The sequence below is a fragment of the Halopseudomonas salina genome (assembly GCF_008641105.1).
On the sequence record NZ_VTTI01000009.1, the window covers coordinates 86831 to 182085 of the forward strand.

80 protein-coding genes are annotated in these 95255 nt (G+C 56.8%); 56 read left to right on the forward strand and 24 right to left on the reverse strand.

Annotated features, from left to right (window positions below):
- Window positions 1–86 precede the first annotated feature (86 nt).
- The 4 genes from FZF01_RS14460 to FZF01_RS14475 all read left to right on the forward strand — a co-directional run bounded on the left by FZF01_RS14460 (window position 87) and on the right by FZF01_RS14475 (window position 4184).
- Window positions 87–1109 (forward strand): patatin-like phospholipase family protein, encoded by a 1023-nt coding sequence (locus FZF01_RS14460; RefSeq protein ID WP_150278924.1) that lies wholly within the window; start codon window positions 87–89, stop codon window positions 1107–1109.
- 52 nt (window positions 1110–1161) lie between these two features.
- Window positions 1162–2199, forward strand: a complete 1038-nt coding sequence (gene selD / locus FZF01_RS14465; RefSeq protein ID WP_150278925.1) for a selenide, water dikinase SelD — start codon at window positions 1162–1164, stop codon at window positions 2197–2199.
- A complete protein-coding gene (mnmH, locus tag FZF01_RS14470) occupies window positions 2199–3311 on the forward strand; it encodes a tRNA 2-selenouridine(34) synthase MnmH (protein WP_150278926.1) in 1113 nt (370 codons plus the stop codon). Before selD ends, mnmH begins: the two co-directional genes overlap by 1 nt.
- 111 nt (window positions 3312–3422) lie before the next feature.
- Window positions 3423–4184 (forward strand): SDR family oxidoreductase, encoded by a 762-nt coding sequence (locus FZF01_RS14475; protein WP_150278927.1) that lies wholly within the window; start codon window positions 3423–3425, stop codon window positions 4182–4184.
- 19 nt (window positions 4185–4203) lie between these two features.
- Here FZF01_RS14475 and FZF01_RS14480 read toward each other — a convergent pair whose 3' ends face one another.
- Window positions 4204–4776: a Smr/MutS family protein gene (locus tag FZF01_RS14480; RefSeq protein ID WP_150278928.1), complete on the reverse strand. Its 573-nt coding sequence runs from the start codon at window positions 4774–4776 to the stop codon at window positions 4204–4206.
- A 98-nt stretch (window positions 4777–4874) separates the two neighbouring features.
- On the opposite strand from FZF01_RS14480, the gene prmB reads away from it, so the two are divergent.
- Window positions 4875–5813: a 50S ribosomal protein L3 N(5)-glutamine methyltransferase gene (prmB, locus tag FZF01_RS14485; RefSeq protein ID WP_150278929.1), complete on the forward strand. Its 939-nt coding sequence runs from the start codon at window positions 4875–4877 to the stop codon at window positions 5811–5813.
- Here prmB and FZF01_RS14490 read toward each other — a convergent pair.
- Both FZF01_RS14490 and FZF01_RS14495 read right to left on the reverse strand, forming a co-directional pair.
- Window positions 5793–6584, reverse strand: coding sequence for a hypothetical protein (locus FZF01_RS14490; RefSeq protein ID WP_150278930.1), 792 nt, complete (start codon window positions 6582–6584; stop codon window positions 5793–5795). The genes prmB and FZF01_RS14490 overlap by 21 nt on opposite strands.
- A gap of 79 nt (window positions 6585–6663) precedes the next feature.
- The gene (locus FZF01_RS14495) at window positions 6664–7431 is read right to left on the reverse strand and encodes a sulfite exporter TauE/SafE family protein (RefSeq protein WP_150278931.1); all 768 of its coding nucleotides are present in this window, start codon (window positions 7429–7431) and stop codon (window positions 6664–6666) included.
- A gap of 114 nt (window positions 7432–7545) precedes the next feature.
- Here FZF01_RS14495 and aroC point away from each other — a divergent pair, with 114 nt between their 5' ends.
- The 5 genes from aroC to FZF01_RS14520 all read left to right on the forward strand — a co-directional run bounded on the left by aroC (window position 7546) and on the right by FZF01_RS14520 (window position 11466).
- A complete protein-coding gene (aroC, locus tag FZF01_RS14500; RefSeq protein ID WP_150278932.1) occupies window positions 7546–8637 on the forward strand; it encodes a chorismate synthase in 1092 nt (363 codons plus the stop codon).
- Window positions 8638–8665: 28 nt separating this feature from the next.
- The gene (locus tag FZF01_RS14505) at window positions 8666–9814 is read left to right on the forward strand and encodes an MFS transporter (RefSeq protein ID WP_150278933.1); all 1149 of its coding nucleotides are present in this window, start codon (window positions 8666–8668) and stop codon (window positions 9812–9814) included.
- A 92-nt stretch (window positions 9815–9906) separates the two neighbouring features.
- On the forward strand, window positions 9907–10452 hold the full coding sequence (locus tag FZF01_RS14510; RefSeq protein WP_150278934.1) for a cupin domain-containing protein: 546 nt from the start codon (window positions 9907–9909) through the stop codon (window positions 10450–10452).
- 48 nt (window positions 10453–10500) lie between these two features.
- Window positions 10501–10692 (forward strand): PLDc N-terminal domain-containing protein, encoded by a 192-nt coding sequence (locus FZF01_RS14515; protein ID WP_150278935.1) that lies wholly within the window; start codon window positions 10501–10503, stop codon window positions 10690–10692.
- Entirely contained in the window at window positions 10693–11466 is a 774-nt protein-coding gene (locus FZF01_RS14520) for an SDR family oxidoreductase (RefSeq protein WP_150278936.1), read from the forward strand.
- 8 nt (window positions 11467–11474) lie between these two features.
- On the opposite strand, the gene FZF01_RS14525 is transcribed toward FZF01_RS14520, so the two are convergent.
- Window positions 11475–12248: a ferredoxin--NADP reductase gene (locus FZF01_RS14525; RefSeq protein ID WP_150278937.1), complete on the reverse strand. Its 774-nt coding sequence runs from the start codon at window positions 12246–12248 to the stop codon at window positions 11475–11477.
- A 98-nt stretch (window positions 12249–12346) separates the two neighbouring features.
- Here FZF01_RS14525 and FZF01_RS14530 point away from each other — a divergent pair, with 98 nt between their 5' ends.
- Entirely contained in the window at window positions 12347–13258 is a 912-nt protein-coding gene (locus FZF01_RS14530; RefSeq protein ID WP_150278938.1) for a LysR substrate-binding domain-containing protein, read from the forward strand.
- A 29-nt stretch (window positions 13259–13287) separates the two neighbouring features.
- Here the strand turns inward: FZF01_RS14530 and FZF01_RS14535 are convergent, their stop codons facing one another.
- From FZF01_RS14535 to FZF01_RS14545, 3 genes are all read right to left on the reverse strand, one after another.
- Entirely contained in the window at window positions 13288–13824 is a 537-nt protein-coding gene (locus FZF01_RS14535; protein ID WP_150278939.1) for a glycine zipper 2TM domain-containing protein, read from the reverse strand.
- Window positions 13825–13928: 104 nt separating this feature from the next.
- Entirely contained in the window at window positions 13929–16856 is a 2928-nt protein-coding gene (locus FZF01_RS14540; RefSeq protein ID WP_188434472.1) for a bifunctional diguanylate cyclase/phosphodiesterase, read from the reverse strand.
- A 55-nt stretch (window positions 16857–16911) separates the two neighbouring features.
- The gene (locus FZF01_RS14545; RefSeq protein WP_150278941.1) at window positions 16912–17823 is read right to left on the reverse strand and encodes a LysR family transcriptional regulator; all 912 of its coding nucleotides are present in this window, start codon (window positions 17821–17823) and stop codon (window positions 16912–16914) included.
- Between the two features lie 152 nt (window positions 17824–17975).
- Between FZF01_RS14545 and leuC the strand changes: the two genes are divergently transcribed.
- The 17 genes from leuC (at window position 17976) to FZF01_RS14630 (ending at window position 36687) form a co-directional block, all read left to right on the forward strand.
- Window positions 17976–19409 carry a 3-isopropylmalate dehydratase large subunit gene (leuC, locus tag FZF01_RS14550; RefSeq protein WP_150278942.1) on the forward strand — a complete coding sequence of 478 codons (1434 nt, stop codon included), beginning with the start codon at window positions 17976–17978 and terminating at the stop codon, window positions 19407–19409.
- Entirely contained in the window at window positions 19406–20053 is a 648-nt protein-coding gene (leuD, locus tag FZF01_RS14555) for a 3-isopropylmalate dehydratase small subunit (protein ID WP_150278943.1), read from the forward strand. Before leuC ends, leuD begins: the two co-directional genes overlap by 4 nt.
- Window positions 20054–20078: 25 nt before the next feature.
- On the forward strand, window positions 20079–21161 hold the full coding sequence (leuB, locus tag FZF01_RS14560; RefSeq protein ID WP_150278944.1) for a 3-isopropylmalate dehydrogenase: 1083 nt from the start codon (window positions 20079–20081) through the stop codon (window positions 21159–21161).
- 77 nt (window positions 21162–21238) lie between these two features.
- The gene (gene asd / locus FZF01_RS14565) at window positions 21239–22351 is read left to right on the forward strand and encodes an aspartate-semialdehyde dehydrogenase (RefSeq protein WP_150278945.1); all 1113 of its coding nucleotides are present in this window, start codon (window positions 21239–21241) and stop codon (window positions 22349–22351) included.
- A gap of 75 nt (window positions 22352–22426) precedes the next feature.
- The gene (locus FZF01_RS14570) at window positions 22427–23449 is read left to right on the forward strand and encodes an aspartate-semialdehyde dehydrogenase (protein ID WP_150278946.1); all 1023 of its coding nucleotides are present in this window, start codon (window positions 22427–22429) and stop codon (window positions 23447–23449) included.
- Window positions 23450–23625: 176 nt separating this feature from the next.
- Window positions 23626–26466, forward strand: coding sequence for a FimV/HubP family polar landmark protein (locus tag FZF01_RS14575; RefSeq protein WP_150278947.1), 2841 nt, complete (start codon window positions 23626–23628; stop codon window positions 26464–26466).
- A 3-nt stretch (window positions 26467–26469) separates the two neighbouring features.
- Complete coding sequence (truA, locus tag FZF01_RS14580) at window positions 26470–27324, forward strand: tRNA pseudouridine(38-40) synthase TruA (protein ID WP_150278948.1); 855 nt, start codon at window positions 26470–26472, stop codon at window positions 27322–27324.
- 58 nt (window positions 27325–27382) lie between these two features.
- The gene (locus FZF01_RS14585; RefSeq protein ID WP_150278949.1) at window positions 27383–27994 is read left to right on the forward strand and encodes a phosphoribosylanthranilate isomerase; all 612 of its coding nucleotides are present in this window, start codon (window positions 27383–27385) and stop codon (window positions 27992–27994) included.
- Entirely contained in the window at window positions 27991–29208 is a 1218-nt protein-coding gene (gene trpB / locus FZF01_RS14590; RefSeq protein WP_150278950.1) for a tryptophan synthase subunit beta, read from the forward strand. Before FZF01_RS14585 ends, trpB begins: the two co-directional genes overlap by 4 nt.
- Before the next feature lie 54 nt (window positions 29209–29262).
- Window positions 29263–30066 carry a tryptophan synthase subunit alpha gene (gene trpA / locus FZF01_RS14595; protein WP_150278951.1) on the forward strand — a complete coding sequence of 268 codons (804 nt, stop codon included), beginning with the start codon at window positions 29263–29265 and terminating at the stop codon, window positions 30064–30066.
- 44 nt (window positions 30067–30110) lie between these two features.
- Window positions 30111–31016 (forward strand): acetyl-CoA carboxylase, carboxyltransferase subunit beta, encoded by a 906-nt coding sequence (gene accD, locus FZF01_RS14600; RefSeq protein ID WP_150278952.1) that lies wholly within the window; start codon window positions 30111–30113, stop codon window positions 31014–31016.
- Entirely contained in the window at window positions 31016–32305 is a 1290-nt protein-coding gene (gene folC / locus FZF01_RS14605; RefSeq protein WP_150278953.1) for a bifunctional tetrahydrofolate synthase/dihydrofolate synthase, read from the forward strand. The genes accD and folC overlap by 1 nt, the downstream gene beginning before the upstream one ends.
- Window positions 32298–32873: an SPOR domain-containing protein gene (locus FZF01_RS14610; protein WP_150278954.1), complete on the forward strand. Its 576-nt coding sequence runs from the start codon at window positions 32298–32300 to the stop codon at window positions 32871–32873. Before folC ends, FZF01_RS14610 begins: the two co-directional genes overlap by 8 nt.
- A 63-nt stretch (window positions 32874–32936) precedes the next feature.
- The gene (locus FZF01_RS14615; RefSeq protein WP_150278955.1) at window positions 32937–33419 is read left to right on the forward strand and encodes a CvpA family protein; all 483 of its coding nucleotides are present in this window, start codon (window positions 32937–32939) and stop codon (window positions 33417–33419) included.
- Between the two features lie 50 nt (window positions 33420–33469).
- Window positions 33470–34975, forward strand: a complete 1506-nt coding sequence (purF, locus tag FZF01_RS14620) for an amidophosphoribosyltransferase (protein WP_150278956.1) — start codon at window positions 33470–33472, stop codon at window positions 34973–34975.
- 52 nt (window positions 34976–35027) lie between these two features.
- Complete coding sequence (locus tag FZF01_RS14625; RefSeq protein WP_150278957.1) at window positions 35028–36245, forward strand: O-succinylhomoserine sulfhydrylase; 1218 nt, start codon at window positions 35028–35030, stop codon at window positions 36243–36245.
- Between the two features lie 157 nt (window positions 36246–36402).
- The gene (locus tag FZF01_RS14630) at window positions 36403–36687 is read left to right on the forward strand and encodes a ComEA family DNA-binding protein (protein ID WP_150278958.1); all 285 of its coding nucleotides are present in this window, start codon (window positions 36403–36405) and stop codon (window positions 36685–36687) included.
- A gap of 36 nt (window positions 36688–36723) precedes the next feature.
- Here the strand turns inward: FZF01_RS14630 and FZF01_RS14635 are convergent, their stop codons facing one another.
- Window positions 36724–38169, reverse strand: coding sequence for a methyl-accepting chemotaxis protein (locus tag FZF01_RS14635; RefSeq protein WP_150278959.1), 1446 nt, complete (start codon window positions 38167–38169; stop codon window positions 36724–36726).
- A gap of 165 nt (window positions 38170–38334) precedes the next feature.
- On the opposite strand from FZF01_RS14635, the gene rnd reads away from it, so the two are divergent.
- Window positions 38335–39477 carry a ribonuclease D gene (rnd, locus tag FZF01_RS14640; RefSeq protein ID WP_223825538.1) on the forward strand — a complete coding sequence of 381 codons (1143 nt, stop codon included), beginning with the start codon at window positions 38335–38337 and terminating at the stop codon, window positions 39475–39477.
- Entirely contained in the window at window positions 39474–39767 is a 294-nt protein-coding gene (locus FZF01_RS14645; RefSeq protein WP_150278960.1) for a YcgL domain-containing protein, read from the forward strand. The genes rnd and FZF01_RS14645 overlap by 4 nt, the downstream gene beginning before the upstream one ends.
- Before the next feature lie 32 nt (window positions 39768–39799).
- Here the strand turns inward: FZF01_RS14645 and FZF01_RS14650 are convergent, their stop codons facing one another.
- Window positions 39800–40024 carry a DUF3820 family protein gene (locus FZF01_RS14650; protein ID WP_150278961.1) on the reverse strand — a complete coding sequence of 75 codons (225 nt, stop codon included), beginning with the start codon at window positions 40022–40024 and terminating at the stop codon, window positions 39800–39802.
- A 122-nt stretch (window positions 40025–40146) separates the two neighbouring features.
- Here FZF01_RS14650 and FZF01_RS14655 point away from each other — a divergent pair, with 122 nt between their 5' ends.
- Window positions 40147–40518 (forward strand): glutaredoxin family protein, encoded by a 372-nt coding sequence (locus FZF01_RS14655; RefSeq protein WP_150278962.1) that lies wholly within the window; start codon window positions 40147–40149, stop codon window positions 40516–40518.
- Here the strand turns inward: FZF01_RS14655 and queD are convergent, their stop codons facing one another.
- Window positions 40519–40884 carry a 6-carboxytetrahydropterin synthase QueD gene (gene queD, locus FZF01_RS14660; RefSeq protein WP_150278963.1) on the reverse strand — a complete coding sequence of 122 codons (366 nt, stop codon included), beginning with the start codon at window positions 40882–40884 and terminating at the stop codon, window positions 40519–40521.
- Between the two features lie 78 nt (window positions 40885–40962).
- Window positions 40963–41364, reverse strand: a complete 402-nt coding sequence (locus FZF01_RS14665; RefSeq protein WP_150278964.1) for an NINE protein — start codon at window positions 41362–41364, stop codon at window positions 40963–40965.
- An 81-nt stretch (window positions 41365–41445) separates the two neighbouring features.
- Between FZF01_RS14665 and FZF01_RS14670 the strand changes: the two genes are divergently transcribed.
- The 5 genes from FZF01_RS14670 to FZF01_RS14690 all read left to right on the forward strand — a co-directional run bounded on the left by FZF01_RS14670 (window position 41446) and on the right by FZF01_RS14690 (window position 48622).
- Window positions 41446–42804: a YcjX family protein gene (locus tag FZF01_RS14670; protein ID WP_150278965.1), complete on the forward strand. Its 1359-nt coding sequence runs from the start codon at window positions 41446–41448 to the stop codon at window positions 42802–42804.
- Entirely contained in the window at window positions 42801–43838 is a 1038-nt protein-coding gene (locus tag FZF01_RS14675) for a DUF697 domain-containing protein (protein ID WP_150278966.1), read from the forward strand. Before FZF01_RS14670 ends, FZF01_RS14675 begins: the two co-directional genes overlap by 4 nt.
- Window positions 43825–44520 carry a hypothetical protein gene (locus FZF01_RS14680; protein WP_150278967.1) on the forward strand — a complete coding sequence of 232 codons (696 nt, stop codon included), beginning with the start codon at window positions 43825–43827 and terminating at the stop codon, window positions 44518–44520. Before FZF01_RS14675 ends, FZF01_RS14680 begins: the two co-directional genes overlap by 14 nt.
- Window positions 44521–44641: 121 nt before the next feature.
- The gene (locus FZF01_RS14685; protein ID WP_150278968.1) at window positions 44642–45436 is read left to right on the forward strand and encodes an acyl-CoA thioesterase; all 795 of its coding nucleotides are present in this window, start codon (window positions 44642–44644) and stop codon (window positions 45434–45436) included.
- 66 nt (window positions 45437–45502) lie between these two features.
- Window positions 45503–48622: a bifunctional diguanylate cyclase/phosphodiesterase gene (locus FZF01_RS14690; protein ID WP_188434471.1), complete on the forward strand. Its 3120-nt coding sequence runs from the start codon at window positions 45503–45505 to the stop codon at window positions 48620–48622.
- A gap of 13 nt (window positions 48623–48635) precedes the next feature.
- Here the strand turns inward: FZF01_RS14690 and cmoB are convergent, their stop codons facing one another.
- Together cmoB and cmoA are read right to left on the reverse strand one after the other, a co-directional pair.
- Window positions 48636–49604: a tRNA 5-methoxyuridine(34)/uridine 5-oxyacetic acid(34) synthase CmoB gene (gene cmoB / locus FZF01_RS14695; protein WP_150278970.1), complete on the reverse strand. Its 969-nt coding sequence runs from the start codon at window positions 49602–49604 to the stop codon at window positions 48636–48638.
- The gene (cmoA, locus tag FZF01_RS14700) at window positions 49601–50341 is read right to left on the reverse strand and encodes a carboxy-S-adenosyl-L-methionine synthase CmoA (RefSeq protein ID WP_150278971.1); all 741 of its coding nucleotides are present in this window, start codon (window positions 50339–50341) and stop codon (window positions 49601–49603) included. Before cmoA ends, cmoB begins: the two co-directional genes overlap by 4 nt.
- A 348-nt stretch (window positions 50342–50689) precedes the next feature.
- Between cmoA and FZF01_RS14705 the strand changes: the two genes are divergently transcribed.
- Window positions 50690–52918 (forward strand): type IV pilus assembly protein FimV, encoded by a 2229-nt coding sequence (locus FZF01_RS14705; RefSeq protein ID WP_150278972.1) that lies wholly within the window; start codon window positions 50690–50692, stop codon window positions 52916–52918.
- 64 nt (window positions 52919–52982) lie between these two features.
- Here FZF01_RS14705 and lon read toward each other — a convergent pair whose 3' ends face one another.
- Entirely contained in the window at window positions 52983–55391 is a 2409-nt protein-coding gene (gene lon, locus FZF01_RS14710) for an endopeptidase La (RefSeq protein ID WP_150278973.1), read from the reverse strand.
- A gap of 147 nt (window positions 55392–55538) precedes the next feature.
- On the opposite strand from lon, the gene FZF01_RS14715 reads away from it, so the two are divergent.
- The 6 genes from FZF01_RS14715 to FZF01_RS14740 all read left to right on the forward strand — a co-directional run bounded on the left by FZF01_RS14715 (window position 55539) and on the right by FZF01_RS14740 (window position 66436).
- Window positions 55539–56309: an AraC family transcriptional regulator gene (locus tag FZF01_RS14715; RefSeq protein ID WP_150278974.1), complete on the forward strand. Its 771-nt coding sequence runs from the start codon at window positions 55539–55541 to the stop codon at window positions 56307–56309.
- A gap of 252 nt (window positions 56310–56561) precedes the next feature.
- The gene (putA, locus tag FZF01_RS14720) at window positions 56562–59717 is read left to right on the forward strand and encodes a bifunctional proline dehydrogenase/L-glutamate gamma-semialdehyde dehydrogenase PutA (RefSeq protein ID WP_150278975.1); all 3156 of its coding nucleotides are present in this window, start codon (window positions 56562–56564) and stop codon (window positions 59715–59717) included.
- Window positions 59718–59829: 112 nt separating this feature from the next.
- Window positions 59830–61305: a sodium/proline symporter PutP gene (putP, locus tag FZF01_RS14725; protein ID WP_150278976.1), complete on the forward strand. Its 1476-nt coding sequence runs from the start codon at window positions 59830–59832 to the stop codon at window positions 61303–61305.
- 165 nt (window positions 61306–61470) lie between these two features.
- Window positions 61471–62106 (forward strand): TetR/AcrR family transcriptional regulator, encoded by a 636-nt coding sequence (locus FZF01_RS14730; RefSeq protein WP_150278977.1) that lies wholly within the window; start codon window positions 61471–61473, stop codon window positions 62104–62106.
- Between the two features lie 44 nt (window positions 62107–62150).
- A complete protein-coding gene (locus FZF01_RS14735) occupies window positions 62151–63329 on the forward strand; it encodes an efflux RND transporter periplasmic adaptor subunit (RefSeq protein WP_150278978.1) in 1179 nt (392 codons plus the stop codon).
- A 5-nt stretch (window positions 63330–63334) separates the two neighbouring features.
- Window positions 63335–66436, forward strand: a complete 3102-nt coding sequence (locus FZF01_RS14740) for an efflux RND transporter permease subunit (RefSeq protein ID WP_150278979.1) — start codon at window positions 63335–63337, stop codon at window positions 66434–66436.
- On the opposite strand, the gene FZF01_RS14745 is transcribed toward FZF01_RS14740, so the two are convergent.
- Window positions 66420–68429, reverse strand: coding sequence for a S9 family peptidase (locus tag FZF01_RS14745; RefSeq protein WP_150278980.1), 2010 nt, complete (start codon window positions 68427–68429; stop codon window positions 66420–66422). The two genes, FZF01_RS14740 and FZF01_RS14745, sit on opposite strands and share 17 nt — an antisense overlap.
- Before the next feature lie 70 nt (window positions 68430–68499).
- On the opposite strand from FZF01_RS14745, the gene FZF01_RS14750 reads away from it, so the two are divergent.
- Window positions 68500–68874 (forward strand): MFS transporter, encoded by a 375-nt coding sequence (locus FZF01_RS14750; protein ID WP_150278981.1) that lies wholly within the window; start codon window positions 68500–68502, stop codon window positions 68872–68874.
- A 68-nt stretch (window positions 68875–68942) separates the two neighbouring features.
- Here the strand turns inward: FZF01_RS14750 and FZF01_RS14755 are convergent, their stop codons facing one another.
- The 3 genes from FZF01_RS14755 to aceK form a co-directional block, all read right to left on the reverse strand.
- On the reverse strand, window positions 68943–69524 hold the full coding sequence (locus FZF01_RS14755; RefSeq protein ID WP_150278982.1) for a TetR/AcrR family transcriptional regulator: 582 nt from the start codon (window positions 69522–69524) through the stop codon (window positions 68943–68945).
- Between the two features lie 222 nt (window positions 69525–69746).
- Window positions 69747–69953 (reverse strand): cold-shock protein, encoded by a 207-nt coding sequence (locus FZF01_RS14760; RefSeq protein ID WP_028615072.1) that lies wholly within the window; start codon window positions 69951–69953, stop codon window positions 69747–69749.
- Between the two features lie 307 nt (window positions 69954–70260).
- Window positions 70261–71964, reverse strand: coding sequence for a bifunctional isocitrate dehydrogenase kinase/phosphatase (gene aceK, locus FZF01_RS14765; protein WP_150278983.1), 1704 nt, complete (start codon window positions 71962–71964; stop codon window positions 70261–70263).
- A gap of 116 nt (window positions 71965–72080) precedes the next feature.
- Here aceK and FZF01_RS14770 point away from each other — a divergent pair, with 116 nt between their 5' ends.
- The 3 genes from FZF01_RS14770 (at window position 72081) to FZF01_RS14780 (ending at window position 75365) form a co-directional block, all read left to right on the forward strand.
- Window positions 72081–73154, forward strand: a complete 1074-nt coding sequence (locus FZF01_RS14770; protein ID WP_150278984.1) for a DUF748 domain-containing protein — start codon at window positions 72081–72083, stop codon at window positions 73152–73154.
- Between the two features lie 155 nt (window positions 73155–73309).
- Complete coding sequence (locus FZF01_RS14775) at window positions 73310–74155, forward strand: AAA family ATPase (RefSeq protein ID WP_150278985.1); 846 nt, start codon at window positions 73310–73312, stop codon at window positions 74153–74155.
- Window positions 74156–74186: 31 nt separating this feature from the next.
- Complete coding sequence (locus FZF01_RS14780) at window positions 74187–75365, forward strand: vWA domain-containing protein (protein ID WP_150278986.1); 1179 nt, start codon at window positions 74187–74189, stop codon at window positions 75363–75365.
- 135 nt (window positions 75366–75500) lie between these two features.
- Here FZF01_RS14780 and FZF01_RS14785 read toward each other — a convergent pair whose 3' ends face one another.
- Together FZF01_RS14785 and FZF01_RS14790 are read right to left on the reverse strand one after the other, a co-directional pair.
- Window positions 75501–75971: a MaoC/PaaZ C-terminal domain-containing protein gene (locus FZF01_RS14785; RefSeq protein WP_150278987.1), complete on the reverse strand. Its 471-nt coding sequence runs from the start codon at window positions 75969–75971 to the stop codon at window positions 75501–75503.
- Window positions 75958–76920 carry an alpha/beta hydrolase gene (locus tag FZF01_RS14790; RefSeq protein ID WP_150278988.1) on the reverse strand — a complete coding sequence of 321 codons (963 nt, stop codon included), beginning with the start codon at window positions 76918–76920 and terminating at the stop codon, window positions 75958–75960. Before FZF01_RS14790 ends, FZF01_RS14785 begins: the two co-directional genes overlap by 14 nt.
- 207 nt (window positions 76921–77127) lie before the next feature.
- Here FZF01_RS14790 and FZF01_RS14795 point away from each other — a divergent pair, with 207 nt between their 5' ends.
- The 7 genes from FZF01_RS14795 to FZF01_RS14825 all read left to right on the forward strand — a co-directional run bounded on the left by FZF01_RS14795 (window position 77128) and on the right by FZF01_RS14825 (window position 89533).
- Window positions 77128–78813: a long-chain-fatty-acid--CoA ligase gene (locus FZF01_RS14795; protein ID WP_150278989.1), complete on the forward strand. Its 1686-nt coding sequence runs from the start codon at window positions 77128–77130 to the stop codon at window positions 78811–78813.
- 268 nt (window positions 78814–79081) lie between these two features.
- Window positions 79082–80770, forward strand: a complete 1689-nt coding sequence (gene fadD1, locus FZF01_RS14800; protein WP_150278990.1) for a long-chain-fatty-acid--CoA ligase FadD1 — start codon at window positions 79082–79084, stop codon at window positions 80768–80770.
- Between the two features lie 97 nt (window positions 80771–80867).
- The gene (gene hrpA / locus FZF01_RS14805) at window positions 80868–84761 is read left to right on the forward strand and encodes an ATP-dependent RNA helicase HrpA (RefSeq protein WP_150278991.1); all 3894 of its coding nucleotides are present in this window, start codon (window positions 80868–80870) and stop codon (window positions 84759–84761) included.
- A gap of 162 nt (window positions 84762–84923) precedes the next feature.
- The gene (locus tag FZF01_RS14810; protein ID WP_150278992.1) at window positions 84924–86045 is read left to right on the forward strand and encodes a beta-ketoacyl-ACP synthase III; all 1122 of its coding nucleotides are present in this window, start codon (window positions 84924–84926) and stop codon (window positions 86043–86045) included.
- Window positions 86046–86382: 337 nt separating this feature from the next.
- Window positions 86383–87450: a porin gene (locus FZF01_RS14815; RefSeq protein WP_150278993.1), complete on the forward strand. Its 1068-nt coding sequence runs from the start codon at window positions 86383–86385 to the stop codon at window positions 87448–87450.
- A gap of 149 nt (window positions 87451–87599) precedes the next feature.
- Entirely contained in the window at window positions 87600–88304 is a 705-nt protein-coding gene (locus FZF01_RS14820; RefSeq protein ID WP_150278994.1) for a DUF2057 family protein, read from the forward strand.
- A gap of 104 nt (window positions 88305–88408) precedes the next feature.
- Window positions 88409–89533, forward strand: coding sequence for a GNAT family N-acetyltransferase (locus FZF01_RS14825; protein WP_150278995.1), 1125 nt, complete (start codon window positions 88409–88411; stop codon window positions 89531–89533).
- 215 nt (window positions 89534–89748) lie between these two features.
- Here the strand turns inward: FZF01_RS14825 and FZF01_RS14830 are convergent, their stop codons facing one another.
- Window positions 89749–90315: a peptidylprolyl isomerase gene (locus FZF01_RS14830; protein WP_150278996.1), complete on the reverse strand. Its 567-nt coding sequence runs from the start codon at window positions 90313–90315 to the stop codon at window positions 89749–89751.
- A gap of 33 nt (window positions 90316–90348) precedes the next feature.
- The gene (locus tag FZF01_RS14835; protein WP_150278997.1) at window positions 90349–91161 is read right to left on the reverse strand and encodes an alpha/beta fold hydrolase; all 813 of its coding nucleotides are present in this window, start codon (window positions 91159–91161) and stop codon (window positions 90349–90351) included.
- Window positions 91162–91351: 190 nt separating this feature from the next.
- On the opposite strand from FZF01_RS14835, the gene FZF01_RS14840 reads away from it, so the two are divergent.
- A complete protein-coding gene (locus FZF01_RS14840; RefSeq protein WP_150278998.1) occupies window positions 91352–91681 on the forward strand; it encodes a hypothetical protein in 330 nt (109 codons plus the stop codon).
- A gap of 10 nt (window positions 91682–91691) precedes the next feature.
- Here the strand turns inward: FZF01_RS14840 and FZF01_RS14845 are convergent, their stop codons facing one another.
- Window positions 91692–92579, reverse strand: a complete 888-nt coding sequence (locus FZF01_RS14845) for a LysR family transcriptional regulator (RefSeq protein ID WP_150278999.1) — start codon at window positions 92577–92579, stop codon at window positions 91692–91694.
- Window positions 92580–92644: 65 nt separating this feature from the next.
- Complete coding sequence (locus FZF01_RS14850; RefSeq protein WP_150279000.1) at window positions 92645–93634, reverse strand: AraC family transcriptional regulator; 990 nt, start codon at window positions 93632–93634, stop codon at window positions 92645–92647.
- A 165-nt stretch (window positions 93635–93799) separates the two neighbouring features.
- Here FZF01_RS14850 and FZF01_RS14855 point away from each other — a divergent pair, with 165 nt between their 5' ends.
- Window positions 93800–94939: an acyl-CoA dehydrogenase family protein gene (locus tag FZF01_RS14855; RefSeq protein ID WP_150279001.1), complete on the forward strand. Its 1140-nt coding sequence runs from the start codon at window positions 93800–93802 to the stop codon at window positions 94937–94939.
- The last annotated feature ends 316 nt before the right edge of the window (window positions 94940–95255 follow it).

Consider the following 95255-nt stretch of genomic DNA (forward strand, 5'->3'; position numbering starts at 1 on the left):
GCCGGAGGACATCCGGGCATCATGCGCAGACCGGCTTTCGTCGTCAATCTACATCGACAATCAAGTAAACAGGGGCAATACAACCCATGACGCAAAGAGTGGCATTGGTATTGGGCAGTGGCGGTGCCCGCGGCTACGCGCATATCGGCGTGATCGAAGAAATCGAGCGCCGCGGTTACGTGATCGAGTGCATCGCCGGCTGCTCAATGGGCGCGGTTGTTGGGGGCATGCATGCGGCCGGCAAGTTGCAGGAGTACCGCGAATGGGTGTCGGGTCTTGATTATCTGGACGTGTTGAGACTGCTGGATATCGGATTTGGCAACATGGGAGCGATACGCGGCGAGCGGGTATTCGGCAAGATCCGGGAAATAGTTGGCGAGCAGCGCATCGAAGATCTGGCCATAGATTTCACTGCCGTTGCTACCGATCTTACCAACCAGCAGGAGGTATGGTTTCAGCAGGGTTGCCTGCATCAGGCCATGCGCGCTTCTGCAGCGATTCCCAGTCTGTTCTCCCCAGTGCGCCAGGGCGACCGGGTACTGGTCGATGGCGGGCTCCTCAACCCTTTACCGATTGTTCCTGTGGTGTCGTCCCATTGTGATTTGATAATCGCGGTGAATCTCAATGGCATGCGTACCAACGGCTACAGCCTTCCCGTGATCGAACGCCCGGCGCCGATGCGCCAGCAATGGGATCAATGGATGGAAACGCTGAGCATGCGCAACTGGCGTATGCGACGCGACGCTATCGGGGGCAAGGGTTTTATTGATGAAGTGGATTTTGTCGACGGGCCGGAGGAGGAGGTAGTGGTGGATGAGCCCGAGCAGGGTGGCCCTGGGTCAGCCCGTGGTAATTCTGCCACGGCTCACCCGACACCTGAGGTGCCTGCTGGGCCGGCCAGTCTCCTGGAGTTGATAAACCTGTCCTTCGAAGCAATGCAGGCGTCCCTGACCCAGTACAAGATTGCCGGGTACCCACCGGATGTCGTCATAGATGTGCCCAAGCGACTGTGTCGCTTCTTCGAGTTCCAGCGGGCGCCGGAGCTGATCGAGTTAGGTCGGATAGTGGCCAGCGACACCCTGGACCGCTACGAGAGTGGCAAACCCTGAGGCTCGCTGACGTGTTAAAGTTCGGCCTTTGTGCCCAATGCTGGAGAGCAGGATGAATGAGACAGTGCGCTTGACCGAATACAGTCATGGTGCCGGATGTGGCTGCAAGATTTCACCAAAAGTACTGGATGAGATTCTGTCGGTCGGTGACGCCGGCCCTGATTTTCCGCAGCTATGGGTGGGTAACCACAGTCGCGATGATGCCGCGGTTTTCGGCATCGACAGCGAGCAGGGCATTGTCAGCACTACCGATTTCTTCATGCCGATAGTTGATGACCCCTTTGACTTCGGCCGCATAGCTGCAACCAACGCAATCAGCGACATTTATGCGATGGGCGGCTCGCCGCTGATGGCCATTGCCATACTGGGTTGGCCGGTAAATGTTCTGCCGGCACATATCGCCGGGCAGGTGATCGCAGGAGCCCGCTCGGTATGCACCGAGGCAGGGATGCCACTGGCCGGAGGGCACTCCATCGATGCGCCCGAGCCTATTTTCGGCCTGGCGGTGACGGGACAGGTTATGCGTAGCCAGCTCAAGCGCAATGACCAGGCTCGCCCGGGGGCGCTGCTTTACCTGACCAAGCCGCTGGGTATCGGCATTTTGACCACCGCTGAGAAGCAGAAGAAGTTGCGCGCTGAAGATGCCGGTGTTGCGCGGGATCTGATGTGTCAGCTCAACACTGCGGGAGCCCGCTTTGCAAAGCTCCCCGGCGTGCAGGCAATGACCGACGTTACCGGCTTTGGGCTGCTTGGTCATCTGGCGGAAATGGCCGAGGGCTCCGGCGTCAAGGCGCAGATAGAAGAGAGCCGTGTGCCGCGCCTGTCCAGCGTTGCCTATTATCTCGCGCAGGGGTGTGTGCCCGGAGGATCGGGGCGCAATTTTGACAGTTACGGACACAAGATCGGGCCCATGCCCGAGGCCTGGCGTGATCTGCTGTGTGATCCTCAGACCAGTGGCGGACTGTTGGTGGCCGTGGATCCGGCGGCAGAGGAGGCGTTTCAGGCTGAGGCCCGGGCAGCAGGATTTGATCTGCAACCCATCGGTAAATGTGTCGAGGCCGATGGCGGGGCCTGGGTCGAGGTAACCTGATGCGCGAAAACACCGAGGATTTTCGACGGATTTTTTTGCAGTCCACGCCCATGATGGATTTGCGCGCGCCGATTGAGTTCAACAAGGGTGCGTTTCCTGGCGTCGTCAATCTGCCACTCATGACGGATGACGAACGCCAGCAGGTAGGCACCTGTTACAAGCACTCCGGTCAGGAGGCAGCCATTGCTCTGGGCCATAAACTGGTGAACGGCTCGACCAAAGAACAGCGGGTCGAAGCCTGGGCTGGCTTTGCCGCGGCCAACCCCGAGGGGTATCTCTATTGTTTTCGCGGTGGGCTGCGTTCTCAGTTGGTGCAGCAGTGGCTGGCCGAGGCGGGTATTACCTATCCGCGCATTATTGGCGGCTATAAAGCCATGCGTCGATTCCTTATTGATAGCCTCGAACACAGTGTTCAGACCCTGCCGTTGAATATTGTTGCCGGTCTTACCGGTACCGGTAAGACCGAAGTGATAAAGGCAGTGAAGAGCAGTCTGGACCTGGAGGGCCATGCCCATCATCGCGGCTCCAGCTTCGGGCGTCATGCGACCCCTCAGCCGAATCAGATCGATTTTGAAAATGCACTCGCCATAGAGGCGTTGCACGTAACAGAACAGGGCGCAGGGCAACTGGTACTGGAAGATGAAGGCCGTATGGTGGGCAGTTGCACTGTGCCACTTGAGCTCTTTCGGTTGATGCAGCAGGCACCGCTTATCTGGCTTGAAGACACCTTTGAAAACCGTGTGACGCGTATCCTTGGCGACTATGTGGTCGATATGCATGGTGAGTTTGCCGCTCTGCATCCCGATGACCCCCAGCAGGCCTTTGACCAGTTCGCCGAGCATCTCACTGGTGGTCTGTTACGAATACGCAAGCGTTTGGGCGGCGAAAAACAGCAGGCGTTGCTGGGAATAATGGAAAGCGCCCTGGCTGAACAGAAACGTACGGGCAGCGTTGATGCGCACCGGGATTGGATAGCAGGTCTTCTTACGGATTATTACGACCCCATGTATGCCTACCAGCGTAGTGGCAAGGATGAGCGTGTGGTGTTCAGCGGCGATCAGTCCTCGGTGGTTGAATACCTGAGGGACCGGACCCTTGTGTCAGTCTCTTGAGCTTGCATAGGCAAAGCGTATGAAGTGTGAACATCAAGGCTGATCTGGTCTGAATATGACGCTTGGACTGGTATCATTACTTCTGGTTGAAACTGTCAGGAGTTGGTACGCATGAGCAAGACATTCAGCGGCAAAGTCGCACTGGTTACCGGCGGCGCTGCGGGCATTGGTCAGGCGACCGCCGAAGCTTTCGCTGCTCAGGGAGCCCGGGTGGTTGTATCGGACATCGATGAAGAACGCGGCCAGTCCGTCGTCGAGGGAATCAGAGCGGCGGGCGGGGAGGCCGTTTTTGTGCAATGCAATGTGGTCAGTGCTGATGAGGTCAAGGCATTGATGGCGTCAGTGATCAGTCACTATGGCCAACTCGACTGCGCTTTCAATAATGCCGGCATCGAGATCGAGCAGGACAAGCTGGCTGATGGAAGCGAAGCGGTGTTCGACAGCATCATGGATGTCAACGTCAAGGGTGTCTGGCAGTGCATGAAATACGAAATTCCGTTGATGCTGGCCAATGGCGGTGGCGCAATCGTGAACACGGCTTCGGTAGCCGGATTGGGCGCTGCGCCGAAAATGAGCATCTACAGCGCCAGCAAGCATGCGGTTCTGGGCCTGACCCGCTCGGCCGCGGTTGAATATGGCAAGAAGGGTGTCAGGGTAAACGCGGTATGTCCTGCCGTTATCGACACCGAAATGTTTCGTCGGGCAGCTGCATTGGAGCCCCGCAAGGCCGAGTTTGCCGCAGCGATGCATCCGGTAGGCAGAATCGGCAAGGCGGAGGAGATTGCGGCTGCGGTACTCTATCTGTGTTCGGAAGGCGCCGCCTTTACTACCGGTATCGCGCTTCCAGTCGACGGCGGCTCTACCTGTATCTGAGTGGCTGGTGCTCGAGGGTCTATTCGTCCCGACCCTCGAGCATGGTGCGTTTCAACAGCACATAAACCGATCCGGTGCCGCCGTGGCGCGGAGTGCAGGAAGTAAATCCGAGTACTTTGCTGTGCTGCCTGAGCCAGGTGTTCACGTGGCTCTTGAGTATCGGGTTACGTCCGTCCTTGCGTTGTGCCTTGCCATGGGTCACACGGACGCAGCGAATTTCCATTCGGTTGGCTTCTGCCAGAAACTCCCAGAGTAACTCCCGCGCCTTTTCCACCGTCATGCCGTGTAGGTCGATCGATCCCTCGAAGGGTATCAGTCCGCCCTTGAGTTTGCGCAATTGGCTCTCCTGCACGCCATTGGCAGCCCAGGCAAGCTCCTCCTCGGGCAACACATCAATAACGAATTGATCCGAGAGTCCGTCGACTTTCAAGCGGTTGGTTGGCTGCACTGCCAGTTGCCTGGCGGCCTTGATACGCGCTCTGTCGGTTTTAGGCTTGCCGGTATCGGCCTGATCGACCTTGATCGGTCTGGCGCCTTTAATCGCCTGACGGAAGAGGTCCAGGTCATCCAGGTCTGTATGGTCTTTGCTCATCGGGAATCGATCATTTGGCAAAAATTGAAGTGTATCAGTAGTCTCCGGGCGCATGGAGGGTAGAATGCGGATCTGACAGACCATCAGGAACCAAAGCCATGCATGAACTCACTGCGCTAACCACCATCCGTGACTATGTCAGACTCGGTGTAAGCCGCTTTCACGAACAGGGGCTGTTTTTTGGCCATGGGTCGGATAATGCCTGGGACGAGGCGCGGCTACTGGTGCTGCACGCTCTGTATCTACCCTGGGAAACCCCTGAAAGCTACCTTGATTGTCACGTCAGCGAAGCTGAGCGTAACGTTATCCTCGCGTTGCTCAATCGGCGTATGGATCAACGCATACCTGCGTCCTATCTGACCGGCCACGCCCGGTTTGCCGGCTATGATTTTTTCGTCGACGAACGCGTACTGGTACCACGCTCACCCATTGCCGAGCTGATTACCAACCGATTCGAGCCCTGGCTGGAGCGCGACCCGCTTCGTATCCTGGATCTGTGTACTGGTAGCGGCTGCATCGGGATAGCCTGCGCGCACACATTCGAGCATGCCGAAGTGGTTCTGGCCGACCTCTCTGCCGACGCCCTTGCGGTTGCAGAAACCAATATAGAAGCTCACGGGCTGCAGGAGCGAGTGGAGACGCGGTGGTCGGATGGTTTCGAGGGGATGCCGGGCGAGCGATTTGACCTGATTGTCAGCAACCCGCCCTATGTGGATGCCGAGGATATGGCAGACCTGCCGGATGAGTACTTGCATGAACCCGAGATGGGCCTGAGTGCCGGCGCAGATGGCCTGGACCTGGTGCGGCGGATGCTGGCCGAGGCGGCAGACCATCTGACCGAGGATGGCGTCCTAGTGGTTGAGGTAGGCAACAGCATGGTGCATGTGGTGGCGCAATGGCCGGAGGTGAACTTTGAATGGGTGAATTTCACGCATGGCGGTCATGGCGTATTCGTGCTCAGTGCAGCCCAGTGTCGACAGTACCAATCGTTGTTTGTTGCCGGTCTTGGCGGAGCATCAGCTGAGAACCACCCATAACAACATCAGAGCCTGAAAGACGGCGAAGACTATGAGGCAGCCGATAGCGAAACGCTGCCCGGTGTCATTGCTCTGATAATGATCAATGGTGCGCTGTAGCTGAGCTGTTTGTGCTGACTGTTTGAGATTGAGGGCCTCCTGATCGCGCAGCTGCCCCAGCAGCTCTGCGACATGCAGGACCCCAATGCGCTCGCTGTTCCACTGGCTGATCAGTTCGTTGACCTTTGCAGCCCGGGCCTGTCCGACGGCGGTAGGGTCGTCAGGCTCCGAAACTTCGAAGCCGGCCCTTGTGAGTAATTTGCCGCGGACCTGGCTGGCTTCCTCGCCTGCTGTATTGGCGTCCTGCAGTTGAATCGGGGCGACTGTATAGTCACCATAGCGACGCTGGCACCACTCGATCAATTGGGCCAGCAGGAATCCGCCCATGCCGCGTTGGGCCGGTTGCATGCGCAAACCGCTTACGGGCGCAAACCGCACGCGCTGATTCTTGTGATCAACCAGCACCTCCATATGATTTGCGCCCTCCACTAAAGACTCGTTCTCCAGCTGGATCTGCAGCCGGAAAACCTCCAGGTGTGCCGCCTGATCCTGGAATACCGTTACCCGGGCAAGGCGTTCCGGCTGGGTTATTTTCCTGTTCTTGTAGATGGGCTTGAGTTGTATCCAGTAGAGATCGGCGACGCGCATCCGCGCAAAGGGATCACGTGCGGGCTTGGCCGGCAGTTCGGTCTTGGCCTGTTTATCCTTTGCATCGGAGTGGGTATCGCTCATGGTCTCTGGTTGCCTGGGCTGATGTCTTGTTCAGGATGTTATCGGCTGCCCGAGCCGATTCTGCAAGTCTCTTTTGCGATCACAGGAGATCGGCCAGTGCCTGCCAGGCCAGACGCGCCGCCAGTAGCGTCAATACCAGGTTGAATACCAGGGCAAACCGCTGATCGGATCGTCTCTTCAACAGGTGCAGACCAACCCAGGTGCCCAAGGCACCCGAGGCGATCATTGCAGCGATCAGTCCCAGCCATTCACTGAAAACAAACCCGGCCGCGCCATATACGACAGCTTTTGGAGCATGTTGCAGTGCCATTGCCGCAGCAAATGTGGCGACCGTGGGCAAACGTTGTTCCTGTTGCTGTTTGATAAATGCGGCCACCAGTGGGCCGGTAGCACCTACGAACAGGCTGACAAAACTGGTCAGCGTGGCTGCGATAAGGGTTCCTGCCGCCCCGGTTGCCACTCTCGGGATGGCGGGTCCCCAGCACAACAGCAGAATGAAGCCGGCGATGCACAGTTGAATCAGGGGCAGGGGCAGGTCAACCAGAAACAGACTGCCCAGCCAGGCACCGAGAATCACTCCCGGGGCAAACCAGCCGATAGTCACCAGGTTGATATGGCGCAGCGTCATCATGGCGCGACCGGCGTTGGAACCCAGCTGCACCACGCCATGCACCGGAATGATTGCTGTGGGTGGCAGCACTACGGCCATCAGCCCGAGCAGCAGGACCCCGCCGCCAATGCCCACCGCGGCGGTAACAGCCGAGGTAACTGCGGCGGCAATGACCAGCACAATAACCGCGACGGCGGACAGGTCCGCAGGGAGGAGGGCTTCTATCAGGACCTGCATTAATACCTGCAATCGTAAGAAAAACATAGCCTAGCGGGCCCCAGTCGGACTGTCACCTGTGCTGGCCCGGCGTTATACTGCTGAGCTTCAATTATCAGACCTCAGGTTGCGCGCATGTCCGGGAATACCATTGGCACCTTGTTTACTGTCACTACGGCTGGCGAAAGTCATGGCCCGGCACTGGTTGCCATCGTTGACGGTTGCCCGCCCGGACTCGAGTTGAGCGCTGCCGACTTGCAGCACGATCTTGACCGCCGCAAGCCGGGCACCAGCCGGCATACCACCCAGCGTCAGGAGCCCGATGAAGTCGAGATCCTGACCGGTGTATTTGAAGGTCGCACCACCGGTTGTCCGATAGGACTGCTGATCCGCAATACCGATCAGAAGTCCAAGGATTACTCGGCGATCAAGGATACGTTTCGTCCAGCCCATGCCGATTACACCTACCACCACAAGTACGGCGTGCGCGACTACCGTGGCGGTGGTCGTTCGTCTGCGCGTGAGACCGCGATGCGCGTCGCGGCTGGCGCGATTGCGCGTAAGTACCTGGCAAGCCAGGGTATTACCGTGCGCGGCTATATGAGTCAGTTGGGGCCGATCGAGATACCCTTCAAAAACTGGGAAGCGGTCCATGAGAATGCTTTCTTTAGCGCCGATCCCGGCAAGGTTCCCGAGTTGGAGGCCTACATGGATCAGTTGCGGCGCGATCAGAATTCGGTTGGTGCGCGAATTACGGTCGTGGCCGAAGGTGTGCCTCCCGGGCTTGGTGAGCCAGTATTTGACCGACTGGATGCCGAGTTGGCCTATGCGTTGATGAGCATCAATGCGGTCAAGGGTGTCGAGATTGGTGCCGGTTTTGCGTCGGTCGCCCAGCTGGGTACCGAGCACCGTGACGAACTGACACCCGAGGGCTTCACCAGCAATAACGCCGGGGGTGTGCTTGGCGGTATTTCTTCCGGTCAGCCGATCGTCGCCCACCTTGCCCTCAAGCCCACGTCCAGCATCACCACACCGGGCCGCTCGATAGATGTTGACGGCAACGCGGTCGAGGTGATCACCAAAGGTCGTCATGATCCCTGTGTGGGCATCCGTGCCACGCCCATTGCCGAGGCGATGATGGCTATTGTTCTGCTTGACCACCTGTTACGTCATCGCGGCCAGAATGCCGATGTAAAGGTCGGCACGCCGGTACTCGGTCAATTGTAGATATGCCACCTGGATCGAATTCCTTACCGTGAGTTCGGTATTGCCCTACTGGCGCCTCTCCGGCTTCTATTTCGCCTATTTCGCGTTGCTCGGCGGGGTGGCGCCATTTCTGGCGTTATATTTCGATCATCTGGGGTTCAGCGCCGCGCGCATCGGTGAGCTGATCGCGATACCCATGCTGATGCGCTGCGTGGCTCCCAATCTATGGGGTTGGTTGGGAGACGTGAGTGGCCGCCGACTGACAATCGTGCGTCTTGGCGCGCTCTTTACCGCCATTGCGTTCACCGGCATATTCTATCGCCAGGATTATCTCTGGCTCGCGCTTATCATGGCCGCGCACAGTTTCTTCTGGCATGCAGTGCTGCCGCAATTTGAGGCAATCACGCTCAGCCATCTGGGCCCCCAGTCGGCACGCTATAGCATGGTCAGACTATGGGGCTCGGTGGGGTTTATCGCCACTGTGGTGGGTTTGGGGCTGCTTCTGGAGGTCTTTACCCTCGATATCTATCCCGCTGTTATGCTCGGGATCATGTTGGCCATATTCCTCTGCAGCCTGGCCGTTCCGCCGACGCCCACACCCCCAGCCAGGCACCGGGATGTGCCGGTCGAGCGATTCGTCACAATGTTGCGAAAGCCCGGTGTGCTGGTGTTTTTCATCAGTGTGGGCCTCATGCAGCTGTCCCACGGGCCTTACTACACCTTTCTTACCCTGCACCTGGAATCGATTGGCTATAGCCGCGGCCTGATCGGTCTGCTCTGGGCCCTGGGTGTGCTGGCTGAAATCGTTCTTTTCCTGTTCATGACCCGCATACTGGCGCGGTTCAGTCTCAAGCAGTTGCTCGTTGCCAGTCTGTTGCTGGCCTCACTGCGTTGGTTCCTGCTCGGCAGCATGGCAGACAATCTGGTTACATTGCTGCTGATCCAGCTCTTGCACGCAGCCACATTTGGCAGCTTTCATGTGGCAGCCATCCACTTTATCCAGAACAGTTTCAGCGAACGCTCACAAGGGCAGGGGCAGGCCCTCTATGCCTCGCTTTCAGGCGTCGGCGGGGCCCTTGGCGCGTTGTACTCCGGCTACAGCTGGGCATCGCTGGGTGCGCAATGGACATTCGGTATTGCCGGTATTGCTGCTCTGGTGGCCGGCGTCATGCTTTATAGGGCGTTGCCTTCCAGGTAGTGTCGGTTGTTCTGTCTGGGGTAATCGGGCTGTATGCTCGCCAGACGCCACCCTATACTGGTCACGAAGCCAATTACTCTGGGAAATGTGCAATGTCGATTCTTGCGGTCTATTCCGACAGCCAGCTTCAGGTACCTGTAAAGGTGTTGACCCATCTCGAGGACATAGTGCCGATTCTGGCCGGTGCCGGCGTGTCCTTGAAAACAGTCGCGCAGAACCTGCTGAACAAGCGCATGATGACTGAGATGCAGGCCATTGAAATATCTGGCGAACTGCTGGCGATAATAGGTGTCGAAAACACTATGGCGTTTGCCCAAGTGCTTGAGTTGCAGGGGCCTCCCGGGTATGCGGACGCCCCTGCAGATCAGGGCGAAAGCGAACAAGTACTGGCTGGTGACAGCTTGTGGTTGTTTCTTGATGGTGCAGCCACACTGTGTATTCATCACGACGGCAAGCTTCTGGTGCTCAGTTGCAGGCGTGGTGATTTACTGGCATTGCCCGCAGGCAGGGCTCACTGGGCAGTGCCAGTGACGGGTAGGCAATGTCTTGTCGTGCGTCGTGGTCGCAATGCGGGCGCCCTGTTGGCCAGGCTGACAGGTGACGACATTGCCAGTCGTTACCCAGTACTTGAACTTTGACCCGTCAGCGGGTGAGCGGTAAGAAATCTATCCAACAAGGAGTTGTATATGGACGTTAATTTTGGCGGTGGCATTCTCGGCCTGGTCATTCTGATACTGGATATCTGGGCGATTATCAATATCGTGCAAAGCAGCTCGAGCAATGGTGCGAAGGTACTTTGGGTACTTCTGGTACTTCTGTTGCCGGTAGTCGGTCTGATTATCTGGTTCTTCGCAGGTCCACGGGGCAGGGCGGCCTGAGTGGTTGAAGACGATACCCCGGTAGCACTGGTAACCGGTGCTGCAAGGGGCATTGGCAAGGGAGTCGCCACCAGTCTGCTGAAAGCGGGCTGGTCGGTGGCGCTGACTGATATTGATGAAGTTGCCGGTCAGGCTGCTGCGGAGGAGTTGGCGCGGCTGTGCGGTGCATCCGGCCGGGTGGAATTCATCCTGATGGATGTGTCCGACGAATCCAGCGTGGTTGCCTGTTTGGAACAGCTGGAGGAAGATTTTGGCCGTCTTGACGGTCTGGTCAACAATGCAGGCATTGCCGATCCTGACAATGGGCCGGTTGAGCAATTGACTCTTGAAGCCTGGAACCGATTACTGGCTACCAATCTGACCGGTCCTTTTCTGGTCTCCAAGCACGCTATCGGATTACTTCGCGAATCAGGTGGAGCCATTGTCAATATAGCCTCCACCCGTGCATTGCAATCAGAAGCCAATACCGAAGCCTATGCTTCGGCCAAGGGTGGTCTGGTGGCATTGACTCATGCCCTGGCTGTGAGCCTGGGTTCTGCAGTACGGGTAAACGCCGTGAGCCCCGGCTGGATTGATACCCGAGACTCGCAGCAACAGCGTATTGACCCTCTGCGGTCGATTGACCACCAGCAACATGCGGTAGGACGTGTCGGGCAACCTGGCGATATCGGATCGCTGGTGGCCTTTCTGCTCAGCCCTGCGGCGGGTTTTATCACCGGGCAGAATCTTGTTGCCGATGGCGGCATGACTCGCCAGATGATCTACGTGGAGTAGGTCAGCGGCTACTTCTCCACAAAGGCCCGTTCAATTACATAATGCCCCAGGTCGCCGTGGCGAGCTTCCTTGAAACCGCGGCTGTCCAGAACCTGGCAAAAATCCTTGAGCATGCTGGGACTGCCACAGAGCATGAAGCGATCCTGTTCCAGATCGAATGCCGGCAGGCCGATGTCTTCGAACAGCTTGCCACTTTCCATCAGGTCCGTCAGTCGGCCTTGCGTATGGAAGGGCTCACGGGTCACGGTGGGGTAGTAGATAAGTTTCTCGCGCACGTCTTCACCCAGATACTCATGATTGGGCAGTTCCCTGGTAATCATGTCCTGATAGGCCAGTTCACGCACATGACGGCAACCGTGCGTCAGGATGACCTTGTCGTACTGCTCGTAGGTTTCCGGGTCCTGGATGATGCTGATAAAGGGGGCAAGACCGGTTCCGGTACTCAGCAGATACAGGTTGCGTCCGGGCAACAGGTGGTCGAGCACCAGGGTTCCAGTCGGCTTGCGGCTGATGATGATCTGATCCCCCTCGTTGATATTCTGCAGGCGGGAAGTCAATGGGCCGTCAGGCACCTTGATGCTGAAGAACTCCAGAGTGTCCTCATGGTTGGGACTGGCAATACTGTAGGCACGCATCAATGGTCGCCCTTCCACCTCCAGCCCGATCATGATGAAATGGCCATTCTTGAAGCGAAATCCCGGATCGCGGGTGGTGCGGAAGCTGAACAGATTGTCGGTCCAGTGATGGACACTCAGTACGCGCTCGGTATTGAAGCCTGCCATTGCCATTCCTCGGTGGTCGGATTTGCGAGCAGTGTAACGGCAAGCTAATCTATCGGTTAAACGGTTTATATAATTATATGTAATCGGAAAAATCGATAATGAAATACAGTCTCAGGCAGTTGGAAGTCTTTCTCGCTACAGCGTTCCACGAAAATCTGACCCGCGCCGCAGAAAGCCTGGCCATGTCTCAGTCCGCGGCCAGCAGTGCTCTGCGAGATCTGGAAAACCAGTTTGGCATTCAGTTGTTCGACCGGGTCGGCAAACGACTGCAGTTGAATGAACTTGGCCAGTCAATAAGGCCACGGGCACAGGCGCTGATGGAGCAGGCGGAGGGTCTGGAGTTGGCCCTGGGGCGACAGCATGCCAGCGGCAATCTCAAGGTGGGTGCAACCCTGAGTATCGGCAACTATCTGGCGGTGGAGATTATGGCCCGGTATATGCGCGAGCAGAATGGGGCCCGAGTGAAACTTGAGGTGGCCAATACTTCCAGTATCGTGCAGCGAGTGCTGAATTTCGAGCTGGATATCGGGCTGATCGAGGGAGAAGCCCACCACCCTGAGTTGGATATGCTCCCCTGGAGAGAAGATAACCTGGTGGTATTCTGCGCGCCTGATCATCCCTGGGCTGGTCGTCCCTGGTTGACTGATACAGATTTGCTCGAAGCGCAGTGGATTATCCGCGAGCCTGGTTCGGGGACCCGCCAGCATTTTGAATGGGCCATGCACGGCCTGTTTCCCCAGCTACAGATAATGCTCGAATTGCAACATACCGAAGCGATCAAGAGAGCAGTTGAAGCGGGGTTGGGAATTGGATGTCTCTCGGCTATCACGCTGGTTGAGGCTTTCGAGCGGGGAAGTCTGGTTCCCCTTCCGGTGCCCCATAGGGACTTCAGGCGTCGTTTCTATTTCGCCCTGCAACGCAATAAATTCCGCAGCACGGGAATAGAGCACTGGTTACGCCTGTGTCGTGAACAGGGCCAGAAATCCGGAGGCGGGCACCCGCGCAACTGAGCTGCGACGCAGTGCCCGTGACATCGCTATTACTGTTGGGACAATTTCAGCTCGCCGTTTTCCAGCGGTATCTTGCTGCCAGGATCAGAGCTCATACGCACTCGACCGGTTTCTTCGCCAATCCTGTAGTCGACGTTATATCCCACGATCTTGTCACTACTGTCGTATACCGTCTCGCAACGGGTTTCAGTGGTGGTGTAGGTATCATTGTTCTGCATGCGCTCCTGCGTCTTGTTGCCGGCGTACCCACCTGCCGCAGCGCCTGCCACAGTGGCGATTTTTTTACCGCTGCCACCACCAACCTGGTTGCCCAGCAAGCCACCGACAACGGCGCCTGCCACTGAGCCCAGTATCCGGTTCTCGTCCTGCACGGGCTTCTGGCGGGTGACGGCGACATCCTGGCAGACTTCACGCGGTGTCTTGATGGTTTCCTTGATCGGATCCACGTTTGTCACGTCTGCATGGGTGGGTGTCTTGTTTGCCAGGACGCTATAGCCGGCAAATGCGCCACCTGCTGTTGCTACCACTGCGCCGAGGACGATGCCGGTCAGCATTGACTTGTTCATATTTGAAACTCCAATACAGTAAGGCCGGGCTAAACCCGGTATAGGCACAAGTGTGACAGCATAGTGAGCAGAGAGTTCAATTTCTCTTTGTCGTAGTGACCTTGTCAGGACTGCGGTAGCGGGGTGTCGAGCAATGGAGCATGATTTTCCAGTAGCCGGGTAAATTGTATGGCCGGCACCGCTGGGCTGAAGAGGTAACCCTGATAGGCATGACAGGATTGCTGTTGCAGAAAGGCGAGTTGTTCAGGCGTTTCTACACCTTCGGCAATCAGGTCCAGGCTCAGGTTACGACCCATGGCGATGATGGCCCTCACGATTTCGGCATCGTTGCTGTCCTGAGTGCAGTCGCGAATAAACGATTGATCAATCTTCAACAGGTCCAGCGGGAGTTGCTTAAGGTAGCTGAGGGAAGAATAACCCGTTCCGAAATCATCAATGGCGAAGCATACACCAAGGCCTCTCAACTCATGCATCTTAGCAATGGTATCGTTGATATTCTGAATAACTATGTTCTCGGTTATCTCCAGCTTCAGGCTGCTGGCTGGTACGGCCTGCTCGGTGATGGCCTGGCGGACCTGGGCAACAAAGTCGGGATGGCGGAATTGGCGGGGACTGATGTTGATGCTCAGGCTGAATTGTTCGGGGTCAATCAATTGTCGATCGATTAATTGCGCAACAAAGGCGCAGGCATCATTGAGGATCCACTGGCCTACGGCAAGAATCATCCCGCTCTCTTCGAGCACGTGAATGAAGCTCGCCGGGCTGATCATTCCCTTGTCAGGCTGCTCCCAGCGAATCAATGCTTCGGCTCCGATGATCCGGTTGTTTCGGGAGTCTATCTGCGGTTGGTAGAACAGCCTGAACTGCCCCATGTGCAATGCAGCGCGCAGATCGGTTTCGATGGAAAGCCTTTCGCTGGCAGCCTGTTGCATTGCCTGCTCGAAAAAAGCCACACCGTTGCGGCCCGATTCCTTGACCTTGTAGAGGGCAATATCAGCCCGTTTGAGCAGATCCTCCGGATTGTTACCGTGTTCGGGAAGCAGAGCGATGCCAATACTGCAGCTGAGATGCAGGCTGTGACCCTCGACGATCATCGGTTTCGCTATTGCAGCCAGCAACGTTTCTGCATGCCGTTGCACTGCCGTTCTGACCTCGATGTCTGTCCCCTGGAATCCGCTAAGCAGGACCACGAACTCGTCCCCGCCCAGCCGGGCAACGGTGTCTTCCTTGCGTGCTCTGGCCAGGAGTCTGCGCGTCACTACCTGAAGAACGGAGTCGCCGCAGGAGTGGCCCAGCGAATCATTGATGTGTTTGAAATGATCCAGGTCGAAGAACAGCAGTGCACCATGTAGCTGGTGACGAGTCATGAGAGCCAGGATCTGGTTCAGACGGTCGGTCAGTAATAATCGGTTGGGCAGGTCTGTGAGGGCGTCATGATAGGCAAGGTGTTTCACCTTTGCCTCAATGAGTTTCTGATCGGTAATGTCGCGCGCAGTCAACACCATGCACTCGATGTTGTTGATCGTTAGTGGCTCAATGGAGATCGAAACCAGAATTTCTCGCCCTGCCTTGTTCAGAACACGCATTTCACGCTGTAGCACACGCCCTTTTTCCTCCAGCTCCTGGATGAGCGTTGCTCTTTCTTCGTAGTCGGCCCAGATGTTGAGCTCGCGGGCAGTGTGGCCAATAACTTCCTGGGGGGTATAGCCGGTCACACGGGTAAACCCTTCGTTTATTTCCAGGTGTCTGCCAGTTGCTTTTTCGGTAATGCTGATCGAGTCAGGGCTGGCTCTGAAAGCCCTGGAAAACTTCTCTTCGGAGGCACGCAGCGCGGCTTCGGCCTGCTTGCGGGCAGTCACATCCTTGAACGTGGACAGAACGCACATCTGGCGGTTGATGGTAAAAAAGCTGCTGGATACCTCACAGGTAGCCTCGCGACCATCGCTGGTCAGGAAGTTGATTTCCCTGCCTGCAAGGCGGTGGTCCTGGTGCAGATTTTCGAGAACGCTGTCGCGATCTGCTGGCGTTTTCCATAAACCTGCCTCTACGGCAGTCCTGCCGACAATCTCTTCTGCCTTGAAACCAAAAAACTCGGTGAAACTGCGGTTGATCTCGATGACGATATGCGAGCGGGCGTTTACCAGTATGTAGGGATCCGGTGCTCCCTGGAAAAGAGCTGAAAATTTGGCTTCACTCTTGATCAGGGCCTGTTCATTGCGCCGACGGTCGGTAATGTCGACCAGGGTACCGACCAACCGCTGAATTTTTCCGGTGGGAGTACGATACAGCTTGGCTGTGGCTTCAACCCAGCGGGGTAAGCCCTGAGCGGTTTGAACCCTGTATGCAAGCCGATAGCGTGGGAGCCTGTTGCGACAGATCGAGAGAAAGCTGCGGCGCAGCTGGCGCCTGTCTTCGGACTGGATGTCGCGCATATAGATTTCGAGCGGGCCACTCCAGGCCTCTGGTGAATGGCCGTGGAGCATTGCCACTCGCGCGCAGCAGTGAAGTACGCCGGTCTCCACGTTCCAGTCCCAGGTCCCCATCTGTGATGCGTCCAGAGCCAGGCTTAGCCGCTCCTGGCTTTCACGTAGCTGCGCCCCCACCGTGCCCGGCCTGTCGGGCGTGCTCATGCTCGCTTCCTGTGCGGTGGAAAGACGACATATTTTGCCGTCAACGGTTACGCTGCGCATGGAAACCCGACAGATTTTCAGGTGTCCGTCGTGACAGAGCAGGATTGCCTCGAACTGCTCAATCTTGCCGTGCAGGTCGAAAGCGGCAATGAGCTGCTGAAGCTGTTCATCACTTATCCAGAAAGGCGCTCGCGAGCCGAAGTCACTGAATATCTCGTCTCTAGACCAACCAAGCATTTCGCAGAATGCATTGTTGACATCCAGGATACGATTGCTGGTTACCTCGGTCAGCAACCCCGCCAGAGGCATTCCATGAAAGAGGATTTTAAAGGGATCGGCACTGGCAGCGGGTACGTCACGTAGATGAGTGTTGTCCGTGGGTGCGCCCGGTGGTTGGTTCATTGACCGATTCCTGGCTTGGCGCGGAAAGAAAACCTTATTCCCGCTGTGTTTATATTCACAAGGTAGTACCGGGTGAATGGGACGGCAAGTTGGCCAGCTGTGCATTGTGTTTCAGTAGGCGAATAAATGCATGTCCGGCATTGGAAAGGGTTCTGCCACTATGCCAGATTACGCCCAGCTGGCGCTCCAGATAAGCATCCGGTAACGCCAGGGCGTGCACCTGGGCGTCGAGCATACTGCGTGGTAGTACGCTCCAGGCGAGGCCGATGGATACCATCATCTTGATGGTTTCCATGTAGTTGGTGCTCATGCTGATTTGCGGCTCAATGCCCTCGCGATTGAACACCTGGCTGACGATACGCCGTGTGAAGGTATTGGGTCCGGGAAAGACGGCGGGGAACTCACCAAGACGGGCTAGCGTGATGGTCGGCACTCGTGCGAGAGGGTGATCTGGCGATACCACGAAGTCCAGCGGATCATTCCAGATTCTTTCAGCCATGATCGGTGGTTCGATATTTGGAGCGAGAGTAATCACGGCCAGTTCTATGTCGCCATGCAATACCTTTTCGTAGGCTACCTCTGAGTCAAGAAACTGGATGTCCATGGCCACTTGAGGATAGCTGCGAGTGAATTCGCGCAATACCGGTGGCAACCGGTGCAATCCGATATGGTGACTGGTAGCCATGCTGACTCGGCCCTGAACGCTGCTTGAGAGGTTGCTCAATGCTCGTCGGGTATCTTCCAGTGCGTCGATTATGTCGAGCGCCCGTGGTCGCAATGCCAGGCCCGCCTCGGTGAGGCTGATGTGTCTGCCAATGCGGTCGAAGAGTTTGCAATCCAGTTGCTGCTCCAGGCTGGCAATACGTTTGCTAATGGCAGGTTGCGTCAGGTGAAGCTGTTCGGCGGCGCGGGAAAACGAGCCGGTGGCAGCCACCGCGAGAAAGGCGGCCAGGTTCGCGGTATCCATATATATTCCTAACAGTAATTCAATGCATGAATATTATGAATTTGTGTTATCCAAGGCCAGCTCTTATTATTCTCTCTTGTTAATACCGTGCCGGCACCATCTTCCGCCAGAGAAGTCAGTTGTCTGCACTCAGCCTGCATCAGGAGTTCAGCATGTCCGCTCAAACGCTTTACGACAAGCTCTGGAATAGCCATTTGGTCAAGCAACGTGATGATGGTTCGGCGCTGCTGTATATCGACCGTCACTTATTGCATGAAGTTACCTCGCCCCAAGCCTTTGAGGGGCTGCGTCTCGCGAGCCGCAAGCCCTGGCGTATTGATGCCAACCTGGCGACCCCGGACCACAATGTGCCCACCACCAACCGGGCTGCGGGCGTATCGGGGATTGATGACCTGGTTTCGAAGCTGCAGGTCACCACGCTGGACGACAACTGTGATGATTTCGGCATCATGGAATTTCGGATGACCGACCGCCGCCAGGGTATCGTTCACGTCGTCGGCCCGGAACAGGGGGCAACATTGCCGGGTATGACCATTGTCTGTGGCGATTCGCACACCGCGACACATGGCGCCTTTGCCTCCCTGGCCCACGGTATCGGCACCTCGGAAGTCGAGCATGTGCTTGCCACCCAGTGTCTGGTGGCCAAGAAAATGAAGAATATGCTGGTCAGTGTTGAGGGCAAGCTGGGCTTTGGCGTGACCGCCAAGGACATCGTGCTGGCCGTGATCGGCAAGATCGGAACAGCTGGCGGTAATGGTCATGCCATCGAGTTCGCCGGTTCCGCGATCCGGGATCTGTCGATGGAAGGACGCATGACCATCTGCAATATGGCAATCGAAGCGGGTGCCCGCGTCGGTCTGGTTGGCTGTGATGAGAAAACCGTCGCTTACGTGAAAGATCGTCCTTACTCGCCAAACGGTGAGAATTGGGACCGGGCAGTGGTTGCCTGGAAAGAGCTGGTGTCGGACCCTGAAGCGCATTTCGACACTGTAGTAGAACTGGACGCAGCCAGTATCAAGCCCCAGGTTTCCTGGGGTACATCTCCTGAGATGGTGGTCGCGGTAGATGCCACTGTGCCTGATCCGGCGCAGGAGCAGGACGCAGTAAAGCGCAGCGGGTATCAACGGGCTTTGGTCTACATGGGCCTGGAGGCGAATCAGCCGATCACCTCGATCAAGTTGGACCGGGTATTCATCGGCTCGTGCACCAATTCGCGCATCGAGGATCTGCGTGCTGCAGCTGCGGTGGCCAAGGGCCGCAAGGTGTCTGCGACAGTCAAGCAGGCGATGGTTGTGCCCGGCTCCGGGCTGGTCAAGGAGCAGGCAGAGCTGGAAGGCCTGGACGCAATTTTCAAGGCAGCAGGCTTCGAGTGGCGCGACCCGGGTTGCTCCATGTGCCTGGCGATGAATCCCGACCGCTTGCAGGCCGGTGAACACTGCGCGTCCACCTCCAACCGTAACTTTGAGGGGCGCCAGGGCAATGGCGGCCGCACGCATCTGGTGAGCCCGGCCATGGCCGCCGCCGCTGCGATTGCCGGCCATTTTGTCGATGTACGTGAAATGCTCGAGCAGGAGATGACAGCATGAAGCCTTTTACCCAGCATACGGGTCTGGTCGCACCACTGGACCGGGCGAACGTGGATACCGACCAGATCATCCCCAAACAGTTTCTGAAGTCGATCAAGCGTACCGGCTTTGGCCAGAACCTGTTCGACGAGTGGCGTTATCTGGACGAGGGTTTGCCTGGCCAGGATGCTTCGCAACGGCCTTTGAATCCGGATTTCGTCCTCAATCAGCCCCGCTATCAAGGTGCCAGTGTATTGTTGGCGCGCAAGAATTTTGGCTGCGGCTCCAGTCGCGAACATGCGCCCTGGGCACTTGAAGAGTATGGCTTTCGAGCCATTCTGGCGCCAAGCTATGCCGATATTTTCTATAACAACAGCTTCAAGAATGGGCTGTTACCCATTGTTCTGGATGAAAAAGATATTGACGAACTCTTTGCCCAGGCCGAAGCCAGCGAAGGCTACGAGTTGACCGTGGACCTCGCTGCTCAGAACGTCACTCGTCCGGATGGCAAGAGCTACGCATTCGAGGTCGATGCCTTCCGCAAGCATTGTCTGCTAAGTGGTCTGGATGACATTGGTCTGACGCTGGAGGACGCGGATGCGATTCGCGAATTCGAGGTCGGGCACAAGCGGGATAACCCCTGGCTGTTTGGCGCGATCAGATAATATCCGGACTGGAAAAGGAAACACCATGAGCATGAATATTCTTGTACTGCCCGGCGATGGTATTGGTCCGGAAATCATGGCCGAAGCGGTCAAGGTGCTGGAGCTGGCGAATGAAAAGTTCAATCTGGGTGCAGAGCTGACCTTTGACGATCTGGGCGGCGCCGCCTATGAACGTTACGGCTCGCCTCTGGCTGATGAAACTTTGGAGCGGGCCCATCAGGCTGATGCCATTCTGCTGGGCGCGGTCGGCGGCCCGCAGTGGGACGCTATTGATCCGGCACTGCGTCCCGAGCGTGGTCTGTTGAAAATCCGTTCTGAACTGGGTCTGTTTGGTAACTTGCGCCCGGCCATTCTGTATCCGCAACTGGCTGATTCCTCAACGCTCAAGCCCGAGGTGGTGGCGGGACTGAACATACTGATCGTTCGTGAGCTGACCGGTGGAATCTACTTTGGCCAGCCGCGCGAGCGCAAAGTACTCGACAATGGCGAACGGTTCGCCTTCGACACCTTGCCCTATAGTGAAAGCGAGGTGCGCCGCATCGCCCGCGTCGGCTTTGATATGGCGATGGTGCGCGGCAAGAAACTGTGTTCGGTGGACAAGGCCAACGTGCTTGCCTCCAGCCAGCTTTGGCGTGAAGTAGTCAATGAAGTGGCGGCAGATTATCCGGATGTCGAAGTCAGCCACATGTATGTCGACAATTGCGCCATGCAGCTGGTGCGTGCGCCGAAACAGTTCGACGTCATTGTTACCGACAACCTGTTCGGCGATATTCTCTCGGATCAGGCTTCCATGCTCACTGGCTCCATCGGCATGCTGCCATCTGCCTCCCTGGACGCCAACAACAAGGGTATGTACGAGCCCTGTCACGGAAGTGCACCGGATATTGCCGGGCGGGGTATTGCCAACCCCCTGGCGACCATACTCTCGGTTTCAATGATGCTGCGTTACAGCTTCAACCGTGCGGACGCTGCTGATGCCATCGAGCAAGCAGTCAGCCAGGTGCTCGACCAGGGGCTGCGCACCGGAGACATCATGTCTGAGGGATGCGAGTCCACCGGCACCGCTGGTATGGGTGACGCCGTGGTCGCGGCGTTGAAAAACCTGTAAACTGTCCGGCTTTGTGTTGCGCCAGGCCATGCCTGCGCAACTGTCTTTGAATTTTTTACCCCCTGGGGGTTGATGTCATGAAACAGGTAGGCCTGGTTGGCTGGCGCGGTATGGTTGGTTCCGTACTGATGCAGCGCATGCTCGAAGAGAACGATTTTGCCACTATCGATCCGGTGTTTTTCACCACGTCAAACGTGGGCGGCAAGGGTCCAGAGATTGGCAAGGACATTCCACCGCTGAAAGACGCCTTTGACCTCGAATCACTCAAGCCACTGGATGTGATTATCAGCTGTCAGGGCGGTGATTACACTCAGGCGGTCTACACCAAACTGCGCACCGAAGGCTGGAAAGGCTATTGGATCGATGCTGCGTCTACCCTGCGTATGGAAGACGAAGCAGTAATTGTGCTTGATCCGGTCAACCGCCGGAACGTCGATCAGGCGTTGCGCGATGGGGTCAAGACCTACGTCGGCGGCAACTGCACCGTCAGTCTGATGTTGATGGGGCTGGGCGGATTGTTTGAGCACGGCCTGGTCGAGTGGATGAGCGCGATGACTTATCAGGCGGCCAGTGGAGCCGGTGCACAGAACATGCGGGAGCTGATTGGTCAGATGGGTGCGATCAATCAGTCGGTTGCTGCGCAGATGGCTGACCCGGCCAGCGCGATACTCGAGATCGATCGCATGGTCGCCGAGAATCTGCGCAGCGACAGCTTCCCGGTTGAGCATTTCGGTGTGCCGCTGGCCGGCAGTCTGATCCCCTGGATCGACAAGCAGCTGCCTAACGGCCAAAGCCGTGAAGAATGGAAAGCTCAGGCCGAGACCAACAAGATTATCGGTCGCAGCGGCCGTCCGATTCCGGTAGACGGTATCTGTGTGCGCATTGGTGCCATGCGCTGTCACAGCCAGGCGCTGACCATCAAGCTGAACAAGGATGTGCCGTTGGCTGATATCGAAGCCATGCTCGAGGCCCATAATCCCTGGTCGAAGGTGGTTCCCAATACCAAGGAAGATACTCTGCGTGATCTGACACCCACTTCTGTTACTGGCACGCTGTCAGTACCGGTAGGGCGACTGCGCAAACTGAACATGGGGTCGCAATACCTCTCCGCGTTCACCGTAGGCGACCAGCTGTTGTGGGGTGCCGCCGAGCCGCTGCGCCGCATGTTGCGGATCTTGCAGGAGGATTGATTTTTCAGTCCGCAATACACGAGGGCATCCCGCCAGTGGTGGGGTGCCCTTTGTTTTTTCAGTCGAGGAACAGCAATGAGCAAGTCCTGTGATGTTGCAATAGTAGGTGTAACCGGCATGATCGGGGATATTCTGATCGATGTGCTGGATGATCATGACTTCTCCATAGGCAAACTCCACCTGGTAGATGAAGAGAAGGTTGCCGGCGGCCGCCTTATGTATAAAGGACAGAGCCAACGCGTCGAGCCGTTGGAACGCTTCGATTTTTCCCAGGTGCAGGTTGTCGTGTTCCTTGGTTCGGAAACTGTCGCCGAGAAGTGGGTACCGCAGATGCTGGCAGCCGGCTGCTCGGTGATTGATGCCAGTGGTGCTTCGCGTGGTCAGACCGGCGCTCCCATGATCGTGGCTGATGCCAACCCACATGCGCTGGCTGACTTTACCGCGCCAGGGCTGGTGGCCTGCCCGGACAGTCAGGTTGTGCAGGCAGTACTTGCATTGCAACCGGTATTGAAAGAAGCCGGACTTCAGTCAGTGGCAATTGCTACTTACCAGTCAATGTCGACACTTGACCAGGAGGCGGTGGAAGGGCTGGCGTTGCAGACAGGGCGTCTGCTCAACGGACAACCCCCCGAAGCGGGCGCGCTGGCTAAACAGGCTGCGTTCAATCTTATTCCGCGAACTGGGGACCTGGACGAGCACGGCTACACCAGGGACGAGTCCCGCCTGGGCGAGGATGTACGTCGGGTTCTGGTTCAGCCCGATATTTCAGTTGCCGCCACTTGTGTGGTGGTTCCGGTGTTTTATGGCACAGCTGCGGTGCTGCAACTGCGTACACGCGAGGTGCTTGCCACCAAGAGATTGGCAACGCTGTTACGCAAGGCACCCGGGGTCAAACTGCTGGATAAGCCGGCAGATGATGGTTTTCCGACTCCCGTTACCGAAGCAACCGGTAGTGATGCGGTGTGGATTGGTAGGTTGAGGGCTGATCCTGTCGATCCTCTTGTGCTCAATATGTGGATTGTGTCTGATAATCTGCGAAAAGGTGTCGTACTTAACAGCCTTCAGACCCTCAGGTTATTGATAAAAGACTATTTGTAATCGATACTTGCTGTGGAATTCGTATTAAGCGGTTTAAGGTTCCCCTGTTAAGAGGGTTCAGTGCTGACGAGTTTTCAGATTGCGGCGTGCCGGGTTGGGGAGAAGTTTGCAGGGCGGAACGCGAGCAAGAAGTCTGTTGACGCGAGATAAAACGATAAAAGCAAAGGAACTTCGCTATGGTTCGCAAACTGGTTTTGGCTGTCGCCGCAGCAAGCGCTCTGATGTCCTCGAGTGTGGTACTTGCATTGGGAGTCGGCGACATAAACCTGCGTTCGTCGCTCAATCAACCGCTTGATGCAGAGATCGAGTTGCTCCAGGTCCGTGACTTGTCCAGTCAGGAGATCATTTCCGCACTAGCTACCCCAGATGAATTTGGGCGTGCAGGCATAGAGCGTATATTCTTTCTCAACGATCTGACTTTCACGCCGGTCATCAGAGCTGATGGAAAATCGGTGATCCGTGTGACCTCCAGTCGTCCGGTGCGCGAACCCTTTCTGAACTTCCTTATGGAAGTGCGCTGGCCGTCAGGCCGTGTGCTGCGTGAATTCACTTTGTTGCTTGATCCGCCCCTTTATGATCCGGGTCCCGTTGTGGCATCCGCGCCCGTCAGCCAGCCCCAGGTTCAACCCCGCGCTCAGCCGCAGGTTCAGCCCGCGCGTCCCAGCCAGGCCCAGCCATCAGGGGCGGGCGCTTCATCTGCCCTCGGTGCACAGCCTGCCGAGCCACTTTACCAGGCCCCTGCAGAGCAGAGCAGCGGACAGATTCGCACAGACACTTCAGACACCCTGTGGGAGATAGCCTTGCGCCATCGACCTCAGGGCTCCTCCGTTCATCAAACGATGCTGGCCATTCAGGACCTGAATCCGGATGCTTTCATAGGCGGAAATATCAACCGACTGCGAGCTGGTCAGACCTTGACGCTACCGGACGCGACCCAGACTACCGGTCGGAGTCAGTCCGAGGCGGTAGCGCAGGTAGCAGCGCAGAATGCCAGTTGGCAACAAGGGCGTCAGGCCCCAGAGCCAGCGCAGCGACAACTTGATGCCCGACGCCTGGATGAAGCAGCAGCTGCTCCACAGCGTGCCAACAATGGCGACGCCCTGCGATTGGTTGGCAGTGGCGAGGAACAGAAGGATGGCGGTGCTGATGCGGGAAGTCGTAATGGCGCCGGTGAATTACGTGATGAGCTCGATACCACCAAGGAGGAGCTCGATTCGGTCAGGCGTGAAAAAGCCGAAGCCGAGAGCCGGCTTTCCGACATGCAATCCCAGATGGAGACCTTGCAACGTCTTCTGGAACTGAAAGATGAGCAGCTGGCTGCGATGCAACAAGCCATGGGTGATTCGGACGAGTTACCTGAATCTACCACTGAGGCCTCAATTGCGAGCGTAGAAGAGTCGGCTCCGGAAGCTGTAGAAGAGGCCGGGCAAGTGGTGGGTGGGGAGTCCGCTGCTGATACTCAGCTGGCATTGCAGGCCGACCCTGATGCCCCCGACGCTGGTGATAGTACAGAAACTGCTGAAATTGCTACAACCGAAGAAGTTTCGCAGGAGGACCTGGCTCCTGCAGTCGACTCAGAGCCCGCTGCTGATGCTGAATCTGCGCCTCAAGCCCAGGAAGCTGCCGAAGAGATAGAAGAGCCGGTGGCTGCCGAGCAAGGCACCATGAGTCTGTTGCAGCGCATGATGCAGAATCAGACTTTCCTGTTGGCTGGCGGTGGTCTGGTACTTCTACTGCTGTTACTTGTTCTGATGGCTGTGGCCCGTCGCAATGCTCGCCGTGAAGAGGACATGGCAGATAATTTCATCGCGCGCGCAGCACAAAATAATGATCAGGATACTGATGATTCTGATCAGTTCAATGTCGCGCTGGCAGGCTTCCAGGAAGAGGAAACATCTGAACAGAGCCTGGCCGAAGACCCGCTGGTCGAGGCTGACGCGCTCATTGCCTATGGCAAGCTCGATAAGGCAGCAGATGTACTCGGTGCGGCAATCGACCAGGAGCCCGAGCGCACGGATCTGCGTTTGAAACTCATGGAGGTCAACGGCCTGCTCGACGATGCTCAAGGGTATGCCGAACAGGAAGACATTCTGAGACATAACGGGACTGTGGATAATCAGATTGATATGTTGAATGTTCGCTTCCCGGCAATGGCGGCGGCTCTTGCGAGCGCTGCCGTTTCTGCAGAGGAGTATCCGGAGTGGGACGAAGACTTCTTGAAGGAGTCTGAATCGGCAACCGTGGAAAACAAGCCTGCTGAATCAGATAAACCAGAAGCAGAGGCCGCAGCAGAAGAGTATGACTTCAGTGGTTTCGATGTTGAAGCCGAACCTGCAGCACGTCAGGAACCTGTAGCGGAAGAGAGTCTTGAAGACTTTGACCTGGATTTTGATCTGGATGACAGTCTGGCCGAGAGCCTAGCGCAGACCGAAACGACGGTGTCTGCCTCCAAGGAAGAAACGGAGGATGATTTCGAGTTTAATTTCAATCTTGACGAGACAACTACCGAGCCCGCCACTGTCGATACCACCCCTGCGGGTAAGACAGATGACGACGAGTTTACTCTCGATGAAGATTTTGACTTGTCCTTGACTGATGAGATGGAATCGCTCAAGGATGCTGATCTGCAGTCAGAGTCTAAGCCGGATACAGAGCTGGAGCCCATGGAAGAGGAGCAGACTGTGGCACTTTCTGACAGTGAGCTTGGCGCTTTCGACCTGGAATTGGACGCCTCCATGGACGAACCGGAAGCAGAGCTGGAAGCAGATGAGGTTCAACTTGCTGAGGCCGATGGCCCTGATACGGCCAAGGCTGCGCCTGTTGACGAAGGTGATGACGAGGATGAGTTCGATTTCCTCTCTGGCACTGATGAGTCGGCCACCAAACTGGATCTGGCGCGTGCTTACATCGACATGGGCGACAGTGAGGGTGCAAGGGATATTCTCACCGAGGTCCTGGAGGAAGGAAACGAGCAGCAGCAACAGGAAGCTCGCGAAATGATGGAGCAACTTGACTGATCAATGAGCCGTTCAGACGTTGAAGCGGCCGCCCCTGAGGCGGCCGCTGTTGTTTCCAGGGTTGCTGCCTGTGTCGAGTACAGAGGCACAGCTTATCGCGGCTGGCAACGCCAGCAGCCGGGCGTGCGAAGTGTTCAGGAGGAGGTGGAAAAGGCGCTCGGGCGAGTGGCCAACCATCCTGTCAACCTCCACTGCGCGGGACGTACGGACGCAGGCGTGCATGCCTCCTGCCAGATTATTCACTGGGACACAGATGCAGTGCGTGAGCCGGCCAACTGGTTTCACGGTGCCAACGCGAATCTGCCAGCGGATATCAGCCTGTGCTGGGCCAAGGTTATGCCCGATGACTTCCACGCCCGGTTTTCCGCAATGGCCCGGCGTTATCGCTATGTCATCTACAACGATCCTGTAAGGCCTGCACACCTGGCCCATGAAGTGACCTGGAATTACCGGCCTCTGGATCTCCAGCGCATGCAGTTCGCCGCGCAGGCGCTGGTCGGTGAGCACGACTTCACCTCCTACCGCGCACTGGCATGCCAGGCCAAGTCGCCGATCAAGACAATTCATCATCTGAGATTGCAGCGTTTCGGCCAGTTCATTGTGCTGGACATCCGTGCTAATGCCTTTCTACATCATATGGTGCGAAATATTGCCGGGGTTCTGATGCAGATCGGCTGTGGCGAAAGGTCTATTGAATGGGCTGGAGAGGTTCTGGCTGCGACAGACCGAGCAAAAGGCGGGCTGACTGCGCCAGCTTACGGGCTGTACCTCGTCGATGTTACCTACCCTGAACGCTTTGAACTGCCCAGGCGCTATATGGGACCGCATTTCCTGTCGGCTCTGAACCAGCCCGACTGACGCTCCAGAGCTGATCTGTTAATATCATCCGACATTTGATTCAGGTGCGGGCAGGTTTATGGTGCGAGTAAAAGTGTGCGGTATAACCCGGCCAGAGGACGCTCTGGCGGCCGCAGAAGCCGGTGCTGACGCTATCGGTCTGGTGTTTTACTCACCCAGTCCGCGGGCTGTAGATAGCGACTCAGCTCGAGCCATAATCGAGTGTCTGCCGCCTTTTATTACTTCAGTCGGTCTGTTTGTGGATGCTGCGCCGGAATACGTACGTGAGGTGCTGTCGAAGGTGCCTCTGGATCTCCTGCAGTTCCACGGCGATGAAACGGACGCATACTGCCAGCTGTTTTCCCGGCCTTACATGAAAGCGCTGAGGGTCAGGTCCGGTGATGACCTGAACGCTCTCGCAGCCAGATGGCCGGGTGCTTGCGGTATTCTGCTGGACAGCTTCAAACAGGGCGTACCCGGTGGAACGGGAGAGGTTTTTGACTGGTCGATGATTCCGGTCAACCGCACATGGAACCTGATACTGGCCGGTGGGCTGGATGCGGACAATGTAGCCGGGGCCGTGGCCCTCTGTCAGCCCTGGGCTGTAGACGTGAGTGGCGGCGTGGAAAAGAGCAAGGGCATCAAGGATGCCGCGAAGATCACCCGTTTCGTACATGAGGTAAAAGCGTGACTGAATCAAGCAAAGTGGATTACACAGCCATACCCGACGCACGGGGCCATTTTGGACCCTATGGAGGTCGGTTCGTGTCTGAAACCCTCATGGACGCCCTGGAAGAGCTCGAAAATCTGTATGAGCGACTTTCCGTCGATCCGGATTTTCAAGCCGAATTCGACCATGATCTGGCGCATTACGTGGGACGCCCGTCGCCTCTGTATCTGGCGGAAAGACTGACTGCCCGGGTTGGTGGCGCCCAGATCTATCTCAAGCGTGAAGATCTCAATCACACAGGTGCACACAAGGTTAACAACACCATTGGTCAGGCGCTCCTGGCCAAACATATGGGCAAGCCTCGGGTCATTGCTGAAACGGGTGCAGGTCAACACGGTGTTGCTACCGCCACGGTCGCAGCCAGGCTTGGACTGAAATGCCAGGTCTACATGGGCGCCGATGACGTTAAGCGCCAGTCGCTCAATGTTTACCGCATGAAGCTGCTGGGCGCTGAGGTCATTCCGGTTACTTCTGGCTCGCGGACTCTAAAGGATGCGATGAACGAGGCCATGCGTGACTGGGTCACCAACATTGATGATACTTTCTATATCATTGGTACCGTGGCGGGGCCGCATCCCTATCCGAAACTGGTGCGCGATTTTCAGTGCGTGATCGGTCGTGAAGCTAGAGCTCAATGTCTTGCGCAATACGGCAAACTGCCCGATGCGCTGGTTGCCTGTGTTGGCGGCGGTTCCAATGCCATCGGATTGTTTCATCCGTTTCTCGAAGATGATTCCGTGGCAATGTATGGCGTTGAGGCCGGAGGGCTTGGTCTGGACACCGGCAAACATGCCGCGCCCCTTGCGGCCGGCCGTCCCGGCGTACTGCATGGTAATCGTACCTATCTGATGGAAGATGAGGGTGGGCAGATAATTGAGACCCATTCGGTTTCCGCAGGCCTGGATTACCCCGGAGTTGGTCCTGAGCACAGCTGGTTGAAGGATCTGGGGCGAGTCAACTATGTCAGTGCCACGGATGACGAGGCCTTGACAGCTTTCCGTGAGTTGACCCGAATCGAAGGTATCATGCCCGCGCTGGAGTCAGCCCATGCGGTTGCCTACGCCATGAAGCTGGCTGCGACCATGCGCCCTGACCAGACCATCGTGGTCAACCTGTCCGGTCGGGGTGACAAGGACATTCACACGGTGGCCGAAATTGATGGTATCGGTATCTGATACCAGCCAGATGCGGCGTTTGAATGCGCGCAGAGACGCTAAGAAGAGAGTCCAATGAGTCGAATACAGCAATGTTTTGTGCAATTGCGCAGTGCCGGCCGCAAGGCGCTGATCCCCTATGTGACGGCCGGCGATCCGGAGCCTGGCATGACTGTGCCTTTGATGCACGACCTCGTCGAGGCGGGAGCCGATATCATCGAGCTGGGCGTGCCGTTCTCGGACCCCATGGCAGACGGTCCCGTTATCCAGCTGGCGATGGAAAGAGCGCTGGTTCATCATGTTCGCCTCGCCGATGTTCTGGATATGGTCAGGTGTTTTCGTGACACGAACAAGACAACCCCCGTTGTGCTGATGGGGTATCTGAACCCGATAGAGCGCATGGGTTACGAGACCTTTGCCGAAGCCGCAAAAGCGGCGGGTGTCGACGGTGTGCTGACGGTAGATCTGCCTCCGGAAGAGGCTGATGATGTTGTGAACCTTTTCCAGGGTTGCGGGCTGGATACCATTTATCTTCTGTCACCGACCACCACGCTGGACCGGGCGGCCAAGATCTGCAAGCGTGCCAGCGGCTATGTCTATTATGTTTCGCTCAAGGGTGTGACCGGATCCAGTGCGCTGGACGTCAATGCAGTAGCAACCAAGCTCGAGAGCTTGCGCACAGTAACCGATCTACCCATAGGTGTTGGCTTTGGCATCCGAGACGGAGCAACCGCAGCTGCGGTTGCTTCGGTTGCTGACGGCGTCGTGGTAGGCTCGGTTCTGGTCAACAAGATCGCAGAGCATGCAAATCAACCCGAGGAGGGTCGGCAGGCTGTCAGCAAGGTGATTCGCGAGATGCGCACTGCGATGGACGCCTGAACAGGCGCAACCCTATTGGTCAAGAAAACAGATAAGGATTGGCAATGAGCAACTGGCTGGTGGACAAACTGATTCCCTCTATCGTGCGCTCTGAAGCACAAAAGAGCAGCGTGCCCGAAGGGCTCTGGCGCAAGTGTCCGTCCTGTGACGCGGTGCTCTATCGCCCGGAGCTGGAAAAGAATCTGGATGTGTGCCCCAAGTGTGCGCACCACCTGCGGATCAACGCGCGTCGCCGCCTGGATATTTTTCTTGATGAAGAAGGTCGCAGCGAGATAGCGGGCGAACTCGCCCCTGTTGATCGTCTGAAGTTTCGCGACAGCAAGAAATACAAGGATCGACTGACCGCCGCACAGAAGGATACTGGCGAGAAGGACGCACTGGTGGTAATGCAGGGTACGCTCAAGGGCAGTCCTATTGTCGCCAGCGCATTCGAGTTCAACTTCATGGGTGGCTCCATGGGCAGCGTCGTTGGAGCGCGCTTCGTGCGGGGGGCCGAGACCGCATTGCGTGAGCGCATCCCCTATGTCTGTTTCTCTGCTTCCGGTGGGGCGCGCATGCAGGAAGCATTGTTTTCGCTGATGCAGATGGCCAAAACCAGTGCAGCCCTGGCAAAGATGAAGGAGGAGGGGATTCCCTTTATCTCGGTCATGACGGACCCGGTTTATGGCGGTGTGTCGGCCAGCCTGGCAATGCTCGGAGACCTGAACGTTGCAGAGCCCAACGCGCTGATTGGTTTCGCGGGTCCGCGGGTTATCGAACAGACGGTTCGCGAGAAACTGCCACCCGGATTTCAGCGCAGCGAATTTCTTCTGGCCCATGGCGCGCTGGACATGATTGTGCCTCGCGGCGAGCTGCGTGATCGGTTGGCCAGTATCCTGAGTATTCTCACAGATAAGCCGGCACCGGTTTCACAACTGGAGTTGGACGAGACCGAAGCCGGGACCGCTTGATGCTGGCTGCAGATCTGGCGGGCTGGCTGGCCCGTCTGGAAAAGCTGCATCCCACTGATATTGAAATGGGTCTGGAACGGGTTGCCGAAGTGGCTCGGCGCACGGGTATCCGGCAACCCGGCTCACGGGTTTTTACCATTACCGGCACCAACGGCAAGGGCTCAACCTGCGCTGCGCTCGATAGCCTGCTACGCCGGTCGGGCTTGAGAACAGGTGTTTATACCTCCCCTCATTTGCTCACCTACAATGAGCGCGTCTGTGTCGACGGCCAACCTGTCTCCGACCATCAATTATGCGATGCATTTGCCGCAATAGATCTGGCCCGCGCCGAGATCTCTCTTACCTATTTCGAGTTCGGCACTCTGGCGGCAATGTACTTGTTTCAACTCGCCGAGCTGGATGCCTGGGTGCTCGAGGTCGGGCTCGGCGGTCGACTCGATGCGGTGAACATCATTGATCCGGATGTGGCGATAGTCACCAGTATTGGCCTGGATCATCAGGAGTATCTCGGCAATACCCGGGAGGCAGTGGGTTTCGAGAAAGCAGGCATACTGCGTACCGGTAAACCTCTGGTTTGCAGTGAAACGGACCTTCCTCAAACCTTCGCTGCTGCGGTGGCAAGGCTGCAGGTACCTGTTCAACAAAGGGGGATCGGCTATGGCTGGGAATCCAGCGATAGTGGATGGTCAATATGGGGCGTTGGTCCCAAGTTGACTCCCCGGCGTGTGAATCACCTGCCGCCTGTGCATCTTCCCCGTGATAATCTCTGCAGCGCTCTGCAGGCTTTCTGGGCAGCAGGTCTGGATCTGCCGGATAACCAGATCATTGAAGCGCTTGACGCGGCCCGGGTGCCCGGCCGTCTTGAGCAGCGCACAATCAGCTGGCACGGCCAGCCTCGCAGACTGTTGCTGGATGTGGGGCACAACCCCCATGCCGCGGGTTTTCTTGCCCAGCAGCTGCGTGCTCGACCCCTTGATCGTCATGCGGTCTTCGGTTTGCTCGCAGATAAGGATCTCGCCGGTGTCGTACATCCCTTGTTGGGAGTGTTCGACGGCTGGGCGGTGGCGCCTCTGGATAGCCCGCGGACCCGCCCGAATATCGAGCTGGTAACCCATTTGACAGCGTTGAGTGAGCGCGTCGAAGCCTTCGAATCAGTACCCGCGGCTCTCGAACAGGTGTTGGAAAATACGCCAGCAAGTACCGAAATTGTGATATTCGGGTCGTTTTTCTGCGTTTCAGCCGCCATACTCTGGCTGGATGAACAGACACGGGAAGTGAGCAATGGATGACAAATTGAAGCAGCGTCTGATAGGTGCACTGGTGCTGATCATAGCGGCAGTGGTCTTTCTGCCGATGCTCCTGTCCGGGCAGGATGAAACGGTGCGGGTAGAGGTGGAAGTACCCGAGGCGCCGGTTATGGATGAAACCGAGATAAGAACTGCGGCGCCAATAGAGATGCCCGAGCCGGAGCCTGTTCCGGACATTCCTCCTCCCGGTGAAATAGTCGAGAATCCCGAACAGCCCGTTACATCTCCGGCACAGGTCGAGACCAAGCCTGTCCCCGAGCCGCCCGAGCCCGAAGTGGCAGCCCCGGCCATTGCCGAAGGTAGCTGGGTCGTACAGCTGGGTAGTTTCAGTGGCGCCGCCAATGCAGAAGCGTTGCGCGATACTCTGGTTTCCCAGGGCTACAACGCCTATACCCTGTCTGCCAGGGTGGATGGCAGCGACATTACCCGTGTATTTGTCGGCCCACTGATTGACCGGGCCGGTGCCACAAAACTTCGCGACGAGTTGGCAAAAAGACACGGCATGCAAGGACTGGTTACAGCCTATGACGTCGGTACAGGCAAGAGATAGCGGTTCCGAAGCGGGCAGGGGCTCTGTTAGAATATCGGCCTGTTCTTTTTCGGGTGGTACGTCGTGACGCTAGGCTGGATCGATTGGGCCATTATTGCCATCATTGCCGTGTCGGCCCTGATCAGCCTGGCCAGAGGTTTCGTCAAGGAAGCGCTGTCCCTGCTGACATGGGTTATTGCCGGGCTCATTGCCTGGATGTTCGGTGGGGCCTTGGCAGGTCATCTCTCGCCCTTCATCGAGACTCCGTCCATCCGCGTTATTGTTGCCTGCAGTATCCTCTTTATTTTGACGCTGTTACTCGGCGGCCTGATCAACTATCTGATCGGCCAGTTGGTCCGTGTGACAGGGCTGAGCGGCACGGATCGCTTTCTCGGCATGATTTTTGGCGCCGCACGCGGCGCGCTATTGATTGTCGTCGCAGTGGGCCTGCTCAGCCTTGCCCCTGTCGAAGGTGATGTGTGGTGGCGGCAGTCCGAACTGATCCCCCATTTTCTTCTGGTGGCCGACTGGTCCAAGAATATGATTCTCGGTTTTTTCGGTCGCTGATTCTTGCGCTTATCAGCAGAAAGCGTAGTACGCAAAAGAGGTATTGAGGCATGTGTGGCATTGTTGGCATAGTGGGCAAGTCGAACGTCAATCAGTCACTGTATGACGCTCTGACCGTGCTGCAACATCGTGGCCAGGACGCCGCCGGCATCGTAACCTGTGATCGGGGCCGGCTCCATTTGCGCAAGGATAACGGGCTCGTCCGGGACGTCTTTCATCAGCGGCATATGCAGCGGCTGGTGGGCACCATGGGCATAGGTCACGTGCGCTACCCGACCGCCGGATCCTCGAGTTCGGCCGAAGCTCAGCCGTTTTATGTGAATTCCCCATACGGTATTACTCTGGCTCACAACGGCAACCTGACCAACGTCGAACAGTTGTCGCGGGAAATTTACGAGTCGGATCTGCGTCATGTGAACACTAATTCCGATTCGGAAGTACTACTAAACGTGTTTGCCCACGAACTGGCTCGCGGGGGCAAACTGCAGCCAGGCAAAGAAGATATCTTCAATGCAGTGCGCGCCGTTCATGCCCGCTGTACCGGCGGCTATGCGGCCATCGCAATGGTGACCGGCTATGGCGTGGTCGGGTTCCGTGATCCCCATGCGATTCGCCCCATCGTCTTCGGCAAGCGTGAAACCGAAAACGGTACCGAGTACATGATCGCTTCTGAAAGTGTGTCGCTGGACGTGCTTGGCTTTGACCTGATAAGGGATCTTGAGCCGGGCGAGGCGGTATATATCACCGACAAGGGCGAGCTGCATACTGCCCAGTGCGCTGAAAACCCCAGTTACTCGCCTTGCATCTTCGAGCATGTCTATCTGGCTCGTCCCGATTCCATGATAGACAACGTGCTGGTCTATAAAGCACGACTGCGCATGGGTGAAAAACTGGCGGAGAAGATACTTCGTGAGAAACCGGATCACGGTATCGATGTTGTGATCCCGATTCCCGATACCAGTCGCACCTCAGCCGTAGAGCTGGCTAATCATCTGGGCGTGAAATTCCGCGAGGGATTCGTCAAGAACCGTTATATCGGTCGCACCTTCATCATGCCCGGACAGGCTGCACGGAAGAAATCCGTGCGTCAGAAGCTGAATGCCATCGAGCTCGAATTTCGTGGCAAGAACGTCTTGCTGGTTGACGATTCGATTGTGCGCGGTACTACCTGCAAGCAAATCATCCAGATGGCCCGCGAGGCGGGCGCTGCCAAGGTGTATTTCTGTTCTGCGGCACCTGCGGTGCGCTTTCCGAACGTATATGGCATTGATATGCCTAGTGCCCATGAGCTTATCGCTCACGGCCGTACTACCGACGAAGTTGCTGAACTGATTGGCGCAGACTGGCTGATTTATCAGGATCTGCCAGATCTGATCGATGCGGTAAGCGAGGGTAATCCTAAGCTCACCCGTTTCGATTGCTCGGTATTCGACGGTGATTATGTGACCGGGGACGTGAACGAGGCATATCTTGGCAAGATCGAACAGGCGCGTAACGACGCAGCCATGTCGACCAGCGAAATGGGCAGCGCGGTGATCGAGCTGCACAATAACTAGACCAAGGACTCGGTACCAATCAACAGGCACCGACAGCACAAGTGAGTCTGATATGACTGAAGAATGGGATGCTGGTCGACTCGACAGTGACCTTGAAAATGCCGGATTCGACACGCTCGCGGTGCGGGCGGGTCAGCGCCGGGGGCCCGAGGCGGAGCACGGCGAAGCACTGTTTCTGACCTCAAGCTATGTGTTTCGTAGCGCTGCTGACGCCGCTGCATGTTTTGCTGGCGAGGCTAAGGGCAATGTCTATTCACGCTATATGAACCCGACCGTGCGTACCTTCGAGGAGCGTATGGCCGCACTTGAGGGCGCCGAGCAGGCGGTGGCGACCGCCTCCGGCATGGCCGCCATAATGGCCATGATCATGAGTCTGTGCTCTGCCGGCGATCATGTGCTCGTTTCACGGAGCGTTTTTGGCGCCACAGTCAGCCTGTTTGACAAGTACTTCAAGCGTTTCGGTCTGGAATATGGCTATGTGGAATTGACTGACCTGGGGGGGTGGAAAGCGGCGTGCAAGCCCAATACGCGTTTGTTTTTTGTCGAGTCCCCCTCCAATCCTCTGGCTCAGCTGGTTGATATCCGTGGCCTTGCCGGGATTGCCAGAGAGCAGGGTGCACTGTTGGCGGTGGACAACTGTTTCTGTACCCCGGCCCTGCAAAAACCGCTGGAACTGGGTGCAGACCTGATCATTCATTCTGCTACCAAATACATCGATGGTCAGGGTAGGTGTCTGGGCGGACTTGTTGCTGGCCGACGAGAGCACATGCAGGAAGTCGTGGGTTTTTTGCGCACGGCAGGGCCGACGCTGAGCCCGTTTAACGCCTGGGTATTTCTCAAGGGTCTGGAAACCTTGCGCCTGCGCATGCAGGCACACTGTGCGAGCGCCCAGTATCTGGCGGAGTGGCTGGAGGCTCAGCCGGAAGTAGAACATGTGTATTACGCCGGTTTGCCTAGCCACCCCCAGCATGAGCTTGCCCGAACTCAACAGAAGGCATTCGGTGCCGTCGTGAGTTTCGAAGTGCGCGGTGATCGCGCTGCGGCATGGCGTTTTATCGATGCAACGCGCCTCATGTCTATTACTGCCAACCTGGGCGACAGCAAAACGACTATTACCCATCCTGCTACCACTACCCATGGACGACTTTCTCCAGAAACCCGCGCCACCGCGGGAATCAAGGAAAACCTGATCAGGCTTGCCATCGGTCTGGAAGAGGTGGAGGACCTGCAGGTTGATCTGCAGCGAGGGCTGTCAGCTCTTTCATTGTAATTATCAGGTATGTTTTGCCAAACGTTTCACATTAGTGCGAAAAAGATATTTGTATTGTGATGATGCTGTTTTAAGTTGGTCGAGCCGCAGGGAAGCGGGTCAAGCCTGCCATGCAGTACCCGGCAGTGCGGCATCAAACTCACAAGGAGAATATCCAATGAAAAATATCTTTCTGGCACTGTGCCTTTCCCTTTCTGCTCTTTTGACCTTGCCAGCTATGGCAGAGCCCGCAGAAACTTCTATGGTCAGCGTGAACATCAACCAGGCCAGTGCTGCCGAGATGGCTGAAGTGTTGCAGGGAGTAGGTGAGTCCAAGGCGCAGGCGATTGTCGATTACCGGGAAGAAAACGGTAACTTCGCGGCTGTCGGTGACCTGGCCCAGGTCAATGGAATCGGGCCCGCTACCATCAAGAAAAATGAAGCGCGCATCGCTCTGGAGTAACTACAGGCGCCGAACTCGCCACCCAGGGTGGTGAGTTCAGGTCCTTAATCGGCTCACCGAATCACTCAATTGATGGGCCAGTCCCGCCAGCTGTTCGCTGGTAGAGGCGCTTAACAAGGTCTGCTCGACCGTTCTCTCGGTTACATCCCGAATATGTACGATGCTTTGAGTAATAGCTTCTGCCGCCTGACTTTGCTGCTCAACGGCGGAAGCGATCTCACTATTGCCATCCCGAATCTGGCTTACGGCCGTGGTAATAACTGCCAGAGATTGTCCCGCCTCGTTGCTCTGCTCCACGGACTCCCTTGTAAGGCCTGCGCTGGCTTGCATATCCTGCACTGCATCTGTTGTGCCGCCCTGCAGGGCCTCGATCATTCTCTGGATTTCGTCGGTAGAGCTCTGCACACGCTGAGCCAGTGCCCTCACCTCGTCGGCCACGACAGCAAAGCCGCGCCCCGACTCGCCGGCGCGGGCAGCTTCGATCGCAGCGTTGAGCGCCAGCAGGTTGGTTTGCTCGGCGATGCTGCGAATCACGTTTACCACCCCGCTTATTTCTTGACTGTGGCCCTGTAGGGTTTCCATATGCCGGGTACAGCGCTCGATACTGGTTGCCAGGCCCGCGATCGTGCTGCTGACCCGCGCAACCTGGTCGCGTCCGTTACGTGCCAGGTCATCAGCCTGCAGGGACTGGTCCCGGGTCTTCGAGCTGTTGGAGGCGATGTCCTGCACCGTTGCACTCATCTCGTTTACCGCAGCGGCGACCATGTCTGTTTCACCCTGCTGGCTTATCATGCCGTCGCGCACGCGACTCATTACCTGGGCCAGCTCGGAGGCGCCTTGATCGAGTTGCTCTGCGGCCTTGCGTACAGCGCCCACTACCTGTTGCTGGGATGCCTGCATCGCATTGAAGGCCCGCGCGATGGAGCCGATTTCGTCCCGGCTATTCGCCTGGGCACGCAGCGTGAGATCACCACGTTCCTGTACGGCAAGCATGATGTCTCGTACCGCAATGATATGTCGGGTAATAAAGCTGATCAGTAGCTGTGACACCACGAGTACGGCTAGCATCAACACGAATACGGCGACGGCATACAGGGGGGCTCGAGCCATTGTCAGTTCAAAAAAATCAATGCGCTGCACCCCCATAAGGCGAAGATCACCTTCGCTATTGAGGGCCCATGCGCCGGTAAACGCATCGGCCTCTTTTGAGCCCAGTTCTTCTGCCGGAATCCATGTGGGAGTCGAGAAAGTGCGTGAGCCGGCTTGCATGGCCGCTGGGGGCGTCAGAGCTTGCAACCATGGAAATGCAGTCTTGTCATAGGAGGCTTGTATCAGGGCCTGACCCATATCCCGGCGCTGGTCCTGCAGACTTTGCCGTTCAACCATCAGGGCGACGAGCACTAGAACAAGGGTGCTGGCAAAGGCGACGGCATTGACGGCCCAGAACTTGTATTTCAGAGGAATATGTTGAAGAAAGACCATGCCTGCTCCCAAGGGGTGTTGTTGTGTACCGGGGCGCGATTATAGAGCCCTTACGTTGATATCGGTTGATGCGGGTCAAACTTGACCGCAATGTATGAGTTTTCAGGCGCCGCGTAGCTGTCACTGATCGGTTATACTGCGCGACTGAAAAAGGAACATGCTGATATGACCCAATCGCCTGAACCCCTGATGATCAATCAGGATGCTGAATTAGCCCACTGGTGCTCACAGTGGCTGAAGCTTTCGTACGTCGCAGTAGACACCGAGTTTGAGCGTACTGAAACCTTCTATCCGATTGCAGGCCTGATTCAGGTTAGTGACGGTAGGCAAGCGTTTCTCGTTGATCCATTGGCAATAAGCGATTGGTCCCCGCTGGTCGAGGTATTGCAAAGCCCCAGCGTTATCAAGGTTCTGCACTCGTGTAGTGAGGACATCGAAGTCTTCCTGAAGCTATGCGGCGTGGCTCCGGCCCCGTTGTTTGACACCCAACTGGCCGCAGCCTATCTGAACATGGGTTTTTCCATGGGGTATTCACGCCTGGTCAAGGCGTTGCTGGATATCGATCTGTCCAATGAAGAAACCCGCTCTGATTGGTTGCAACGCCCGCTGAGTGAATCTCAGCTCCGCTATGCCGCGGCCGACGCGGTGCATCTTGCCGAACTCTATCAGCTAATGGCCCCCCGTATTGAAGCGGCCAGCCTGACCCCGTGGTTGCTCGAGGATACGGCCGAACAAGTGGCCGCAGCACAGCGCATCCAGGAGCCGGAAACGGCCTTCATCAACGTTAAGCAGGCCTGGCGTCTGAAGCCTAATGAACTTGCGGTTCTCAAAGTGCTCGCCACCTGGCGTGAGCGTGAGGCGCGCGAGCGTGACCAGGCCCGCAACCGCATGCTGCGTGAGCGTACCTTGTGTCCGCTTGCCCAGCGTCAGCCTGATAATCTGCAAGCGTTGGCACGTATTGAGGACATGCATCCACGTACGGTGCGTCAGCATGGTAGCGAAATTCTCGAGCTTATCCGCCAGGGACAGAATGTGCCTCCAAGTGAGTGGCCTGAGCGTTTGCCTGAGCCACTCCCTGCCGATGCCAACGGGCTGCTCAAGGCCCTGCGCAAGGTGGGGCAGGCCCATGCCGAACGTCTGAATATCGCGCCCGAAATAGTGTTGCGCAAGAAAATCACTGAAGCGCTGGTGAGAACCGGCTTTCCCGCTGGGCCTTATACTCTCCCGGAGGAATTCATTGGCTGGCGACGTGAATTGATGGGAGAAGAGTTACTGGCTATCGCCAATGCCAGGGATGCCAATTCATGAAAGTGATGTGCTCTATCTACCGTAGCAAGCGCAAGCAGGGCATGTACCTGTATGTGCCGCGCAAGACCGATATGGCTGAACTTCCCGAGTCACTCATGCAGTTGTTTGGCGCGGCCGAGCTGGCCATGGATCTGGTGCTGACCGAGCAGCGGACATTGGCTCGGGAGGATATCCACAAGGTACTGGCCAATCTGGAATCCCAGGGATACCACCTGCAGATGCCACCCAGGGAAGATGAGTATCTGATCCATCTACCCGATGAACTGCTGTACCGCAACGACCCGATCTGAAGTTTCCTGTTCAGCCGGGGCTGCAAGTTGGTTCAATACTGGCGTGGCTCTGAACGCAGGGGGTCGAGCAGGTAGCTCAGGCCGTTGTGATCGATTTCTTGCATCAGGGCCAGCAGCCGTCCGATTTCGCCGGACGGAAAACCTTCACGTGCAAACCAGTTCAGATAATGCCCCGGCAGATCCGCGATTTTACGGCCCTGGTATTTTCCGAAGGGCATTTCCCTGGTCACCAGCAATAGCAGATCTTCTGGAGCCATCGTTCTCTCTCGGTTACAAAATCACAGTTTACCAGTATCTGCACAGGAAGCCGGCAAGAGGAAACTCGCGTACCCTGTGGCCATTGCACGTCAACCATCACTCACAGGTAACAGGAACCAATATGATAGTTAAAGCATTGCGAACAGGTCTGGGTAATCTGATCATCTTTCTCGACTTCATTACCCGTCCGAGAAAGATGAAACGGTCAGCCGAAAATCAGGCTGCGGTAGAGCAGGCCGCTGCTGGCCTGGCCCTTTATCAGTTCAGGGCCTGTCCCTTTTGCGTTCGCACCCGCCGTACCCTGCACCGGTTAAATGTGCCTGTGACCCTCAAGGATGCCAAAAACAATCCCGCGGATCGTCAGGCATTGCTCGAGGAGGGTGGCAAAATCAAGGTGCCATGTCTGCGAATCGAGGAAGAAGGTAAAGTAACCTGGCTGTATGAATCAAAGGTGATTGGTGCCTACCTTGAGGACCGCTTCGCTACTGCCTGATTACAAGGTTCCGGTTCCGCGGTAGATGCAGCCGCTGGTGCAGGTTTCTCTGATGGTGATCTGACAGAGTTCCGGCAGTAGCGGCTTGAGTTCCCGCCAGATCCATTGCGCCAGAATCTCGCTTGTGGGGTTTTCCAGACCGGGGATATCATTCAGGTAGTTGTGATCGAGGGTCTCATAGATAGGCTTGAATATGGCTTTGATGTCACCAAAGTCCCTGATCCAGCCAGTATGCGGGTCAGGATCGCCCTGTATATGTACCCCGACCTGAAACGAATGTCCGTGCAGCCTGCCACATTTGTGCCCTTCGGGCACATGCGGGAGACGATGAGCCGACTCGAACGTGAATTCCTTGAATATTTCCATAGGGCTACCTTCATGCTAGGGCTGGGTGAGGGCCGCAATTCTACCCCACCAGGTTCGATACCCACAGCGTTCCGGACGCTACCATTCACGCTGCATGTTGCGCGTGGAAATCTGCTCATTGAGTGTCCAGTAGTCGTACAGCACACCCAACAAAAACAGCCCGCCGGTGAAAAAATACAGTATGGCAGTGATCCATTTGCCCATGTAGAGGCGGTGGGCGCCGAAAATACCCAGAAATGTCAGCAGCACCCAGGTCAGATTGAAATTCACCGGGCCACTGCGGAAGCGTCGGTCAGCGCTGCGGTCCATTGAGGGGATCAGGAATAGATCGACAATCCAGCCGATCAGAAAGAAGCCGAGGGTAAAGAACCAGATGGTGCCGGTAATGGGCCTGCCATAGTAGAAGCGGTGTGCTCCCATGAAACCGAAGATCCATAGAAGGTAGCCGATAGTCTTGCTGTGCGTGTCTGAATAGGCCATCAGGGCCGACCTCTAATCGAATGGGTGACTGTGCGATACTGTGAATGAGGGTAGACCATAAATGATTATCGGGGCATATGCATGGCGACTGCCGAAACTGTGAACTGGATCAAAAAAGCTCAGGACAGGATTACACGCCTGGGCAGCCACACTGTGCGGGTCGGTGTTACCGGTCTGAGTGGTGCGGGCAAGACCACCTTCATCACCAGCCTGATCAATCAGCTGGAAAATCATCAGCGCGGTCTGCTGGCCAGGCGCGCGCCTTTTGATCGGCTGACCTCCGTACGCTGGCAACGCGAAGGGGTGACACGGCCGTTCCCCTATCTCGAAGCGCTTGGCGCGTTGGCATCCAGCCCTGCGCAATGGCCTTCCTCCACGGCAGATCTCGCGCGGGTCGTGATTGATCTGCAGTTCCGGCCCGAGGGCTTGCTGAAATCCCTGCAGGGTAATCGTTCGCTACGTATCGAGCTCCTGGATTATCCCGGCGAGTGGCTGCTCGATCTGCCGTTGCTGGGGCTCGAATATGGACAGTGGTGCGAGCAGATGCAGGCGTTGCTTGACAGCGAACCTCGGCAATCACTAGCGGGCGATTTGCGCGACAGGCTGAGAAATATCGATCCGGCCGCAGTGCATGATCCGGCTCTGCTGAGCCAACTGACAGCTGACTGGACGGCATTCATGCTCCGTTGCCGTACTGAGGGTGGCCTGTCGCGTAATCAACCGGGACGATTCCTGTTGCCGGGTAGCGGCATTGCCGCAGATATGCTGATGTTCGTGCCCCTGCTGAGTGCCAACCGTTACAGCGAGGGTCCCGCCGGGAGTTGGTGGGCGCAATGCAAGGAGCGTTTCAACTACTACCGGGACTTTGTCGTAAAAGGATTTTACGATGCGCATTTCAGGCAGCTCGACAGGCAAATTCTCCTGGTAGACATGCTGACACCCATGCAGGCAGGACAAGCGGCACTGGCGGATTTGAAGCTGGCACTCGAAGAGGTCATGGGCAGTTTCCGTTATGGACGCAATTCGCTGTTGCAGCGCCTGTTCAGTCCAAGCATAAGCCGCATGGCTATCTGCTCCACCAAGGTGGACCAGGTTGCTCCGGCCCAGCAGCGGTCACTGCAACAATGCCTGGAAGACCTGGTAACCGATAGTATTTCTGAAGTGCGACACGGGGGTGTAGAGGTGCAGGGCTTCCCCCTGGCGGCCATCAGGGCTGCGGATCAGGAAGGTGAAACGATGATTGGAGGGCTGGTTGGCCAGACCGCGTTCATTCGCTATCAACCCGTTACGGTGCCTTCGCACCTGCCGCTGGATCTGAAGTTTGCGGGCCCCAGTCTCTTGCATCTTCGGCCGCCTTCGGGCCTGCACCGGAATGAACCCTTCCCGCATTTTCGCATGGATGAGCTGGCCGGGTGGATTCTGGAGGGTCGCCAGCCATGAAGACCGATCGAGAGAAACAGCAGGACGGGCCGCGAATTCTCGAGACATGGGAGCCGGCACCGCAGCAATCTCAACAGGATGCGCGGGTATTGGAAGAGGTTGAATATCACTCCCGTTCAACCGGAACGCCGGTGCCTATGCCTACCGGCATTCACAATGCGCCGCCATTGAGTCCGTGGCCGCGGCGTCTGGGTTTGATGCTGCTATCGGTGGCGCTCGGAGGCGCGGTGGTGGAATGGACCCAATGGTCTCTTTCAGCCTGGTCTTGGAACCCGCTGGCCGGCGCCCTGGTCGGCGGCGTGGGAGTGGTGCTTGCAGGCACCGGATTGCTCGGCTGGAATGCCGTGCGTCGTCAGCGTCAGAGACTGAGCGCCCTGGAGCAGCTGCGCAAGGAGATGCGTGCGGCCTTGAAGGCTCCGGAAGAACGCCTGGCACTGGACTGGCTTGACCGTTTGCAGGCGCTACATGCCAATACGCCACTAGCGGAATCAATGAATAGCGTTTGCGCCGATCTTGATCAGTCTTATACCGCAGAGGAGATCAGCCGTAGGCTGAACGCGCAGTTCTATCAACCTCTGGATGTTCTTGCTCGCAAGCTGATCCGTAACGAGTCGGTAGGAACCGGGATGCTGGTGGCCACCAGTCCCTGGGTATCGGTTGACCTGGTACTGGTGATCTGGCGCAATATCCGAATGATGCAACGGGTTGCTATTTGTTATGGGCTGCCCATAAGCCAGCTTGGCAAGTGGCGTCTGGCACGGCACGTGCTGCGCAATATCGCCCTTGCCGGTGGTAGCGAGATGGCCATTGGGGCACTCAGCGACAGCGTACTTTCCGGCTTGATGGAAAAGCTCGCTGCACGGGTGGGGCAGGGCATCGGTATAGGTCTTTACAGTTCGCGCCTGGGTCACTTCACGCTGGACCTGTGCCGCGCAGTGCCCTTGCCCGACAAGAGCGGACTGGTCGAAGATAACCGCGGTATTATTCAAGGCATCAGGGAAAGGCTGGGACGCACAACGGATGACAGCATATAAATCACGCACGCGATGGTTGTTCGAGCGCTGGTTGAAACAACGCACAACGGAGTTAGGCAACCGCTGGGAAAAGCTGAAAACCCAATTGCTGCCGGCTGATTGGCCGGCACGCTGCGAGCGCGTCAAGCGGGTACCTGAGGGTGATTATGGGCACTGGCAGCCACGGCCCGGTTCGAGCAGCGCCGAACTGGTATTGCTGCTGGCTTCGGTGCCTCTGTATCAGCGGCGCTGGCTAGCCACCTTGCTGGACTCGCCCGCCGCAGGTGCGCGATCGCTGGTGGAGGCGCTGGAGCGTTTGCAACTGGATTGGCGCAGTCAGATCGATCCGCTGCACAGTCATCGGGAATACGCCAGACAGTTGGCGATTCTTGCTGCCCAGCTTGATTTGCCACCGGTTGCGGAGTCGGCATACCTGGAAAATGAACAGCAAATCCACGCTGCCGTGGACGAATTGCTCTTTACTTCCCTGCCCATGCGCCTGCGGGCCGAGCTGCTTAGCCGGTACTCCCCGGGCAACGGTCATTATATTGCCTGGTGGCATCAGCGTTTGCTCGCTCGTGCCGGTGAGCCAGAGCATGAACTCGAAGGTATTGGTGCCGACGACTGGCCGGAGATGCCTCCCGCCTGGCTGGCTATAGGCTGGCTCTGTGGGCTGCGGTTGTTTGCAGAAAACGCCGAATAGCCGCCATCTTATGTGGGTATCCATAGCTGCGCATTCCCTTTTGCTATGATCGCGGATTGCCCTTTGCGGCCTGGCGCACATGCCCTAACATGCCGGGTTTCTTGATTACAGGAATGAAACAATGACATTTGCAGAATTGCTTGCTGCGCTCGCCAGATCGCCGGAGCAGGAAGTGACTATTCCGGCAAGCTGGGCCCAGGGGCGGGCGGCTTACGGTGGCCTTGTAGCGGCTCTCGTATATCAGGGAATGCGGGCTGCTTTGTCTGAAGACCGACCGGTACGATCCTTGGCTATTACCTTTGTGGGGCCAGTTGCGCCCGGGGAGGTCATGCAGGTCGAGGCTCAGGTATTGCGCGAAGGCAAGGCGGTCACACAAATGCTGGGCATGGCGCGACAGAACGGCCAGATAATGTGTATCGTCCAGGGTAGTTTCGGGGCTTCACGTGAGTCGCAAGTCTCCCTTGCAAGCGAGCCGGCTCCCACAGTAAAAGCGGTCAACGACTGCGTAGAAATGCCCTATATCGAGGGGGTCACTCCGGTTTTTCTGCGCCACTTTGCGGTGCGCTGGGCCTTGGGTGACCTGCCTTTCACGAATAGCAAAAAACGCGAAATGGGTGGCTGGATGCGTTTTCGCGAAGACGAAGGCGCCGTACACGAGGCGCATATTCTCGGGCTTGTGGACGTATGGCCTCCAGCCGTACTGCCGCATCTAAAGCGGTTTGCCCCGGCGAGTTCACTGACCTGGACAATCGAGTTCGTGCAGCCCCAACCGGATCAGGGTAATACTGACTGGCTTCTGTACAGGGCCAACATCGATCATGCACGTGACGGTTACGGGCATGCTTCGGCCATGGTGTGGCGGGAAGACGGTACGCTGGTCGCTATTAGTCGGCAGACGGTCACGGTTTTTGGTTAGATTGCTTCGAGCCATTTGCTGGGGGTAGGCGGCCGTCGCTGAACAACTAGGGATGATATGCAGCCAATGGCGAAAACAAGGAATCTTCTCAAGCCCCTGGCAACGCTGGTAGCTGGTTTGCTGGTAGCTGCGTTGACCGCCGTGCTTGCCTTCAATACGCAATGGCGTGGTCAGTTTGATCTGTTCATGTTGTTATTGGCGATCGCCGTAGCCGTCATGGCGATTGCCTGGTATCTGCAGCGCCTGCACACGCTCGAGCTGGAGCGCAACGCTTCGACCACACTTGAGCGTAACCGGGAGGTCATGTCGGCCATCACTGATGCCGTGTTCCGGGCTGATTACTCTGGTCGGCTGGTTTACGTCAATCAGGCCTGGGCGCAGATTGCCGGCAACATGCCCCGTTCCATCCTCGGCTCTTCAATCCTGCATTTCCTGCATGCAGAGGATCAACCGCTACTGGACAATTATCTGCGACGCGTGCGTGAGGGTCATTCGGACACCCTGCGTATCAATCTCAGGCTGCGTCGCGAGGATGGACGTTACCACTGGTGCCGACTTACGGCACGACCCTATTCCACGGTCGAAAGTGGCGAAGTGGTGATCGGTACGCTCAACGATATTCAGCAGCAGCAAGAGCAGATGCGCATACAGTCTGCTCGGATGAGTGTGCTGGACGGGCTGTTGGGGGACGCAGGGATTCAGGACCTGGCCAACCGTCTGGTTCTTGAATGGGAGGCTCTCCAAACCGGCCAGCGCGCATCTATCGTACTGAAAAACGAGATCGGTGGCGCCTTGCAGGTTCTGGCAGCGCCCAATAGCGCTCATGAGCTTATTATTCCCCGCGAGGCGGCTGCCCCCGTTGATCTGAGCTACACGGGGCTGGCTGGTCTGTATCGTGACACCCCGGTATTTATTGATGACATTTCCACAGACCCACGTTGGGCAAAAATGCGCACGCAGGCGAATCAATGCAGTGTTGCAGCCTGCTGGGTTGTCCCTTTTACCGGGGCCGACGGAGCCGTTCTGGGCTGGTTCATCATTCATCTTGATCAAACCGGTAATCCCAATGCAGGGGACCTGCAGCTGCTCGATGAGTTTGCACGGCTCGCTGCCCTGGTGGTACAGAAGTCCCGACTGGCTGACGAGCGGGAAGCGAGCGAGAAACGCTTTGCGGCCATATACGAGCATGCGGCGGTAGGTGTGTTGCTGGTTTCACCCTCGGGTGAGTTTATCAGCGCCAATCCGAGTTACTACGAAAGGTCAGGCTATAGTGAGGAAGACCTCAGGGAATTGACCCCCAACGGTACGCTCTATCGTGAAGACCGGCCGATGATCGAAACCATGTTGCGCGAACTGCGTTATGGAACCTCGAGCAAGTTTACTGTTGAAGCCCGCTATGTTCGCCGCGATGGTGAGCTGGCCTGGATCAATCTGATGGTGACGCTGGTGCGTGACACCGAGGGCGCAGCACAGTATTACGTGATGATTGTGGAAGACATTACCGATCGCAAACGGCATGAGCAGGCCCTCAAGGAAGCCGCCGCCATGTTCGAAAGTAGTCGTGAGGGCATGATGGTGCTCAATGAGCACTTCCGGATCATCAATCATAATCCCGCCTTCAGCATTATTACCGGCCTGGCCGTCGGACGTGCGGTGGGCAAGCGCCCCCTGGTGCGCAGCCGCCTGCTCGATCCCTGGGCTCTGGGACGCAGGGTGCTTCGTGAGCTGCGCACCGAAGGTTACTGGCAGGGAGAGGTGATTATTGATCGGCCGGACGAGTACAACGTTCCTCTGTGGGTAAACGTAACAGCCGTCAGTGATGAGGGCGGTCGAATTAACCGATACATGGTTATGTTCAGTGATCTCAGCGGCTTGCGGCGTAGCCAGGAGCAGCTGCAATACATATCGCATTTTGACAGCCTCACGGGGCTGGCAAACCGCAACCGGGCCATGTTGCGTCTTGAGCAGGGGCTGGTTCAGGCTATACACGATGACGCCAACATCGCTGTGCTGTTCATCGATCTGGACCGCTTCAAGGCGATCAACGATAGCCTTGGACACTCAGTAGGTGACGAGGTACTCCGCCAGGCCGCCGAGCGCCTGAGCACCTGTTGCCCCCAGGAAGCTACCCTGGCCAGGCTTGGCGGGGATGAGTTTCTGGTCATTGCTCCCGGCTTGTCTGCCGCAGCTGTTCGGCACGTAGGAGAGCAGGTCTGTGACGTCATGCGCTCACCGATCGTGCTTGCTGACGGCAGGGAGATATACATTGGTGCAAGTGTCGGGTTTGCCTGCTATCCCGACGATGGCCAGGTCGCAGCGGATCTCGTCCGTCACGCTGATGCGGCGATGGATACCGCAAAGAGCAGCGGGCGCGATCAGGTCTGTGGCTATGATCGAGCCATGACCGAAGAAGCCAGCGCCCGATTCGAGATGGAGCGAGGCCTGCGCAAGGCACTGGAGAATGCTGAGCTGGAGTTGCACTACCAGCCAATAATTCGGGTCAGTAACGGGCGCGCCATTGGCGTGGAGGCATTGGTACGCTGGCGACATCCGGAGCGTGGTCTTATACCGCCGGACCGTTTTATCCCTCTTGCCGAGCACAGCGGCCTGATTGTGCAGGTTGGGCACTGGGTTCTGAATGAGGCGTGCCGGCAGATGGCGCAGTGGGAGCTTGAGGGGGTTGCCCCCGAGCGTGTGGCGGTCAATCTGTCGCCTCGTCAGTTTGTACACCTGGATGTGGTGGAACTGGTCCGCTCAGCTCTTCAAAAAAGCGGGCTTAGCGCCTCGAAGCTGGAGCTGGAAATCACCGAAAGTGCATTGATGACCAGCGCCCATCAGGGAGAGCAAACACTGCATCAGTTGAAGGGGCTCGGGGTAGGTCTGGTAATTGACGACTTCGGCACAGGCTATTCTTCGCTCGCTTATCTGCGCCGTTTCCCGCTGGATAAGCTGAAGATTGACAAGAGTTTTCTTGCTGGCGTGCCTGAGCGGGCCGAGGATAACCAGCTGGTTACAACCATCCTGGATCTGGCGGCCAATATGCGCCTGAATGTAGTCGCAGAGGGTGTGGAAACTGATGCGCAGTGGCGCTTTTTGAAGGAGCGCCACTGCGGAGCCTGCCAGGGTTACCTGTTCTCTCCGGCCCTGCCGGCAGCAGAGCTGGTGGCGTGGCTCAGGGAGCAGTAAAAGGCAAATAGCATCAGGGTTTACGTGCCACAAGCGTGGCACGTAAAGGAGCGGGGTGACCCTCAATAGTCAACCGGGGATCCAGCGGGTCAAGGAAATCAGACAGTGACTGAAACCGCATCCACTCGGTGCTGCGCTGTTCAGCAGTCGAAGTCACGTTAAGATCGATGCAGCGTACATCCGTGAATCCGCTGCGGCGCAGCAACTTTTCCAGCATCGCGACCGAGGGCAAGAACCAGACATTCCGCATTTGCGCGTAGCGGTCCTCAGGCAGCAGGCAGGTGTCTGTATCGCCCTCAACTACCAGGGTTTCCAACACCAGCTCACCACCGGGTCGCAGGCAGCCCTTGAGTTGCAGCAGATGATCTACTGGCGAGCGACGGTGGTATAACACGCCCATCGAAAATACCGTATCGAATCCGCCAGCGGGTTCAGGCAAATCCTCCAGTGTGAAGGGCAATTGCCAGACCGGGGCATCTGGAATGTATTTCTTCACTGAACTGAATTGATTTATAAACAATAGGTTGGGGTCGATACCTATCACCGTTGCTGCACCGCAGCCCCACATGCGCCACATGTGGTAACCGTTGCCGCAGCCTACGTCGAGAACCTTTCTGCCCCTCAGGTCCACGTGAGGGATGACGCGCTGCCATTTCCAGTCCGAGCGCCATTCACAGTCCACCACGAGACCAAATATCTCGAACGGCCCCTTGCGCCAGGGTTGCAAGCCACGCAAGGCGCTTTCCAATTGCTCGCGATCTCCAGTCGCGAGGTCCTGGGCTGAGCCTATCCGCACCGCGTCGCTTACCTCGAAGGAAGATGGGCACGCTGCCGGTAACTGGGCTACGGCGTTTTCCCAGCGCTCCATGTCGCCGTGATTCACATCACGGAGTCGTAGATCAAGAGCCTCGGGAAGGCTGGACAACCAGTGCGCCAGGCTGCTCTGGGACAGATGCTCATATAAAGTCGTGTAATCGATCACTTGTGGGCCATCATCGAGCAGAAATTCAGTGATTGAAACCAGCTATGGCTATGGCTGAAGCCGGCCTTGAAAAGGCGGTCCTGATGAGCTTCAAGCGTGTCAGGTAGCATCACTTTTTCAATGGCACTGCGTTTCTGGGCAATTTCCAGTTCGCTATAGCCGTTCGCCCGTTTGAAAACATAATGCATGGTCTCCAGGTTTTGCTGTGTTCTGGGGTCTGCGAAGGCGAGTTTTTCCGAGAGAATCAGCAACCCGCCGGGCAGTAGCGCGCGATGGATATCTGTCAGAAGCTGGAGACGTTGGGGCGGTGGGATGAACTGCAGGGTAAAGTTGAGCACAACTACCGAACAGGGCTGCAACGCGAGTCGGGTAATATCAGCCTCCATGACCTCTACCGGGGTCAATTCCTCAACCATGGCGTTCTGAGCAAACAAGTATTCCCGACAGCGGCTGATCATGGGTGCGGAGTTGTCTACCGCCATGATCCGGCATCCAGATGCGCGAACGTGACGGCGCATTGACTGTGTCGCTGCCCCTAGCGAGCAACCAAGATCGTAAATGAGGCTATCAGGCCTGGCATATTGCCCGGCAATGAGGCCAATGGTTTCGACGATCGTTGGATAACCCGGCACTGATCTTTTTATCATGTCGGGGAACACACGAACGACTTCGTCGTCAAAAGCGAAGTCGCCGATCTGCGCGCGCGGCTGCGCGAAAAGCTTGTCTGTCTCGGTCATTGCCTGTTTCCAGCCTGGCAGAAAAGCAGGCATATTACCGGAAGTAGCCGCACTTGACAGGATGTGACCCTGACTGCTTCACTGCCGTATCTGGTGGCAACCTGCCATGTTCCGTGTGGAGAGTCCTGGGTCAGAGCCTGCCATGGGAATGGCGCTCTTGTTTAATTGCGCAGCCTATGCGGTTTTTTTGACATTTCGGTCCGTTTTACTGTTCGTTTACGTCTCGAGCAGTGGCATACTGTCGAACATTGGGCTGCAGCACGAAAACTATTGACGCTCCCCAAAGGGAATGCGACGGATAGCGCAAGTGGTAGTGTCGACGCCACTTACAGGAAAAGAGGAAAGGGTATGGCAGTCAAACGCCAAGTGATAGTTGGAGTTGCCTCATTGGCCGCTCTATATGTGGGTGTTAGTAATGCGCTGGGTCTTGGGGAAATGCGGCTGGATTCTTCATTGAATCAACCCTTGAGTGCCACGATTCAGTTGCAGGATGCGCAGGGTCTTTCTGCCTCCGATATCATCGTTTCACTGGCCGCACCTGATGCTTTCGACAGGGCTGGCATCGACAGACCGTTTTTTCTGACCGATCTGCGTTTCGTGCCCGTCGTCGAGAACAACCGGTTGCTTATCCGCGTTGAATCCACGCGGCCGGTGCGCGAGCCCTACCTGAACTTTCTGGTAGAACTGCGTCGCCCCGGCGGTCGGATGCTTCGAGAGTACACTGTGCTGCTCGACCCACCCTTGTATGACCCTCAGGCAGCCAGCATCGCTGCCCCTGTTGCACCGCGAACCCAGCCACCTGTCGTCAGTGCACCTGCTCCCGCGAGTGCTCCTGTGGCACGCCAGGCTGATCAGGCGGTAGCTCAGCCAGCCAGTCAGCCAGCCAGTACGGCACTTCAGTCGCTACCTGACCTGCAACCGCAATCGGGAGCCCGGCAATATACAACCGTCGCCGGGGACAGTTTGTGGGATATCGCGGTCAATCAGCGCCCTGATAGCTCGGTCCCAATCCGGGTAAGTATGTCGGCCATCCACGCTCTCAATCCTGAAGCCTTCATCGGTGGCGATATTGACAAGCTGCGTCAGGGACACACCCTGATCATGCCGACTACAGAGCAGCTTGTGACTGCAGGTGCACCCCAGGAGTTGCTTGCCGGCCGGGATGCGACGCAGGAATCTGTTGCAGAAGCACCAGCCGCACCCTCTGCCGTTGAAGAGCCTGTAGCACCGGTTGCACGTCCTGAAGAGGATGCGAGCGAGTTGGCTGAAGTGCTACCAGCCGAGGAGGCAGAGCCAGCTACAGACCCCGTGGCAGATGCCTCTGAAGTGGCTCCCTCTGCTGAGACTCAATCTGATGCAGCGGTCATTGCAGATACGCTACCTGCTGAAGATTCCGATAGCGCAGAAGTGCGCCTGCGAATCGAGGAGACTACCCTTGAGGCAGTTGATGCAGACTCCGCCGCTCTATTGGGTAGATTGAACGCGCTGGAAAGCCGATTCAACGTTTTGCTCAGCGAGCTTGACGCTCGAGATGCACAGATTGCCAGCCTGCAGGCAGAGCTGGAAGTGTTGCGCGCAGCCAAGGCAGCGGAAGCTGAAATGGATGGCGATCTTGCCGGCACGGCAGGGGCGGGATCTATCGGTTCCGGTGACGCTGGCTCTGGGCCTTCCGCCGCAGGTGGCAGTGATGATCCGACCGCGGGCGCAGTAGCCGCCAATGTATTGCCGGGTGAAGAGCCCGAGGCAACCGCGAGCTCTACTTCCTGGCTCAGTTGGTTGACTCTGCCTCTGGTTTTCATTGCTTTCCTGCTGGGCTGGCTACTATCACGTCGTCGTCATCAGGAAGAGGAGCCAGCTGAAGTCGCCCGGCCAGTGGTAAATGAGCCCCATGGCGGCTTTTCCTCGAACATCACTACTGTGCCTGCCATGGTTGCCCGGCCCGTCGCACAGCCGGCTGCCAAGCCGGTAGTGGATCCCCTGGATGGCGTAGAGCTCTATGTTACCTATGGCCGATTCGCTGAAGCGCGCACCATGCTCGACAAGGCAATTGACGAAGAGCCCGAGCGCCTGGATTTGCGCTATAAGCAGTTGCGCGTTCTGGCCGAGCTGGGTGATGGCGCTGCCTTTGCCGAACAGGAAGAGGAAGTGACTGAGCTAGGTGGCGAAGTCGAGCGTATTGACCAGATCAAGGCGCGGTTCCCGCTCATGTTCAACGACAGGGGTGATGTGGTCGAGCAAGTCGATAGTCTCGAACCGTTGTTGGGTGAGGACGAGGAAGAAAATGCAGCATTCCGCACTGGCATCGATGAAGAGCATGACGAATCGAATACCAGTCAACTGAATCTGAATGACTTCACTCTGGACCCTGACTGGGATCTGATTGACGGTCTGAGTCCCGAGCCCATGCGCAAGAGCAGTAATCGTGAGGCAGTCAACGATACTGACAGAACCATTTCGGAAGAAGAGTTCGAAAGCAGCCTGCACAAGTTTCCCCAAGTAGAGGAGCTTGATGCTGATCAGGACAAGCACTTCAGTTCTACAGACGCCGAACACGACAAGCCGGCAGACAAGAAGTAATAGCTGATTTCTGGCTGTCTAGGTAAAAAGGACTCGATGGCAAACCATCGAGTCTTTTTTTTGCTTATGCAAACAGCCTGTTGGCTACGTCGCGGAAGTGGCTGGCGAAATGTATCTGCATACCTTCCTTCAGGTAATCAGGTAGCTCCTCATATTCGCCCCTGTTGTCTTCAGGAAGTATCAGTTCATGAATGGACTGACGCCGCGCGGCAATGACCTTTTCGCGAATACCTCCCACGGGCAGCACCTGTCCGGTCAGCGTTAGCTCCCCAGTCATGGCCATTGACCTGCGGGGTGACTGGTTGCGTGCCAGGGAAAGTAGAGCGCTAGCCAGGGTGACTCCCGCGCTCGGGCCGTCCTTGGGTGTGGCGCCCTCGGGTACATGCAGGTGAACAAAGGCCTTGTCGAAGAACTCTGGGTCGGCCTTATAGCTTTTCAGGTTGGCGCAAATATAGCTGTACGCTATCTCTGCCGATTCGCGCATCACCTCACCCAGTTTGCCAGTGAGTTTGTAACCACGGTTCAGGGTGTGAATGCGGGTGGCTTCTACCGGCAAGGTTGCTCCGCCCATCGACGTCCATGCCAGGCCGGTAACGATCCCCACACCCTTGAGGGTCCTCTCTTTACGAAAAGGCGCAGAGCCGAGCAGTTGTGAGAGATCCTCGGGCTTGATGCTGATTTTTTGTTCCCGGTCTTCTAGGAGCCGCATCACTGATTTGCGTACGACCTTGGCCAACTGTTTATCGAGATTGCGCACGCCAGCTTCTCTGGCATAGCCCTCTATCAGGGTACGAAGAGCCTTGTCGGTGATGCGCAACTGACTTTTCCGCACGCCAGCGCGCTCCAGCTGTCGAGGCCATAGATGGTTTTTCGCAATGGCCAGCTTTTCCTCGCTGATATAACCCGACAGCCTTATGACATCCATGCGGTCAAGCAACGGGCCGGGAATACTGTCGAGAACGTTGGCAGTGCAGACGAACAGCACCTTGGACAGATCCAGACGCAGGTCCAGATAATGATCCAGAAATTGACTGTTCTGCTCGGGGTCAAGGGTTTCCAGTAACGCCGAGGCAGGGTCACCCTGATGACTGGATCCCAGTTTGTCGATTTCGTCCAGCATTATTACCGGGTTCATTACCCCGACATCCTTGAGCGCCTGCACAAATTTACCCGGCATCGCCCCGATATAGGTGCGACGATGCCCCTTGATCTCTGCCTCATCACGCATACCGCCAACACTGAAACGATAAAAGGGACGACCGAGGCTTTCGGCAATGGAGTGACCGATGCTTGTCTTGCCCACGCCCGGGGGTCCCACCAGAAGCATGATCGAGCCTGAAACGGTTCCCTTGAATGCACCCAGGCCAATAAACTCAAGAATGCGTTCCTTCACATCCTTCAATCCGTCATGGTCGCGATCAAGGATTTTCCGAGCGTGTGCAATGTCCAGATTGTCGGCATGGGTGATGCCCCAGGGTATCGAGGTAGCCCAATCCAGATAATTGCGCGTCACCGCGTACTCAGGCGAACCGGTTTCCAGCACTGATAACTTGTTGAGTTCTTCTTCAAGTTTCTTTTCCGTGGCATCTGGGAGAATCTTGTCATTCAGGCGTTCGCGAAACTGCTCGATATCCGCTGTGCGGTCGTCCTTGGACAGACCCAGTTCCTTCTGAATGATCTTGAGTTGCTCCTTGAGAAAGAACTTGCGCTGGCTATCGCTGATGGTGCGATTGACCTCCGCGCTGATCTCTCCCTGCAGCCGGGCAACATCAATTTCTTTCTTGAGCAACACCAGCACCTTTTCCATCCGCCGCAGAACCGGAATGGTTTCCAGAATATCCTGCAATTCGCTCCCCTTGGCGGAAGTCAGTGTGGCGGCAAAGTCGGACAGTGGCGAAGGCTGGTTTGGGCTGAAGCGGTTTAGATAGTTCTTCAACTCCTCGCTGTAAAGGGGGTTGAGCGGTAGCAGCTCCTTGATTGCATTAATCAGCGCCATGGCATAGGCGCGGACTTCATCACGCTCGTCAGTGGGTGCCTTGGGATACTCAACTTCTACCAGATAAGGCGGTTTACGGCTCAACCACTGGGTGATCCGCACTCGGGTGAGGCCCTGTGCAATAAACTGGATCTTGCCGTCTTCCTTTACAGCATGATGTATCTTTACAGCGCACCCGGTCTCCGGGAGATGGCCGAAGTCGAGCTTGCCGTCTGCCGCCAGCGGGCCATCGACGAAGAACAGGGACAATGCGTGGTGGGGGGTGCCTGAGACCCGTTCGATGGTTTCGGCCCAGGGTGCTTCATCCATGACCACCGGCATGACCTGGGCGGGAAAGAAGGGGCGGTTGCTGACGGGCAGAAGGTACAACCTGTCAGGCAGGCGCTGGTCCGGTATCGCCAGTCCCGTGCCAGCGTTTTCGCCACCGGGTTCGTCCCGTTCGATGTAGTCTGAATGCGCATTGTCGTTGTCGGTCATGGAGCCTCTCTGTTTGCTGCAATTGGGGTACGCCGCCTATAGACAAGAAATGGAGTCGAAGGGTTTGTATTTCAATGGTTGCCACATGGCTTGTGGCGGCCTCGGGCAGGGACTACTATAAAAAACCGTATCTACTGGCCAGTTAGCATGATTCGTACCCGGGTTCTCGACCTTCCCACACAGTGCTCGACCCACGCCCATGCCCAGCACCAATTGATCGTGGGACTCAATGGTTGCGCGGATTTCGAGGTGATGGGGCAGGGTGGTGCGGTCAGTCGCCTACATGCCTGTCTGGTGCCGGGGCATGAAGCCCATGCTTTCTCTGGTAGAGGCAGCAACCATATGTTGATCCTCGATCTGCCTACGGACGGCTCCTCTGCAATGGGATTCACCGACGATGGACTGTCACGCCTGTTTGAAAAGCCTCGCTTTATTCGTCTGGACCAGCGCGTACAAGGACTTCTGGACTTCGCAGCCCACGAACTGACGCGCCCAAGCCGCCTTGAAGGGCCTTTGAATTGGCACCTTGGGGGTGTCTTGCTGCATACCTTGCATGATCGACTGTTCTCGCTACCAGCGCAGGTCCGGCAGCCCCACAGCCTGGATCTGTCACGGCTCGATGCCTATATCCGTCAACGCCTGGACCAGCCGGTCAGTGTTGCCGAGATGGCGGCCCAGGTACATATAAGCCCAAGCCACTTCCATACACTGTTCAGAAAGCGGGCAGGGCAGTCACCACACCAGTACCTGCTGGGCGCGCGGGTCGAAGAAGCGGTTCGCTTGATCTGTCACAGCGCCCTGCCGCTCTCTGAGGTAGCCAGTCGTTGTGGGTTTTCCAGTCAGAGCGCTCTTACCCATGCCGTGCGCCAGCGCTGTGGACTGACGCCGGGCAAACTTCGTGTGAATGGCGGCTATTGAAGCTTCGATACCCTGTGTTTCGGAGTTTTTTGCAACAAAATCCCAGGTTTTTGCAAGATTCGGCCAGAGCCGCCTTCTAAAGTGGCCTGAAGGCGTGTGTGTTTGTCCGCTGGCTGGGACAAGTCGCATGAAAACAACAAGCAAGTTCGTCCGCAAGCCATCTATGGGCTAGGGTTATGAGAGGAAGCATTTCTCATCCCGAACGCGTTGGTTCTCAGCGAGAGCAGTCGGGCGGAAAAGGAGCAGAACAGTATGTTCAAGGCTAGTGAGTCCCTACAGGGCACATTTCTCGATAGTAATCCTGATGAGTTTCTCAAGATCCTCAGCGAAAACTATGCAGTCGACGAAGCGGACTATCTGACCGAGCTGGAGAAGCTGGCCGAGCCCGATGATCTGGCTGCGCTCTCGCAACGGGCGACAAAGCTGATTCAGGACGTTCGCAAGCGCGATAACGCCAGCGACAGCATTGACGCTTTGCTTCAGCAATACAGTCTCGATACTCAGGAAGGCATCATGCTCATGTGCCTTGCCGAGGCCTTGTTGCGCGTGCCCGATGATGACACAGCCGATGCGCTGATTCGGGACAAGCTCAATGCCGCCCAGTGGGACAAACACGTTGGTCAGAGCGAGAGTGCCCTGGTTAACGCCGCCGCCTGGGGCTTGGTCATGACGGGCAAGGTCGTCAATCTTGACAAGCGTCAGGACGGCACACCCGGAACCGTCCTGGGCCGTCTGATCAAACGCAGCGGTGAGCCGGTCATTCGTAATGCGATGCTTCAGGCAATGCGCATCATGGGCAAGCAGTTCGTCCTGGGGCGTAACATCAAGGAAGCACTGAAGAATGCCAAAGAGCAACGCGATCGTGGGTATACCTACTCTTTCGATATGCTTGGTGAGGCCGCGCTGACTCGCGCTGACGCCGCCAAGTACCTGGCTGACTACAGCAGCGCGATCGCCGCATTGGCCGAAGACAAGTACAAGGGAAAGAGCCCCAAGCCCACAATCTCGATCAAACTGTCTGCTCTGCATCCTCACTACGAAAGCGCCCGTGAACAGCAGGTGCTCGAGGAGTTGAGTGAAACTGTGCTCGGATTGGTGCGTCAGGCGCGGGCTGGGGGAGTGGGCATTACCATTGATGCGGAAGAGGCGGATCGTCTCGAGCTGTCCCTGAAACTGTTTAAACGCATCTATAACCATACCGACTCCAAGGGCTGGGGTGATTTCGGTATTGTCGTACAGGCCTATAGCAAGCGCGCCCTACCGGTGCTCTGCTGGCTTACTTTGCTGGCAAAAAAGCAAGGCGATCTGATTCCGGTGCGATTGGTAAAGGGCGCCTACTGGGATACCGAAATCAAATTGTGTCAGCAGGCCGGTCTGGAGGGATATCCCGTCTTTACCCGCAAGGAAGGTACGGATGTGTCTTATCTCGCCTGCGCACGCTATCTGCTCAGCGAACAGACCGAAGGCCTGATCTATTCGCAGTTCGCTACCCACAACGCCCATACCGTCACCTGCATTCTTTCCATGGCGGGTGATCGCCGGTTCGAGTTCCAGCGCCTGCATGGCATGGGTGACGCGCTTTACGATACGGTGTTGGAGCAAAACAGCTGCGCAGTACGTATTTACGCCCCTGTGGGCGCGCACAAGGATTTGTTGCCTTACCTGGTACGCCGTCTATTGGAAAATGGTGCGAACTCATCCTTCGTGCACAAGCTGGTCGACAAGAAAGTACCCATTGAATCCTTGATTGAACACCCGCTGACCAGCCTGCGGCGTCACGCCTCGAAAGCCAACAATCGTATTCCGATGCCGGTCGATATCTATGGCAGCGAGCGACGCAATTCACGGGGTATCAATCTGAATATCCTCTCGCACTGGCTACCACTCAAGGCAGAACTGGACAAGCACATGGACGCGCGCTGGACCGGCGCCCCGCTGGTCGAAGGCAAGCGTCTTTCCGGTGATGCGCGAGCCGTGATGTGCCCCTACGAGCTTTCCCATCAGGTGGGTGAAGTCATATGGGCCACGGCCGAGCAGACCCACAACGCCATTGACAGTCTGGCGGCAGCGTTCCCTGCCTGGAACGCCACGCCGGTAGACACGCGTGCCGCAATACTCGAACGTACGGCTGATCTGCTGGAAAAGCACATGCCGGAGTTGATGGCGATCTGTACTCGTGAGGCGGGCAAGAGCCTGCAGGACGGTATTGATGAAGTGCGCGAAGCCGTAGACTTCTGCCGCTATTACGCAGTGCAGGCCCGCCAGCGTTTTGCGCTCATCACTCTTCCCGGACCGACCGGGGAGAGCAACGAGTTGTATTTACAGGGTCGTGGGGTTTTTGCCTGCATCAGTCCGTGGAACTTTCCCCTCGCCATTTTTCTCGGCCAGGTATCGGCAGCCCTGGTGACCGGCAACACCGTAGTTGCCAAGCCTGCAGAGCAGACCAGTCTGCTGGCGGTGCGCTGTGTCGAATTGATGTACGAAGCTGGTCTGCCCGGCAATGTACTGGCTCTGTTACCGGGTGATGGCAAGCAGGTCGGCAGTGTCATCACTTCCGACCCCCGCATTACCGGTGTTGCGTTTACCGGCTCCACTCAGACTGCGCACGTAATCAACCGTGCCCTGGCCGCCCGTGACAGTGCCATCGCGCCCATGGTTGCCGAAACCGGTGGCCAGAACGCCATGTTGGTCGATTCCACCGCGTTGCCCGAGCAGGTGGTCAAGGACGTGGTGCATTCAGCCTTTACGAGTGCGGGCCAGCGTTGCTCGGCACTGCGTGTGCTGTTCATTCAGGAAGATATCGCACCGCGGGTCATGGAGTTGCTCAAAGGCGCCATGGCCGAGCTGCATGTGGGTAACCCGTTCGAGCGTTCGACCGATGTGGGGCCGGTTATTGATGAGGATGCACGCGGAAATCTGCTCAAGCATATCGAGACCCTGAAGGCCCAGGATCGACTGATTGGCGAGACGCCCCTGCCAGCTAGCCTGAATGGTCATTTTGTAACCCCAACGGCTTTCCGGTTGGACAGTATCAGTCAACTGGACAAGGAGCACTTCGGGCCAGTGCTGCACGTGGTCACCTGGCGCAATAACACGCTGGACAAGATGATTGACGAGATTAATGCTACCGGCTTCGGACTGACCCTGGGTATTCACAGCCGAAACGAAGATACGGCGCTGCATATCGATCGTCGGGTACGCATTGGCAACGTCTACATCAATCGCAACCAGATCGGTGCCGTTGTTGGCGTGCAACCCTTTGGCGGAATGGGATTGTCCGGCACGGGTCCGAAAGCCGGAGGGCCGCATTATTTGCTACGCTTTGTCACTGAACGTACGCGCACCATCAACACGACGGCCGTTGGCGGTAACGCCAGCCTGCTGTCGCTGGGCGATGGTGAGCCATGAGCAGCAACGCGTCAGTCTAGGGCTGACGCCGTGGAACAGAGGGAATTGATCAGTACTTCCCCATACCAATAACAGGACAGGGACCGTCCGACTATAAAAGAGAGAAGAACCCATGACTGGTAATATCGGCATTGTGAGTGCGACCTTTGCGGTCTACATCGCGGTGATGTTAGCCCTTGGCTACGTCGCCTATAAACGAACCACCAACCTGTCTGACTACATTTTGGGCGGACGTTCCCTCGGACCTGGCACAGCGGCTCTTTCGGCTGGCGCTTCGGACATGAGTGGCTGGTTGCTGCTGGGGCTGCCCGGTTACGCATTGGCTGCTGGTTATGAAGCCACCTGGATCGCCGCGGGTCTGCTAGCAGGTACCTATCTCAACTGGCTGATCGTTGCCAGGCGCTTGCGAGTCTATTCCCATGCGGTCAATGACTCCTTGACCCTTCCGGCCTACTTCGAGTTCCGTTTTGAAGACAAGAGCCGCGCATTGCGGGTGATTTCGGCAATTTTCATTCTGCTGTTCTTCCTTTTCTACACCAGCTCCGGTCTGGTTGCGGCAGGCAAGCTGTTTGAAAGTACCTTCGGACTGGATTATCAGACAGCGGTCATCGTCGGTACGCTGGTAATCGTATCCTATACGTTCTTTGGCGGCTTTCTGGCTGTCTCCTGGACAGACGTGATACAGGGTCTGTTAATGGCTGCAGCACTGGTGATCGTTCCAATCATGGCACTCAACTCCATGGGTGGCTGGGGTAATGCCCAGGAGGCCATGGCGGCCAGTAATCCCGAACTGTTGACCTTCTTCAACGATGTCGAAGGCAACCCGTTGGGCTTCGTCGCGATCATTTCGCTGCTGGCCTGGGGTCTGGGTTACTTCGGTCAGCCGCATATCCTGGCTCGTTTCAAGGCTATTGGCGATGATGCAGCGCTGCCGACAGCGCGCCGTATCGCCGTACTCTGGACCGCCGTTTGTCTGGTGGCTGCATTGATGGTTGGCTGGGTAGGCATCGGTTATCTGGGCGAAGCCGGTATTGGCGATGCTGAAACCGTATTCCTGGCGTTGATTCAGGCAATGATGCACCCGATCGTTGCGGGCATTCTGTTGGCAGCAGTGCTGGCTGCAATCATGTCCACAGCGGATTCGCAGTTGCTTGTATCGTCCTCTGCGCTCGCCGAGGACTTCTACAAGGCACTGTTCCGTCGTGACGCCACCCAGTCTGAGTTGGTGTGGGTGGGCCGCTTTGCAGTTGTGGGTATTGCGATCCTGGCCTTGATGTTTGCCTTCAACCCAGAGAGCACTGTTCTCAGTCTGGTGTCCTATGCCTGGGCCGGCTTTGGTGCTGCCTTCGGTCCAGCGGTGATTCTGTCACTGTTCTGGAAGCGCATGAACCGCAATGGTGCGCTGGCGGGTATCATCGTTGGTGGTATCACTGTCGTGGTGTACAAGCAGATTGATACTATCGGGTTGTACGAGATCGTGCCCGGCGTGATCCTGGCGACCATCGCCATCGTGGTTGCGACTCTGCTGAGTGCTCCACCGTCCAGCACCATCGAAGCTACCTTCGATGAGGTAGCCAATCGCTACTAGGTACCGAGGCGGGGTGCTGTCCGCCCCGCACTTTCATCATCCAGTAAACCGCTGTCGACCCTGGCAGCGGTTTATTGTGCAACAGTCTTTCCCTCTTTCAATCTTGCATTCAAACTCTCGCTGATTTCTAATACGGACTGACGCGTCAGTCCGAGAGTGTGGGTCATGTCCTCCGATTCTATTGCATCTTCTGCCAAACGTGGCCGTATGCCTGCGGCAGAGCGTTGTGAGCAAATTCTGGCGGCGGCCATCAAGGTATTCTCCGAGCAGGGTTTCCGTTGCACTGAAGTACAGCAGATCGCGGACCTGGCAAAAGTAGGCAAGGGAACGGTGTATCGTTTCTACCCCACCAAGGACGAATTGTTTCGAGCCGCAGTCGAGGATGTCATGCAACGCTTGACAGCCCAGGTGGATGACGCGGTTCGCACAGTCAATGATCCGTTGGAGCATCTGCGTGAGGGCTTCAAGGCCTACATGGCTTTTTTCCAGTCTCACCCCGAAGCTATAGAGCTTTTCGTGCACGAATCCGCAGAATTCAGAAGAGTGGGCCAGCCACGTTATTTCGCCTATTCGGATATGCGCCGCCAGGCCTGGATCGATGTTTATCAGCAGCTCATCGACAGTGGCCGTTGCCGTGTAACCGATCCGCAGCAAATGCTTGATGTGATTGGCAACCTGGCCTATGGGAGCGTGCTGGTCAACCGCATTTCGGGACGTAACGAATCCCTTGTCGCTATCGCGGATCAGTTGCTCGACATGGTTCTTCACGGGGTCTTGAAACCCGTTGATGCCCATCAATAACAAACGCACATACCTCTTCACCTTCTATTGAGCGATATCGATTTATGCAAAGCGCTACCTCGGTACCTGTACCGTCTTCACCCGGTCCCCTGATCCGCTATCTGGCGGTGTTCGGATTGCTTGGTTTGCTTGCCGGCTGTGGCAGCGAGTCTGCCGATCAGCCCCGCGAGCGGCCTCCGGCTCTGGTCACAGTGGAGGAAGTCGAGCGGACGAATGTCGAGTTGATGCGTGAGTATCCAGCGCGGGTACGCGGGGCACGTGAAGTGGAAGTGCGTGCGCGTATCCCGGGGGTTCTGCAGGAGCGTGTCTATCGTGAAGGTGCCCAGGTCGAAGAAGGGGATCTGCTGTTCATCATTTACCCTGAGCCTCTGCAGATTGTCGCAGAGCAGGCGAAGGCGTCACGGGCCAACGCACAGGCTGAGATGCGTCAGGCCGAGCGCGAGTGGGACCGTGCCCAGCAGTTGTTCGAGCGCGGCGCCATAAGCGCCAGTGAGCGGGATCGGCTCAACTCGCAACTGGATTTTGCCCGTGCTGGCCTGGCGGAGGCCGAGGCGCGCCTGGATGAGGCAAAGCTCAACCTCTCCTACACCCAGGTGCGCGCCCCGATGGCTGGAAGCACCAGCCTTGAAGTGCTGCCTGAGGGCAGCGTACTGGCAGTTGGTGCCTTGCTGACGACCATCACCCGCCAGGACATTGTCCACGTTCTATTCGCATTGCCGGAGAAGGACGCGGCTGTCCAGCGGGCGTCGCAGCTCGAAGAGGAAAGTCAGAGCGCCACAGTGCGCCTGGAACTGGCCGATGGGTCTGAATACAGCCTGCCGGGCAACATCGATTTCACCTCCAGCAACATCGATAGTGCCACCGGCACCATTACCCTGCGTGCGGTTTTTGACAATCCCGACCGCCAACTGATTCCTGGTCAGTTCGTGCGCGTGCGTCTTGTGCTACAGCGGTATGAGAACCAGATAACAGTGCCCACCCAGGCAGTAGGCGCTGATGCTCAAGGCCCACAGGTATATGTGGTGAAGGACAACGCCACCGTGGAAAAACGTGCGGTGGAGCTTGGGGCTATCATCGATGATCGTCAGATCATCTCTGAGGGGCTCCAGCCCGGTGAACGTGTTGTGGTGAACGGTCAGGTGGGTCTGATGCCCGGCATGGCCGTGAAGATGAGCAATGCCGCTGCAGATTCCGATGACGCCGCTACAGCTGGGGGAGAGTAGCTCCTATGCTGCAGTTCTTTATTGATAGGCCCATCTTTTCCACCGTTCTGTCTATCCTGATCCTGATAGCTGGTGGTGCTTCTCTCTCCCAGTTGCCTGTAGAACAGTATCCAGAGGTAGTGCCGCCGCAGATCGTCGTGCAGGCCAGCTATCCCGGAGCCAGCGCCAGCGTCATTGCCGAAACCGTTTCGGCGCCGCTTGAGCAGGCGATCAATGGTGTCGACAACATGCTGTACATGGAGTCCTACAGTGCAGACTCCGGGGCAATGCAGTTGACCGTCCACTTCAAGATCGGTACCGATCCGGACCAGGCTACCATTGATATCAACAACCGGGTGCAGCGTGCTACCGCGCGCCTGCCTCAGGAAGTGCGTAATCTGGGTGTGCAGGTCCAGGCACGCTCGACGTCGATTCTGCAGGTCATTACCCTGTCATCCGAACAGGAGCAGATGGGTACCCTGGAAATCAGCAACTATGCGCTGCTCAACGTACTTGATGAGCTGGTGCGCCTGCCCGGAGTAGGTAATGCCGCGCTATTTGGTGCTCAGGATTACTCCATGCGCATATGGCTGCGGCCAGACAAGCTGGCAGAATATGACCTGACGCCGAGCGACGTCGCCGCCGCGCTGCGCGAGCAGAACGCCCAGTTCGCCGCCGGCAGAATAGGTGCGGAGCCCTCGCCGCCAGGTCAGAGCTTCACCTATAGCGTCAGCACTCCAGGGCGGATGACTACCCCGGAAGCTTTCGAGCAGATTATTCTGCGCAGTGATGTCGAGGGGCGCACCCTGCGTCTGGGGGATGTGGCCCGTGCCGAGCTGGGCGCGCAAAGCTATGATTTCAGCGCAACCTTCAATGCCAAGAACGCCGTGCCACTGGGCATTTACCTGCAGCCGGGCGCCAACGCCCTGGAAACCGCGGAAAATGTCCGGCAGGCGATGGAGCGAATCTCTGCTGATTTTCCCGGGGATCTGCGCTTCGATATCCCCTATGACACCACTATCTTTATTGATGTGTCGATTCGCGAGGTGATCATTACCCTGGTCCAGGCACTGGCATTGGTACTTCTAGTCACCTTTCTGTTTCTCCAGCATCTCAAGGCCACGCTGATTCCGCTGGTGGCCATACCCGTATCGCTGATCGGAACCTTCGCTGGTATGCAGCTGTTCGGTTTCTCGGTCAATCTGCTGACGCTGTTCGGATTGATCCTCGCGATCGGGGTGGTGGTCGACAATGCGATTATCGTGATGGAAAACGCCGAGCGCCTGATCAAGGAAGAAGGGCTCTCCAGTTACGAGGCGGCCAGCAAGACCATGCAGCAGGTCTCCGGCGCCGTTGTAGGTTCGACCCTGGTGCTGGTCGCAGTATTTGCTCCGGTGGCCTTTCTGGGTGGCTTGAGCGGTGAGCTATATCGCCAGTTCGCAGTCACCATTGCAGTCTCGGTAGCGCTGTCCGGTGTGGTTGCCCTGACGTTGACCCCGGCCATGTGTGCGATTTTGCTTGACCGAGCCCAGACAGAGCCATCGCGCGGCTTCGCCTGGTTCAACGACGGCTTCGACCGGCTTACCGATGGTTTTGCAGCGGTGGTTGGCTGGATGCTGGTGCATGCGAAGATCACACTGGTGCTTTTTGCGCTGCTGATCGGCTCGACGCTGTTTCTTCTCGACCGGATGTCCAGCGGCCTGGTACCCCAGGAAGATCAGGGCTTCTTGCTAGCGGTCTACCAGTTACCGCCGGTATCGGCCCTGGGTCGGACCGAGGTGGTACGCGAGGAGGTCAGCGAAAAGATTGTCGCGATGGAAGAGATCAAGGGCGTCACCAGCTTTGCCGGTTTCGATATTCTCAACCGCGGCTTGCGGACCAATACCGGCGTATCCTTTGTGACGCTGATCGACTGGGATGAACGCCCCGGCCAGGAGCATAGCGCACAGGCGGTAGCCAACCGCATCGCCGGGCTGGGCGCCGAACTGCAGGAAGCCAATGTGTTTGCCTTCGTGCCGCCGCCTATCATGGGCCTGTCCCTGACCGGTGGTGTGGAAGGCTACCTGCAGATACTCGGCGATAGCGATCCGCTGGTCCTCAAGGCCGAGGCTGATCGCCTTGTGGCTGCAGCCAATGAGCGTCCGGAACTGACCAACGTTCGCGCTGCGGTCGATGTCGGCATACCGCGCTATGATGCCACCGTGGACTGGGACAAGGCCAAGTCCATGGGTATCGCCATTGATGATATTTTCATCACCATGCGCAGTACCTTCGGCGCGCTGTATGTAAACGACTTTTCCCTCGAAGGCCGTAACTGGCAGGTGAACATGCAGGCTGAGGGCGAGTTCCGCAGTGATCCCGAGGATCTCGGCAAGGTCTTTGTGCGTGCTGGCAGCGGTGAACTGGTTCCACTCGATTCGGTGGTGAACCTGCGGCGAACCCAGGGCATAGACAGTGTCAGCCGTTTCAACCTGTACCCGGCCACCAAGGTTAGCGCCGACCCTGCGCCAGGCTACAATACTGCCGATGCACTGGCGGCCATGCAGGCAGTTGCCGCTGATACCCTTGGCCCACAGGCGCAGCTGGGCTGGGTAGGCGAGGCCTACCAGTTGGTGGACTCGGCTTCATCCGGGGCCATTGCCTTTGCCCTTGGCATCTTGATGGTGTTTTTGATCCTGGCTGCCCAGTACGAGCGTTGGAGTCTGCCTTTGGCGGTCGCCACGGCGATCCCCTTCGGGGTGTTTGGCGCCGTGGTGACTTCCATGTTGCGCGGCTTCCCCAACGATATCTATTTTCAGGTCGGTCTGTTGGTACTCATAGGTCTGGCGGCCAAGAACGCGATCCTGATCGTCGAGTTTGCCGCACAGAACCGCAAGGAGGGTATGTCGCCCTTCGATTCGGCACTGACAGCGGCCCGCCAGCGTTTTCGGGCGATCATGATGACTGCGCTGACATTCATCATCGGCAGCTTGCCGTTGGCAGTGAGTACTGGTGCCGGTGCGGTGAGCCGCCAGGAAATTGGTACCGTAGTAGTTGGCGGCATGCTTGCCGCCAGTACCCTGGCACTGATTTTCGTTCCAGTGTTCTACATGCTGCTGGAGCAGCGCGGCTTCAAGCGTCGGGAATGACCGCCAGCAGGAAGCTGTATTCCTCCGCCAGTTCGCGCATGGCCTGGTAACGCCCGCTGGCGCCACCATGGCCTGCGCTCATCTGGGTGCGCAGGAGCAAAGGGTTGTTGTCAGTCTTGCTGTGACGCAGTTTGGCAACCCATTTGGCTGCCTCCCAGTACTGTACGCGCATGTCGTGGTAGCCGGCAGTGACGAACAGGGCAGGGTAATCCTGCCTCTTGACCTGCTCATAGGGTGCGTAGCTCTCGACCCGTGCTGCCACCAGCGGATCGCGCATATCACCCCATTCCTCGTATTCGCCCACGGTTAGCGGAAGCTCCGGATTACTCATGGTGTTGAATACGTCAACGAAGGGGACGTCGGCGACTGCTGCGGCAAACAGCCCAGGGCGTTGGTTGATCACGTTGCCGATCAGCAGTCCGCCCGCACTACCGCCAGCGATGACCAGTTGGCGTTTGCTGGTAAAGCCGGCAGCGATCAGTTGCTCTGCGCAGGCGATAAAGTCACTGAAGGTATTTTCCTTGTGCTCCAGCTTACCCGCCTGGTACCAGCCTTCACCCAGGTCTGCGCCACCGCGCACATGGGCAATCGCGAACTGCCAGCCACGCTGTAGTAACGACAGCCGCGCATGGGAAAACCATGGATCCATACTTGCGCCGTAGGAGCCGTAGCCATAGAGGTAAAGCGGAGCAGGTCCCGCCTTGGCGTTGCGCAATCTGACCAGGCTGATCGGAACGCGAGTGCCATCGGCGCTGACCGCCCATTCGCGAATGACTTCATAATCCTGGGCATCAAACTCACCCTCGACAGGTACCTGCTTGAGCACCTTTTGTGCACCGGTTGCAAGGTGCAGCGCCAGGATCTGTGCAGGTCGATTCAGGGATTCGTAGCGTAGCCGGACCTGATCGCTCTTGTACTCCTCGCCACCCTGTACGTGGAGGCTATAGACCGCATCGGGCATGTTGACTACGTAGTGGGGCGCTTCAGCGGGGCGCACCTCCAGAGTGACCAGGCCCTGATCACGATAGTGCAACAGCAGCCCCGCGGACTGCACGCTGAAGTCCTCCAGGGTGCGGTCTGGATCGGTCGCTACCAGGCGCTGCCATTTGTCCTGGGCCGGATGCCGCGGATCTGCGCAGTACAGACAGAAGTTCTCACCCTCGGCATTACTACGGATCAGTAGGCCGTCGGGGCCATGGTCCACGTGATATTCATGCCCATCAACACGGGGCGCCATGAGTCTCCACGTACCCTCGGGCTGGTCAGCCGGCAGAACCTGTATTTCACTGGTGTTCTTGCTCGAGCTCGCGAGCATTAGCCATTGTTCGCTGCTGCTGCGATAAACGTGCAGATAGAATCGCTGATCGGTCTCATGAAACAGATGTACCGGCGCCTGCTCTGGATGCAAGCGCCAGAGGTGCGCGGGGCGGGAGGTTTCATCCATGCTGATAGCGAACAGGAAGCTGCTGTCCGCAGCCCAGATCAGACTGCCATCAGCCTGATCGAGCGGCAGTTCGGTAGTTTCGCCGCTATGGATATGCTTCAGATACAGACTGTAGGTTTCGTCGCCCTGGCGATCCAGACTGTAGGCCAGCCATTGATGGTCTGGACTGATCGAGTAGTCGCCCAGTTGCAGAAAGCCATCGCCAGCGAGCCCGTTCAGATCCAGCAGCAAGCTCTCACTTTCGCTATCAATCTCCAGGCTGTTATCAGCCGGCCGCTGGCAACGATAGAAGCGGGGATACTCCGCGTCTTTTTCAGTGCGCTGATAGTAAAGCCATGCGCCCCATATGCCGGGCAGTGACATGTCCGTCTCGCGGATACGGCCGCGTATTTCATTGAACAGAATATCGCGCTGATCATCATGTTCACGCAACCAGTCTTCGGTGAGCTGATTCTCACTTTCAAGATATGCCAGAACATCCGGACTGTCGCGCTCCTCTAGCCAGGCATAAGGATCGGCTGTGGTGTCGCGGCGCGCTGGAATTGGCATCTGGTTGGGACTCCCTGGATAAAAAAGCTATTATAGCCGCACACTCCATCAAGCGACGGTGACTTGCCCGATGTTCAATGAATCAGAGTACGAGACAGTTTGGTTGGTCTACCTGGCGGCAGCCGCATGTGGCTGGCTGGTCTGGTGGAAAATGACCAGCTGGATTGCCTGGTGGTTCGTGCGCGAGCCACTGTGGGTGGCGATGGCAGTGCTGTTGTTCACTCCAGTCAAGGTGGATCCGATGGGATCAGCACAAGCGCCGGGCATTATAATCCTGCTGCTCGATGGCATACTTGATACCGGTGATAACGAGGCGCGAATGCTGGGTGACATCAGCCTGGTGATGGGCGTTGCGCTGGCGGTTTACATCGTTTTCGCGTTGTTGCGTGCGGCCTGGATCCGTTGGCGCCCGGTTGAAACCCGTTACGCTCGGGGTCAGCACTGAATTTGTCTGTATCCCTGCCTGCATATCGCATGGCGCCGCTGTGTAAATCAGCGGCGCCGGGCTAGAGCTCACTCTTCAGTTTTCTGCTCGTACAGCGTTCTGGCCAGTCGCATGATCTGCTCTTGAAACTCGCTGCGCTGCAGATCGGTCATCGGACAGATACCAATCTGTTCAAACAGGCGATAGCCCCTTACCGAGAAAAACAGAATACTTGCCTGAGCCAGACCTAGCGGAGACTCGGCGAGTATATGGAACAGCCCCTGTACATCGTCAGAGGTGGTCTGGAGCAATTCCGGATTACTGGCGGCTGCAGCAAGGATCGCCGAATCCAGGTTCTTTTCCTCATTTGACTCGCTCAGATTGCTCAGCAGCAGCGATTTGAGCTCGCGCATGGGCTCGTCTGGCAGAACGCTCTCATAGGCTCTCCAGCGAACCCGGAAACGCTCCAGGCGGTGCTCGATCATGGCAGCCAGCAGGGCTTCACGGTCTGGAAACAGCGTCTCCAGATCGGCCTGATCGATGCCGGTGCGCTCGCTGAGGCTGGAAAAGGTCAACTGAGACGCGCCGCGCTCACTGACGATGGCTTCGGCGGCGCGGAAGATGGTCAGCTTGCGGTTATCTTCGATTTTTTTTGACTCGGTGCTTTCCACTGCGGGAACCCCCTCTTAGACGTCCTGGTGGCGGGTTGCGAAAAGGCAACACGGGTAAAAGCAACGTCGGGTGATCCCCAAACGGCCTTCCTGATGGGCAATAGGGTACGACTTAAGGTCTTTTCAGGCGAGTTTTTTTTGCTGTAGAAGAGAAGGAGGGTAGCCAAATTTCAGGCAATAAAAAACCCGGCCGGAGCCGGGTTTTTCAGTCAAGCTTCGGAATTAACCGATAACCTGAATGTTTGCTGCTTGCTTGCCTTTAGGACCAGTAGTGATGTCGAAAGACACCTTCTGGTTCTCGGCGAGGGATTTGAAGCCCTGAACCTTGATTTCGGAGAAGTGGGCGAACAAATCATCACCACCGCCGTCTGGAGTAATGAAGCCAAAGCCTTTAGTGTCGTTGAACCACTTAACTGTACCAGTTGCCATTTCGGATAATTCCTATCAAATTAAAAAAACTTGAGCATTGCTCAATTAAAGCGCGGGGAATCAAAGATTACGAGAATGACAAACTTACGTACTGAAAAGTGCGCTTGCAGCCTACTACTCTATCTTGAAAACCTACGCGCTCACTTTGCACCTTAGTGCTGGCCTTGTCAAGCTGGGCTTTCGCCTGGCTCGTTCAGTGCCTGCCGGTACAAAATGAACGAAACTCAGTATACGACAGATTGAAGAAATAACACCCTTTAAGCGAAATTTATTTGTAATTGGGCTGCCACTCGTCGGAATCCATCCTTCAGGTACGGCGGTAGGGGAATACGTCCAGTACCTGTCCATCCTTGATGCGGTCCTGCAAGCCCTTCCAGAAGTCAGCGTCAAAGAGGTCGCCATGTATCTTGGTAAAGGCCCTGCGATGCTTGATATCAGCAAACAGGAAAACGGGGAACTCCTCCGGGAATACATCATTGGGTCCCACCGAGTACCAGGGCTCGGATGCCATTTCCTGCTCGGGGTACACGGCTTCGGGTATGTGCCGGAAGTTGACTTCGGTCAGGTAGCTGATTTCATCGTAGTCGTAGAACACCACGCGACCGTGGCGGGTAACACCAAAGTTCTTCAGCAGCATGTCGCCCGGGAAGATATTGGCAGCAGCCAGTTCCTTGATGGCTTTGCCATAATCCAGCAGTGCCTCGTGGGTCTGGGTTTCGGTGGCGTTTTCAAGATAGATATTCAATGGCGTCATGCGGCGCTCTGTCCAGCAATGACGAACCAGGATCACATCTCCCTCATCTATGACCGTGGACGCCGCCACCTCCAGCAGTTCAGCCAGACACTCCGGCTCGAAGCGCTCGCGGGGGAAGCGGAAGTCAGCAAACTCTTGGGTGTCAGCCAGGCGTCCTACCCGGTCGTGACGTTTGACCAGACGATAACGATCGATGACGGTCGCCCGATCAATATTCTTGGAAGGGGCGAACTTGTCCTTGATGATCTTGAACACGGTATTGAAGCCGGGAAGGGTGAACACGCTCATCACCATGCCGCGCACGCCTGGGGCCATCATGAAACGATCTTCGCTGGTAGCCAGGTGTGAGATAAGGGCGCGATAGAATTCCGACTTGCCCTGTTTGTAGAAGCCGATTGCCGTGTAAAGCTCGGCCATATGCTTGCCCGGCAGCAGTCGCTTGAGAAATGCCACAAGTTCTGCTGGTACTGGCGCCTCAACCATGAAGTAGGAACGGGTAAACGAGAAGATGATCGATACCTGGGATTCGTCGGTGATCAGGGTATCAACACTGATGCCTTCGTTATCCTGATGAATCAGTGGTAGCACGAACGGCCACTGTTCGTTCTGGCTGAGCACGCGGCCCACCAGGTAGGCCCCTTTGTTGCGGTAGAACACCGACTGCACCAACTCTATCGTCAGACCACGATCATTTTGTGCCCAGTCCGGCAGGCCCTTTTGCAACTGCTCTACAATCATCTTGCAGTCAGCGGCATAGTCGACCCAGGGTGTACTGAACTTGTGCTCATCCAGTACCTGGTGCACAAGATTGTCCAGGGAGCCGTCCGAAATGAAACCCCGCGTCAGCGGAATACGCGACGGCGGGCGTCCCGGAGGACGCGTGGTATGCACGAACATGGTCTCATCACTGATCTGATCATGGTGATGCAGGCTGGTGAAAATTGAATTGAACCAAGTCTCCGCCAGCTCGTCATCAAAACGTTGGGCAATGAGTTCTATATAGGCCAGCCGGATCCGGGGCCAGACGGACACATCCAATATATTGCTGGCGGCCTGATTGTGTTCGAGTGCAGCAGAAGTGGCGGCAACGCATTCCTCATACAGGTTGATGCGCGCGGTAGAAGCTTCCTGGATTTCGGTCCAGCGTGCCTCCTCGAAACGACGCCGGGCACCGGCCGTGATCTCGCGAAAGCCTTGGCGGTAACTGTCGAATCCGTCGAGAATGTGTTGAGCGAGGGTAGCAGGGCTGAAAGGCATGGCGTGATCGAACCTGAGTAGGAGAATGCCATCAGGATAGCCAGTCTGGCATCCTGGCGAAAGAGTGAGATGCGGATAGTCAGCCAGTATTAATAGCGGAACAAAAGGATCTGTTGATGAGAAAGAAATACGGCATAACCTTTGGCGTGGTAGCGACGATCATTATTCTCCTGGTGATCCTGCACCTGTCATTGGCCCACCTGGTTCGCTATCTGTTGAATGACAATATGGCACAGATGGGCGACTACACCGGGAGTGTCGAGGAAGTAGAGCTTTTCTGGTGGCAAGGCGCCTATGAATTGCACAACCTGCGTATCGAGAAGATCGAAGGAAACGTGCAGGCACCGCTGCTCCAGGCCCCCTTGATTGATATAGCGATCAGCTGGAAAACCTTGTGGGAACAACGTGCGTTGGTGGCGGTGGTTCGCTTCACCGAGCCGGAACTGACCTTCGTAGACGCCCAGAACGAGCAGGACAAGCAGGTCGGGGAGGGCGTTGACTGGCGAGAAACCCTGCAGGACCAGTTGCCGATCACGATGAATGAGTTGCAGATAGTTGATGGTGTTCTGGCTTTGCGGAATTTCAGTACAGAACCGCAGGTGAATCTCTATGCCAATAATGTGGATCTGACTATTTATAATTTGAGCACAGCTGAAGACCTTGAAGGGACTCGTGATGCGTCAATGGAGGGGACAGGCACGTTTCTTGGGCATGCACCGATGGAAGCAGAGGCTGCATTCGATCCATTGGTACGCATGGAGGACTTCGCGTTCAGACTGCGGCTCACCGAGGTAGAGCTGCCGCGGCTCAACGACTTTGCTTCAGCCTACGGCAATTTTGATTTCCAGGCAGGTAGTGGTGAGCTGGTAATCGAAGCCTCGGTTGAGGGTGGTGAACTTGAAGGCTATATCAAACCGCTAATGCGTGATGTGGAGATCTTCGACTTCGAGCAGGATATCCAGAATCAGGACAAGGGAATTCTGCGGGGTATATGGGAGGCACTGGTCGGAGGCGGGGAATCCATTCTGAAGAATCAGCGCAAAGATCAGTTGGCCACCCGTGTCACCCTCGGCGGTACCCTGAACGATACCGAGGTCAGTCCCCTCCAGGCTTTTTTAGGCATTCTACGAAACGGTTTTATCGAAGCCTTCAGCTCCGGCTTCGATAGCCGAGAGCCGCAGGATGGCTAAGTCGGATGGACGGGCAAAGGCATATCATTCAGTGACTGAATACTACGCATCGGTTCACACTGCGCCCGCGCTCACGTTATAGTCGTCAGTCAACTTTGGTGGTATTGCATGTCCCAGGCGATACCACGCCCTGACTTACCTTGAGGATAGCCGGAATGAAATTCGAAGGTACCCCTTCCTACGTAGCCACAGACGATCTGAAACTGGCGGTCAACGCCGCCATCACGCTGGAGCGGCCCCTGCTGGTCAAGGGTGAGCCCGGTACGGGCAAGACCATGCTGGCCGAACAGTTGGCCGAGTCGATGGGCATGAAACTGATCACCTGGCACGTCAAATCGACTACCAAGGCGCATCAGGGCCTGTATGAATACGACGCGGTGAGCCGTCTGCGTGACTCCCAGTTGGGTGTCGACAAGGTGCATGACGTTGCCAATTATATAAAGAAGGGCAAGCTCTGGGAGGCATTCGAGTCTGAGGAGCGCTCCATTCTGCTGATCGACGAGATCGACAAGGCCGACATCGAATTCCCCAACGACCTGTTGCAGGAACTCGACAAGATGGAGTTCTATGTCTACGAGACCAATCAGACTATCAAGGCCAAGCAGCGTCCGATCATCATTATTACCTCGAACAATGAGAAAGAGCTGCCTGACGCCTTCCTGCGCCGCTGTTTCTTTCACTATATTGCCTTCCCCGATCGCACCACCATGCAGCGTATCGTTGATGTGCACTTCCCCGATATCCGCAAAGAACTGGTTGCCGAAGCCATGGACATCTTCTTCGACGTGCGCAAGGTGCCCGGCCTGAAGAAGAAGCCCTCCACCTCGGAGCTGGTGGATTGGCTCAAGTTGCTGTTGGCGGACCAGATTCCCGAGGCAGTGCTGCGTGACCGTGATCCGACCAAGGCCATTCCGCCGCTCTATGGCGCCCTGGTCAAGAACGAGCAGGACGTGCAGCTGCTCGAACGCCTGGCATTCATGACACGTCGTCAGAACCGCTGAGAAGTCAGATCCGCTAAGAAGGGGGAAGCCCATGCTCTTGGGCCTGTTCAATGAAATGCGGGCAGCAAAGGTACCGGTATCGGTACGCGAGCTGCTCGATCTGATTCGTGCGCTCAAGCACCATGTCGTATTTGCCGATATGGACGAGTTCTACTATCTCGCGCGTACCGTGATGGTCAAGGATGAACGCCACTTCGACAAGTTCGACCGGGCCTTCGGCGCGTACTTCAATGGTCTGCAAAATCTCGATCAACTTCTCGAGGCACTGATCCCCGAGGATTGGCTGCGCAAGGAATTCGAGAAAATGCTGACCGACGAGGAACGCGAGAAGATCAAGTCCCTGGGCGGTCTGGACAAGTTGATCGAGGAGTTCAAGAAACGCCTTGATGAACAGAAGGAGCGTCATGCCGGCGGCAATAAATGGATTGGCACGGGCGGTACCAGTCCTTTCGGTTCTGGCGGCTACAATCCCGAAGGCATACGCGTTGGCGATGCCGGAAAAAGGCAGGGCAAGGCAGCAAAAGTCTGGGATCAGCGCGAATACAAGAACCTGGACGATCAGGTCGAACTGGGTACGCGCAATATCAAGGTAGCCCTGCGGCGCCTACGCAAGTTCGCTCGTCAGGGCTCGCCGGACGAACTGGATATTGATGGCACTATCGACCACACCGCTCGGGATGCTGGCCTGCTGAACATCCAGATGCGTCCGGAGAAGCGCAACGCCGTCAAGCTGCTGCTGTTATTCGATATCGGTGGCTCCATGGATGCGCACATCAAGGTCTGCGAAGAGCTGTTTTCCGCCTGCAGAACCGAGTTCAAGCACCTTGAGTACTTCTACTTCCACAACTGCCCCTACGAGTCGGTCTGGAAAAACAATCTGCGCCGGACCAACGAGCGAACCGCCACGATGGATCTGCTGCACAAGTACGGCCCGGACTACAAGGTGATATTTGTCGGTGACGCAGCCATGGCGCCCTACGAAATTACCCAGCCGGGTGGTAGCGTGGAGCACTGGAACGAGGAAGCCGGCCACGTCTGGATTCAGCGGTTCATGGAGAAATACAAGAAGATGATCTGGATTAATCCGTACCCCAGGGATACCTGGGACTACACCACCTCGACACGCATCGTTCGCGACCTGATCGAGGATCGGATGTATCCCTTGACGCTGGAAGGGTTGGAAGAGGGGATGAAGTTTCTCAGCAAATAAGCGGCAAGTCCCTAGCTGCAGGCGGTCAGGTGGAAACTGAGGTTTTTGTGATTGAGCGTTGAATTGCGCTTGACCGATCTAACCCCGGGCTCATCCTGACAACGCTTGCAGCTTGCAGCTTGCAGCTTGCAGCTCTTAGCCGATTGTCACCTCCGGCAGCGTCGGCCGTTCGATACTGACCTTCTCCGTCGGCGCCATTACTGTCGCTACGCCATCCACCACCTGCTTGTTGTCCTGATTGAATACCCGTGTGGCAATCTTCACGCGGTTCTTCGGTAGTTTCTCGAGTATCTCCAGCTCCACCCGAATCTCGTCGCCCAGGCGTACCGGGCGCATGAAGCTCATTTCCTGTCCGATGTAGATGGTGCCCGGCCCCGGCATTTCGCAGGCGACCGCGGCGGAGATCAGGGCGCCGGAAAACATGCCATGGGCAATGCGGCCCTTGAATGGCGTCGCTGCGGCAAAGGCTTCGTCCAGATGCACCGGATTGGTATCACCCGATACCGCAGCAAACAGGGTGAGGTCTCGCTCGGTGACCAGATGGGTAATCGAAGCGGTGTCGCCCAGGTTCAATTCATCGTAAGTGCGGTTTTCAAGCTGTGGCATCTGTAGGCTCCAAGGCGGGGAAGGAAGCGACCGGCATATGCTTTGCCAGCCAATCGAGCAGGTCACGTACTACCTGTTCACGGTTGATTTCATTGAATATTTCATGGCGCGCATCATCATACAACCGCAGACTTACAGCTGTCAGCCCTGCTTTGATAAGTCGCTGTTGCAACTTGGCCAGGCCTGTACCGACGCTTACCGGATCAGCACTGCCGCCGATGATATGAACAGGCAAGGCCGAAGGTATCCGGCCCAATTGTCTGGTATCGGCGATCTCTAGCAGGCCGCCGAACAGGTCCTGCCAAAGCCGGGCGGTGCAGTTGAAGCCACACAAAGGGTCGGCTATATAAGCATCAACTTGGACGGGATCGCGAGTGAGCCAGTCGAATTCGGTCCGATTGGGTCTGAAAGCATTATTGAACTGGCCAAAACTCAGTTTGCCGAGTGTCTCGGCGGGCTTGTTCCAGCCACGCAGTCGGCCTTCGATACCAGCTGCGATTTTGCCAATCCTGCTAAGCGCAGGGGGGTGGGCGTTACTGCCGCTGAGAATAACGCCGGCCAGTCCTGCTCCGTGGGTCATCATGTGCCCTTGCATGATATAGGAGCCCATGCTGTGGCCCAGAAGAAAGACGGGAAGGCCGTCCGCCAGGGCGAGTGCGTATTGGCGCAGGGCGTCGATGTCCGAGGTCACCTTGCGCCAACCATCAGAGTCAGCGAATTGTCCCGGTTGGTCAGTAATGCTCTGCCCGTGGCCGCGCTGATCCAGGGCAAGCACCGCATAGCCGGCGCCGTTCAGTTGCTTTGCCAGCCACTCATAACGGCCCGCATGCTCAGCCATGCCGTGGCTTATCAGTATCCAGGCGCGAGGCTCAGCGGTACCTGGTAACCACTTATAAACGAACAGCTTCTGCTGATCTGCAGCAGTCAACCAATCGGTCTGGACGTGCATTATTATTGTTCTCCTGATGCGTATACCAAATGAAACGCGGCAGCATTTTGTGTTTTCGTCCAATGCTGGTAATTTTGTGAGTTACGCATAGACGTGAGCCGACTGACAAGCCTGTATGTCAAGCAAGGGGAATCAGCGGAATAATTGTATCGGGATGAGCTCAGTTTTCATCCCGCCAGACCAACACGGGGAAAGAGGACAACAATAATGCAAGCATCGTTCTGGAATGACAAACGCCCGCCCGGCGTGCCTAACGAGATCGACTCTACACAGTACAGTTCCATCATTGATGTATTTGAGCGCTCCTGCAAACAGTTCGCGGATCGTCCTGCCTTTACCAACATGGATACCACCATCACCTACGGTGATCTCGATAGACTGTCCGCCGATTTTGCGGGCTACCTGCAGACCCAGACCGACCTGCAACCGGGTGACCGCATTGCCATCCAGATGCCTAACGTTCTCCAGTTTCCCGTTGCCGTTTTTGGTGCGATGCGAGCCGGACTTGTCGTGGTCAACACCAACCCGCTGTATACCGCGCGGGAAATGCGCCACCAATTCAAGGACTCCGGCGCCCGGGCACTCATCTACATGAACATGTTCGGCCACCTGGTTGAGGAAGTAGCACCCGACACTGATCTCAAATATCTCTTTGAGGCTCGCATGGGCGATATGCTGCCGGCAGCCAAGGGCTGGCTGGTCAACACAGTCGTTAAGAAAGTGAAGAAAATGGTGCCCTCGTTCAATCTGCCCCAGGCAGTGTCGTTCAAGGCGGCGCTAAAGGCAGGCAAGGGCAAGGCTCCCATGCCGGTTAACAAGACTCACGATGACGTCGCTGTATTGCAGTACACCGGCGGCACCACCGGCCCATCAAAGGGTGCGATGCTCACCCATGGCAACATCGTCTCTAACATGCTGCAGGTTTACGCCAACCTTCAGCAGCGTGATGAGAGCGGTGAAAAAATCATGGGTGACAGCAGCGAAATCATCATCTGCCCCCTGCCGCTGTACCATATCTTCGCTTTTACCGCGAACTGCATGTGCATGATGCTGGCCGGTTACCACAACGTTCTGATCACCAATCCACGCGATATTCCCGGCTTCGTCAAGGAGCTGAAAAAGTGGAAGTTCTCCTCGATGATGGGTCTTAACACCCTGTTCGTCGCGTTGATGGAGCATCCCGAATTTGATCAGATCGATTTCTCTCACCTCAAGGGCACCACCTCCGGCGGCACTGCTTTGGTCAAGGCTACTGCTGAGCGCTGGGAAAAGAAAACCCACAGTCGTATCGGCGAAGGCTATGGCCTGACCGAGTGCTCGCCGGTAGTGTGTTCCAGCCCCGGCGGCGGTCTGGCGCGCCTGGGTACCGTAGGTTTGCCGGTACCGAGCACCGCCCTGAAAGTGGTAGACGAGGAAGGTAACGAGCTGCCCATCGGCGAGCGCGGCGAGCTGTGCGTCAAGGGCCCTCAGGTCATGAAGGGCTACTGGCAGCGCGATGACGCCACCAAGGAAAGCTTCGATGCCGATGGTTGGCTGAAAACCGGCGACGTAGCCGTTATTGACGAGGACGGGTTCGTTGCTATTGTTGACCGGATCAAGGATCTGATTATCGTTTCGGGCTTCAACGTGTACCCCAACGAAATAGAGGATGTGGTTGCAGCTCACCCCAAGGTAGCCAACGCTGCTGCTATTGGTGTGCCTGACGAGAAGTCAGGCGAGGCCGTGAAGCTGTTTGTGGTGCCCAGCTCACCGGATCTGACTATCGAAGAGCTCAAGGCTTACTGCCGTGCCAATTTCACTGGCTACAAGGTTCCCAAGCACTTTGAAATTCGTGAATCTTTACCGATGACACCAGTGGGCAAGATCCTGCGCCGCGAATTGCGAGACGTCTGATTTACCCGCTTTAACTTCATCGTTGCCAGCCGTAATGGTTTGCGTATCACAAGAGCCGCCGGATAAAACCGGCGGTTTTTGTTGTCTGTGCCCGGCATGTTCGACTCGGTTATCCCAGTGCTTCAGGATGCTGGTCTGAGCAGGTAAAAACTGCTAGTCTTCGGCGGCTTTTCGACCAAAAAAGCCGTTACAGTCACGAATAAAACAAATGCGACCGCCGCCTTCTGGGCCGGTACGCCCCGACGAATACGCTCAGGAGCAGGCATCCATGCTTGAGAATTTCTGGAAAGACAAATATCCCGCTGGTATCCCCACCGAGATTAATCCGGATCAATACGCCAACATTCTCGATGTTCTCAAACACTCCTGTCAGCGTTTCGCCGACAAGCCTGCCTTCAGTAATCTCGGCAAGACCATCACCTACGGGGAGCTTTATACGCTTTCGGGTCAGTTTGCAGCGTATTTGCAGAAAAACAGTGGCTTGCAGCCCGGTGACCGGATCGCCATTCAGATGCCCAACGTCCTGCAGTACCCCGTAGCAGTATTCGGTGCGATGCGCGCAGGTTTTGTCGTGGTTAACACCAATCCGCTCTACACCCCACGCGAGATGGAACACCAGTTCAATGACTCAGGCGCCAAGCTGCTGGTCTGTCTGGCCAACATGGCGCATCTGGCAGAGCAGGTCGTACCCAAAACCGGGGTCAAGCAGGTCATCATCACTGAAGTGGGCGACATGCTGCCGCCGCTCAAGCGCCTGTTGGTCAACACTGTCGTCAAGCACGTCAAGAAGATGGTGCCGTCCTACAACATTCCCGGGGCAATCAAATTCAACGACGCACTGGCCAAAGGCAAGAATCAGACCTTCCAGGAGGCGACACCCGGAGCTCAGGATATTGCCGTGCTGCAATACACCGGGGGCACCACAGGCGTGGCCAAGGGCGCGATGCTGACTCACCACAACCTGGTCGCCAATATGCTCCAGGCCAAGGCCATGATGGGCTCTACGATCAAGGACGGCGAAGAGACCATCATCTGTCCGCTGCCCCTGTATCACATCTACGCCTTCACCTTTCATTGCATGGCGATGATGATCAGCGGTAACCACAATATCCTGATCACCAATCCGCGAGACATTCCGGCGTTTGTGAAAGAGTTGTCAAAAGTACCCTTCTCCGGTTTTGTCGGCCTGAATACGCTATTTGTCGCCCTGTGCAATGATGAGGCCTTCCGTAATCTCGACTTCAGCCATTTCAAGGTCACATTGTCCGGCGGCATGGCATTGCAACAGGCCACTGCCGAACGCTGGAAGAAGATCACCGGCTGCGCTGTATGTGAAGGTTACGGTATGACTGAAACCAGCCCGCTGGCTACCGTGAACCCGATCGACAATATCCAGCTGGGTACCATCGGCATTCCGGTTCCTTCGACCCTGTGCAAGATCATCGATGATGACGGGCACGAAGTGGCACTAGGTGAGCGTGGCGAGCTGTGCGTCAAGGGTCCGCAAGTAATGAAAGGCTACTGGCAGCGTCAGGAAGCCACTGATGAAATGCTCGATGCCGAGGGCTGGCTGAAGACAGGTGACATCGCGATTATTCAGGAAGATGGGTACCTGCGCATTGTCGACCGCAAAAAGGATATGATCCTGGTCTCGGGCTTCAACGTGTATCCCAATGAGCTGGAAGATGTGATGGCCGCTATTCCCGGTGTAGCCCAGTGTGCCGCGGTAGGTGTGCCGGATGAGAAGTCGGGTGAAGCGATCAAGGTGTTCCTGGTCAAGGCGCCAGGCGCCGAGCTGACCGAGGATCAAGTGAAAGCGCAAATGCGTGATAGCCTGACAGCGTACAAGGTGCCCAAGTATGTCGAGTTCCGCGACGCGCTACCGACCACCAATGTTGGCAAGATTCTGCGTCGCGAATTGCGCGACGAGGAACTGAAGAAGGCCGCCAACCAGTAGAATGCACTAGCGCTGCGGTTCTTGCCGCAGCAACAGGGCCCCGCCAGAGTCATGCCCTGGCGGGGCTTTTTTTATCAGGCAGGTACAGATTCCGACGATGACCGATTTAACCGCGCTGACGGCCAATCTCGACCAGACCATGGCTGCCGATCGCCACCGTATGCAGCGCCAGTTGCAGCAACTGGCCAAGCAATCCGACCCCCAGCGTGAGGCCAGGTGGCTGGAACAATTCCAGCGCTCCTGTGCGCGCGTGGAAGCCCGTCGGAACAGCATCCCAAGGATGCGGTTCGACGACCAGTTGCCGATTGCCGAGCGTCGCGAACAGATACGCGAGGCCATCGAAGCCCATCAGGTGGTCATCGTTGCCGGTGAAACCGGCTCTGGCAAGACCACCCAGATCCCCAAGATCTGTCTGGAGCTGGGCCGGGGCACTCGCGGCCTCATAGGCCATACCCAGCCGCGTCGTCTGGCGGCGCGCAGTGTTGCCAGCCGGGTCGCCGAAGAGATAGGCACGCCCCTGGGCGAGCTGGTCGGTTTCCAGGTGCGTTTTACCGACCAGAGCTCCGATACCACTCTGATCAAACTGATGACCGATGGCATCCTGCTGGCCGAGACCCAGAACGACCGCTTCCTGCAGCGCTATGACACGCTGATCATTGATGAAGCACACGAGCGCAGTCTGAATATCGACTTCCTTCTTGGCTACCTGAAGAGCATCCTGCCCAAGCGCCCTGATCTGAAGGTAATCATCACTTCGGCCACTATCGATCTGGAGCGCTTTTCCGCTCATTTTGACAATGCCCCGGTCATCGAAGTGTCAGGCCGTACCTATCCGGTGGACGTCTGGTATCGCCCTTTGACTGCTGAAATGGACGAGGAGGGTAATCAGGTTGAAGAGGACCTGAGCATCGACCAGGGCATTGTGGCCGCGCTGCAGGAGCTGGAGCAGCATGAGCGTGCCAATGGTCAGCCGCCGGGTGATGCCCTGGTGTTTTTACCGGGCGAGCGGGAGATTCGCGATACGGCCGAGTTCTTGCGCAAGGCCAATATGCGCCATACCGAGATCCTGCCGTTATATGCGCGCCTGTCGGTTGCCGAGCAGCAGAAGATCTTTGCCTCCCATGCGGGCAGACGCGTGGTGCTGGCCACCAACGTGGCGGAAACCTCGCTCACGGTGCCGGGCATTGTCTATGTGATTGATCCGGGCGAAGCGCGCATTAGTCGTTACAGCCCGCGCTCCAAGGTGCAGCGTTTGCCAGTGGAGGCGGTGTCGCAGGCCAGTGCCAACCAGCGCAAGGGCCGCTGTGGCCGGGTCGCGCCGGGTATTTGCGTGCGGTTGTATGCCGAGGAGGATTTCAATACCCGTCCGGAATTTACCGATCCGGAGATACTGCGTACCAACCTGGCCGCAGTGATCCTGCAGATGCTGCATCTGCGGCTTGGGCGCATTGAAGATTTTCCCTTCATCGAGCCGCCCGAAGGTCGGGCGATCAGCGACGGCTTTACCCTGTTGCAGGAGCTTGGTGCGGTTGATCGGGAAGGTGTCATTACCGATGACGGTCGCCAGCTCGCCCGGTTGCCCGTGGACCCTCGGATTGGCCGAATGTTGCTGGAAGCGAGCCGCACCGGCAGTCTGGAAGAAGTCCTTATCATTGCTAGCGGCTTGACCGTGCAAGACCCTCGGGAACGCCCCCTGGAACGACAGCAGGCAGCAGACCAGGCGCATGTTCAATGGCGTGAAGAGACCTCGGATTTCGTCGCCTTTATAAACCTGTGGCGCGGTTTTGAAGAACAGCGCCAGGCGCTCACCCAGGGCCAGTTGCGTAGCTGGTGCCGGCGCAACTTCCTGAATTTTCTGCGCCTGCGCGAATGGCGCGAAACACACCGCCAACTGGTATTAACTTGCCGTGATCTGAAGCTGGAGCGCAACAGTCAGCCGGCTGGGGACGAGGCGGTACACAAGGCCTTGCTGGCCGGTTTGCTCAGCCAGTTGGGCAACAAGACTGAAGAGGGTGATTACCTGGGGGCGCGCCAGCGTCGATTCATGCTGCACCCATCATCGGCCCTGGCCAAAAAACGGCCGCCGTGGGTTATGGTCGCCGAACTTACCGAGACCCGTCGTCTGTATGGACGACTGGCGGCAAAGATCGATCCCCTATGGGTCGAACCGCTTGCCGGGCATCTGGTCAAGACCAGTTACAGTGAACCGCACTGGGAGAAAAAGCGTGGGCAGGTGGTTGCTTACGAACAGGTGACCTTGTACGGCTTGATTATAGTGCCGCACCGCAAGGTGCATTACGGCCCCATCGATCCGGTAGCCTCCCGGGAGATATTCATCCGTCAGGCCCTGGTGCTCGGAGAATGGCATGGCCGCGCGGCGTTCAACAAAGCCAACCAACAATTGCTCGCCGAACTTGATGAGCTTGAAGCCAAGGCACGCCGGCGGGACATTCTGGTCGATGACGAAACCCTGTATGCCTACTTTGATCGTCATTTGCCCGAGCAAATTTACCAGTTGGCCAGCTTTGAACGCTGGATAAAAACCGGCCAGCGAGAAAACCCCCGACTACTGCACATGACCCGGGAGGAATTGCTGCAACGTGATGCCGGTGAGGTGACTGCCGAGCAGTACCCCGATGCCTGGCGCTGGCAGCAGGTCGCGCTGCCGCTGAGCTACCATTTCGAGCCCGGCCATCCCCGTGACGGTGTGACCATGCGCGTACCGGCACCCTTGTTGCGACAGATGCCAGCGGAGCGTCTTGATTGGCTGGTGCCTGGTCTTTTATTCGACAAGTGCGTGGCATTGGTACGTGGCTTGCCTAAAGCCCTCAGGCGCAATTTTGTACCGGTTCCGGATTTTGTCAGGGCTGCGATGGAGCGCATGCCCTTTGCTCAGGGGAATCTGACCCAGGCCCTGGGGCGCGAGCTGACCCGGATGACTGGTACGCGGATAGATGAGCAGGCCTGGGCAGATATCGAGCTTGAGCCGCACCTGTTGACCAATATCGAAGTGGTCGACGCCGAAGGGAAAGTGATTGCCGAGGGGCGTGATTACAGCGCGCTTTGCAGCCAGTTGGCCGGGCAGGTGCAGGATAGGCCAATGCCCACCCCTGCCAGTCGCCCGCAGCAGCAAACCCAGGTAGCCGGCAGCTACGCTTTACCCGAGAGCCTGGTGCGTAACCAGGCCGGCATAGAAGTGACCTTCTGGCCAGCCTGGGTTGAGGAGGGGGATCAGGTTCAGGAGCAATTGTTTGATACCCGGAATCAGGCATTGCAGGCGCACCGTCGTGGCGTGCAACGCCTTCTGCTGGCCGAGTTGAACGAGCAGGCTCGCTTCCTGCGGCAGAAATGTTCGGCCCTGAAGGATGCTGCTATCTACTACCGAGAGCTAGGCAGCCAGCAACAGCTGACTGACGATGTGTTGTTAGCGGCGGTGGATCGTGTGTTTCTGCCCCCGGATCAGCCCCTGCCGCGCGATCCGGCGGCGCTGGCATCAAGCCTGGAGCAGGGGCGTGGAGAATGGGTGGCGGCGGCCGAGAAGCTGGCAGCGGAAACCCTGGCGATACTCAAGGGCTGGCACTCTTTGCAAAAACGCCTCAAGGGCAAGATCGATCTGGCCCATGCGATTGCGCTTAACGATATTCGTGCGCAACTGGCCGCGCTGTTCTTCAAGGGCTTTATACGGGACGTGCCGGCAGAATGGTTGATGCAGTATCCCCGGTACCTCCAGGCGATCGAACAGCGACTCGACAAGCTTCCGGGCCAGGTGCAACGTGACCGGGTCTGGACCGAAGAACTGCAAGAGCTAGTGGCAAGGCATCAGGCCCGGGAGCTCAAGCACCGCCAGGAAGGGCGCCTGGATGATGCTCTGCTCACCTGGCGTTGGATGCTCGAGGAATATCGCGTTTCTCTGTTCGCTCAACAACTGGGTACGCGCATGCCCGTATCGGCCAAGCGATTGTCCAAATTATGGCAGGAGATCCCCGCCTGATCGTTGTGTAGCGTCGGTCATTGGTGACCAATGGAGTGAACTGAACGTCTGTATGCATTATGCTTCGTCTTTGAGCCATTTTTAGCGTACGGCCTGAAGTCAGGCCAGGGTATTACCACCTGCCCGGTAATGCGTTACCCAAAACATTAAAGAGGACCGACCGTGCAAAGAGTCGTGATCAGTGGAACAGGCCTGTACACCCCACCTAACAGCATCAGCAATGAAGAGCTGGTAGAAAGTTTCAACGCCTATGTCGAGAAGTTCAACAGTGACAATGCCGACGCAATCGCCGCCGGCCAAGTGGCCGCGCTGACTCCCTCGAGTACCGAGTTCATCGAAAAGGCGTCCGGTATCAAGAGCCGCTACGTGATGAACAAGAGCGGTATCATCGATATCAACCGCATGAAGCCGGATATCCCGGAGCGTAGCAACGACGAGTGGTCGATCCTCTGTGAAATGGCCATCAAGGCCGGTACCCAGGCCCTTGAGAAAGCCGGCCGAACGGCTGCAGACATCGACGGCGTCATCGTTGCCTGCTCCAATCTGCAACGCGCCTATCCAGCTGTAGCAATCGAAGTCCAGGAGGCTTTGGGTATTGAAGGCTTCGGTTTTGATATGAACGTGGCCTGCTCTTCAGCGACCTTCGGGATCCAGGCCGCAGCCAACTCGGTCCAGCTAGGCCAGGCCCGCGCAATTTTGATGGTCAATCCGGAGATCTGCACCGGTCATATGAATTTCTGTGACCGTGACAGCCATTTCATTTTCGGTGATGCCTGCACAGCAGTTGTGGTCGAGCGTGCTGAAGATGCGGTATCGGACAACCAGTTCGATATTATCGGGACCAAGCTGCTGACCAAATACTCCAACAATATTCGCAATAACTTTGGTTTTCTCAACCGCGCCGACGATAGTGGGGTGGGCGCGCCCGACAAGCTTTTCGTTCAGCAGGGCCGCAAGGTGTTCAAGGATGTATGTCCGATGGTCGCCGAGCTGATTGGTGAGCACCTGCAAGAGTTCTCGCTGCCCGTCAGCGATATCAAACGCTTCTGGTTGCACCAGGCCAACCTCAACATGAACATGCTGATCGCCCGCAAGTTGCTTGGCCGCGATCCGGAGGCACATGAGGCCCCCGTGGTACTCGATGAGTACGCCAACACCAGTTCGGCCGGCTCAATTATTGCGTTCCACAAATACCAGGACGATCTGCCCAGTGGCACCCTGGGTGTTATCTGTTCATTCGGGGCCGGTTACTCCATTGGCAGCGTCATAGTGCGTAAGCACTGAGCACTGCACGATCGTCCTCTGTCACCAGATTGTCATCATGCTGACATCCAGTTGACACCTGACAAGCACACTATATCTTGGTGACACAGGTCAAGCGTTGGCTACGCGGCTTGTTATCCAGGTACTGCTCCTTGAACCTCGCCATCCCAGGCGGGGTTTTTTTTTGCAAATCCACTGCTTGTAGCGCATACATCGATTGCGTCGAAAAGTTCCCGCACATTCAAAACTTCATCGGTCTGTAACCGTTTTGTCATATGGGATTTCCATAATCTCCCCAGTCGAAACAACGACGGCACGTCACCATAAGCTGGCGTTTAAAATACCTAGGAGAGTACTGATGAATAAGAAGCTGCTTGCGATTGTTATTGGGGCCGCTGCGGCCATGCCGGTAATGGCTATGGCTGATGTGAGCGTTTACGGTCGTGCACACATTTCTGTTGATCATCTATCTGTTGATAATGTTGAGACTGCCCCAGGAGTATTTGATGACTATTCCGAGGTAAACCTGTCAAGCAACTCCTCTCGCCTGGGCTTCAAGGGTGACCACGAAATCAACCCGAACCTGAAAGCTTTCTTCCAGATCGAACAGCAAATCGATTTCGGCACCGACAACGGTGAAACTCTGGCCACACGCGATACCTTCGTTGGTCTGGGCGGTAACTTCGGTAGCGTTCGTGCAGGCCGTTTCGATAGCCCCTTTAAGGCAGCACGTGGTCCGGCCAACCTGTTCGGTGACCAGGTCGGTGACATGCGTAACCTGACTCGCGTTGGTAACGCCCGCTTTGACGAGCGTTATGACAACACCATCGAATACACCACTCCTGACATGAGCGGCTTCTTCGGCAAGCTGGGCTACTCCCTGCACGAGACCGATGTTGCAGGCCAGGACGTTGATACCAACACTCTGAGCATGTCGTTGAACTATGAAGGTTCGGCTGCCGAAGCTTCTTTGGCATACGAGACTGCTGATGAAGATACCGGCCGTGGCGAGCGTAACGGTGTACGCTTTGCTGGTGCTTACAAGATTACCGACGCCATCAAGGGCGTGGCGTTCTACCAGACTGTTGATTACGAAAACGACAACGTTACTCAGGCAGTACGTGATCAGTTGACTTCCGATACCTTTGGTTTGGGCGCTGAGTTCAAAGTAGCTTCAGCAACCGCCATCAAGGGCATGTGGCTGACCCGTGAGGCCGATGCTGACGAGTTTGACAGCACCCTTTGGGTAGTAGGCGTTGAGCACAAGCTGGACAAGGCTGTTCGCGTCTATGCCAACTACGCCATGACTTCAAACGATGACAACGCTTCTCGCACGCCTTGGGGTCAGGCACGTACTGCTGATCCAGCTGGTGCAGCTGGTGAAGATGCAACTGGTCTGACATTAGGTCTGCGTTACGACTTCTGATCAGCTTCCAGAGCTTTACCAAAAAGGGTTATGCCTCTGGCATAACCCTTTTGTCATATTAGTGACATCTTTCCGTCTTATTATTGCTATATCCGCACTGCGGAAGATTTTCCGATCTATCGAATATTCATACCTATCAAGGAGTTGTCATGCGCAATCTGTTCGTAATCGCTGTTGCCTGTATGCTTGCCGCCTGTGCACAGCGTGAGCCGGTCAAACTCTATTCCGGCGCCGAGCAGCCGACTGGCCAGATCCTTGTAGTTGAAATGCCTTATACACTGGAAGTGCTAAACATCAACGGTAACCCTGTACCTGAAGCCAACCGTATGAGCGGTAATCAGGACCGCAAGCTCGAGCTGCAACCAGGCGAGTATCGAATCAATGCCTACTACGAAAACGTATACGATATTAATGGCGGACTGAGCAGCGAAGTCGTTCGTACGCGCAGTGCCACCTACACGATCAATGGCAAGGCTGGTGAAGTATGGCGGCTGGACTTCGACGCGCCGATGAACCTGAAAGAGGCGGAAGCCATGAAAGACGATTTCGCCGGTTGGTCGCTGAATAAAGCTACGGGTGAGAGATATGCCACTGAGCCTGGTCCGGCTTACGTTTCTCTGGTAGGTCAATTGATGGGTGGCGGAAGTGCCCCAACCTACGATACTGAAGTCAAACCCCTGGGTGCTGCCAATCAGGCCCCGGCAGCGGCGCCAGTCGCACCAGTAGCTTCGTCACAGGCGACTGCAGCAAAAACACTTCCGCATAACGACGCCACCCTGACTACCTTGCAGCAACTTTGGTTGCTCCTCGGTCCAGAGAGTAGAGACGCGTTTCTCGAGTGGGCGCAGCAGTAAGTTTTCTAGTGGTGCTCCAGCCCGGCTTCCAGCCGGGCTTTTTTGTTACGCATCAGAGAGTTCGGAAGCTGCGATTTGCTGGTGCGCTGTGGCATGCTATCTAAATGAAAATACGTCAGCTTGTACGCATACAGGATATTCCCGGTAACCAATGGGACGGCCTGCTTGATTGTGATTATCCCTTCCTGCGCCACGGTTTCCTTGCTGCCTTGGAGGATAGTGGTTCGGTGTGTGCTGAACGGGGCTGGGAGCCGGCACACCTGGTTGTCTTCGACGAGGCTGATCAGCTACAGGCGGCATTACCGCTGTATCGCAAGATGCACTCCTACGGCGAATACGTATTCGACTTTCAGTGGGCCCAGGCATGGGAGCGCAGTGGTCGCGATTACTATCCCAAATATCTTGCCGCAGTGCCGTTCTCTCCTGTGCAGGGCCCTCGGCTACTCGCCCGCTGCTCGCAGAGCCGAGCGCTGATTCTGGAATTCCTGGATCAGGAGCTGAGTCAGGCCGGGCTCTCCGGCATGCACCTGCTGTTCAATCAAGATGACGGAAATGATGCTCTCGAGGCCGCTGGGTGGGTCCAGCGACTGGGGTGCCAGTTTCACTGGTTCAACCGTGGTTATGCAGGCTTTGATGATTTTCTGGGTGCCTGTAACTCCCGCAAGCGCAAGAATTTTCGCAAGGAGCGGCTGGCGGTTACCGAACAGGGCATCAGTTTTCACTGGCTGGCTGGCGCCGAGCTGACATCGACGGTGTGGGACCAGTTTTATCCATTTTATGCTGCAACCTATCTCAAGCGCGGGCAACATCCGTACCTTACCCCCGAATTCTTCCAGATGCTGGGTGAGTCGATGCCCGAGTCCATTCGCCTGGTGTTTGCACGTCAGGAGGGCCGAGATGTGGCCGGCGCCTTTTTTCTGGCCGATCAGGACTCGCTCTATGGCCGTTACTGGGGCTGCCTGGAAGAATATGATCGGCTGCATTTCGAAACCTGTTTCTACCAGGGTATGGAGCGTTGTATTGCCGAAGGCTTGAAGCGCTTTGACGCGGGTGCCCAGGGCGAGCACAAGTTGATCCGTGGCTTCGAACCGGTACTAACCCAGTCCTGGCACAAACTGCAGGAGCCTTTGCACGACGCCGTGGCAGATTTTCTGGTGGGTGAGCGCGAGGGAGTGAAGGCCTACCAGTTGGATGCCCAGCAATATCTGCCGTACCGCCAGACCGAGTAGAGCCGGCTTCATCGAGCGGGAGCTCGACGGTCCCGGAGCTCGGAGTCTCGTAGAGGCTCGGCGCCCCCGGGAGGTTCGAGCTCCTGCTCGTACAATGCTGTCAGCCAGCTCCGATATTCCAGTTTGAACGCGTGCGTGGCCGAGGAGTTTTTATCGAGCGGGGGCTTTAGTGCCCCACAACTCTAGTTTCCAAGGAAATCTGCCCCGCCGAGACGTTATTCAGCCGCCGCTTCGACCCGCTCAACGCTCTGGATCGTGACCGGATTGGTGGGTACGTTCTGGTGGCCACGCGTGGTAGCAGTAGGCACCTTGGCAATAGTCTCAACCACGTGCTGGCCATCAATGACTTCAGCAAATACGGCATAACCGAAGTCACGACCGCCGTGATTCAGGAAATCATTATTGCCCAAGTTGATAAAGAATTGGCTGGTGGCACTGTCAACTACCTGAGTGCGCGCCATGGCGACGGTATATCGGTCGTTGCGCAGCCCGTTGTCCGCTTCGTTCTTGATCGACTTGCCAACCGCTCGCTGGTTCATGTCAGGGGTAAAGCCGCCGCCCTGGATCATGAACCCGGGGATTACGCGGTGGAAAATCAGTCCGTCATAATGACCTGCATCTGCATAGCGTAGAAAGTTCTCCACACTGACAGGCGCAGCTTCAGCGTTGAGTTCCATTTTGATATCGCCATGGCTGGTTTTTAGCAGTACCTGAGGATTTTCCGCCAGGGCAGGGGCCGCTGCCAACAGTAAGGTGCATGTGGCGATAAGGCGTTTGAACATGGTTGGTCTCCGTGAAGATAAAAATCGTGTCGCTCAGCCGTTGTTTCCGGCAGGGGAAGAAGAACCCGACTGGGCCAAAAAGTCCAGTAGCAGAGCGTTGAATTTCTCGGCCTGATCAATAGGCGTGCCGTGACGGGAATCCTCGATAACCTCAAGGTGAGCGTCGCCCAGGTGGCTGACATATTCCCGTTTTCTTTCAACCGGTGTGTAATCCTGATCAGCAGCAATCACCAGCACTGGACAATTGATCCGATCCAGTCGCTCGGTCACTCCCCAGCCAACCAGGGCGCGCAATGAGGCCAGATAGGCTCGACGGTCGTTTTCCATCCAGCGACCTTCAAAGGTCTCGCGAATGTCCTGTTGCTCGGGTTTGGGAAACAGGGTCTTGGCCAGCCCCTTGGCTACAGCGCTCAATGGCAGAATGTGAGCAAAGAACAGCCGTTGGGCAACCATCAGATACTCTTTTGGACGCCTGGGTATCAACTCGGGACCGCTGTTGACAATGGTCAGACTGGCGGGCACCTCGGGGTGGTCGGTAGCCAGTTGAAAGGCGATCATGCCGCCCATGGAGATACCCACTATATGTGGTTTGACTAATTGCATATGGTTGATGAACGCCAGACAATCCGCAGCAAAGGCCTTGACGCTATAGCCTCCGGCCGGCTTGTCACTTTTACCGTGGCCACGCATATCCAGAGTCAACACCCGGTATTGCGGCAGCAGCGCGGGTATCTGGTGCTCCCAGTCGCGACCACTGGAGCCCAGTCCGTGAACGAGTAAAACCGGATCACCTTCGCCCTGGTCGGTATAGTGCAGATTGCAGCCATTGAGTTGCAGGTAGGCCATGAGTCCTTTCCTTGATGGAACCCCTTGGTTAAAGCGGGTTTTGGGTATAAGAATATGACGATGCCTTGCCAGTATCGGTTTGTCATCGTCCGTAGCGGTTGTGCTGTTGTAGACAGCCTGTGCCGAACTTTTTACTCAGGCAGAGTCCAAAAGGTAACCGGTTAGCCGGAATTCTGTAAGGAGATTTACCATGAAACAGTTACTTCTTGTCGGTTTGTTGGCTATTTCGATGCCTTTGCTGGCTCAACAGCCGCTGGGGTTTCCCGTGGATGTCGATCTCAAAGCCCCGGGCCTTGATCTGAATACCTCCAGCACCGGCAATATAGGCAATGTGGCTACGGTGACGCTGGAGAACCTGGACCGACGTCAGATTTTTTGTGTAGCCACCTTCGTCAACGGTCCCGAGAAGCCGTCACCTCTGCGCGTCAGACTGGCCCCTGGGGAAAAAACGGTACTGACCCAAGCCTTTCAGCGCGACATCATCCGCGTTCGCGTGGGCATAGAATGTAACGAAGCCTGACCACCTTTGGTCAATCCGCCATCGAATGCTCGACCAACAGATCGGCCAGGATCTGGGTGGCGGGGCCAAGGGGCTTGTCCTTGTTGGCATAAAGATAGAGAAAGTGCGAGCGCCTGGCACCCTGTTGCAAGCGCAGAAGAGCCAGCCGACCCTGCTGCAGCTCCAGGGTGATTTCGTGCTCGGGTAACCAGGCGAACCCCAGGCCGCTGGCAACCAGGGTTGCAGCGGTACCCAGGCTCGCGACCGTCCACCTTTGTTCTGCGCCAAGCCAGCCTGCATCAACTGGGTGGTGTCCAGAGTCGCGAATGACTACCTGAAGCTGGGTTTGCAGATCCTCGTGGGTGAGTTCACGATTCAGCTGATGCAAGGCGTGGTCCGGATTGGCCACGGCAACAAAATCGACGGCGTTGATCTGATGGGGCAGGTAGCCGGCAATGCTCATGCCTGAAATAGCCAGATCAGCAGAACCATCGAGTAGGCAATCTTCAACGCCCGAAAGTACTTCTTCGCGCAATTGCACCCGGCAGCCCTGGCTGAGGGGCATGAAGGCTTGCAGTGCATTCGCCAGGCGGCTGGTGGGGTAGGCCGCATCCACCACCAGCCGAACTTCCGGTTCCCAGCCCTGATCCATATTGAAGGCCAGACGCTCCAGCTGACTTGCCTGCTGAATCAGATTGCGTGAACGGCGCAGCAGCACTTCACCAGCCTCTGTAAGCGTGGCCTTGCGACCGATGATTTCCAGCAGGGGAACGCCCAGCTGCTCCTGCATACGGGCGATGGTATAGCTCACCGAGGACTGTGAGCGATGCAATACCTCTGCAGCCTGTGCGAACCCGCCGCTATCAACCACAGCCTGCAGGGTGCGCCATTGTTCAAGGGTAACGCGTGGAGCTTTCATGCTATGGCCTTGGCAATTTCCTGGATAAGGGGATTATGAGGCGGATGGCAGCTGCTGGCGAGAGACTAGCGGTATTCACCCGGCGTCAGGCCGGTCCATTTCTTGAAGGCGCGGTGAAATGCCGAGGGCTCGGAGAAGCCCAGTAGCACTGCCAGATCCTGAATGGTCATATCCTGACGGGACAGGTGATATATCGCTATATCCCTTCGCAGATGATCTTTCAGTTCCTGATAGGAGGTGCCTTCGTCGCGAAGATGCCGCCTGAGTGTGGGCGGGCTCATATTCAACTGGCTGGCGATCGACTCCATGTCCGGCATTTCCACACCCACGTTGCGACCAATCACCTGACGGATACGCCCGGACAGGCTGTTGCCAAAGTCCCTGCGTGACAGCAGGTCCGACGGTGATTGCTCGAGAAAGCGCTTGAGCGTTCGGGCATCCTGAATCAGTGGCTCCTGCAGGTAGCTGTGCGGAATGGCCAGGGCCGTTGCAGGCTGGCCAAAATGCAGCTTGCAGCCGAAGATCAACTGGTACTCCTTATGCTGCCCGGGGATCGAGTAGGCGAATGTTGCTCGCTCCAGGGGGATACGCTTGCCGATCAACCAACTGGCCAGTCGGTGCCAGATAACCAGCAGGGACTCGGTCAGAAAGTGGTCAGGGTCATCCATCATGCTGGTATCGATCTCCAGCCAGACCAGATCTTCCTCCGTGCGCATGCTGATGCTGGGGTTGTCGGCAAAAAGGCTGTAAAACAGCATGCCGCGCTGAAGTGCACGTTCCAAGGTGCCACAATAAATCAGCGCATGGCACATCATCGCAAAGGTACCAGGGCGGCTGCGCACGGGCCCGAACCCCATCAGCTCATCCTCAAGGGTCTCCCACAACAGTTTGATCAAGTGAGCATACTGGTCAGCATCCACCCGCATACGTGGCTGTTCGAGAAGATCCGGATTGATCCCGGCCGCACTCATGAGAGTCCTGCTGTCGTGCCCATGACGCTCGGCACCGTACAGCGCGGCGCGGACAAAATGGATGGCGACTGACCTGTTGTTCATCTGCTGCGGGGTTCTCCTGAAGGCTGCTGTCGAGTTAGCCACACCGCTAGTCGACCCGCAACCGAATACAGGCGGGCAAAATGGTCAATCGCGATGAGCGCTGGAGTCATTGAGCGCGGCTCTTCAGGAGGCTAGTCTGAATTGACAATAAACAGGAGCTCCGCCATGCAGCGCACCCATTTCGATACCGAACACAACATGTTTCGCGAATCCTTCCGCACCTTCTTGCAGAAAGAGGTCGTGCCCAATCAGGAAGCCTGGGAAGAGGCCGGGATGGTTGATCGGCAGGTGTGGGAAAAGGCTGGGGCGATGGGTTTTCTGTTGCCCTGGGCGGATGAAGAATATGGCGGGTCAGGTCTCAAGGACTTTCGGTACGAACAGATCATGAGCGAGGAGCTTGCCTACATCAACGAGCCCGGTTTCATGCTGCCGCTGCATTCGGCTCTTTGCGGTCCCTACATTACCGAATACGGCAATGAGGAACAGAAGCAACGCTTCCTCCCTGCAATTATTCGCGGCGAGTGCATCCTCGCTGTCGCCATGACCGAGCCTGGTGCGGGTTCCGATCTGGCGGGCATGCGCACCACGGCAGTAGAGCAGGCTGACCATTACGTGCTCAACGGCTCCAAGACCTATATCTCCAACGGTATCTTGGGCGACCTGATCATTGTGGCCGCCAAGACTGACCCGTCCAATAAACATGCGATGGGGCTATTCCTGGTCGAGCGTGGCATGCCCGGTTTTGAGCGAGGCCGCAAGCTGAAGAAAATGGGCATGCATAGCCAGGACACCGCCGAGCTGTTCTTCAACGACGTCAAGATCCCCAAGGCCAACCTCCTGGGCGACGGCAAGGCAGGCTTCATCTACCTGATGCAGATGCTTGCCCAGGAACGCCTGACCAACGCCTGTGGCGCGGTAGCAGGCGCCGAAGCCGCCTTCCGCGCTACGCTTGAGTACGTCACCGAACGTAAAGCCTTCGGCAAGCCCATAGCCGAGTTCCAGAATACCCGCTTCAAGCTCGCAGAGCTGCGTACCCAGATCGATGTAGCGCAGTGCTTTGTCGACCGCTGTGTCATGGACCACAACCAGAAAAAGCTGACTGCCGAGATTGCCGCTGAAGCCAAACTGTTTACCACTGAGCTGCTGGGCAAGGCGGTGGACGAGGGCGTGCAGTTGCATGGCGGAGCGGGTTATATGTGGGAATACCCGATTTGCCGGATGTATGCCAATGCACGGATCCAACGAATCTTTGCCGGCACCTCCGAGATCATGAAGGAGATTATCAGCCGGGGGTTGAAGCTGTAGGCGGGAAAGCGAAAGTCAAAATGGATTCCCGCCTTCGCGGGAATGACGGGGGTGACGGGAATGACGGGGGTGTGGGGACAGCAATGACGGGTTGGTACGCGGGAATGAAGGGTATGACGGGTATGCGCAAAGCGTGGCGTCAGAAGGCGCTACTCCGCGATATCTTCAAACGTCATCCTCGCGAAGGCGGGGATCCATTGTCGGGTCGGTCCGGACGAATGGGTGGGCGCACCAGCACCAAGGTTGTTGAGCCGGTCACATAGGTAACACCACAAACCGGCCACATAGGTAACACCTATGTTGGCCGTATTACTCG

Coding starts and splice junctions, on each gene's coding strand:
- FZF01_RS14745 (WP_150278980.1), bottom strand. CDS start 68,429: ATGCCAATTCCAGCGCGCCGCGACACCACAGCCGATCCTTATGCCTGG.
- FZF01_RS14535 (WP_150278939.1), bottom strand. CDS start 13,824: ATGAACAAGTCAATGCTGACCGGCATCGTCCTCGGCGCAGTGGTAGCA.
- accD (WP_150278952.1), top strand. CDS start 30,111: ATGAGCAACTGGCTGGTGGACAAACTGATTCCCTCTATCGTGCGCTCT.
- aroC (WP_150278932.1), top strand. CDS start 7,546: ATGTCCGGGAATACCATTGGCACCTTGTTTACTGTCACTACGGCTGGC.
- FZF01_RS14490 (WP_150278930.1), bottom strand. CDS start 6,584: ATGAGCGATACCCACTCCGATGCAAAGGATAAACAGGCCAAGACCGAA.
- rnd (WP_223825538.1), top strand. CDS start 38,335: ATGACCCAATCGCCTGAACCCCTGATGATCAATCAGGATGCTGAATTA.
- FZF01_RS14690 (WP_188434471.1), top strand. CDS start 45,503: ATGGCGAAAACAAGGAATCTTCTCAAGCCCCTGGCAACGCTGGTAGCT.
- FZF01_RS14665 (WP_150278964.1), bottom strand. CDS start 41,364: ATGGCCTATTCAGACACGCACAGCAAGACTATCGGCTACCTTCTATGG.
- FZF01_RS14790 (WP_150278988.1), bottom strand. CDS start 76,920: ATGCACGTCCAGACCGATTGGTTGACTGCTGCAGATCAGCAGAAGCTG.
- FZF01_RS14845 (WP_150278999.1), bottom strand. CDS start 92,579: ATGAAAGCTCCACGCGTTACCCTTGAACAATGGCGCACCCTGCAGGCT.
- FZF01_RS14650 (WP_150278961.1), bottom strand. CDS start 40,024: ATGGCTCCAGAAGATCTGCTATTGCTGGTGACCAGGGAAATGCCCTTC.
- FZF01_RS14495 (WP_150278931.1), bottom strand. CDS start 7,431: ATGCAGGTCCTGATAGAAGCCCTCCTCCCTGCGGACCTGTCCGCCGTC.
- FZF01_RS14785 (WP_150278987.1), bottom strand. CDS start 75,971: ATGCCACAGCTTGAAAACCGCACTTACGATGAATTGAACCTGGGCGAC.
- FZF01_RS14830 (WP_150278996.1), bottom strand. CDS start 90,315: ATGTTCAAACGCCTTATCGCCACATGCACCTTACTGTTGGCAGCGGCC.
- FZF01_RS14715 (WP_150278974.1), top strand. CDS start 55,539: ATGATTCGTACCCGGGTTCTCGACCTTCCCACACAGTGCTCGACCCAC.
- prmB (WP_150278929.1), top strand. CDS start 4,875: ATGCATGAACTCACTGCGCTAACCACCATCCGTGACTATGTCAGACTC.
- FZF01_RS14610 (WP_150278954.1), top strand. CDS start 32,298: ATGGATGACAAATTGAAGCAGCGTCTGATAGGTGCACTGGTGCTGATC.
- FZF01_RS14685 (WP_150278968.1), top strand. CDS start 44,642: ATGACATTTGCAGAATTGCTTGCTGCGCTCGCCAGATCGCCGGAGCAG.
- FZF01_RS14740 (WP_150278979.1), top strand. CDS start 63,335: ATGCTGCAGTTCTTTATTGATAGGCCCATCTTTTCCACCGTTCTGTCT.
- FZF01_RS14815 (WP_150278993.1), top strand. CDS start 86,383: ATGAATAAGAAGCTGCTTGCGATTGTTATTGGGGCCGCTGCGGCCATG.
- FZF01_RS14820 (WP_150278994.1), top strand. CDS start 87,600: ATGCGCAATCTGTTCGTAATCGCTGTTGCCTGTATGCTTGCCGCCTGT.
- FZF01_RS14510 (WP_150278934.1), top strand. CDS start 9,907: ATGTCGATTCTTGCGGTCTATTCCGACAGCCAGCTTCAGGTACCTGTA.
- FZF01_RS14780 (WP_150278986.1), top strand. CDS start 74,187: ATGCTCTTGGGCCTGTTCAATGAAATGCGGGCAGCAAAGGTACCGGTA.
- FZF01_RS14515 (WP_150278935.1), top strand. CDS start 10,501: ATGGACGTTAATTTTGGCGGTGGCATTCTCGGCCTGGTCATTCTGATA.
- FZF01_RS14775 (WP_150278985.1), top strand. CDS start 73,310: ATGAAATTCGAAGGTACCCCTTCCTACGTAGCCACAGACGATCTGAAA.
- FZF01_RS14680 (WP_150278967.1), top strand. CDS start 43,825: ATGACAGCATATAAATCACGCACGCGATGGTTGTTCGAGCGCTGGTTG.
- FZF01_RS14735 (WP_150278978.1), top strand. CDS start 62,151: ATGCAAAGCGCTACCTCGGTACCTGTACCGTCTTCACCCGGTCCCCTG.
- putP (WP_150278976.1), top strand. CDS start 59,830: ATGACTGGTAATATCGGCATTGTGAGTGCGACCTTTGCGGTCTACATC.
- aceK (WP_150278983.1), bottom strand. CDS start 71,964: ATGCCTTTCAGCCCTGCTACCCTCGCTCAACACATTCTCGACGGATTC.
- cmoA (WP_150278971.1), bottom strand. CDS start 50,341: ATGACCGAGACAGACAAGCTTTTCGCGCAGCCGCGCGCGCAGATCGGC.
- purF (WP_150278956.1), top strand. CDS start 33,470: ATGTGTGGCATTGTTGGCATAGTGGGCAAGTCGAACGTCAATCAGTCA.
- FZF01_RS14540 (WP_188434472.1), bottom strand. CDS start 16,856: ATGAACCAACCACCGGGCGCACCCACGGACAACACTCATCTACGTGAC.
- FZF01_RS14825 (WP_150278995.1), top strand. CDS start 88,409: ATGAAAATACGTCAGCTTGTACGCATACAGGATATTCCCGGTAACCAA.
- FZF01_RS14625 (WP_150278957.1), top strand. CDS start 35,028: ATGACTGAAGAATGGGATGCTGGTCGACTCGACAGTGACCTTGAAAAT.
- FZF01_RS14525 (WP_150278937.1), bottom strand. CDS start 12,248: ATGGCAGGCTTCAATACCGAGCGCGTACTGAGTGTCCATCACTGGACC.
- FZF01_RS14575 (WP_150278947.1), top strand. CDS start 23,626: ATGGTTCGCAAACTGGTTTTGGCTGTCGCCGCAGCAAGCGCTCTGATG.
- asd (WP_150278945.1), top strand. CDS start 21,239: ATGAAACAGGTAGGCCTGGTTGGCTGGCGCGGTATGGTTGGTTCCGTA.
- FZF01_RS14645 (WP_150278960.1), top strand. CDS start 39,474: ATGAAAGTGATGTGCTCTATCTACCGTAGCAAGCGCAAGCAGGGCATG.
- truA (WP_150278948.1), top strand. CDS start 26,470: ATGAGCCGTTCAGACGTTGAAGCGGCCGCCCCTGAGGCGGCCGCTGTT.
- FZF01_RS14630 (WP_150278958.1), top strand. CDS start 36,403: ATGAAAAATATCTTTCTGGCACTGTGCCTTTCCCTTTCTGCTCTTTTG.
- fadD1 (WP_150278990.1), top strand. CDS start 79,082: ATGCTTGAGAATTTCTGGAAAGACAAATATCCCGCTGGTATCCCCACC.
- trpA (WP_150278951.1), top strand. CDS start 29,263: ATGAGTCGAATACAGCAATGTTTTGTGCAATTGCGCAGTGCCGGCCGC.
- FZF01_RS14795 (WP_150278989.1), top strand. CDS start 77,128: ATGCAAGCATCGTTCTGGAATGACAAACGCCCGCCCGGCGTGCCTAAC.
- mnmH (WP_150278926.1), top strand. CDS start 2,199: ATGCGCGAAAACACCGAGGATTTTCGACGGATTTTTTTGCAGTCCACG.
- FZF01_RS14675 (WP_150278966.1), top strand. CDS start 42,801: ATGAAGACCGATCGAGAGAAACAGCAGGACGGGCCGCGAATTCTCGAG.
- FZF01_RS14545 (WP_150278941.1), bottom strand. CDS start 17,823: ATGGATACCGCGAACCTGGCCGCCTTTCTCGCGGTGGCTGCCACCGGC.
- FZF01_RS14655 (WP_150278962.1), top strand. CDS start 40,147: ATGATAGTTAAAGCATTGCGAACAGGTCTGGGTAATCTGATCATCTTT.
- FZF01_RS14840 (WP_150278998.1), top strand. CDS start 91,352: ATGAAACAGTTACTTCTTGTCGGTTTGTTGGCTATTTCGATGCCTTTG.
- FZF01_RS14480 (WP_150278928.1), bottom strand. CDS start 4,776: ATGAGCAAAGACCATACAGACCTGGATGACCTGGACCTCTTCCGTCAG.
- hrpA (WP_150278991.1), top strand. CDS start 80,868: ATGACCGATTTAACCGCGCTGACGGCCAATCTCGACCAGACCATGGCT.
- FZF01_RS14835 (WP_150278997.1), bottom strand. CDS start 91,161: ATGGCCTACCTGCAACTCAATGGCTGCAATCTGCACTATACCGACCAG.
- FZF01_RS14850 (WP_150279000.1), bottom strand. CDS start 93,634: ATGAACAACAGGTCAGTCGCCATCCATTTTGTCCGCGCCGCGCTGTAC.
- FZF01_RS14760 (WP_028615072.1), bottom strand. CDS start 69,953: ATGGCAACTGGTACAGTTAAGTGGTTCAACGACACTAAAGGCTTTGGC.
- FZF01_RS14750 (WP_150278981.1), top strand. CDS start 68,500: ATGTTCAATGAATCAGAGTACGAGACAGTTTGGTTGGTCTACCTGGCG.
- putA (WP_150278975.1), top strand. CDS start 56,562: ATGTTCAAGGCTAGTGAGTCCCTACAGGGCACATTTCTCGATAGTAAT.
- selD (WP_150278925.1), top strand. CDS start 1,162: ATGAATGAGACAGTGCGCTTGACCGAATACAGTCATGGTGCCGGATGT.
- leuB (WP_150278944.1), top strand. CDS start 20,079: ATGAGCATGAATATTCTTGTACTGCCCGGCGATGGTATTGGTCCGGAA.
- FZF01_RS14670 (WP_150278965.1), top strand. CDS start 41,446: ATGGCGACTGCCGAAACTGTGAACTGGATCAAAAAAGCTCAGGACAGG.
- FZF01_RS14475 (WP_150278927.1), top strand. CDS start 3,423: ATGAGCAAGACATTCAGCGGCAAAGTCGCACTGGTTACCGGCGGCGCT.
- FZF01_RS14635 (WP_150278959.1), bottom strand. CDS start 38,169: ATGGTCTTTCTTCAACATATTCCTCTGAAATACAAGTTCTGGGCCGTC.
- FZF01_RS14585 (WP_150278949.1), top strand. CDS start 27,383: ATGGTGCGAGTAAAAGTGTGCGGTATAACCCGGCCAGAGGACGCTCTG.
- FZF01_RS14460 (WP_150278924.1), top strand. CDS start 87: ATGACGCAAAGAGTGGCATTGGTATTGGGCAGTGGCGGTGCCCGCGGC.
- FZF01_RS14730 (WP_150278977.1), top strand. CDS start 61,471: ATGTCCTCCGATTCTATTGCATCTTCTGCCAAACGTGGCCGTATGCCT.
- folC (WP_150278953.1), top strand. CDS start 31,016: ATGCTGGCTGCAGATCTGGCGGGCTGGCTGGCCCGTCTGGAAAAGCTG.
- FZF01_RS14570 (WP_150278946.1), top strand. CDS start 22,427: ATGAGCAAGTCCTGTGATGTTGCAATAGTAGGTGTAACCGGCATGATC.
- leuD (WP_150278943.1), top strand. CDS start 19,406: ATGAAGCCTTTTACCCAGCATACGGGTCTGGTCGCACCACTGGACCGG.
- FZF01_RS14770 (WP_150278984.1), top strand. CDS start 72,081: ATGAGAAAGAAATACGGCATAACCTTTGGCGTGGTAGCGACGATCATT.
- leuC (WP_150278942.1), top strand. CDS start 17,976: ATGTCCGCTCAAACGCTTTACGACAAGCTCTGGAATAGCCATTTGGTC.
- queD (WP_150278963.1), bottom strand. CDS start 40,884: ATGGAAATATTCAAGGAATTCACGTTCGAGTCGGCTCATCGTCTCCCG.
- lon (WP_150278973.1), bottom strand. CDS start 55,391: ATGACCGACAACGACAATGCGCATTCAGACTACATCGAACGGGACGAA.
- FZF01_RS14705 (WP_150278972.1), top strand. CDS start 50,690: ATGGCAGTCAAACGCCAAGTGATAGTTGGAGTTGCCTCATTGGCCGCT.
- FZF01_RS14530 (WP_150278938.1), top strand. CDS start 12,347: ATGAAATACAGTCTCAGGCAGTTGGAAGTCTTTCTCGCTACAGCGTTC.
- FZF01_RS14855 (WP_150279001.1), top strand. CDS start 93,800: ATGCAGCGCACCCATTTCGATACCGAACACAACATGTTTCGCGAATCC.